Source organism: Agriterribacter humi, from assembly GCF_009192765.1.
In the GTDB taxonomy this organism is placed as follows: domain Bacteria; phylum Bacteroidota; class Bacteroidia; order Chitinophagales; family Chitinophagaceae; genus Agriterribacter; species Agriterribacter humi.
Window position 1 is genome coordinate 1 of the sequence record NZ_VOHQ01000019.1, and the last position, 85,561, is coordinate 85,561.

Consider the following 85,561-nt stretch of genomic DNA (forward strand, 5'->3'; position numbering starts at 1 on the left):
CCTGGGAATTTTGCTTTTTTGAATCGTTTGATACAAGATTAGAAGCCCGGAAAAGAGAAATCTATCTCAAATCCGGTATTGGCAAAGAATATATTAAACAGTATTGGTCCGGTAGCTCAGTTGGATAGAGCATCAGCCTTCTAAGCTGAGGGTCATTGGTTCGAATCCAATCCGGATCACAAAAGTCACTCCAAAGGGTGGCTTTTTTATGTTGCTACTACCTGAACCGAACCAATGTGTTGTTATTTTCCAGCGCACCGCAGGTATTTTATATGATTATGGCAATCAAAGGCTAATATTGTGCTATTTAAAACAATTGCACACTTTTAATGGGCGAAGCCGAAATTACAATAACATCCCGGGGACCAGTTTCCTTTACATTTTCCGAGTTGTGGAAAAACAGGGAACTCCTGTATTTTTTAGCGTGGAGGGATGTTAAGGTAAAGTACAAGCAAACCTATCTTGGCGTTTTATGGGTAATATTGCAACCGCTGCTGCTGATGGCCATTTTCTATATCATATTTTTCAGAACATTGAATATTGCCGTAGGGATGTCATACCCGGTGTATGCTTCCGGGGGATTGATTTTATGGGGATTGCTTTCTTCGGGTATCAATAACAGCAGTGAAAGTATGTTGGGAAGCGCGCAAATGATCCGGAAAATTTATTTTCCGCGCATTCTTATCCCAATGGCATCTGTGTTAACAGCCTTACTGGATTTTTTTATTGCTTTCCTGGTTTTTATTGTTTTGCTCTTTATTTTCCGGCAACCTGTGAGCTGGCATATATTGTATTGTTTTCCATTAGCCGTAACGTTAACCACCATTTCATCGTTGGGTTTAGGAGCATTGCTGGCTGCCCTGAATGTGAAATACAGGGATTTCCGTTATTTGCTTCCCTTTGGTATGCAGCTCATTTTTTTTAGTTCACAAATTGTATATTCATTGCATGCCCTGCAAAAAGACTGGATCAAATTATTATTGTTTTGCAACCCGCTCAACGGGGCTTTGGAACTTTTTTCTTACCCGCTGAGGAATGAACAAATGAATGTTGCCGGCATTTTGATCAGCAGTGGCATGGCAATTCTTTTTTTACTTGCCGGCTTATTGTACTTTAAGCGTACTGAAGTATATTTTGCAGACGTTATTTAATATATGAAACCACGGATTGAAATAAATCACCTGGGTAAAAAATACCGCATCAAAAAGGCCGCGCCCTATCTTTCTCTTCGCGATACCATAAGCGATTCCATCCGGAGTGTCTTTATTAAAGAGGCAAACCATACTAAAGATTTTTGGGCATTGCAAGATATTAATATCAAGGTAGAAGCCGGTGAACGGATTGGTATAATTGGAAGGAATGGCGCCGGTAAAAGCACTTTGCTTAAAATACTCAGCCGGGTAACCTGGCCAACTACCGGTGAAGTCATTATAAGGGGACGTTTATCCAGCCTGCTTGAAGTGGGTACAGGCTTTCATCCGGAGCTCAGCGGTCGCGAAAATATTTATCTTAATGGTTCGATATTGGGCTTGAAAAGGAAGGAAATTGAACGCCAGTTTGATGCGATTGTTGACTTCAGCGGTGTTGAAACATTCCTGGAAACGCCTTTAAAACATTACAGCAGCGGGATGCAGCTAAGATTGGCTTTTGCTGTGGCCGCCCACCTGGAACCGGAAATTTTGATCATAGATGAAGTGCTGGCGGTAGGTGACCTGGAATTCCAGAAGAAATGTATTGGTAAAATGGAAGAGGTAAGCAAACAACAGGGAAGAACGATTTTGTTTGTGAGCCATAATTTAAACTACATTTCAGCGCTATGTAACAAAGCCGTTTTACTCCAGGATGGAAAGTTAGCAGAAACTGGAACGACTCACGAAATAGTGAGCAGTTATATTAGTCAGATAACAAACCGTACCGCCCAGTATATTTATGCGGAAACAGATCGTCCGGGAAATGATACTGTAAGGCTTGATTCCTTAAAAATTATTGACTCGTTGTTTAACGCCAGGTCCAATTTTAAGGTAACTGAAAAAATTGGGATTGAAATGAAATACGAAGTATTTGATCATGGCAGGATCTTGTGGCTGGGCCATAATATTCATAATCAAACCGGCGCACACGTATTTGACACCCATAGTGTGAACTCGTCTTACTACAATCAGCCACATACCCTGGGAAAGTATACGTCGGTTGTATGGATTCCTGCTAACCTGCTGAATACAGGTAGTTATTATATTAGCAGCGCTATATTCAATCACCGGGAAAAGATCATTCATTTTCATGAAAAAGATGCCCTTTTATTCAATGTGCATGAAGCTGTTGATGAGGTTACAGCAAAAGGAATGAATAGTGAAGATATTCCGGGAATTATCAGGCCTTTGCTCAACTGGTCAATTAATAAAGTGTAATATGAAGAAAAGATGGACAGGAGAACGACTCGAAACATTTATATATAACGAATGTACCGTTGAGCATTTACACCGGTATGCCATTGCAAAGGATATGGTGAAAAATAAAACCGTTCTGGACATTGCCTGTGGGGAGGGTTATGGTGCTAATCTTCTTGCTGATTCCGCCAGGTTTGTAACAGGTGTGGATATTGATAGCCATACAATAAGTAAAGCCGCTAATAAATACCGCAAACCCAATTTGAAATTCATAGAAGGGCAGGTTGAGCATATTCCGTTTCCTGACCATGTTTTTGATATTGTTGTAAGTTTCGAAACACTTGAACATACCAATGAACATACAAGAATGATGCAAGAGATTAAGCGAGTGTTGAAACCCGATGGAATAACAATCATTTCTACTCCTGAAAAAAAAGGATATAGCGATGCAACAGGCTATGTAAATCCTTTTCATGTAAAGGAGTTATATGAGCACGAATTTACCGGACTAATCAGGCAGTTTTTCTCCTGTAATTATTTCTTGCGCCAAAATACAAGTTTAACTTCTCTGGCTTTGCTTAATTCCGGAAAAGGAATGAAGATTTATGAAGGTAATTATGAGACCATTACAGATGCAGTTAATATACCCACTCTTTACCTGATCGCTATAGCTTCCGATAAAGCTTTTGAGCAACCGGCTTCGAGCCTGTTTATGGCCAATTTAATATTTCACACTGCATTGGCAGAACAGGAAAAGCTGTTAAAAAGAACTTTTACTTATCAGGCAGGACATATTATTCTTCTGCCGCTCAAGCTACTGCGGAATTTTTTAAAACATTTATAGTATTCAAATTGTATGATTAACTTTTCCGTAATCATTCCTAATTATAATCATGCTCCATTTCTTAAGCAAAGAATTGATTCTGTATTAGAACAGGCGTATTCAAACTTTGAAGTGATCATTATTGATGATGCTTCTACAGATAACAGTTTGGAAATAATTGAAAGCTACAAAGCGAATAATAAAATACCACACATCATTTATAACGAAAAGAATAGCGGATCACCATTTAAACCATGGAGCCAGGGCATAGCATTGGCTAAATATAGTTGGATATGGATTGGAGAAAGCGATGACTTTGCTGATCCGATGTTCCTGAAGGAAGCAGCAGACGCTATTATGAAATATCCTTCCATCGGAATATTTTATTGCGATTGCTATACGGTTGATGATAAAAGCATTGCAGCCCGGGAAAGATACTCTGAAAGAAAAAATAAAATATTCAATACAAAAAAATGGAGCGAATCTTATTATAAAAATGGTGTTGAGGAACTGAATGAGTGTTTAAAATTTGATTCCACTATAAATAATGTAAGCAGCGTGGTTTTTAAAAAACATCTTCTTGTAACGCAAATTGAAATGTTGAATAAATTTTACCTGTATGGAGATTTGTTCTTTTTTTTGAATGCAAGTTTTTCCACAAACATTTATTATTGCAACAAACCTTTAAATTATTATAGGATACATCCCGGAAGCCACCTGCATCTTAATACATCAATAATCACTTCAAGAAGCGAATATTTCCGCATTCTGAAAGTACTTTATTACAATAAAATGGTAACAGATAAAACACATTTGCTGGATCATTTTGCATATAATTATTTAAGTTTTGGAATAATTGAAGATGGCCTGCGAAAAGGATTAACCATTATCCGTTTTTATTTCAAACATAGCCCATTGCTGGCATGGAAAATAACAATCAGGATAATATATATTAAATTGTTCCGGATAAAAAGAGCTTTCCGGAAGCCCGTAAATAATATAGTTTAAATATTTAACCCGCAATGAATTGAATACATTCTGCACCATAATTACGGCCAATTATTTCCCTCATGCATTGGCTTTATATAAGTCATTAAAAAAATTTGATCGGGAAATATCCTTATATGTTCTGGTGGCCGATCGTGAGCCGTTAACAGAAGAACATACAGAAGCCGGTATGAAAATATTGAGGGCGTATGCTCTTGAGCAATACCCGCTGGTGGAGGAGCTATACAACAAATATGCGCATATTAGAATGGATTTTTTCAGATGGTCATTGAAATCCGTATTAATGAGCTATCTCCTGGAAAAGGGTTTTGAAAAAGTGTTGTTTGTTGATTGTGATATTTTTTTCTTTAATGATTACCATTTCCTTTTTGATGCATTGGATCAATCCGATGTTATCTTAACACCCCATTGGTATAATTCAAATCCCGTTACAAATGAAAGTGGATTCATTCAGCTTTTAAACTCCGGTTTTTTTAATGCGGGGTTTATTGGCAGTAACAAAAAGGGATTGGCTGCTTTGCGATGGTGGGCAAACGTTTGCCATTACCGGATGGATGAAAGGATGGAATCAGGTATGTATGTTGATCAGCGCTACCTTGATCTTTTACCACTTTTGTTTGAAAATGTAAAAATATTATCCCACAAAGGATGTAACCTGGGAGCAGGAAATTATGAAGAGTGTAAAAGGATATTGGTTGGAAATACCCTACTGATTGACGGCAGGTATCCTGTTGTTTTTGTCCATTTTTACAAATCGCTCATAGAACAGATCCTGAAAGGATATGATCCTTTGCTGGTTCCGCATTTCAATAAATATAAAGCCGTGTTTGAAGAATCCGGAGTGCCCTTCCGGCATTTTATGGGAAGCCTTGCAAAACAGCTTCAACCACCGGTGATGATAAAGCTTAAATGGAAATTGAGAATAAGAACCCGTATTAAAGGATTATTATACAGCCTGGCACATAAGCTTTAAATATATAAGAGCGTAAAGCCAAATGAGCGGATAAAAGATATATCGCAATAAATTTGAATGATCATTTTTGCACTAAACTGTTTGCCTGACTGTAGTATCCAGGATCTTCTCTTTTTCTGTAGGAGCAAGACTTCGCCAGAGATAAAATACAAGATAGCTTTCCCACCCGGGAAATTTTTTGAAAAATGTATTCATCTCTTTGCTATCGCTTTTTTCCCTGATGATGTTATGATTCATCAGCGCATTGAGTAGCCCCGCATCGCCGTAAGGAATGCAGGATGGTTCTTTAAGACTTTTCATCAGCGCATAGTTGGCAGTCCATATCCCTATTCCCCTGATATTCGTTAAAGCTTTTTGCCTGGAAATGAAGTCGGATAAACCGGCAAGTTGTTGCTTACTGATTTCACCGCGCACAAATGCATCGGCTAACCCTATTATGTATTCTGCGTTTCTGCGGGAAAATTGCATTTCGCAAAGATCGTCCGGATTAAGCTTGGCTACCGTTTCGCAGGAAGGGAAAATATGGTATAACACATCATCATGCAGAATGGAGGAACCATATTTCTCTACGAAACGTCTTTTAACCCGGTAAGCAAAAGGGAGGTTTATTTGCTGACCAATAATGGACCAGGCAAGCGCTTCAAAAAGATCGGGAATCCCAATCAGCCGAAGTCCTTTAAATGCTTCGGGCATATAAGCCAGCGATTTGTGCCTGATTAATAATTTATAAAACGCAGCAATGTCTTCGTCAGGATTGAACCATTCCGTAATATAGTTCCTGATAAAGGGTTCGGTTTGGTCATTTATTTCGCCCCTGAGCACCTGTACCCGGAGATGCTGCCGGCTCATGGATATTTCCAGCAAAACAGGCAACTGATCAATCAGCAGGACTTTACGAACTGAACCAGTGTATACCGTGTGCATACAATCATCAAAATTGCGGTTCAAAAACCACAGGCATTCATTAAAGCTGAAGTTATCATTAACGGGTATTTGCAGATCAACATGCGTCATGCAATAAAACTGATTTGTTTTTATGCCAATACTTCTTTTGCCTGCGCTTCAATTAAGGAACGGATCTGATTTTTATATAAGCCGGCAATAAAAGGTATGGTAAGGTCAATTTCTACCAGGTTTTCCTTTACAGCTATGCTGCCGGATGTAGAAAACGGACCCATAGCCAGGCTAAATGTTCCTGTATCTTCCAACCAGTTTTCCTGCACATTATTTATTTTATCTGCATACTTTTCTTTAAGGTTTTGAAGCAGGTTTTTGATCCTGTCCTGCGCCTCCTCTTTGGTATGTTGATGTGGAATTTCAATTTTCATGGTTCACGATTGTTTCACAAAAAAAGCAAATGTATGACAATGTTTTTCCATTGCTCTTCATAAAGGTATTTCAAATTGTTGTGTTTCGTGACACACAAACCACGGCGGGGTGTTTCACCAGCCGGCAACCATTATAATGCAGAAAATGCCGCCGATACGCAGATTGATCTGCGCGTCTGCGGCTTAAAAATAAAGGATACAGCAGGTAAATATTTACTCTAATATTAATTCACTATATTTAAATAATATTTTAATTATAAAAAAATAGTATTAATAATTTTGTTTATTATTATTTTTATTATTATTTTACATTTATTTTATAAAATGAAAAAGAAAAGGAAAGCGGGGGGAGGGAGAAAGAAATTACCGCCTGAATTGGTCAAGCAGGCTGTTACGCTGTTTGTGGAGGCGAAATATGTAGCAGCGGCAGGAGGCATTGAAGCATTAAAGGAATATCTGTATAAAAAATCCATATCTCTGAAACCACCAGATAGTAATTCCCCGTCCTAAACCCCGATGCCTTTTCGGGGTTTTCTTTTTTAGAGATCAGGTAGAAATTGCGTTTGCAAGGCTTATGCTACTTTTTTTTCAGGGTAGTCGGAGATTAGATCCTTTTGCCAGAGTTGCGAAGAGTATACCGCGTTGTTGGGGTTGATGCTCTTGCCCTGCAAGTGCCTTTTAGCTAAAACAGTACGCCCGCAGTGGTTGGTATTCATTAAAAAAACCTGGTTAGGCATATTCGCAGGACCACCCAGACCAAGTACCAGGAAATGAGCCGCCTTTTTGTTTGTTATACCTGTCGCAGATTGAAAGCTGTTAGCTATAAACCCCAGCCGGAATATACATTCGGCAGAAAATTCAAATCCTGTTGCCAGATCTTGAAAAGTAAAAACCGGGCGCGGATGATTCACGGAGCGATGGATCAATGCAAATTTTTCTTTTGGAAAAAGCGTGCTGCACACATATGCTTCGAAAACTTCTGCTTTACAATACACACCAGGGATGATACAACTATCCAGTAATACCGGGGGAATAACTGTTACCATAGGATTGAGGGGTTGGGAGCATATAACCATTTTTACATCCGTGTTATTGCCGGTTCAGCAACCGTTCGCTAAATTTTATCATGCGGTAAAGAAGAAGTAAGAATGCTATAAGCAGATAAGAGGCGGCTTGCAGATGAAATCAAAAGCAGGAAAATGAGGTAAGCTGCAACATAGCCCTGTCACCATTCCACATTACTATTACCCGGTACCTCAAAGACACAGATTTAAAATTCGATAATTTCAACTCTGCTAGAGAAGCCGTTCGTAAACATTTAGGACTAAACAAACTTGTATTACAAGTTGTGGTTTAAATGAGAAAGGCCAGTTAACGCTCCGGTATTTTGATAGTTATGTTACAAACGGCGCCGAATATTGCACAGATGCTGAATTGAGTTTAGTATCCGGCGAAATTAAGTCAGGGCAATTATAGTGTATTTCAAATTAATGTTGTAGTTCAGCTATCTCAAACCGCCAATGCTTAACCAGGAAAATAGTGTGGTTTGATTATTTGTCCGGTATTCGCGCCAAACACACTCTTAGTGAACCCGTATTCTAATTGCTTCATGGTTACCGGCATTTCACCCGGAAAAAATGGGAAATATTTGGGAGAATTTTCAATAACAGTGGGACTAACTGCATTAATACGGATGCCATGCTCTAACTCAATGGCTGCCGCCCTCACAAATCCTTCAACTGCTGCATTTGTCGCAGATGCATTGGCAAAGTTCTTCTGGGGCTCATGACTTAATGCTCCCGTGATCAGTGTGAACGAACCTTTGGGATTAATGTAATGCTGACCAATCAGCACCAGGTTGATCTGCCCCATCATTTTGCCTTCCACACCATGCCGGAACTCCTTATCCGTTAAGCTTTTCCAGGGCCCAACATATGTTGGGCCGGCCGTGCAGATCAATGCATCAAAAGCACCAACTTGCCTGTACATATTTTCTATTGCCTCAGGTGAAGTAATATCCACCTGGACGTCCCTGCTGTTGCGGTCTGCCCTGACAACTTCATGCTCCTTTTCAAAAATATTGGACAAATAAGTGCCCATGGTGCCGGAAGCACCCACAATGATAATCTTCATACTTATTGATTGATTAATAATTAATGATGTACAAAATTAGATATTGTGATAAGGTTCCGGGTTGGACGATATTTCAGTTCTATTGCATTTTTCTGAAATGATCGTTTTTAAAATGGAATGAATGTTATGTATCCTTTTTTAAACAGATATTATTACAATGCGCCGTCAACATTTTCCCAAACCATTGCTACTTTTCCCATAGTGCGCATGGCTTCAATATGTTGTATGGCTTTCGGAATTTCTTTATAAGAATAGGTCTTCTCAATGCGAACTTTAACCTGCCCGCTTTGAACTAATAATGCCAAAGTCTCCAGATCCCCGGTGTTTGCTTCGGCAGTAAACTGAGCTAACGGAAATTTACCGGTAGCCTTCTTTAAGATTAAAGAAATCATATGACCCATCGTTGTGAAGCCAACCATCACGCCGCGTTGTCCCATGCGTTTGTAATCTTTATAATCAAGATTTCCGTTGGTATCTATGATAAGGTTGTATTTGCCTGTATGTTGATGAATATTCTCTTTATCGTATGCAACAACATGATCAGCGCCTAATGATCTTACAAACGCAACATTTTTATCGGAACAAACTGCGGTTACCGTAGCGCCATAGGCTTTTGCAATCTGCACAGCGAAATGGCCTACTCCGCCGGAAGCACCATTGATTAAAACCGTTTCTCCTGCTTTTAGTTTACCGTGCGTAATCAATGCCTGCAAGGCTGTTATGCCGGCTACCGGCACGCACGCCATTTCAGAGAAACCTGTTCCTTCCGGCATGATGGCGCAAACATTCGCCGGAACGCTTGTGTACGCTGCAAAAGCTCCACCTTCAAGTGTTTCTCCAAATACATGGTCTCCCGCCTTGAGATGCGATACATTATTCCCGGCTTGTTCAACAATGCCTGCAAAATCAGCTCCTGGAATTTTATCTTTCGGATGGAGCAACCCTAAAGTGAAACGTGCAAAAAATGGTTTTCCCCTAAGAATATGCCAGTCGGCAGGATTGGCCGAATTGGCTTCTACTTTAATGAGGACCTGACCATCTTTTACAGTTGGCTTTTCTACCTCTTCCAAACGAAGTACGTCCGGACCTCCATATTTTGTTCTTGTAAAAGCTTTCATTTCAATTGGGTTAATATTGTTCGAGGTGAGCTGCCGGGGTAACTTATCCCTGCTTTGTGCCTATGCCTTTCTGCCCAACTTTGAGGCAACCAAACTAATAATGAACATCCGGTTATACCGCTCTATATCCTTAGAGATGTTGATCAAACCATAGCCATAACGCACATCTAAGGTGAGTGTATTTTTTTTCATATTGAAATTATAACCGGCGCCTGCCTGTAACCCTACATCCCAACGTTTGAAGTCACCAGCCGTGTTTCCAAAAGAAACCTTTGTTGATGATGCAGGCATCGTTTCTGAGCCGCCAATTTTCATGCGGCCTCCAACAGCATAAGCAACGTAAGGACCTGCATTCAGATACAAATTTTTACGGTGCAAACGGGCTAAGACAGGTATCTCAACTGTGTAAAGCCGCACTGTTGATTTGTTTGCAGTAACCGGATTCTTTTCTTTAAGCGTGCCTCCTTTTATGGCAAAGTAAAGTTCAGGAACTACTGAAAACTTTGGCGTTATTCCAGCCTGGTATGATACCCCTGCCTGCAAACCCTTAAAGTTCTTTTTATACGGCTGCAAGTCACTGTTTGCTTTTCCATAGTTAAAATTAGTGGTCAGAGAATGAATTGAAATTCCGAACCGGCTCGTTTGTGATAATGAGGTGAACGAAAGTGAGATCAAAAGCAATAATGTTGCTATTGCTTTTTCTACTGTTTTAATTGGTAATTGCATAACTATTCTATTTTATTTATAAGTGATCAATGAATAATTGGTTCGTGACAAATATGAGGTACATGACACTATTATGTGCATTCATTTTATTATAGTTTATGTGATCAGAAACTTTCTTCGATCAACTCTTTGTTTATCATCAGTCCGGTTGTTGTACCCATTGAGACAGCATTTGCTACCGTACGCATTCTGGTAGTATTGTCTCCACAGGCATATACACCGTGAACCGTTGTTTTCTGTGCAGCATCTATTTTAAAGTAGCCCTCTGTCGTTAGCTCACAATTTAAGGATTGAGGAATGGTTGAATGTTGCATAAAAGGAAGTCGTGTATACAAGGCTTTCAGAGGTACTTTTTTCCCATCTTTCAAAACGATGTTTTGGATATAGCCATGCCGGTGTTCCAGTCGTTCAATTTCTGTTTCTATTATTTTGATGCTATGATTTATAAGTTTGTTTGTCTGCTGTTTGGTAAGCGTTGACTTTCCGTCCGTGTAAAGGGTTAAATCATTTGTCCAATTAGATATCAGGGATATTTGTTCAAACCCAATTTCACCATTTGCCAGGATACCTGTCTTTTGGTGTTTCACTTCATAGCCGTGGCAATAGGGGCAATGAAGCACACTAATTCCCCAGGATTCGGCAAAGCCAGGAATACCCGGCATGATATCTTTTATGCCTGTTGCAAACACCAGTTTTCCGGTTGTGAATGTTTCGCCGGTCTTTACCTGTATTTCAAAACCATTTTCGGTTTTGCTGCCAGCCGTCGCCAAGCCATTCAGAAAATCTACTGTTTTATACATCTGTACCTGCTGCCTGGCAAGGCCGGCAATTTCTTTCGGTGTTTTTCCATCGTTGGTCAGGAAATTGTGTGAATGAGGTGTTTGTATATTGCAGGGATTTCCGCTATCAATAATCAGCACTTTTCTTAGCGCCCTGCCCAATGCCATACCTGCGGCCATACCTGCATAGCTGCCTCCAACTATAATCACCTCATATTGATTGTCCTGTTTCATTTTTTATTTTACAATTACTAACTGCCGGCAGGGAAATAGCCAGTCCGTTTAATACTGTACCTGTTTGTTTTCTGATCTGCTCCCCTTTGAAAATTGATGCATCAACAAGTCAAGAAACGGCACTCCAATGAACATCATCCAGGGCACTAATGAAATAGTCAGGATAAATGTTCGCTGGTATAAAGGAAGCCTCGATAGCTGTTGTCCAAAGAGGAAAAGAAACAACGTGATGGAAGGGTAAATAACCATCCATATTTTCAGTGACATGAACAGTCTTGCTTTTGCTTTCATTTTGTTTACTTTTTGAGCGTGTATTTATTCGCTCACAAAAGTAGAATGTACAGGAAGGGTGTGGTAGGACAGTTATGAAGTTGAGGAGGACTTATTTAAAATTCTTACGAAATACCTCCGGAGAGTGTCCTGTATGCTTTTTAAAGAACCGGATGAAATAAGAAACATCTTCATAGCCCAGATGATCGGCCACGTCTTTGATTTGACTATGTGTAGCCAGCAAATATCTTTTCGCTTCTAGTATAATCTGTTCGTTGATCAGGTCCGATACCGTTTTTCCTACAGATGACTTTGTGACCGCATTTAACTGGTAAGGGGAAAGACTTAGCAGGTCGGCGTATTGAGAAACATTTTTCATGCGGCCTATATTGATTTCCAATAAACGGACCAGTTCTTCAAAACGATCCTGTGTATACCCGCTTTCTGTTTTGGCAATGCTTTTCGGGTTGCGGCTTTGCCTGGTGTACTCTATGAAGAAAAGGTCAAGATTGGCTTTTATAGCTTCTATGTAACCGTCATGCTTCGTGGTAAATTCATCAAAAACGTTTGCTAAAAATACATGCAGCTTCATGAACCTGCCTGCTTCTACTTCACAGTAATTTTTGCCCAACGCCTTTTTCCATCTTTGATCTGTGATGGTATGCTTCGGTTGATAAAAAGCCAGGTCAAACTCCATCAGGAAACCGGTGCTGGCTGCCGTCAGCCCGAGCCTGTGTACCTGGCCCGGGCGAAGAATAAAAACAGAGTTATCGTGTATTTCGTATTGTATAAAGTCTATTTCGTGCATGCCCGCTCCTTTGTGCAGGGCAAGAACAAAAAAGAAATCATGCTTATGACGGTCGTGCACCAGGTCTTTCCCGTTCAGCATTTGCTGAACACTACGTATACTGAACCGGGGGGCATTGCTTTGCTCTTTTGGGATAGTAGCTATATGTCTGATTGGAATGCTCTTCATTTCGGAATGAAATTACACTATTCAAACCCTTAACGCTCCACGGAACCCCCTGGCTGCATAATAAGAGTCTGCTCCATTGTGATATAGGAATACCGTATCATAGCGGCGATCACAAAAAAGGGCGCCACCGAGTTTCCTGATAGGAGCAGGGGTTACAATCCAGCTCGATGTTTTCAAATCAAATTCGCCAAGTTGCTGCAGCGCACGGTATTGTTCTTCCGTTAATAATTCAATACCCATTTCAGCGGCCATATTCATCGCGCTGTCCTTAGGCTTATGTTCTTTTCTTGATTCCAGCGCTTCATGATCATAACAAATACTCCTGCGGCCTTTGGGCGTTTCCGCCGAGCAATCATAAAAAATATATTCACCCGTTTTTCCCGCCTGCCGGCGAGGCAGGTTATCAAAATCCACTACATCCGGTTCACCGCCGGTTGTTTCCATTTCATCGAGTGACCACAATTTTGCCGGACTTTTTTCCAGCTTTGCCTGTACATCGTTCCAATCAATGCCTTTATGGCGGTTCTTGTTTTTTTCAAAACGGGCTTTTAATGTTTTGAGAAGATCTTCCGTTTGTTTTGGCGACAAGTTTTTTTTACTGCTCATGTTGCTGGTATTTTATATTTACAGTTTCACGCAGCGTTTGCGGCGAGGCAAAGACGCAGCGTTATGATTATCTTTTAAGCAAGGCAACAATATCCTGTTCCAAACTTACAGGTGTTTTTGTTGGTGCATACCTCTTATAAGGATTACCCTCGCGATCCACCAGAAACTTTGTAAAATTCCATTTGATCCTGCTTCCGAAAAATCCACCGAGTTTGCTTTTCAGGTATTTAAATACGGGGTGTGTGTTTTTCCCGTTAACATCGCATTTTTCTGTAAGTGGAAAAGTAACACCATGATTGATTTTGCACACCTGTTCAATGGTTTCATTGGTTTCCGGTTCCTGTCCGGCAAATTGATTGCATGGAAAACCGAGTACAATAAGCCCCTGGTCTCTGTATTGCTGGTGCAAAGCTTCCAACCCTTCAAACTGTGGTGCAAGACCACATTGGGTTGCCGTATTAACAATCAGCACTACTTTTCCCCTGAGATCGCTAAAAGAAATATTTTTTCCATGAGGCGTTTTTATTTCCAGTTGATAAAATCGTTCATTCATATATACAAATATAATGGCTATAAGGGTCAGGTAAGTGAAAAGCAATAACAACCGGCGGCACATCTCATTTCAAAAAATGGTCATTGCCTTCTTTCAAATAAGCTTCCAGCTTTTCTACATTCTGTTGTAATCCTTCGTCGGCTTTAAACACTTTCACTACCGTATTAAACAACTCAACGGTTTCAAACAGCATATTCCAGTTAAGCAGCGTTTCCTCACCCCGGGGCGTAAAAACAATAGTGGCTGCGTAATGCGGATTGTAATGCTGAAATATGATCTTCTCTTTCGGTATGATTTCAATAAACATACTTTTGTTGAGATACCGCTTCCCGTCTGCACCGGTCATAGTCAAACGCCATTCACCACCCGGCTTCACATCCATAGTATGAATGGTACTGGTAAATCCTTTAGGCCCCCACCATTGGGCAATATCATCGGGGTTGGTCCATGCTTTCCATACCGGATCAATGGTTACAGGCAATAACTTTTTGACGGCTATTGATCTGTTGGCTTCTTCCATTTTAAAAAAAAGTTTACGTGAATTCGATGGGGTAGGGCATATCTTTCATTAAGTACCATAATGCTGTTGAGGCCAGGGGCGCCCGTTACCGGTTTCACCATATAACTTCAGGCTTCTTAAAAATTGCCCCCAGGTGTAGTTGCATTCAGCAAACATAGGGGTGTAATCCTTCCAATTGCTGTGGCGAAAAACCAGTAGCGTTGCATTTCGGTTTACCTGCTGCTCCACTTGGCCTTTCACTTCAGGATGATCGTTCAGCAGGGTTTCTTTATCGCCGGATTGCAGATCAAAAGATATATCGGTGCCTATCCACTCACTTGCGCCTTGCCGGCACACCCATTTCACTTGTTGGAAAGGTTTTAGTTCCACTATTTTCATCTCTTTGAAATAATCAGGCCCAAAACCAAAACGGGCGATACTACCGGGCTCTGCTGTTGCTGTGGTATCCGGCGTCCACCATGCCGATAACCCTTCCTGGCTGGTAATGGCGTGATATATGTTTTCGGCCGGAGCGCCGATAATGACTTCATGATATATTTGTGGCATGCTAAAATGATTGAAGGTGTAAAATAGCAAATCACTTTCACCTGTGAACACTCATATGAATTGCTATTAATCTTCCAGACCCAGTCCATCCAAAATTTTCGGGATATATTTCTCTACTCTCGCCTCCCGGGTTTTGGATTGTTTGGCCTGACCAAAATAAAAAATATAGGCTCTTTGCCGTCCTGGTGTTAATGCCTCAAACGCTTTTTTAAGGGCCGGCTTTTTGTTGAGCCGGGCTTGAAACTCTTCGGGTATGCTGTAGTCGGAAGTTTTTTTGAGCTTCACTTTCAGCCCTGATTTTTCTACTTCAATGGCTTCATAAATATAGGCTTTCAGGATATTTTTTTGCTGAACGATCTCCTTCACATTCGTAAAGCGGATCTGCCGCACCGATTGCACATTTTTGGTTTGCTGAATTAAAATGCCATTGGGATCCTGCAGCAAAGCACCCTTGAAAAACAGGAAGGCGCAGTATTCTTTGAATACATGTATTAAAACGATATTGGCACCGTTATCCACCCGCCCGGTTGACCCGGTCGGGCAGGTGTAACAGGGGCAGCCCCATTTCAATGTTTCTTCCAGTCCGCAATCGAGGGCGATGGTTCTCATCTGCCTGATCTCTTTCTGCCATTGTTCGTTTTTGTCGAAGTACCAGTCTACTTTGGGATTCATTGTATTTGTTTATCTAAAAAAGTTTCAATCATCGGAACAATAAACACGGTGTCGCTTTTGTCATTGTGCAAGGTCGCTGCTTCCGCTATATATTCTCCGTGTATGCCGGGCAAAATGGCCAGTTCCGAATGCGCAATTAAACGATGCATTTCAACAGCGCATTCAGGCGGCATAACGTCAGCGTCGCCGGATATTATGAGCGTTGGAACCTTTATTGATTTCAGTTGCTCATCTGTCCAGCCTTTAAATGTCTTCATTCTATCCCTGTCTCTCTCAAACATTATTTGCAGCTTTGCAGTGTCGGGGTTTACTTTTAAAAACGCCTCGTGCAATGGCTGCGGCATGGTCTCCAGTGTGACATTTTCGAAACCGTCAAAAAATCCGGGGAAAAAGCAATTTCTTTTGTATGGGGAAGAAGCCAGTATCAGTTTTTTCACTATTCCGGCATGACGAAGATATATTTCAATAGCAGTGTGCCCGCCATTGCTGAATCCAAAAAAATAAGCTTTGCTGATACCTATGTTTTTCAGCAAAGCGGCAACATCATCCGCATCCTGTTCAAAAGTTTCCGGGCTGTCTCTGAAACCGGAACGTCCATGATTTTGCAGCTCAACTGCTATAACTTTATACGATGCGGCAAGCTGCGGAATCACCCGCTCAAAAGTGGATTGTATAGTAGAGCCACCGCCATGCAATAATACAAGTGGTTCGCCTGCTCCGTACATTTCGTAATACATTTTAATTCCGTTTACAGCGGAATAACCGCTTTTAAATGCAATGCCTCCTTTTTTTTCCGGATCCATATTGTTATTAGATTGAATGGTTTGATTGTTGTTGCACGCGGCTATTGCCAACAGTGAAACGACAATAATAATGCGTATTTTTTTCATTATTCCTCTGTTTGGTAAAACCAATCCTTCATTTTAATTACAGACAAAACTAAGGCTCTTTACAAAAAAGGAAGGGGTGCCATTGCGACATTTACAGGGGGGGTGAAGCTCCAATACTGTGTGTTGCGCAAAATAAAGCTAACGGCTGAGCGCTGACAGCTTCCTGCTTTCCGGCCGGAAATACCACGATACCACTGTAAGGACGATTAATAATGTTGGCCCAAACAATGCTGTGGCGCTATCGCCCACGGCTATGTGCGAAATTATTGCTCCCGACATGGCAAAGAAAAAGCCGGCGTAGGCCCATTCTTTAACCAAAGGAAACCGCGGCACCAGCATGGCTATCACACCCAATATTTTCCATATACCCAGTATGGTTAACAGATACAGCGGGTAACCCAGGCGGGTCATCATGTCTGTTTCTTCTTTCATTTGAATGAGCTGTACTACTGCGGTAGATACCATTCCAAGGGCAAGCCATGCGGTAGCGATCCAATAGATGATCCTGTTTCTTTTTGACATCGTTTGTTATTTTAATTTGTTTACAATGTTCTGCAATTGGTCATGCGCCATATTAATGCCATAGGCAAAGGGAAGTTTGAGCTGCTGCTCCCTGTGCGCCGGGGAGCGGTAAATAATGTGCATGGTGAGCTTGCTGGTACCGGGGCTAAGCTGCTCAAAATCTATGAACTCAAGCTGCGCATCGAAACCGGCACTGTCCATTTCAAACGTGCGCACGATCTTTTGGTCCGGAACAACATCATGTATGGTTCCATGTGCTTTGAACAACACGCTTCCCTGCGGATCGCTGGTTTCAAACTGATAACCACCATGCTGTTTGTTTTCGAGTTTCAGCACTTTGGTGCCCATCCATTGTTCCACTATGCCGGCTTCTGTATAGGCCCTGAACAATAATGCCACGGGCAGGTCAAATTCCCTGGTAATGGTTAAATCCTGTTTGCCGTCTTCGGCGTGGATCTTTGTTTTACGTTCCATATGATGCTATTTTTTTGTTTTGTATTTTTTCACTTTGAAATATCGCCTCACCCCAACCCTCTCCTCGCGGAGAGGGAGTGGCTGAATAATATAATCGGTCATGCAGCTCTGCCAAAAATCATTTCTTCTTTCCCGAGGGATTATTTATGCTCCGTTTCATGATAGATTCCAGTTTATTGAAGCGGTCGTCCCACATGTTGCGGAAGGGTTCAATGAAGTCGGCTATTGTTTTCATCTTTTTGGGATTTAAATGATAATAAATTTCCCTGCCGGTTTGCTCCTGTTTCAGCAGTTCACACTCGGTGAGGATCTGTATGTGTTTGGAAATGGTTTGCCGCGACGAGTTAAAATGCTCCGCGATGGCGCCGGGTGTCATGGCATGTACCGCCAGCAGGGTAATGATCGCCCGGCGCGTCGGATCGGCTATGGCCTGGAAAACATCTCTACGTAAATCCATTATGCAGCTATTTGACTGCAAATATATATGCAGTCATTTAACTGCACAAATTTTATTTTTAGGATATGGGGTCGAAGGGAATTGTTACTGGGCGTGTCCCTGTAAACAGGATGCTGATTTGAAGGGAGATGGAGAATGAATTTTTGTATCAATTGCCGGGCACAGCCAGGCTGCATTTTATAGCAGCCAGGTGAGACATAGTTGAGTACCTCATTTTTTCCGGTATCGCCACATAACCATAGCCTCTGCCTGTCTTTCCTTTTTCTTGGGATCGCAAAAGCTGATCATTCCATTGCGCTCATATATCGTGAGCCCTGCCTGTCGCATAACGGCATAGGCCTGCTCCACCGGGGCCCGGTAACAAATGCTTGTATTAACCCGCATGTTTTTAGGAATACAATTGATGTTCTGAACGGTAAACCCATACCAGCGACTCATGTCTAATACAAACTGCCGCAAAGAAACGTTGCGGTAATTGCGGTTTGCCTTTGTCCATGCCAATGCTTCTCCAACATCACTATTGCGTTTAAAAAATAAGGAATCCGCTATAGCATCGTTGATTTTACCGTAGCTTTTAACAATGGTTTGATCTCCCGGGCAGTCTATGTCTTTTTTGTGAATGCCCCGCCTGCTGAATGTTACCAGGCTGCCACTGATAAGCGTGGTTTTGGTATAACCGGGAAGAGCGGAAACGGCAAAATCACCCCTGCCGGTTTGTAACTGACCGTTGTATGTTTCAACCACCAGCTTTTCAGGCTTTCCTTTGCCCGGCATTTCAATATAGGCTTCCCCGCTGAGTTGCACATAACAGATATCCTGGTCTGTATCCATAAAGGGGAACCGCAAAGAAGAGCCTGCATTCAGGTGAATGCTGGTGCTGCCCGGCAGTTTTATAATGTACTGCCGGCGCGCCGCTGTAAGCACTTCCACGAACCGGCTTTTTGTAGTATCCACAGGCGTTGTTCCGGGCAGGGGAGTCAATACCAGCACGCCCGGGGCTTCCTGGCGGATCTCAAGGTTGTTGATCCGCTTAACTAACCCCATGGAACTACTATCAACAGTTAAAATGGTAGTATCACCCCACCGGATGGTGCAGGCAAATTCCGATCCCGGTATTTCGCTCCGGGAGGGTATATCCCCGCAAGCACCTGTCGTATTGTTGCCTGTCCATTTTTCAAATATAAAATGGTTGACCGCCATCACCAGCAGCAGCAACAGGCAGGCGGCTCCGGCCATCCTGAAGTATAACAGCATTTTTTTATTGCGCCGTATGCTTTGCGCATCGCTGGTGATCTTTGCAAAATCGGGCGTCCAACCTTTTAAAGTATCGGCTGGCTGCTGCTTTCCTATGGCATACAATACCTCTGCGGTCATGTTGAGCAGTTCTTCTTCTTCATATATTTTCCAGCAGGCTTTCAGCCGCTCAAGCTCAACACCTGTTATGGAGCCCGCTGCATATTTTTTGATCAGTTCTTTAACGTAACCAGGTTGATGGATCATTGTAATTTCTTTTAACATCCTCAAATAAAAAGGCTGCTTAATGCATCACTCATATAACTTTTAATTTTTTTCAAAGCCCGGCTCAACTGGTTTTTTACGGTTTGTACGGATACGCCGAATTGTAAAGCGATCTGTTTATGCGGCACTTCTTCTATTTTGCTGAGCAGTAATATATTTCTCTCCTGTGGAGGAAGCTTTTCCGCAGCCTTCATAAAAAGCTCCTCCAGTTCTTTACGCTCTGTCTCCCTGTCCGTATAGTCGTTCCCCGCTAAGGATAGATGCTTTTCCAACGGCTCTGTATAATATTTTTTTTGCGCTCTCACTTTATCAATAGCGATATGATGGGCGATGGTCATCAGCCAGGATAAAGGCTTTTCTTTTCCGGCGGCTTCCTCCCTTTGCGTCCACAATACCAGCATGGTTTCTGCAATAACATCTTTAATAAGCTCCTCATCACGGCGGATGTAGTTTTTAATGTACAGGACAAGAACGGTTTTGAAGGTTTTGTAAATGGCCGATAATGCCGCTTCAGCCGGCATCCCCGTTCCGGAATGGGTTCCCAACTGCCTGAAAAGATTGAAGTCGTCATATGTAAGTATTTCCTCCATAACATACTGTTAGCCGGTGATAGCCTGCGAAAAACAGGTCAATTGAAATTCAATCGCTGATGCCTTACCAAAAAAGTTCAAAAAAAGTTGCACTTCGGATGGTACGAAACCTGTTTTTTTTCGAGTCTATATGTAGGATGATGTACAGAAGAGCAGTAAACCGTAGCAGGTACTGCCAAGATAGAAAGAATGTTTCAAAAAACAAAAGGAATTGCCTGGAAATGTCTGCAGAAAAAATGACGGACATTACGGATCGCCTACTGTCTAACCGGTGGCCGTTACCCTTAGCAGGATTGGTATTTTCCTGGCCATGCCGGCGGAATGCGTACATTTTATGATAACATTTTAACGGAAGCTTTATGCGAATAACCAAATGGTTATATGAATTTGTTTGCCTCGTTCTGATCTTGAATTTCTTTTACGAGGGTATTCAAAAGCTGGCCTATTCAGATGCATACGGTTTTTGGATAACGCATGCTCCTGTAATCAAAAAATTTGGAGCAGTGCTTCAATATGCGGTACCGCTCATTGAAATCGCTATAGCTATCCTGCTGATAATTGCCCGTTACAGAAGCATAGCGTTCATTGCGATCATAGTCGCAGAGATTGTATTCATTCTTTGGGTAATGAGCGTTTATTTATTTACCGGTTACCTGTTCTGGCCCTATGATACTTTGTGGGATGATGCTACCTGGATGCAAAAAATGATCTATAGTTTGATACTGGCATGGCTGGCCTTTGCCGCAATATCATACAACGGAAAGAAAGAAATTGAACACAAAAAAAACTTATTGCGCAATACATCCGCAAACGTTAACTAACGCGGAAAGGGGAACCGAAAACCTTTAACAGAGTAGGGTATTTATTCACTTAAATTTCATTTTATGAAAAAGTTTAAAATGTTGGTTGTAGGAAGTGCATTGTTGATCGTAACCATCAGTGTTTTTGCCGGAAGGGCTAAATTCGTAAATTCAACAATTTATGCTTGGGATGGCACAAATTTGCACCAGTTAACTGGTAACGCACCACTTGTTGATCTTATGACAGGAGGAACAAACCAGATTATTACAGCTACGGGAGCAAGCGGTACTTACACGCTCTATTCCGATGCATCCCATACGATACCGATTCGATCAGCAAATGGATTCTAAATTTACTAAGGCCGGCAGCTTATTTTGTGAATCATGGCCTCAGATATTTAAAGATTTATTTTATGTTGTCGGCCTTGTTCTATCTTCTATTCAATAACCCGGATTTTGAAAAAGATTGGGGTCCGTTTTTATATCATTTAACGGGATAGGATACAATGTGGCATAATTATTCCAATCAGGTTTAATAGGGGACAATACAGCATTGGCTCTCTCCGTTCGTTTTAAATCCAACCAGCGATGCCCCCACTCAGCAAAAAGCTCAATTTTTCTCTCTTGTTCTACAGCAGAAAGTACTTGGTCTTTGGTGAGAGTAAAGGGTAAATCAACCAAACCTGCTCTATTCCGTATTTCATTTAGGTCTGCGATTGCCTCACTTAAAAAATTTTGGTTGGCCTTCGCTTCCGCCCGGATTAAATAAACTTCAGCTAACCGAAGTACGATATAGTATTCTTTGTACGGGTTGTTTGGTGCCGCTTGTGATGGGCCTTCCTTATATTTTTTGGGGTAAAAATACTTCACTCCGTTATAGATTACACTATCTATCCAATAGTATCTTCTTAAATCCTCAGGTTCAAAAGAGCTTAATAATGTACCGTTCAAATAGCAAAAAGGGTTTGCGGTTATTGATCTCGGTATTAGTAAATACCCCTCCGGCGTGGCATTATATGTATTGGTTGAATTGCTCTGCTTTAATTGCCATATAGCTTCTTTACTGTCATACAAGAATACATTATTGAGATTGCCTTCTAAGTTAAACGTATTTGTTTCATTTATTACCTTGGTAGCATTTTCATCTGCGTTACCCCAGTCTTTTAAATATAGATATGTTCTTGCTAAAAGAGCGGCTGCCGCCCATTTTGTAGGAAATATCCTTTCATTATTTCCCATTAAAAAGTCTGGCGATAATAAATTATTTGCGTCTTTTAAATCGGAAATGATCGCCTTATATACTTCTGAAGCTGGTGATCGTGATAACAGGCTTGTATTGTGCCAATTTAAAGAAGTGACCAATGGTATATCTCCAAATAAATTAGTCAAATAAAAATTGCAAAAAGCTCTTATAAATTTTGCTTCACCGAGTAATTCTTTTTTTATAGAATCGTCAACTAAGGTCGAGTTATTTATCTTCTCAATTATTGCATTAGCATTATAGATCGTTGAGTAGGCATTTTTCCAAAAGCTATTATACACCATATTATTGGTGGAAAGCAATTTATTGTTCATGAACTGAGCGTATAATGAAGTAGCAGTTTGGTCAAAAGGTACTAGTTCGTCGGAACTCATACCGCACAAAACAGTCATCGAGGAGCTTGCAAAACCTGAACTTGAGTTTATTGCGCCCGTGTTTATTAGATTGTAGTATAAATTGGTAGTAGCTGCAATTGCTTGATCATTAGCGCTAAAAACTTGGGACGTTGTAATGGATCCGACCGGTGATTTAATTTCAATTATCTTTTTACAAGAGAAAAAGGATAATAGGGTTACTAAACACAAAATGAATATACTGAACTTGTATATTGTGCCGGTAGAAGGAGTTGATTTTCCATTTTTAAAATCGGGCGCTGTGATATAGAGGTTACATTTATTGAAATGTTGCATAGATATAAATATTTTAAAAATTGCAAGAAATTCCTGCTGTTATAATTCTTGGTAAAGGGATTACTGTGAAATTTTGAATTTCAGGGTCTAACCCGTTATACTTGCTTATTATAAAAAGATTATTCCCCTGTAAGTATATTTTGAAATTTGATAATTTCAGTTTTTTCAGGTTTTTTCCAGGGAAAAAATAGGCTAAAGAAAGGTTTTGAAGACGAATGAATGAAGCATTTGTATAAGCAGCATCTGAAAACAGTTGATAATTTATAAATGAGTTGTTTGCATAGGGGTTTGTGGTAAAAAATGAAATATCAGTTATATCATTTGGCTTTTGCCATCTTTTTAAAACTGAAATAGGCTGATTTGAATTGTCACCCGGTGCATTTAATGCGCTTATGGCATTTAAGCCTATCTGTTTTTTAAAATAAAAAAATATTGAAAACTCCCAATTCTTAAATTTAATTGTATTGGTGAAACCTCCGTCATACTTTGGGCTTAAATCATAAGGATATTGATCATCAGGTATTCTACCGCTATTATCAATAGTTATTTGTCCATCTTTATTTTTATCTTCAAACATATATAATCCTGTTTGTGGATCAACCCCTAAATAATGTAGTGATTTTCGAGTGTTTAATGATTTGCCTATTACATACATGCTTACATAAGGAGATTGCTCGAAATTAGGGTAGGAAAGAAGCTTATTTCGGTTGATACCGATGTTAAACTTTGTTGACCAGGTGAAGGTCTTATTTTCAATTATTTTCCCATTTAATACAAATTCTAATCCTGTATTTTGAACATTTGCAGGGCTATTCGATACTACTATCGGAAAACCAGTCAAAATTGGGGTAGGAAAGGGGACTAACTGATTATTGCATCTGTTCCTGTACCAGGAGACATCAAATGTAATTTTATCGTTTATAAATCCTAATAGCAAGTTGATCTCCAGCTTTTTGTTGACTTCCCAATGCAAAAGTGAATCATTATGACCAATAGGATTTAGAGGCAATATATTATTATAAGTATAACGCTGATAGGCCCAACGGCTCAGATATTGATAATCTGCAATTTGATCACCGCCGATGCTGCCATAGCTGACTTTCAGTTTTCCTGTGCTTAAAAATTTCAGATTTTGTTTCAACCAGTTTTCTTCACTGACTAACCAGGCGGCTCCTATTGATCCAAAATTTCCGAACTGCCGGCCCGGGCCAAATTTTGATGATCCATCTCTTCGGAAGTTTGCATTAAGAATGTATTTATTTTTCAAGGTATAGTTAAACCTTGCGAAGACTGCACCATATTTATATTCTCCTTCGCTATTGCTTGCAGATCGAACCGGTGCATTTGTAACTGATGTTAGCAAAACATCATTTGTAAACCCTTCACCGTATAAGCTGGCGGAACTTGTTTTATTTATTTGAAAAGATCCTCCAATCATTGAAGATAATTTCCCTTTTCCCACAAATGTTTCATATTCAACTTGCGGCTCAATTATTAGATTATTTATGAATGAGTATCCAATTGAAGTACTCCCCTTGGGGTTATAGGCAGGATTTTGAGAAGATATTGGAATTATATAAGATTGCTCTGTTTGAATATTGTTGTAGCCAATATTTGCTTTAAGTTTTAAACCCTTGACAATTTCAAGCCCTGTTGTCAAACTACTATTGAGAAATTTGGTGGAAAAGCTATAGGGTTGCTTAAGGTTACTAAATGGGTAGGAATAATCTAAAGGAGCCCATCCGGCAAAATTCAGGTTCCCATTGTCATCAAAGACACTTGGAGCATTAGGAGGCAGGTTTATGGCTCCCGGGATAAAGATCATGTCACTTGAAACCACTGAATAACTTCCGGAAAAACCAATATCAAACTTTTGGTTGAGTGTTTTATGATTCAAATTCAGTGCAGTTGAAAATCGTTTATTTGCTCCACTTGCAGTTAAAATTTCTTTTTGTATTCTGTACCCTGAAGTTATTCTGAATGTTGTACGGGGATTTCCACCTGCCAATCCTATTTGAGCATCTGTTACTTTTCCGATACCACCCCATAAGTATTTTTGCCAATTTGTATAGCGTGTGGTATCCCACAGTGTTAAATCCGGAGCATTATTTATATCGGGCGCTAACCCGCCGTTCAATAGTGCTTCTTTACGCATTAAAATATACTGTCGCGTATTAAGCATATTATAATAGCGAGGCGTTTCACTGACACCGGTATTAATATTTATTTCAAATTTTGTTTTTCCGGCTCGGCCCTTTTTTGTTGTAATTAGTACAACACCATTGCTCGCGCGAGAACCATATATGGCAGTGGCGTCAGCATCTTTGAGAACTTCAATGCTTTCGATATCGGATGGATTAATACTAAAGAAAGGGCTTTGGCCTTTAGCAGGACTTAAAATTCCAGTTTGGATTACTCCTTGTGAACCGTATAAATAGTTGTCATTGCCTTGCAAATCCAGAATCGTAATAGGTACACCGTCCACAATATATAAAGGGTCAGATGGTACATTGGGATTAATTGTGTTTCTTCCCCTAACTTCTATTTTTAGTGTGCCACTTGCAAATCCACTTACGTTTGTTACTACTACACCAGCCATTTGGCCTTTGAGTGCTTCAATTGGATTCATGACTGGTTGCCTGCCTATATCTTCACTTGTAATTTTTCCAATATTTCCTGTCGACAGCCTCTTACTTGTAGTACCATATCCTTGCACAACCACCTTGTCCAATTCGTTTTCTGCTTGCTTTAGCACAATGTTGAAAATGGACTGATCCTTTACTGCAACAGTCTGGCTGCTGTAACCTACAAAGCTGATCTGCAGGATGTCATTAGGCGCCACATTTTTTAGGAGGAACTGTCCCCTGGCATTTGTAACAGTTCCCCTGCCATTTTTAATGGTAACATTGGCATTGGCAAGCGACTCGCTCCGCTCGTTGATAACTTTACCAGTTATATCTTTTCCGGGTGATGGTTGGGCGAACGAGCTGAAACAGAAAAAAAGAAGTATCACCCCAATATAGTTGAGTAGTTTCATTGCAGTAGTTGGGTTAATTAACAAAGTGGGTTAACGAATAAAAACCGGCAGGTAAGGGGCTGCCATGAGAAAACACCCCCCGCCACCGGCATAAAGTATAGGGATTATTTACACCGGGTTCTTTGGCTTACGGGCGAAGAGGATTTTAAACTTTAAGAGAAAAACAGGAACAGGAATGGATATAAAAAAACGGGGAAGAGCACGCGCTGATGCATGCCCCGGATGTGTATAAAAAATTAAGGCAGGGCTTACTTCTTCTATACCGAAGCGTGAGAAAATGCTCCTGGCAGAGACAGATAAAAATAAGCCCCGACACTTAATGTGTTTAGTATGTCTATTTTCTTTCCTACTCATATCTGTAGTTTCTCACGCTTTCGGTATGAGCTTCAGGAAATAAATGCTTTACTAAGACTGGCCAAATTTAATAAAAAATACTTAAAAGTAAATAAAATATTTACTAATAGTAAACATATTGTAAATCAATATTTTAGAATATACGCATGACAATGGCAAATTTTGAAGAATGAAAATTCATATCGGTGAGGTTATAAAGAAGTTTGCTAAAACTGTTAAGATTGATAATATGGATACGTTCTGTATGGAGAGGTTAAATATGACCAAACAGAATTATTATCGGGCCATAAAACAGGAGAGTATGAATACCGATATGTTGGTGACATTTTGTTCTGCTTTCAATCATGATTTCTTTCAATATTATTATAATTTCGAGCCGTTAAAGTCGATTGGAAAAGTGGAGTTAAAGAGATTGAAGGAAGATAATATAGAATTAAACTTAGCTATAGAACGAAAAGAAGATTTATTGAAGGACTATGAACGCAAGATTGTTCTTTTAAAAGAAGAAAACTCTCAATTGAAAGAGAGAAACTCTCTTAGTAAAAATTCCTCACGTCAAAAGAAAAAATAATATCAATGAAGCTTTGAGGAAGCAGCTCATTTACAATATTCAGATCAGGCCAAAGAAGCAGTCTTCTCCTTGCAGATTTTTTCGACGATGGGTATCATTAAAGTAATTCTGTCAATAAGCATTTGTAGTTCGCCTTCTGTTATTGTAAAGTCTTCCCTGTAACGGGCATCTATATATCCCTGCTTAAGCAATTCAAACAAATGCTTTTCATGGTTGTCTGTTTCAGCCCGGAAAACATGGAATAATTCCTCTGAATAAGTTTTGGATTTTTTACGGAGCTTCCACAGATTGTGGGTTTTCGGCTTATAATCAGTAAAAACTAATAATGTTGTATAGTAAAGACTTTCTGTTGCCTGGTGTAATTCAAAAGTTGCGATTTTTAAATCGCCTTCATTTTTATAAAACTTTGACCCTTTTAGAAATTTCTGTCCTTGAGGAAACCAAGTATCAAAATACCGCTGTGCTTTCTCTTTCTTCTCTGAATTAGTTAGCTCTCTGGGTTCTACAAATTGCACTGTTCCCTTGTTATAAAGTAAAATACCTTCCTTCACAATATCCACCCAAAAATATTCTCCCCATCCCAGCCCTTTGTTGATGTAGTCTATTTCGTGTATTTCCATGTTCACGGGCGGCTTAAACCGTTCTGCCAGATCCATTACCCGGCTTTCCTGCACATAGGCTTTTTCGGGGTTGTTTTTTGTTACCACCAGGAAATCATAGTCGCTTATATATTCGTAAGTAGTACCCTTAGAAACATACCTGTGTTCCACAAAAGTTCCTTTTGCATGGCTGCCAAACAGGATGATCATTTCAGGATTCACCACTTCCTTAATAATCTCCATTATTCTAATGATTTCAGCTTGTTTCTGTTCCGGTAAATGTTCCAGGGAGGTCCTCATGGCTATAAAGGTAAAAAATCTGTTAATACTGTCTTACATACAATTGTACAGGTTATTGATTAAAAGATAAAATAAAGATCCCGGACAGGAATGCCCGGGATGTTGCTAACCTATGAAAAACACCAAAGAGATGTATATGACGACTTTCTATTTACAAGATATGTAAGATTTAGAGAAATTGCAGTGCCTGGTTGAAAATTTCAAATTCTTTTCAAATCTTATTTTTTCGTGGCGGGGTGGGGGAGGGAAGAGGTAATTGAGACATACCCCCAAGATGGAGTGGGGCTTTGGGCTCTATGTTGAAGTATGTTGCAACGATCCGGACAGCCAGGGGAGTTGCTAAAAAACCTGTACCGGGTCGGGCTACTACGGGTTCGCTATCGCTCCAGTGTTGCGCACGGGCCCGGCCCCGCCGCTCTACGTATTCCTGTCCCTATCCTTACCGTTCGGGTGGACGGCTGAGTCATTCAGGAGGTACTCACGGGCCTTTACAATTACTCGTATTTCCAATACAGAACTTCATGCATGTCCTAAAGTCGCAGGAACCAATGATTTTAGGTATATTCGAGAAAGGCCTATTCACATGAAAAAGATTCGATCTTTTGCAAAATACATATGGAATGATCCGGTATGGAATAAAGTTTTAGCGGTTGTTATTTGTAATGGATCATCTACAATATGGTCTTTCGTTGTTGCTCAAACAACAAAATTAACATTTGTACAGGCTTTTCGAGCGTTTTGGTCTTTTAAGCTTCCTATATATTACATCTTGATTACGGTAACTGCCCTGTGCATTTTGAGCATAGCCAGATATTATCAACGAAAAAAAAAAGCGGAGATGCAGGCTAAAGAAGCAATGAAAACTCCGCTAAGGATATACTCTGCCATTGAAATACAAAAGAATAAAGTAGGTGACCATGATATGGATGCCCTTATTGAAGCTTTAAAAACTCAAATTTTCCGATTAGGCAAAACAGGTCAAAATTATAATGCCTTTGAAATATTTCTAAACTGGTATCCTCATTTACTAACAGGAATACCTGATCAAGTTTACGATGATAGAACAGAATTATTGATAAGATGCGCTCGAGTTCTTGAAGCGTATGGACTTATAAAACGTAAGGTGTGGGGAGCGGGTACTAATATAGATTTGTTGTTGCTGACTCCAATCGGGATTGAATTTTACACAAAACTTCAGCAACAATATCAAAAATCCTCACTTAAATAATTCGACTTCATATAAGAATGATGTGATGACTGTTCATTCATCCGGACTATGCCTGGAATTAGCATTGCAAGTTGTTGAGAATCTTAGCAACACAATATTACAGCGAGGACACAAAGCCCTAAGTTGCTTTCGTTAGGTGATCTTAACCTTATAATCGCCTGCTGTTTCATTTGTTGATGACGGCTATACTCAGCCCTACTTAAAAAGATCAACAACTGAGAAAAAAAATTTTGAGTAGATAAAAAATGTTTCTATATTGGTACAAGTAATCCATCAATCTGCTGACAATCCTAAACCGTTACCCAATTTCATAATATTGTTTCGAGTACTCATCTGAATTATTCGGCGGAACTTTACGGAAAAAACTATGAACCGTTTCAAAGTGACGAAAAGCCTCGTGGTTAGCAAATTTTCAATAAGAAAATAACTGCTTTCTACTTCAAGTGCTAGTGACGGCTATATTCAATTATAAATCTCAAGCGCTGACAACGATTAAAAATTAAATAGTTAATAAAACATATGGAATTCAATTTATATCAGCAAGAAGCTGCTAGAACAATTCAAAAAAATACCACAGACGAGCGATTGACAGAAATTGTTCCTTTTTTAGGAATAATCGGAGAAATAGGATCGGTTGTTACACAGTTAAAAATTAAATTCAGAGATGGCAAGTCTTATGTCGCTTACAAAGCCAAACTGGCCGAGGAACTTGGTGACGTACTTTGGTACATTTCGGCAATTGCCACCCAAAACGATTTAGAATTGGAAGGAATTGCAAAAAAAAATTTAGAAAAAATTCATGACAGATTTTTAGCTGACGATCCAGATGTTTTCACAGATTTTGATTTGAAATATCCAGAAAAAGAGAGATTTCCGGATGAATTTGAAATTGAATTTCAATCGTATAAAGAAGCTGACAAAAATAAACTTAAGATTATTGACAAAAGAAATAATAAACCAATCGGAGACCCATTAACTGATAATACTTATGAAGAAGACGGTTATCGGTTTCATGATATTTTTCATTATGGATATCTAGCTATTTTAGGGTGGTCTCCAGTATTAAGAAAGCTACTTTCCCTGAAAAGAAAGAGCAGTCCGGAAACAGATGAAAATGAAGATGGAGCTAGATCTCAAATTACGGAGGAGTTAGTATCCTTATTTATTTATCATCATGCTTTAGATCATGATTTATTAAAGTATAGCTATAGTGTTGATTCTGGAATTATAAAAAAGGTTCAAGGCTTAGTTAAAAAAACAGAAGTAAAAGATTGTAGTGGTAAGCAATGGGAAAAAGCGATTTTAAATTCCTACGAAGTGTTTAATAAATTGCGTGAAAATGATGGAGGTAGAGTACTTGTGAGTAAGAAAAACAGGTCTCTTATCTATTTAGGGAAAAAATGATTTAGTAAGAGAAATAATTCAAAGATGCAAGCAAATCGAATAACGCTGCTAAGTAAAAAGAGAAAGCCCAAATCAAGCAAAGTATATGATACGTATTGGAAATTTGCGTCTGAACGACAAAATATTTTCTTTAATCGAATAGAAAAACCAATGCAACATCCGTGGACAAAAGATTTTGTTTTAAGAAACTTTAAATTTACTAATGCTTATCGGGTGAGCGATAGGGTAAGCCAATACCTGATTTCTAATATTATACAAAACGGTAATCAAAATATCGACGAAGTTTTTTTTCGAATAATACTTTTTAAGCTATTTAATAAAATAGAAACATGGGAATATCTCCAAAAACAAGTTGGTGAACTTTTTTATTCTGATTTCAAATTTGAACGTTATTCAGAAGCTTTAGCTCTATTAAAACTTCGCGGACAAGCTATTTATTCTAACGCTTACATTATGGCATCAGGTAAATCTTCATTTAATCATGAATATAAACATGATAATCATTTGAGGCTTATCCAAGCCATGATGCAGGATAGTATTGCTAGGAAATTGCAGGAATGTAACAGTATGAAACAAGCATATGAAATCTTATTAAAATTTCCAACGATAGGATCTTTCTTAGCCTATCAATATGTAACGGATATAAACTATAGCAATATTACTATGTTTTCTGAGATGGAGTTTGTAAAAGCTGGTCCTGGGGCAAAGGATGGAATTAGAAAATGCTTTTCAGATTACGGAGATTATTCTGAGGAAGACATAATAAAACTTGTTTGTGAAACCCAAGAAAATGAATTTGAAAGATTAGGACTTGAATTTAAGACATTGTGGGGGCGAAGGCTACAACTTATAGACTGTCAAAATCTATTTTGTGAAGTAGATAAATATTCCCGTGTGGTTCACCCTAATGTGATTGGTCATTCCAAAAGGACTAGAATCAAGCAAAAATTTCAACCAAGTTCATTGATTCCTATCAACTATAGCTTCCCTGAGAAATGGAATATTAAAATAGATAGAGTTTATGGATAGACATAACATATTTATTAGTCATCATGGCAAAGATGATGATAAAGTTCAAGCCCTAAAGGAACGACTTAAAAGCGCGGGGTATAATGTTCATAACTATTCGGTTGATAGTACCAAACATAAAGATGGCAGGCGTCCTTCTGACCAAGTTATTGCAAGATACTTGCGTATGCAGGTCCGTTGGGCTGGATCTCTTATTTGCTTAATTGGAAAAGATACTTTTAATAGATCGTGGGTTAATTATGAAATAAGACAGGCTCATTTACAAGGGAAGAAAATAATTGGAGTTTATGCTCATGGATATAAGGACACGCCATTGCCTGATGCATTTAAAAAATATGGTAATTATAGCTTTGGATGGAATTCAATAGATAAAATTGGAGATGCGATTTCGGGCGAACCTCTGCCTTTTGAAAACCCAGATGGAACTCCAAGTACACCAATATTCAATATTAAAAAAATTAAATGCAAAAAATGAATTTCTATTCTTATAAATTAGATCATGATTATGGGCTTGCGCCAAACCCATTTGGAGAACACTGTACACTAGCTGTTTGTAAATCTAGTATTCGAAAAAATAAGAATCTAACAATTAATGATTGGGTAATTGGCACAGGTAGCAAAGCACTGGGGTATGAGTACTCAGTTATTTACGCTATGCAAGTGCAGGAAATAGTAACTTTTGATGAATACTGGAGTGATAAAAGGTTTGATTATAAAAAACCCGTTTTAAATGGCAGCCTGGTGCAAATGTACGGTGACAACTTTTACCATACAGATAAAACAACTGGCGAATGGATTCAAGAAGAATCTGCTCACTCTGTTGTAGATAAGGAAGCCCACCTAGAAACAGATACAAATGGTAAAAACGTTTTAATATCGAAAAGATTTTGGTACATGGGAGATAAGGCAAAAAAGATTCCTGACCATCTAATAAAAATATGCAATAAAGGAAGAAATATGAAGTACCGAACTATTGATAATAAATTAGGAAATGAGTTTATTCTATGGATGAAAGAGAATTTCGCTATAGGTATTAGCGGAGATCCAATTAGTTGGATGGAATATTATAAATTATAAATGATATGTAAAATGTCTTCAAAAACCCCTTTTACAAAAAGACCTATCGGTATTTTATTGCATCTTCAATCCAATTTTCAAGATTACTTGCGATATCATTATAAGCAGTGTAGGAATTGGGATTGTAACATTTGACTAAACTAGAGAGCCTTCGCCCGTCTTTAAGAAAGATTTGTTCGAATGGATTTGATCCTTGACGACATATGCCCGCGCGTGGACATTTTATATTATGAATGTAGATACCTACAACAGCTTTGCCATCATTCCAAGCCTTTTCAATCTCGTATTTTACCCATTTTCTATAAGAGGTTTCTGCACCGACTAATACAGCTAAACAACTTTTATATTTCATGGTGTCATCAATCCACCTTTTAACTGATGCGTCTCCGCCTCTTTTTACAGTTTCCCACTCATTTACAGAAACGGGCTCATTTCCTTCTAATACACCCATGTTTCTAATTTGTTGTACTCTAAATACATCATTATCAAAGTGAAAGCTATAAAATATTTGTCTCTTTGCCATTGCTATGCTTTTTGTAATATACTAATTGCTTTTATAGTATTTGTTATTATTTCTTCTTTAGAGATATTATCCTTTCCCAATTCTTTGATTGCATTATGCAGGTCTGCATTATCAGGATAATAAGTATTTAGGTTACTCATTACTTTGTCCCATAAAGTTTTAGAAACAGAACCTGTTGCACCAATTGGAATAGGAATAACAAAATGCTTTAAGCAAGTATCAAACTCTTCTTCCATACCATTTGAATTGACAATCTTACCCTCAACTAACTTATTTCCGAAAACAAAAATTGCAATTCCTGCTTTTGTGATCATATCGTTTCGATAATCTGTCCATATTTCGGAAATGCTTTTAGTACCTGATTGTATTTGGGGAAATGGCCTAAGAATAAGTAAATCATCTAAATTTCTGTAGTTAGAATTAAGTTTGTAGTCCAAAGCTCCGTTTATGACGATACTTCCAATTCCTAAACCATATCCTGAAACAATTTTATACTCTTTCTCTGCTAATTTGTAACTCAATGAATGTATGAGGTCTTTAGCATCTGCTTCTTTGTAAGGAAAATAATCAGCGGCAGCACCTGAAATAAAAATATTTCTTCTTTTCACCCGTTTTTCTATTTCTGAAAGAATGAATGTTATTTCAGAATAATCTTTAATCATTACCGCATTTATGCCATATCTTATTAAATCATCAATTTTTAGTTCCTGTTTAACTTTTGCATATAAATAATCTTCTTTGTTTTCATCTGCAGATTTGGTTGTATCGTTAAAGTCGCTTTCTGCAATTTCTTTAAAAAAGAAAAAGTGGGTTGGCGTGTTATCTTTTAGCAAGATTTTTATTCTGCCTAAAATATAATCCAAATTGGGGTCGTCAAAACTAAATCCAATGAACAAGAATGTTTTTGATAACAAGTCACCTCTAAGTGCAGTAGAAAATAGTTCTTTCTTATCGTTGTAAGTCTCATAATCATCTTTTGTCAGTACTGCTTCATCAGGCGAATCTTTATCACCATGCATTTTGTAAACAATCGCATCCTTCTTCTTTATGTTACTTGCAAAATCTTCATTTCTAAGTTTACGCTCAACAGTTTTTCCGACTGTTTCCAAAGTTCTTTCGATGAGTTGATCGTAATTTGTTGTCCAATATGTATCTATTCCAATTCGAGATAAAATTTTATGGTTTTCGCTACCCTCTTTCAGTGTGGTAAATTCATTTTTGATTTTGTTGTTTATTTTCCCCCTTTTGAATTTATTAAAATGGTATTGTGCAATTGAAATTAAATCGTGCTCTTTTTCAATATTTAGTTTGAGTTCATCAGCTAAATCTTTCAATAAACCTCTCCAATTCACAAAGCCCAAAGATGCCGATAGCCCTGCGCCTGCAAAAATTGCAGCATCCCCGTTGTTAATTTCAGTAACAAAAGCGTTTATAAATGATCTCTGTTGTTGTGTAAATTCCATAATTATTTTTTTAGCCAATCATCCAACCAAATATTTTTCTCATTAGGATAAATTAGTCTGAATATGTTATCGTATTGTAAATTCCGTTGATGTTGACCCGGGTGTAAATTCTGTCATGTTGACCCACCCGCTTTGCGGGGCAATAATTGTAAGAGCTTAATGATAGATAAAAATACAAATGTTATTGATTCGTTTTTAGTTTTCTTCTTCTTAAGGATTCGCCTTTTAGTTCTGTGCGGTGTGCACAAGCTGTCAGTCTGTCAAGGATGGCTGTAAATTCCGTTGATGTTGACCCGGGATTCCGGGATGTTGACCCACCCCGCTTTGCGGGGCAATAATTGTAAGAGCTTAATTATAGATAAAAATACAAATGTTATTGATTCGTTTTTAGTTTTCTTCTTCTTAAGGATTCACCTTTTAGTTCTATGCGGTGTGCGCAAGCTGTCAGTCTGTCAAGGATTGCATCGGCGAGCGTAGGATCATTAATATACTCATGCCATTGGTAATTGTGATGTTATTATAATACTTTTTTTACCATAACGATCTTCCAGTAATTGTAATAATGTAAGGCGCATGTTGTATGGTTTAAATGATATCGCATATATTTGGAACTATTATGCGAGACCCAATTATCAGACATGCCTTTCACAGTTCTGTGCTATTGTCGGCACATGCAGATAATAATAGTTGTGTGGTGGATGAGCTTGTCTTGAAAAATGGCCTTGTTCGGGCGGATATTGCTGTGCTAAACGGCTGTCTAATCGGTTATGAGATTAAAGGTGAAAAGGATACGTTATTAAGGCTTCCACTACAGGTTGCCGTGTACAGCGAGGTGTTTGATAAAGCATATCTTATCATAAGTGAAAAACATTTGCCAAAAGCAATAGAACAGATTCCTGACTGGTGGGGTATTTACCTTGCAAAAAAGTCTAAAAGTCTTCCGGCTAAATTTAAAAGAGTACGGGCTGCTAAATTTAATAAGTATCAAAACCCCTATACAATTTTGCAACTTCTTTGGAAAGTAGAAGCATTAGAGTTTGCAAACTCCTTGCTGCCAGAACAACTTAACCCAAGAACTACCAAACGAAACATATACGAAGTAATCTGCCAAAATTGCTCCGTAAACATAGTTAGCCAAACAGTCACTAAATATCTTAAGCAACGAAGGAATTGGCGTATAGATCAGTAACGACTTTTGTAATATGATGATTATGTCCTACTTTTTTCCAAACAGTTGGATTTCCTGTTTTTGTCAGTCCATCAGAACAATTTTTTAGATGCAGGTCACCTGCAGAAAAAGGAGGCCCCATATAATATTGTGATTTTACAATTTGGGTTGCCTGATTAATGTATTGCTTAAAGTCTTCAGAATCTTTCAGAGCTTTTCCTTTAATGACATACCAGATTTTATCCGCAGTGTAACGTATATTAGCACTTCTTTGCATTTTAGTAGGGTCAAACTCAAAATATCCTGGTGCTATAATGCTGTAGTCTCCATAATTAATTGATCTATCAAATTCCCTGTTACCTAATTTAATCTTAAGTGTTAAGAAGAACTCCCAATCATTACGAACAATATTATTAATACCTGTTTTCAACATGCCGGTTTCAGGAAATGCTCCTCCGCAGATAGTAAAAGTTTTCCAGTCATTAAAATTGGGAAATATTTCTAACTGATCTAAGATTCCATCGGAAAAATCATCAATGTTGCTAAAGTCAGAGTTCTGAAGATCTAAAATTAAATGAATATCAGCTGGCACCATCTCAACCTTATTCAATAGGCTTTTTAATTTAAATTCAAATTCTGGGTCAGTTATATCTTCTATCGAAACTCTTACTCCTATATCGGCGTAATTGATACGAAAATTGAGTTTTACGGCATCAATAATATGATCTATAGAATTCAATCTCAAAACAGGAATACATTTTGTACCAATAGCGGATGTAAGAATGCTAACAATATAGGTTATGGGTACTTTGCCACCTGGTCGTTCATTATCAATCATGTAAGTGTCAATGAACGATATTTGTTGTGGCCATTTTTTTAAGTATCTCTTACAAATACTGTTTATATGTTCCTCAATGGATTTAGGCTTGGCATTTTTTTCATTATCCCATTCCCTTGGCGTTACTTCGAATAGCGGTACAACCTTTTTCTTAGTCTTTTCGTCTAATTTTTCCAACCCGTCAAATTCACCTTGTTTAGTTTTCAACACGGGCAAATAGAAATTTGCTTCCATTTTAACCTCCTTTTATTTTAATTGATTTGAAAATAAGTTTCTTACTTTTCCTTGCTCCACCAACTCTGTAAATAAAAAATATTTACCTGTCTCTCTTCTAATACGACCAGCAATTAATGCAGCATGAATTTTTAAAGATTTAGCTAAATTTAGAATGGTTGTCTCGGTTGGATTAAATCGTACTAATGATTTTCTCCATGTTTCATTAGGAATAAGTGCATTGAGAGAAAAATCGTCTGCTTCTTTTTCAATGCCTTCGGATTTGGTATCTAAGTCGTCAAATATGGCGTAAATCTTATCGGATAAATGTAGTTTCACATGTGCGATCTCGTGAAATAATACAAACCAAAAATTGTCAAGTCTATCATGACGTAATGTTAAAGCTATTATCGGTTTATCCTTTTCGATTTGAATTGCTGCTCCATCCAAGAATGTTCCATCTAAATGTGATTCAATGACGAACTTTATCCCACTTGCTTTCAAATATTCGCCAGCTTTTACAGGGCCGTCATCATAAGCACTAAGCAATCTCAAATCTTCGAGCCATTGATCATTTATGTTATCAACAACAAAATCTACATCTAATACTTGTTCTCTTGACTTTTTGATTACTTGAGTATACCAAGCTTCTAAAGCATAATCATTTAATGTTGATCCAGATCGAACGTTTTTCTTAGTCAGGCTTGTTTTCATTGCGAAAGAGCCTTGAAAAAAAGTTTCAAGCAAATTTTTTGACTCTAAAACTGCATCGTTCAAAGTGCCTGAGAAGTTTCCAAACCAACCACGTTGGAACATTTGCTTGAATGGATAATTGTTGATATCAAACTTTTCAGGGGCATGCATTTCCTTAATAAGTACGTCACCCTGGATACGTATGCCTAGCACCTTTGCAATTTTTAAAAGAGTTTTTACACTCGCAGTTTCATATCGTTCTGCTTCGTACCGTTGAATTTGCTGCATCTTAAGATCAAGTTTTGTAGCCAATTCGGATTGTGTTAAATTATTAGCTATGCGGGCTTTTATTAACGATAAGGGTAATTCTTCTATACTTGAAATTTCAGTTACAGCGATCTTACCAGCTTTCAAATCTTCATACTCATTTACCTGCGTTATTAGATCATTAAGTTGGTATTGTATTGCATCTTTTTGAGCCTGAATTATCAAAGGATGAACATCTTTGACCTCTGCAGTAGATGTCAAGAAAATGCTATCCAATGATTTCTTGAAATTCTCAATCTGATTTTTTACGATTTTATATTGTCTATCATTAGTAATCATATTGCACCTCCTTTCATTATGTGATTAAACAATCTGATGATGCCTTTGGCTTTTCCAGATTCTTTGTCTGTCTGGAAAAAATTTAAAAAAGGCTGCATGCTATTACCTTCAATAGAGGTAGAGGGAAAAAACTCACCCAAATATTTTTGCTTTTGAGGACGCGTGCCATTCGAAAAGTCCAAAAAGACGGGATCTAAAGCGTATAGATTAACAAATTTTGGATCCCAGCAAATTTCATAGTCATTTGGTAGTGGTTTAGCGGTAACATAACTACCATCTAAGTATACCTGTGTGCAGCCACTTTTAAACAAATTATCTAAGGCGCGCTCCATTCCACGGAACAAGGCTTCTCTTCTTGCATTAATTACATATCTGTTAAACACCTCCACCAGTGTTGAATCATAGATCCCTGGAGGAAGCAATGCCCAAGAAGAGTTTCTAACGTTTTTAAAATCAGGAATCATAACACAATAAATATGTTGTGTTACCAAAGTTAATTTAATTTTTCATATTTGAAAAATTTATAATTATATATAAATAATTTAATATGTTTTTTATAAGTATTGTATCCTCAAACATTCCATAATGTCTTTACTAGAAGTGAAAGAATGAGAATAAGATCAAGAAAACTTAATGAGATTGACTGAAAAACTTGGTTAACCGGGTTTACAATACTATCCTATTTTTTAAAACGATATCAACTACTAATTCACTAACTTCCTTGATTAAGCACAGCCCTTTACTCCGTTGGTGTTTCTAATCAGTTATTGGCGCTCACAACCGACTGAATTAACCCACAACATTAATAATCGCAGAAAAAGCACCCGTTATTCTGTAAAAATATTTTCATCACTTCAATTTATCTTTACCCATGCACACTCACACTTTCACCAAAGAATCTTTTGGCTGGTATATTGAGTTACCAGAATACATCGCCCAAGGTGGGGCAATAAAGGAGATTTGGCAATGGTAAGATGGCGCAGATACTTCTTCCATTACCCTCAAATTTGATGATAAGGAGTTTGATGGTGCAGATAAAATAATCCTGATTGAGAAGTGTGATCCCTATATCGGTGGAGGCAATTATATCATGCCACAATGGGAAAACAAAACAGTTAACCAGCGTTTATGGTTATGCGCTGTAACAGAATTTGTATTTGGCTATATACCGGAAACAATTTTTGTAAAAAAGGAAGCATCCTCTATTTAACCTTCTCAATCAACCTCTCCAACCGCGCCATCATCTCATCCTTTTCTTTCAGCATACGTTCGTAAAGCGCAATCTTTTCTTCATGAACCTGAATAAGCTTATCAAAGTAGGAGTGTGCCTGGTGTTCAAAAATGAACCATTATCAAACGTATTTGCGCAATAATATTCACCGCCTGCTCCTCATCAAAATTCTGTATTGCTTCCACCGGTATTTTTAAGTCAGCGGAAATTTGTTGCAGCAGGGTCTATGGCTTCTTTTTGTTCCAACAGTGAGATCTTTTTCTGGTTCCTCCCGATAGCTATCGGGACGCCCAACTCCAGGGCAAGGCCTTCCTGCTTAATGCCCGGCATTTCGCGGAAACGTTTTTACGTTACGGCTTTCGTGTATTTTTTATTGCATATGGGTTAATGTATTGCGGGTAAAGATACATTTTTAGGGGCTAACGGGTTATGCCTTCAAGATAAGTAATTGCCGGTAAAATATAATAAGCTGGTAACTAAAATATCCATGTTGGAGTACCGGTGCCTCACCCCGGAGCGGAGAGAGACAGCACTTCGGAATATAGCCATGCAGCCGGTTCTTCCCATCTGCTGTTGTATATCCCGCAACCTGAACAGCAGAACGCCAATGCTTCTGCAATATATAATAAGCAGCACCCAGGCCAATTCATCGATCAATCAAACGCCGAATGCTATACCTGTTGCCGGGTAGAATGCAATTCTTCAAAAACACGTTATCCATTTTTCTTTTGTTCCTTTTTTGCGGAAAAAAGGAACGCAAAAAGCCCCGCCCGAATGAGCGTCGTTCGTCCGCCCGGATGACGCCAGTCGGACTGGGGCGGGCGCCCGAAATCCCTGCCCGTCCGGCAGGCGGGGATTACACCCCGATTTCGGGAGGGTTCCCTGATGAAGCAACGGTACTACAGTGGTTTCAGCAATAGAGCGCTAATGCTTTCTCAACTTATGGCCAGTTCTGAACCTGAGCCAACTTACCTACTAATCAACGATGATGATAAGTATATTATAGTCGGGTTCACAGTAGTACTTCTGTCTAATCGAAGCGAACGGCAAACGGCCGTAGCCCGCATGTGTGGTGTTAAGTCAGGCAAGTCATGCCTGTATATTATCGTGAGTAGGCTGGGCTGGCAGGTTTCCACGTTTGACACAGCACTATGCTTCAGCTACAGACGCTCAAGTATTACGAAGCCTGACTGTTTATAACTGTAGATGTGGAAGAACAAACAGTTGAAATGAGTTCTGCATTACCCGGTAAATCATCCCGCGATACAACTAAAATATCTCTTCGCCAACTTGTTTATCCCTTCGGGGGTATTGCTTTGCAAGGTCAACCTGTTATTTACCACATACAGCCACTATATGAAAACAAACACCGCAAAGACCACTTTGATACCCGCTGCTGGTATTACAACATCATTACCGACTCTTACCCCCATGTTTCGGGGAGAAGCTTGATTGAACTTTGGTACTACTGTGACTTTAGCTATTGGAATGCTACTGCGGGCGTATGTGCAGAATGCTGATTAAGTTCAGTCACAGCTCTTTGCGTCCTTCGCCCTCTGCGCGCTTTGCGTGAACCCTCAAGCTTACGGAAGAGCTTGATTAAGCTAACAAATAAATTGCATTTAGATGTTTGACATTATTGTATTTGTATTTATATTTATGAACTTTCAGTCCGCTCCCTCATGATCTCTTCGTTTTATTTTGTCCAGTATGATTATGATTTGCTATACACTGTTTACTTCGAGGTAGTTTCTCTCTATCCAATATCTTCTCAAGATGAATTTTAAGAATTTATTATTTGAGTATGTTATAATCATCATAAACCCATTAACAATGCCATCAAAATATGTTTTTGGATGTCTTGTAGCAATTACCTTGCTCTGCAAAAGTTTTAACAGCGTAGGCCAGGAGCAAGCACTTGATATTGATCCGGTTTTACAGGAAACACCCGTGTGGTGTTGGGTGAGTTGCGGAGAGATGATCTTTAGATATTACGATATTTGCAACATAAATCCTGCGGGCAATTTCCAGTGCGGTATTATTGCCCTTCTGGGGCCTCAATGCAATGCTAATTGCTTTGCGTGTCCTTATTCTGCTGAGTCTACACAAAGGATAATTAATATGCTTGATCAATATCCGAGATTTGCTCAGCAAGTATGCGGTAGTTCAAAACAAAGTGTTAGATGTACAAATGTATACGGCGCCCTTTCGCAACAGCAAATAATGGATGATATTGACAACGGGTGGCCTATTCTGGCCGGCATTAACCCCTCAGGCGGCGTATATGGAACAGAATCTCAACATGCGGTATTAATTATTGGATACGAAGTGGAAGACGAAATTTTTAACTTGATCATAAACGACCCATTCCCTTACCATGCGGTTTCAAGTTCTGCAAGCCCATATGAACAATATTCTGGTGAGGAAATTATCTCAGGACAATATAAAATTCCTTATGCCAGATTTAGAACAAATCTGGGTTGGAATAGAACCTTAAAGAGTATCCGCTAGCCCAATTCCTTATTTATTTGCATTCCAAAATATATATTGCGTGGCAGATATTTTTATAAGCTATAAGAAAGAAGAAAGAAAACTTGCCCAAAACTTGGCCGCAAAATTTGAAAAAAAAGGCTGGTCGGTGTGGTGGGATCATAAACTCCTTGGTGGCAATCCTTATGATAAACAAATACAGCAGGAGTTAACAGCAGCTAAGGTTGTCATCGTCATCTGGTCTAAGCTCTCTGTTGAATCAGACTTTGTCCGCGATGAGGCCCGGGCTGCCCAGGGAAGAGGTGTTTTGATTCCTGTTTCTTTTGATAATACTAAAGCGCCATTAGGATTTGGCATGATGCAGGTAGTTTATTTAACCGGAACTGTTATCGGCTCTAATGATTATAAAAAACTTTACGACAGTATCGAAAATAAAATGGGGGGACTCGTAAAAGACAGCGCCGGAGACCCCCCAACCGGGATTTCGAAACCTATTGTTGTAGCCGGCGTAATATTATTGGCTCTTTTGGTGGGGGGTATTGCCTATTACATTAAAGGGAAAAACACCCCACCAAAAAACATTTCAAACAAGGCCTTAAAGATTAAAGCAGGTCAGGTCAACCAGATGATTATTTTCAATAGGTACGATGATATTTTACCAATCATGAATCCAATTACAAAAGCAACACTTACAAGACAGGTTTTTCAGGCAGGAGTGGATACAGTCAATCACCGTTATAATAATTTCCAAAGACCTATCGATACAATTTTTGTCAAGGATCTGCCATTTGATTATTACCAGATAAGAAATCAGTATCAGAATGGCGTCAATACAAATAAAATAATTTTTGACCAGGAGAAAAGGGTATATGGAATCTTCGTCGAATAATTACTTTCAACCTGCAGTTCTATATTTCAAATTAATTTTTTGCAGGTATAGAAAACATATGCACTAGTAAACCCGATTCATCAAATTGGAAGGTCGTAGTCCTTATACCGTGCAGATATTGATTTCTAACCGACCATATAACCACCCCATTCACGGTGGTTTCACTGGTGTCAATTGGATGCACAAATTCTCCTATCATGGCTTTGGTGGTGGAATCAACATTGTCGAAAAGTTGCTGAGTGATTTTTTGCTTCAGACTTTCAGACATCATCGCCCGAATCTCTTCGTATCTGTCGAGATTTACCAGTTCATTCGCTTTTCCTGCTTTGTGTTTTAAAGCTGCTTTAAGGTCGTCAGCGTAACAACTGAGGAATAGACTAATTCCGCAAATAAGCACAACGTAACAATAATGCCTGGTGCAGCCAACCAATAATCTATACATACAATATAGTGTTTGATTGAATACAATTTACAATAAATAAAAAGATCATTTACCGTCAGTGGAACAAAAGCATAGTTTTTTTCAAAAAAAGGCCGCTTAAAATTCGAATTCCCTGGCGTAAGTCTTCCCAACAGGACGACTTGTGCCTTTTATTCTACCGGACTGTCCTTTTATCTTGACACAAAAGGACCAAAAGTCAAGGCTACAGAAAAACAGCTAAAAGATTACTTCATTCCGCTACATCGAAAAAATTTGCAGATTAAAACGCCAGGCAGATGCCATCGCACACTTTGGCTACCTGATAATTTTTCTGATGAACATCAATGCCAACATAAATGGTTTTTCCGGAAAAATCAATTACGTTCCTATCTTTGGCAGAGGTTTCAGATGCGGCGGAAGTTTGCTGCTTCATAATTTTAAATTTTTGTATTAATAATCAGCAAAATTCTTCATTGCAACCGATTTTTGGACTGCTGCTGCTCCGGAACCTTTAACATAAAGACTGTGACTTCAGTTATTGGAATGCTGCTGCCGGCGCATGTGCAAAATGCTGATTAGTTCAGTCACAGCTCCTTTGCGTCCGTTGTCCTTTACGCGCTTTGCCTGCCCGAATGATACGGTCGGGCGGGCGTGAAACCCGGATCTGGGCAGGTTAAATACTTAATTCTCCCGCTTTGCTTTATCAATCGCGTCTAATAAACCGTCTCTCAACTTGTCTTCCGCCAGTTGCCAGAACATAATGCCATTCAACTTATGCTTCAGCACGTATTCCGTTTTTAGCTGAACAGACCGGGTATCATCGTAGGAGGCCAGCAATTTTCTTTGCGGGTTAAAGGCATAAGGTGCCCGGGCGGTGCTGTCCCAATATCGGATAAATCCATTTTCGGTAGTCAATGAGTCGGCGTAGCGGTTGTAAGACAAGGACTTTAAAAACCTGCCACTCCTGTACAGGCCATTGTTAAGGGTATCCGTTACTTCATACAGCCTGGCATAAAAAGCGGCGCCAACAACAATTTTACCGGCAGGCACTCCTTTGGCAAGCAGCATCTGCACACCATGGTCTGTAGATTCTTTTTGCTGCGGCGTTGAATACAACGGTGTATGGTGCCCGCTTACGGTGGTATAGCCGTTCACCAGGTCGTAGCTCATCAGGTTTACCTTGTCTACCATCTTCATCACTTTTTTCCATTCAACAGAAGAGTCAATAAAGGAGGTAAAGCCGCCGGCGGCAAAGCTGATCTCGTGTTTTTTACCGAGTTGCTTCCGGAGCTCTTTTATCAATTGTGTAAAAGCCGGTTTGTCTTCAGGATCAAAAGGATGCCCGGGATGCCCCTCTATAGCCGGGTATTCCCAGTCGAGATCAATACCATCTGTACCAAAATAATCATTGGCTTCTTTTACAGATCGTGCAAATTCTTTTCTTCCCTCTGCTTTTAAAAACACGGGCGAGCAGGTTTTGCAGCCACCCCAGCCACCCAACGACAGAATGACTTTCAAAGCGGGGTTACGGCTTTTAAGCGCAACCATTTTGTGAATGGCGGCGGTGTCGCGCGCCCTTCCTATATGCAGGCGGTTCCCTTTCAAATGGCAAAAACAAAAGATGATGTGGGTGAGCTTTTCTACCTCAAAGCTGTCAATCATGCTGGCTCTTCCCGAATAATAGGCGATGACCGAAATGTTCTTTTTATTGTTACCGGTTTGGGCGGATGCTGCAATACAGATCATGTTCAGCGCTGTGCACGCTGCCAGGAAATATTTGGTCATATTACTGTTGTTGAATGGTTGAAATGGCAGTATACAAATATAAAGCTGCTAAGGTTGTTTTGTTATTTTTTTGCGGAAAAAAAGTATCCACCGCTGGTACCGAAAGGACTCCGGACTCCTTCGGAGCGGGGTCGAAGCCCGCACTGTCAGCAAAGTATAAGTAGTGGGGGGTGGAGTCTTCCTCACGTCTGGAAAAGAAAATTTTCATGAACGCTTATATCATGGAAGTAATAAACAATAAGGCCTACAAACTTCTAAAGGACCTTGAAGATCTGAAAATAATAAAGGTTTTTGGAAAGGATAGGCCAAAGAAGCCTCAGAATGTTGTTCACAGCCGCACTGCTGGTTTTCGGAGTGCGCTCAAACTTTATTACGCGCAATGCTTCTGATTTCAAAATATTAGTGGCTAAAATTGTTGAATCCCGGGGAGATTTGAAAGATAATTTCAAAAGATGGTACAAATAATCTTTCAACTCAAACCAATGTGATTGTTCAATTTCATTACAATCTTCTTTCAAAATAGAACATCATATCCCCACATAATAATTCAAAATAAATTTTTTTCAGAAAACATTTTGAAATATAAATCACTTTACTAACTTTGTATTTCAAAGTACTTTTATTTTCAAAAACGATAAAATCTTTGATCGCATAGGGAGGCATTGAACCGCTTTGGGCACAAAGATGTTCACCCGCTACAGATCATATTATTAAGAACATTTAATAAATACAGGATGAAAAACAAAGCAGGTATTATTATTGGTTTTGTGCTGGGTTTTACCGGCTTTCTCTTATTGTTTAAGCTGATCTTTCTTGATCATATACCACCTGAAGACGAGATCGCCCCGGGAATGGTTATGATTGCTGCCATACTGGCCGGGATTGCATGTGCATTTGCCGGACGTTTATTACAAAAATCTTTTACAAAAAAGAGGAACTAAAAATATTTTGGGGATGCTGGTTACTCCGGTGCGGGGGAACTGCTGAAACTTTGAGCAGGGTTTGAATGGGGGTGGAGTTGATCTGCCACGAGAGCCCGTATTTGTCTTTGAGCCAGCCGCATTGTTCCGATTCGGGCACGGCAGAGAGTTTTCCCCAGTAATAGTCTATCTCTGCCTGGTCTTTACAGGTAACCATAAACGAAGGGGATAGTGATACACGGCGCCTTACAGAAGCTGCAGGTATAGGGGCAGCCTACACTCCCGATCATTGGAACTATTTTGAGAAACGGGGCTTTTTTTAAGGTAGGCGCTATGAATTTCCATCGTTCCTGCACACTGCATAAATTGACCGGCTGTTTTCCACAAGATAGCTGCACTCCAACGGGCCGTTGAACCGTATAGTTGCTTAACAGGTCTTTAATGATAGAACGGTTGGTAAAACCCAGCACATAATCGAAATATTTAACAGCATCATCCGGATAACACCGGGCATGTGGTCCACCCAGAACGGTTACAGCCCCCTTGCTGTGGAAATAATTGCTCAACGCGTAGGCTAGTAGCGCGGCCTGGGTAAAGGAGCTGATAAATACAACATCAATGTCGTTGGGTAGTTCCCTTTGAAGATCCTCGCGTCCGGTGTAGCATAGCATGGTTACCTGATGTCCTTCCCGCTCACACCAGGTAGCTATTACCTGCGGCATGATACTGGCGAGATTGGCATGCATAATTTGCGACCACAACGTATTAGAAGGGCCCTTACAAATTAAATCAATCACTGCAACTTTGAGGGATTTCATAAAGGGAGTGCTTTGAAAAAAAGATGTATCAAATCATGTGCCTTATCGAAAGAAATTATGACAGTTCAAACGTGAGAGTAATTCCGCATTATTCCTTTGCAGCATAAATGAAACATAAACGCCTGAATGCGGTTGTTGGAAACTATTATTACTAGGAATTAAATATGGGATTTTTTGTCCTATAATTTATATTATGTTAAATAGGGTGTATTTTTCAAAAGACCGCTCCAATATTGTGTTCTATGACTATTCCACATTTTCAAAAAATATCTTTTTTTCAGTAGATCAGAGAAGCCATAAAGTATATTTTAATGACAATAGATGATCTTGATAAAGTATTAGAATATTTCTTCAATAAAGTGCCGGAAAGACAAACTGCACTTAAAATTTTGAAGGGTCTCACCTCATTGAAGAAAAATATTTATATCGCCAACTTACAGATTCCAAAACGAATAACACGGAATATGGACTATCAGTGCCGGGAATACTTTTTTATCAGCATGCAAGTACTAAAACGAGACCGTATTATTCGTTAGAAATAGAAAAGAAATTGGAGAAAGAAAGAGATGATAAATTAAAGAATTATCAATTAAAAAACTCTATTTCAGAAATGTGGGTTAAAAAATATTGGTACGTTGTTTTAATTTTGGGTTGGGTTGGTGTATGCTGGACTGATATTGGGAAGGAAACAATCAAACGAAAAATATGGACAGAAGCCAATCAATTGAAAAGTTCCGCCACACAAGTTGCTGATACGAGCCAAAGCAAAATAAATAGTGTCAGGCAGAAATAAAGGTTCAAACAAAAGGGAAGGCTAAATCGCCCTCCCTTTTTCAAAATAAATAAGATCAATTATTGTTTTTTATCAATCTCGTCATATTTCTTCTGGTAGAAATCTGATTTCGCTTTATCACCTTTCCTGTCGTAACAATACGCCAGGTTGTTACAGGCCGATTTAAGCTCAGATTTTTCCGATAATTTCAACGTTTCCTTATTATCGTATTCTTTGAACACCACTTCAAACGGAGGAATTGCCTTATCGCATAAAGACAGCACCTGCGCTTTTAATTCTTCTTTTTTCTTTAGGTCTTCAGGTGTTTTTCCTTTTATTTTATTGGCATCTTCTTCTATAAACAGCGCCTGGTTAAAATAATGTTTGGCAAGATTAAGATTGGCTTCCAAAGCTTCCGGTTTTATAGCCAGGGCTTTTTTATACAGCTCTTCTATTTTTAAACAACGTTCTGCATAATCGGCAGGCCGCTCTTTTGCATCACTCACATGTGTTTCATTAAACAACTCATTGGCATAATCCAAGATCATATCAAAACCTTCGGGGTTAGCAGCGATCAGTTCCTCGTACTTGGCATAAATGGCTTTTTTGTCGCCCTGGCTGCGCAGGTAGTCAAACTCAACCAATGGCAGGTAATCATCTTTGGGATAAAGCTCACGTCCCAATGCAACATATTTTTGCATGTTGGGAATATCCTTTTTGTCAAGGTAATATTTAGCCAGGTAACGATAGACGGTTACGTGTTCGGGTTTTGTTGCCACTTTTGCATCGGCCAGCTTCTGGAAATAGGCTACGGCTTCATCGTCCTTTTTTGCATTCATGGCCGACAGTGCAGCGTAATACACCTGGGTAGTATCCAGCTTGTACAGACCCCAGCCCTGCTCGAAAATGTAATTGCCGATCTCACCCGCTTTTTTGAAATTTGCCAGTGCATCTTCATATTTTTCAGCATTGTACTGGCTCGCTGCTGCATCGAAATAGCTGCCATATAAATCGTAAACAGGTTTATAACTGTCAACCGTTAATAAGGTAGTGGCTTTGGTTTTATCTATTTCCTGGGCCTTTTTAATGGCCTCAAAAGCCTCTGTTCTACCATCGGGTACCAGTGTTTTAAACTGGTCACTTGCTGCAATGGCGCCGTAAATCTTTGCCTTGGTGTACCACACTTCCGCATTTTTTTGATTTTTGGGCGCCGTTAACAAGGCGTCAATTCCTTCTTTGGCTTTATCCAGTTCTTTATCTTCCAGCATGCTTTTCACCTTGTTAAGGTTTTGCGCCGAAAGACCCAATGTCCACCCTGCCATCAGGGCGATGAGCATTATTTTCTTCATATTTGTTGGTTGTTTAAAAGTTTTATCTGTCTGACTGATTATTCGTTTTACATTTATTCAGCGGGTTTTTCACTGGTCGCCGTATTTTCTTCGTCTGCTGCATCATCTGTATCATCGTTGTTTTCAACTTCGTAACGTGCCAGTTTTGTAATAGCTGCTATGGCATCGTCGTCATCAAGCCTTATCAGTTTTACACCCTGGGTGGCTCTTCCCTGCCGGCTTACCTGGTTCACTGCCATCCGTATGGTAATGCCCGATTTGCAGGTGATCATCAGGTCTTCATCTTCTGTTACATCCAATATGCCTACCAAAGAGCCGGTTTTACCGGTTACATTAATCGTTTTTACTCCCTTTCCACCACGGTTGGTTATTCTGTATACCTCCTCCCCGGTTTCATCTGTAATTGCTGTACGCTTCCCAAAACCTTTTTCACTCACTACCAGCACTGTTCTGGAATTATCGTCCTTTTTGACACAAATCATGCCAACCACTTCATCCTGTGTATTGTCTACTTCTATGCCTGTAACGCCTATGGCTCCGCGTCCGGTTGACCGTACTTTACTTTCAGGGAAACGGATAGCCCTCCCGCTTTTTACTGCCATCATAATTTCACTATTGCCGTCTGTCATTTTCGCTTCCAGCAACTCATCTCCTTCTACGATGGTTATTGCATTCACTCCGGTTGCACGGGGTCTGCTAAAATCTTCTAAAAGTGTTTTTTTGATGGTGCCTTTCCTTGTGCAAAGTACAATATAATGGCTCTTTATAAACTCCTCATCGTCTAAATTTTTTACATCTATAACCGCACGCACCTTATCATCAGGAGGCAACTGGATGAGGTTCTGGATTGCCCTGCCTTTACTGGTCTTATCACCTTCGGGCAACTGGTATACTTTTAACCAGAAGCACCTGCCTTTTTCTGTAAAATACAACATGGTGTGGTGAGTAGATGTGACGAACAAATGCTCGATCCAGTCTTCCTGCTTGGTGCGTCCGCCTATGGCGCCTCTTCCACCCCTGTTTTGCTGCCGGTATTCTGTTGCTGAAGTTCTTTTAATGTAACCCTGGTGAGAGATCGTTATTACCACATCTTCTTCCTCGATCAGGTCCTCCAGGCGCATTTCATCGGCGAGGTACTGGATCTCCGTTTTACGTGCATCACCAAATTTATCTTTTATTTCAAGGAGCTCTTTTTTTATAAGCTCATAGCGCATCACTTCATTCCCCAGCAACTCTATAAGATAAGAAATCTGTTTCATTATTTCATCGTACTCTTCTTTGATCTTCTCCCGCTCCATTCCGGTAAGGCGCTGCAATCTCAGTTCCAGTATAGCTTTAGCCTGCACTTCGTCAAGCCCCCAACCCGCGTTTATCAATTTTTCCCTGGCTACATCAGGTGTGGCCGAACTGCGGATCAGTGAAATAACTTCATCAAGGTGATCCAGCGCAATCAGGTATCCCTGCAATAAATGGGCTTTCTTTTGCGCCTCCCTTAATTCGTATTGCGCACGCCTAACCACTACCTCGTGCCTGAATTCCACGAACTCGCTGATAAGATCCTTAAGGTTAAGCAACCTGGGTCTTCCTCTTACAATGGCTACATTATTGATGCCATAAGAGGTTTGGAGTTCGGTATGCTTATACAAGTGGTTAATGACTACATTGGCAATAGCATCCCGTTTCAGATCAATCACTATCCTTGTACCTTCTTTTTCATTTGATTCGTTATTGACATGCGCAATACCATCAATTATTTTTTCATTTACCAGCTCTCCTATTTTGTTGGTAAGCGTATCCCGGCTTACCTGGTAGGGCACTTCTGTAATTATGATCTGTTCTCTTCCGCTGGGCTTGGTATCTACATGTAATTTACCACGCATCACTACCCTGCCCCTGCCGGTATGCATACCCGTTCTAATGCCTTCATAACCGTAAATAATGCCGCCGGTTGGAAAATCGGGCGCCTTCACGAATTTGATGAGCTCTTCAATAGTAATTTCCTTATTCTCAATATAAGCGATACACCCGTCTATTACCTCCGCAAGGTTATGCGGCATCATATTGGTAGCCATGCCCACGGCAATACCGCTCGATCCGTTTACTAATAACTGTGGTATACGGGTAGGAAGAATGGATGGCTCCCTTTCTGAATCGTCGAAGTTCGGTTGAAAATCTACCGTATCTTTTTCTATATCGTCGAGCATATGCTCGGCCAATCTCTGCAGCCTTACCTCTGTATACCGCATGGCAGCCGGCCCGTCGCCGTCCTGGTTGCCGAAGTTTCCCTGTTTGTCAACAAGGGTATACCGCATACTCCAGTCCTGCGCCATACGTACCATAGCATCATATACCGAACTATCGCCATGCGGGTGATATTTACCCAGCACCTCTCCCACCACACGCGCCGATTTTTTATAGGGACGGTTATAATTCAGTCCCAAATCATTCATGGCATACAAAATGCGGCGGTGTACCGGCTTTAATCCATCCCGCACATCGGGCAGCGCCCTGCCTACAATTACACTCATGGAGTAATCAATGTAGGCGGTTTTCATTTGCTCTTCAATGTTCACCTGGATGATGCGGTCATTGTCGCTGGTTTCTAACGGAACTAAGTTATCTTCCATAATATTTTGCTATATCTTATGCTTATTGCAGGAGTCTTTAAAAAATATGTGCAAAGGTACTGTTTTTGAGCCTCTTTAGCCTTATTTTTAGTCTTTTTCTGTTCATTTTATCCACGCTGTGTGGATAGATTATCCCCGGAAAAATAAATTAACATGGTCTTGCAAAGCAATACTCTGCCACGAAAGAAAATCCTTCTCTTTGGAGCCGGCAAATCGGCTACCTGTTTAATTGATTATTTGTTAAGACAAGCTGAACATCACAACTGGCATATTGTGATTGCAGATGGTAATGTAGAACTGGCGCGCCAAAAATCTGGCGGTTCTTTATACGCCACTGCTGTGCAGGTTGATGTAAAAATGGACGCACAGAGAAACGCACTTATCGAACAGGCTGATATTGTTATTTCCATGCTGCCCCCATCCCTTCATTCGCTGATAGCCGGAAATTGTATAACCTCAGGACGTCATTTGCTCACTGCTTCTTATGCAGATGAGGAAATGAAAAAGCTGGCGCCGGAGATCAGGAAGAAGGGTATACTATTTCTTTGTGAGATGGGGCTCGACCCGGGCATTGATCACATGAGCGCCATGCAGCTCATTCATCGCATTCATGCCACGGGCGGAAAGATCAATTCGTTTTACTCCCATTGCGGCGGATTGGTAGCACCGGAAAGCGATAACAATCCCTGGCATTATAAAATAAGCTGGAACCCCCGCAACGTGGTATTGGCCGGAAAAGCGGGAGCTGTTTACAGGTTGGATGGCCGGGTAAAACAACTCCCCTACTCTTCGCTGTTTGATCCAGGCCGTACAGTTGAAATACCCGGGCATGGTCGTTTAGCCTGGTACCCCAACAGGGATTCACTGCCGTATATTCCTTTATATGGATTAGCGGAAAGTTCCACTTTTATCCGGACCACATTGCGACATCCCGATTTTTGTACAGGCTGGAAAAAAATAGTTGAGCTGAATCTCACAGACGAAACAAAGCAATATAACAGCAATGAGATGAGTTATAAAACATTCTTCGAAACGCATCTCCGGCAAAATGGGTTTACAAAAACGGATACGCTGCCCGGCACTGAAAAAGCATTGCTCACTTACCTCGGTCTGTATGAAGATGAAAGAATAAACAATGGATCATGTACTGCTGCCGGTATCCTGCAAACGGCTATTGAAAAAAAACTAATGCTGCAACCTGCGGATAAGGATATGATTATTTTGATGCATGAGATAGCATATGAATTCAAAACGCAATCTCAGAAAATAACAAGTACGCTTATAGTAAAGGGTGAAAACAGCCTGCATACTGCTATGGCAAAAACGGTTGGGTTACCTTTAGGCATAGCCGCAGTCTTGATGTTGCAGGGAAAGATCAGTCTTACCGGTTTGCATATTCCCATAGTGCCTGAAATATACGGGCCTGTTTTGGAAGCGTTGAGGAAAGAAGGGATTGTGTTTAAGGAAAGCTGATGTGAACGCACGTGCGGGACCAAATCCGAAGGAAAGCAACAAGAACCAAATCGCAAAAAGCAAATAAAATTCAAATTTCAAACCCGAAGCCAGAAACCCGAAATCCGAAGCGAAATGCAACCATAAACTACAAACAATAAGCCACAAATTGGGAAATCCGTAGCCGGAATTTCGAAATTTGAAGAAGGCTTTCTGTAATCAGCAGAAAAGGACTTTTTATCTTATCATTAGCAGTTATTCACCTGGTACCTGATTGGCATAAATCCGAAGCGATAAATACGGAATCCGAAGCTGGATGCAATCTCAAACCCGCCTGCCGGACGGGCAGGTATTAAATTTCAAATTTCAAATCCTTCAATTGACACCTCACCATTCAAGTATTCATCCTGTCGTTAGTAGCTCACAGAATCTGACGGCTCAAAGCTGATAGCTGAAGGCTGATCGCTATCACTTACTCCCTTTCAACAGTTCCGCAAGCATCCTCACTCCTTCCGTTGCCGGCTTTTCAATAACCGTAATATCCTGCACAGCGGAAGTATAAGGTATCTTTTTATCAATAATAAATTTGGGTATGCCATAAGGCGCGTAATGCAGTAATCCTGCTGCCGGGTATACTACCAGTGAGGTGCCCACTACCACAAAATATTCTGCATCTCCGGCTATTGCAATTGCCTCTTCGATCATGGGTACAGGTTCCTCAAACCACACAATATGCGGACGCAATTGTGCACCGTCTTCTGCCCTGTCGCCTATGTTAATGTTGCCGGTAATATCATATACAAGCCGCTCATTTTTTTCACTGCGCATTTTCAGTATCTGCCCGTGCAGGTGCAGCACTTTGGTTGAACCGGCGCGCTCATGCAGATCATCAATATTCTGGGTGATGATATGCACGTCAAAATCTTTTTCCAATGCAGCCAAACCCGTATGTGCGGCATTGGGTTTTGCATCCAGCACATTTTTCCGGCGCAGATTATAAAATTGCAGCACCAGTTCAGGATCTTTTTTCCATGCACGGGGTGTGGCCACATCTTCAATATTATAACCCTCCCACAAACCATCGCTGTCTCTGAAAGTTTTTAAACCGCTTTCCGCACTGATACCTGCGCCTGTTATTACAACAATCTTTTTCTTTTTCATGGTATGCGAACAAAAGTTAAAAAGCCATCTGCATTGTACAGTTCCCTATGACGAAATTATACTTTATAAGAAGGATGAGTGCATCAATCGGGCATTTGCATAGCCTCTCTTTTTATATCCAATAAAAAATTATCACGGTTGGCGATAATGAGGTTTTTATACCCAACGATCTTTAGCCAATACATAATCCAGCAAACAAAGCTTGCAATAATGCATATTGCTCCCAGCAATGGGCTGATATTGTTGCGGTTCAAAACCAGGCTTCCCAAATACAGTAAAGTCATTGTTAATCCCAAAGCATAAGCAGGCCGTTCTTCAGCTATAGCTATATTTAACCGGATGCATTCGTTTTTTATAGAATCAGCCATGCGTTTAATCACTATAAATTGCCATACTATATTAAATAATGGAATAAGCAATAGCCAAACCTGTGCCGGAGCCATCATCCTGCTTTCGGGGGTAATAGCTGCCAGTGCTTTTTGCAATGTAACCAGGTAAAAAATAAAGGGTATCAGAGCTGCAAGAAGAAATAGGATCATTGTCCATCCATATACCATAGTGTGTATTTTTGGAAAGCTTGTATAAATATAAGATATTACTAAAAGTATTTCTTTTATAAGCGGCATTACCATTTGCCAATCTTACCCTACTTTTATTGCACGAAAAAATATACAATTATGCAAACAGCACATGAAATTGATTACCGTATTTATGGCGAAGAAATGCAGTATGTAGATGTTGAGCTGGATCCGGGTGAAACCGCAATGGCGGAAAGTGGCGCTTTTATGATGATGGATGACGGCATACAAATGCAAACTATTTTTGGAGACGGAACGCAGCAACAGGGCGGTGGCTTTATGAATAAATTATTTAGCGCGGGCAAAAGACTGCTTACCGGTGAAAGCTTGTTTATGACGGCTTTTACCAATACCGGGCAGGGTAAAAAAAGAGTGGCTTTTGCCTCTCCATACCCGGGTAAGATCATAGCGCTCGACCTGTATGAGCTTGGCGGCAAAGTGGTGTGCCAGAAAGATTCTTTTCTGTGTGCTGCCCGCGGCGTAAGCATTGGCATTGAATTTCAACGCAGGTTAGGTACCGGGCTGTTTGGGGGCGAAGGATTTATTATGCAGAAATTAGAAGGAGACGGAATGGCTTTTGTGCATGCAGGCGGACATGTATTTCAGCGCGTATTGCAGGCTGGTGAAACCCTTCGGATTGATACAGGTTGCCTTGTAGCATATACCAAAGATGTGGCTTACGATATACAATTTGTAGGCGGCATACGCAATACCATATTTGGCGGTGAAGGTTTGTTTTTTGCTACTTTACGTGGTCCCGGAAAAGTGTGGATACAAACCCTTCCCGTTAGCCGTTTGGCCAGCCGTATACTCGCTTACGGAACAGTTAAACGCAAAGAAGAAGGCAGCTTATTGGGTGGATTGGGCAATTTGTTAGATGGGGACGGAAGGTAGGTGTCAGGTATGAGGTGTCAGCAATAACCTGGGAATTGATGATTTGTGGTTTATCGTCTATGGTTGCATTTCGCTTCGAATTTCAGATTTTAGTCTTCGGAGTTAATATTTGAATTCACCATGGACAGGTTTTATTTGTTTTTTGTGATTTGGCCTTTGTATTTCTCTATATACGGTCTGACCCTTCCTGCATCGGGCGCCGACCGCATTAACGGTTCTTTGTATTCCTCAAACCTGAAACCTGAGACCTGAAACCTGAGACCTGAAACTTGCAGCCTCAAACCTTATGTATCTCGCTGGTGAAATGAAACTGTATAGCGGGATTGTTTGCGATCTCTGTATTAAGGAACCATTCACTCTGTGCCAGGTATACCAAATGCCCGTCTTTATCCAGCACTACATTCCCGGTTTTAAACCGGGTAAAGTCTTCTAATTTTTTACGGTCGTCCGAAGTTATCCAGCAGGCTTTATAAAAGGGCAGCGAATTAAACTGAACAGATGCGCCATACTCATTTAGCAAGCGGTACTGGATCACCTCAAATTGCAGGTCGCCCACGCAGCCTATGATCTTGCGGTTACCGCCATGCTGCGTAAACAACTGAGCCACGCCTTCGTCTGTTAGTTGTAATAATCCTTTTTCCAGTTGCTTTGTTTTCATTGGATCTTTATTCACCACCTCTTTAAACAGTTCCGGTGAAAAGCTCGGGATACCGGTAAAATAAAAATCTGCTCCTTCGGTAAGTGTATCTCCTATTTTAAAATTCCCCGTATCAAATAACCCTACTACGTCACCTGGAAACGCTTCTTCGATCACATCTTTCTGGCGTGCCATAAATGAATAAGGGTTACTGAAACGCACATCCTTCTCCAGCCGGACGTGGTGATAATATTTATTGCGTTCGAACTTACCGGAACAAACCCGTAAAAAAGCAATGCGGTCGCGGTGCTTGGGATCCAGGTTGGCATGGATCTTAAATACAAAGCCACTGAATTTTTCTTCTCCGGGGCAAATTTCTCTTTCCGATGTCGGGCGGCACAGGGGCGCCGGAGCTATACGGATAAAAGTGTCAAGCATTTCTTTAACGCCAAAATTGTTTACGGCGCTTCCAAAAAATACCGGTGCTGTTTTAGCCAGGAGGTAAGCCTGTGCATCCAGTTCGCCATATACGCCGTCTATCAACTCAACATCTTCCCTCAACTGAGCTGCATTCCGCTCTCCTATTTTATCAACCAGCACGTCATCAGCAAGATTGGTTATATGCTCCATATCTTCCTCATTGGTTTTGGTATGGGGAGCAAAGAGCAAGAGGTTTTTTTCAAAAAGGTTATAAACGCCTTTAAACTCTTTTCCGCTGTTGATGGGCCAGGTCATAGGATGAAGCTGCAAATGGAGTTCCTTTTCTATTTCTTCGAGTAAATCAAACGGCATTTTGCCATCACGATCCATTTTGTTAATGAATACAATTACAGGCGTGTCGCGCATGCGGCAAACTTCCATCAGCCTCCGGGTTTGTGCTTCTACTCCGTTCACACTGTCAATAACCAGTATAACACTATCTACGGCAGTAAGGGTTCTGTAGGTATCTTCAGCAAAATCTTTGTGTCCGGGTGTATCCAGCAGGTTGATAAGATTGCCTTTGTATTCAAAAGTCATTACACTGGTTGCTACAGATATGCCCCTTTGCTTTTCAATTTCCATGAAATCGCTGGTGGCATGCTTTTTTATTTTGTTGCTTTTAACGGCGCCTGCTGTTTGAATGGCACCCCCAAACAGCAATAGTTTTTCTGTTAAGGTGGTTTTACCGGCATCGGGGTGAGAGATGATGGCAAAGGTTTTACGCTTATTGATTTCCGCTGTATATTTCATTGGGGCGCAAAGGTAAGGATATGCGATTTATTGTCCTACCAAAAACAGGGCATTACAGAACATTAGTTTGCCGTTTTGCCAGAAGTTCCTGAACAATACATTGTCTGCCAGGTACACTATATTACCACTGCCTGCATCCTGCACTCCATATATCAATCCGTCATTCAGTTTCTTTTTTAGTTCCGAACCCACGAAGCCCGCTACCAAATTATCTTTTTTAATAACGCCCACATTCCAGCCATCGTTAATAAACTCGTATACATGATCATCCATTTTAAGGGTATAATAATAATCAGGATAACCAAATGCCAGCGGGTGCGTATTATCTAACTGAACTTTATAAATGGATCCCGGGGTTGTAGAAGAAATAAATTCCCGGTCATGGTCACCAAATTTTTTTAATGCAGCATACAGATCCTTTTTGTCATCATCATCGTTGTCTTCTTTTTTAAATTTTATTCCACCGTCAAGTTCCGCTAATTGAGCTACCGCGTTTTCCAGTGCAATTACTTTACCACCCCTGCTGATCCAGTTTTTTAAATCGCTGAAATCTTTATTATTTAAAAATGAATATTTTCCGTCCGGCAAGATCAATACATCTGTTTCATTCCAGTTCACTGTTTTTATATCCCTGGCATTGACAAGGGTAACCGGGTAATTTAACTCCCTTTCCAAAAAGAACCAAATTTCACCCGCGGCGTTGGAATTAACCCCTTCACCGGTAACGAGCACAACTTTTGGCGCTTTCATGAATTTTACATTTTCGCTGCCAAAATCATATCCTTTATCTACAAAACCACTGCTTACCGGGATTGCTTTTATGTTTTGCGCGTTGCATGCATCCACAACCACATTCCACAAATTACTGCCTGAAGCTCCATTCGATGTTTTTAATACGATTATTGAGCCTGCTTTAAAATGGTTTCCCTCCAATTCAAAGTCTTTAACGGAATAACGAAGCTTTACACCCTTTTGCATAAGTTGAGCCACTGCTTTCGCACTTTGCAAACCCTCCCATGGAATAACATACCCGTATGTTTCAACCGCCCTGTTCACCAATGGCTGTGGTTTTGTGTATGCTCCTGCAGGACTCACCTTTTCTTTTACGGCAAATGCTTTTAAACCGAATACATAGGGTAATGCCCATGCCGTAATGTCATAAGTAGCAGAGTCAACCAGCTTCGATTTGGGCTCAAACAGTACACTTATGAGGGTAGACCGGGGTTGCATGCTGCTGATCACAATATCGTTTTCCGTTATTGTAAATGCTTCTTCCTTACCGGTGAAATAATTATATCCTTTGGCATTTCCTTTGGCCGAAGCGTATTGAATATTGTTTTTATCAAGCAGTTCCATTAAAGCCGTAATGCGTTGAGAAGCGCCTTCCTCATTTTTAATTACATAGGTTTTATATATGCCGGTGCCGGTTGTAACGGCATCATTAAAAAACTTCCTGAATTCCTTGATCAGCCTGCCTGCATTTTGCGAAGCTGTTTCAATAGTGCTGAGCCCGGTAGTATAATGATGCATAATCCTGTCTGTAAGGGTAAGCGTATCACCTTCTTGTTTATAAACGCCCAGCCCTGAAGCGGGTCCCCCACCCTGCTCATAAGTCATTCCAATGGCGCCGTTATAAATCGGGTAGGTGTCACCGTAAGAAGGATAATACAAATCAAAAACTTCTTTGGTAAAGAATAGCCAGCCATTGGCATCAAAATACTTTGCATTGTTTTTGCCAATGCTCACCTGGAAATCCCTTTGCCATGGTGTAATAAGTTCATGATACGGTTGTGCTGCGGGGGCAAAATAATAGGGCGCATTGATACCTTGTTCGTGGTAATCTACATGTATCTGGGGTAGCCACTGCTGGTATAGCTTAAGCCTTTCCTGCGATTCATACTGGGTTTGCCAGGCCCAATCGCGGTTAAGATCGAAATTATAATGATTGGTCCGTCCGCCCGGCCATGGCTCCCGGTGTTCCCTGGCGTATAAATTGGGGTTATAGTTTTTGCCAGCCACACTGTTAAACCAGTTCACGTACCGGTCGCGGCCATCAGGATTAATGCAGGGATCTATTACAACTATGGTATTCTTCAGCCATTCTTTGGTTCGGGCATTAGAGGGATTAACCAACTCGTATAAAGTAAGCATAGCTGCTTCGGAAGAAGAGGCTTCGTTACCATGTACATTATAGCTAAGCCATACAATAACCGGTGTATTTTCTACCGGCGCTATTTTATCCTTAGCTGCACCGGCAAGGCGCAGATTATTGTTGCGGATATTTTCAAGATTGTTTATATTATCTTCTGATGAAATAAAAGCTACTATCAGGGGGCGTCCTTCATTGGTTTGTCCGTACGGCTGTAATTTTACAACAGATGGAAAAGCGGCGGCTACATGATTAAAATAATTGATGATCTTAAAATGAGGTGTGTATTGCGTTCCGATCTTATATCCTAAAAAATCATCAGGTGGTTGCACCTGTGCAAAAGCGCACATACAGCCTGCCAAAAAAGGAAGTAAGAAAGCTAAGCGTTTTATCATGAACCATCATTTAATGAGGCAATTTAAGAAACCATCAGGCATTAACCATAGGATTACCGGAACAGTCCATCAAAATTCTTTTAGTAACTTCCGGCCCTAACAAATTTCAGATGAAGTATTCCCTGTTTTTTCTCCTGGCTTTAGCAGGCATAATATGTTGTCAAACGGGCTGCCGTAACCAGGCGGTAAACACTTCATTCAATCCTTTTGACTACTCCATTCAAAAAACGATCAGTTGTACAAACGGAGCGGTAGTTTCAGCGCATCCTTTGGCCAGCAAAGCGGGTGTTATGATGTTAGAACAGGGAGGTAATGCGGTGGATGCAGCAATAGCCACACAACTTGCACTGGCAGTTGTTTACCCGGGTGCGGGAAATTTGGGTGGCGGAGGGTTTATGGTGGCGCGGCTTAAAGATGGTAAAACAATTGCATTGGATTACCGCGAAAAGGCGCCTTCTGCGGCAAGCCGTGATATGTACCTTGATAGTGCAGGTAACCCGGTTATGCGGCTTAGCCAGCATGGTCATTTATCTGCCGGTGTACCGGGCACCGTGGCCGGGTTATTTGCTTCCATGAAATATGCGTCCCTGCCTTTTCCGGAACTGATACAACCTGCTATTGATCTGGCCGAAAAAGGGTTTACTATAACAGCGGCTGAAGCTTCCGCGCTTAATCATACACAGGAAGCATTCAGACAATACAATACTTCTAAAATTATCTTTATAAAGCATGAAGGATGGAAGCCGGGTGATACGCTGGTACAGACCGATCTTTCGGAAACGCTAAAACGCATGCGCGATAAAGGTCAAAAAGGTTTTTACGAGGGCGAGACCGCAAGGCTTATTGTTTCAGAAATGAAAAAAGCCAATGGTATTATTTCGCCTGATGATCTTAAAAATTACGAAGCAAAAGAACGGAAACCCGTTGAGTTTACGTATAAAGGGCATACGATCATATCAATGCCTTTGCCGAGCAGCGGCGGCATTATTTTGCAGCAATGTTTGAAAATTATAGAGAACAGGGAGATAGGAAAAATGGGATTTCTGTCTGCACCTGCTGTGCAATTGATGACAGAAGCAGAAAGAAGAGCTTATGCCGACAGGGCTGAGTTTATGGGTGATGAAGATTTTGTGAAAGTGCCTGTACATACTTTAACCAGCGATGCTTACTTAACAAAAAGAATGTCGGATTATGTAGCCGGTAAGGCGGGCAACAGTCAATTCGTAAAGCCGGGCAACATCAATCCCGAAAGTGAAGAAACCACCCATCTTTCCGTTGCAGATAAATGGGGTAATGTGGTGGCTGTTACTACCACGCTTAACGGTGGGTACGGCAGCAAAACTGTGGTGAGCGGCGCCGGATTTTTATTAAATAATGAAATGGATGATTTTAGTGCGAAGCCGGGTGTACCCAATATGTATGGTGCTCTGGGAACCGAGGCCAATGCCATCGAACCCAATAAAAGAATGCTGAGTTCTATGACGCCAACGATTGTATTAAAAGACAATGATCCTTATTTGGTAGTTGGTACCCCAGGCGGCACTACGATCCCCACCTCTGTATTTCAAACCATTGTAAATATTATTGATTTCGGGTTGAGCGCTTCCGATGCTGTAAATAAGCCCAAATTTCATCACCAGTGGATGCCGGATGAAATATTTATTGAAAAGGATTTCCCTGCCGGGGTAACTGATTCTTTAAAGGAGATGGGCTATACCATTAGTTCACGGGGAAGTATTGGGAGAACAGAGCTGATTAAAATAGAGAAAGATAAAACAGGTGAAGGCTATATTTTGGAAGCCGTTGCTGATAAAAGAGGCGATGATTCAGCAGAAGGGTATTAAAGCACAAGGGATTAAAAAACGTGTAGTAAAATGCTCCGCAAAGGGACGTTTACTGGGAGTATTACATTAAAAAAATGGAACTTACATTATTATAAAAATGATGCCATTTAAGAGATACAAATATATCGGGCCCGAACCTAATATACTGGAAGATTCCGGCGAAAGCTACTGGTTTCGCAAAAGAATGCTTAAGCCTGTACGGCATTTACTCCAATACCGCGTTTTGCTGGTAAATATTCAGTTCTGCAAGTTTTTGAAGCGGATCCATCATATAGGTAAGCAAACTGTTATCTTCCTGCAATTCCACTATTCTGAATCCATGATACGAGGTACCCCAGCTTCCACCAAAATGCCCGTCAAAAAGAAAGGGTATATTGCCCAGAAACTTTATTCCATCCTGGTCGTGATCGTGACCGTTAAATACGGCTCTTACATTTTTAGCGCTTAGCAGGAGCTTTTGAAAATGCGGGCAATCAACTGCATGTGTAGTCCATTTTACCGGGGTTATATGGAGAAAGATAAAAATGTTCGGGGCATTTTTATATTGTTTCAATTTTGCAGCAAACCAATCCTGGTCAGGACATATGTATTTTCCTTTTTCATCGGCAGTGGTACCCAGCAATAATACATTATCTCCCAAAACCACATCATGATTGATATCCATTTTCCAGGTTTGATTCCATACTTCCCCGGATACCATGTCATGATTCCCTTTAGTAACATACACAGGCATCCTGCATTGTTTTAGTGCTTCCGCGGCAGGCTGCAGAAAGGCGGGGTCATTATGAATGATGTCGCCGTTAAAAACGCAAAAATCAACAGGGCTCGCTGAATTAAAATTATTGAGGGCATTTGTGATGGCAGAAAAATATGCTTCAAAAGGAGTATTCTTTTCACCATAATGTCCATCAGAAGTCACCGCAAAACGCAATAAACTTTTCTTACGGATATCTGTTGCTTTTGCCGGTGTAACAATTCCGTTCGACATCAGCAAAAGCATGGAAGCTGATATATTTTGTACAAATTTTCTTCTTTTCATAACCGGCACAATATAAAACAAAACATATTTTTACTGTATTATTAAAATAAAAACACCTATGACTGTGCGAAATAGTCATAGGTGAGCAGAAAAACAGTATATAATTTTACGACCCGAACAGCCCTTTTACTTTATCCATTAAACCACCGCCACTATTGCCGCCCTTATTAAATACGGATAACAGATCCTGCATATCGGTATCACCATCGCCATCAAGGTCAAGTGCGCCACCTTTTACCTTTGAAAGCAAACCTTGCAAATTGATACCAGCAGTTTTTCCACCGGAAAGATTATTGAACAAACTCTGAATGTCGAAACTCTTGTCATTGCTGTCGTTTGTTTTTTGTACAAGACTGCTTAATACATTTGGTACAACACTGTTGGCTACATTTCCTGCAGACTGGTTATCCAAACCAAATTTGTCCATCAGGTTCTGAACAAATCCACCTGAAATTTGTCGCGTAACATTGCTGTTTTCTACGCCTCCATCCTGCCCGCCGAACATTTTTAGAACATCTTTCAGTCCGCCCTGTGAGAGCAATCCCTGCAGACCACCGGTAATGGAATTGGATGCTTCAGCAATCACTTCTTCATTTTTCTCATTCGGAATGGCCGGATTGTTTACAATAGCATCTCCGGCAGATTGTTTTACAAGATTAAAGAGATTGTCTAACATAATTGTTGGTTTTATGTTTCTTAAGTTAGTCTTTTTAAGCTAAAGGTTGCTTTTATGGAATGAATATTTCAGTTATTTGTTATCCGCCGTATTAAATCCATAGTAATTTTGGAGCAGTTCATTCACTTCAAATACTATTTTTATGGATTCCATCGGCATGGTTTTTCTTCAATCTGCCATAAAACGTGTAAAATATTATAAACAGCTTGGCGACAGCAGTTTTAATCAGTTAGAAGAAAAGGATCTTTATTTTCAACCCAATCTTACTTCCAACAGCCTGGCAGTTATTATTCAGCACATGAGCGGAAATATGCTGAGCAGGTGGACTAATTTTTTGTTGGAAGACGGGGAAAAAAGCTGGCGTAACCGGGACGCGGAATTTGAAGACCAGCATTATTCGAAGCAACAATTACTTGAGCTTTGGGAAAAAGGCTGGAATTGTTTTATAGGGATTTTAGAAAGTTTAAAGGAATCCGATCTTTTACAAACAATTTATATCCGCAGGGAACCGCTCATTGTAGTGGATGCCATTAACCGGCAACTGGCGCATTATCCTTATCACGTTGGGCAGATCATCTATATTGCTAAAATCATCAGGGATCAGCAATGGAAAAGCCTTTCTATTGAAAAAAACAAATCAGACGATTATAATGCCCTGATGGCGAAAAATGCAAGATCGTAAGTCGCTTTGCGGTTAAAGTTGTATTAGCAGAAAAAGGAAGGCAGGAGTTACCGGTTAGAGAAATTTTGGAAGCATATAAGATATAATGTAAAATTATCATCTATACCATTACATTTGCTTTCTAATTTGAGGTTCAGCCTATATGAAATTCAATCTTAGTGTTTGCAGCTTTTTTCTGTTTATTACTATTTGCTCGCATGCCCAGGTTTCGTATGGCATACTCGGGGGAATACAACAAATAAATGCTCACGTTAAAATACCAGATGGACCTGCCATCGGGGCTACCAGCGGGTACGGGTTTCATGCCGGGGGAATGCTTAAGGTTGGATTTGATAAAAACGTTTTCTTTTCTCCTCAAATATTATATAGTCTTAAAGGCTTCACGATTCACTATAATGATATGCTGCAGGATTCTGTAACTGCTTCAAAGCTGCAGTTGCATTATATTGAGATCCCCCTGTTGTTGCAATTTGATACACGCTCAGACGGCAAGGGTTTTTTCTTTTTGTTGGGACCATCGGCATCGGTGGCCATTACCGGAAAAGAAAGCAGAACATTTCTGGATAATAGCGAAAAAGAACGCCCCATGCGGTTTGCTAATACAGCCTACGGACGTTTTGAAATGAACCTGGTAGCAAAAGCAGGTTATTGCTTTAAAAGTAACATAATGATTACCGGGGGGTATAGTTATGGACTGGGTAGCATTATCAATGATGATTATTTCGCAAGAATTGTTCCCCGAATGATAACATTGAGCGCTGGTTATTTTTTTAGAAAGAAGTAATATGGGTCATCAGTTCTTGTAGATATAGATCACCTTTATTCCATCCTTTTTTATATATCCCCTGTACATACCTGCTGTATTAAAGGGCAGGGCAATATTTCCTTCCCTGTCCACCGCTATTAATCCTCCATCGCCACCAAGGGCAGGCAGGCGTTTCAAAAACATTTTTTCGGTTGCTTCTTTCAGGGCCATTTTTCCAAACTCCATCATGTCGCTCACGGTTTTGGCATCACTAAGCGAATAAAAAACTCTCCCCAACCCGTGCAGCTTACCGAACAGGTAGCATTATTGGCATAAGTTCCGGCCCCTATAACGGGCGAGTCACCAATTCTCCATACCGTTTTTTGGTCATGCCCCCGTGCTTGTTGCGGCAGCCGGGTTGCCTTGCTTATCTAAAGCCACCGCTTCTACCGTTCCAAATTTTGGATCCCTTTCCACAACACGGAAATTGTCTTTTTTACCAGCTTTTGTGTTCAAAATGGTTCCTGCTCCGCCATGCACAAACAGCACAATGTTACCCCGGGGCTGCTTTAGCTGCGCTTTGCCATGTGAATGGCGCACAGGAAGAAAATGAGAAAAGCCTACCTCATCGCTATAATTTGAGGTAAGTTAATCATTTATTCATGACCGGTAATCCGGGTGCAGTTGTATAAATGCAAATTTTCACGTTTCGTAATGGTATTGAATTTGTGCATCGGCAGGGTTTACCTATTTTTACAAATTAATTTCCCAGCCTGAAAACTACGCGCAAAATATTAAAGATTATACTACTGTCATTACTGTTCCTCATTGTAATGACGGCTATATTGATTAACACTACCCCGGTACAAAACTGGCTGGTAAAAGCGGTTACCCACAGGTTATCAAAGGACCTGGATACCAAAGTTTCCATTAAGCATGTCAATTTCGCGCTCTTTAATAAAATGAATCTTGAGGGCGTATATATTCAGGATCAGAATAAAAAGGATACGCTTTTGTATGCCGGAAAATTAAGTGTAAATATTACCGACTGGTTTTTTTTCAAGGACCAGATAGAGCTAAAATATATAGGTCTGGAGAATGCAACCATCCATTTGCACCGGGTAGACTCGGTTTGGAATTACCAGTTTGTGGCAGATTATTTTTCGTCACCCGCTTCTTCAAAAAACAAAAAACAAATTACCCTGTCATTAAAAGAAGTGGTATTAAAAAACATTCACTTACAACACAGGGATGAATGGCGCGGACAGGATATGGAGCTTGATCTTAAGCACCTGGCATTGGAAGCAGATGAAATTAATTTTGCAAAGAAGCTGGTTAGTATTCACACGCTTGAAATGGATGAGCCTGTTTTTTCAATATATGATTATGCCGGCAGGCGGCCTAAGGCGCTGCGGCCAAATGCAGGGAACATAAAGGATTCTCTTTCCGTGCCCTTTAATGCCGGCGGATGGAAGCTGGCTATTAACGAACTAACGCTAAACAATGGAGCATTTAAAAGTAGCAGGGATGTGCAACGGGAAGTATACGATCATTTTGATGCCAGCCGTATTCATTTTTATGCCATTAACGGAAAGTTTAAAAAAGTGGCGTTGCTGCAGGATACTTTATTTGCAGATATCAGTCTGAGTACAAAAGAAAGATCGGGCTTCACTGTTAAATCACTTACGGCTAAGTTCAGGATGGAGCCGGGCGCAATGATATTCGACAGTCTTGATATCAGAACACCTTCCAGTCACCTTACCCATTTTTATGCCATGCGGTATAATGATTTTAATGATGACATGAGCGCTTTTATAAGTAAGGTAAAATTAGAAGGGCGCTTTCACAACAGTACCCTGCACAGTAAAGACATAGCTTTTTTTGCGCCTGAACTTAAAAGCTGGAACCGGCTGATAAGAATGGACGGGGATGTTAAGGGTACCATAGATAATTTAAACGCTAAAAATTTTATTGTTGAATCCGGAAAAGACAGCTATCTGAATGGCAACATAAAAATGGCCGGCCTTCCCAATATTGATTCAACTTATATTGATTTTAAGGCCAATGATTTTCGTACTACTTATGCAGATGTGGTGGGAATCATTCCCGGCCTCAAAAAAATTACGGATCCGCGGTTAAATGAAATCCGTTATATCCGGTTCAAAGGAAACTTTACAGGATTCATGCGTGATTTTGTTACCTATGGCAACATAGAAACCAATCTTGGAACAGTTGCTTCCGATTTAAATATGAAATTTCCTGCTAAAGGAAACGCCTCTTATTCCGGGAAGATATCAACAGATAATTTTGACGTGGGCACCTTCCTGGGTGTGAAAGGGCTGGGAACAGCTTCATTTAAAGGAAATGTAAAGGGAAGTGGTTTTAGCACTCAAACCCTTGATGCGGATCTTGACGGCAAATTCTCTCAACTCCAGTTTAACAATTACAATTATGAAAACATTGTAGTGAAAGGGCATATGGATAAAAAACTCTTCAAGGGCGCTGTTGGCATTAACGATCCCAATCTGATTGCTACCCTTGATGGTGAAATTGATCTGAACGCCGGTAAGCCTGAATTTAATTTCTTTGCTGATATACAAAGAAGCTATTTGAAGAAGATAGGATTTGCCAAAGACGATATGAATGTAATAGGCAAATTTGATATGAATTTTAATGGCGATGATATTGATAATTTTCTTGGTACCGTTTCTTTATATGATGTTGCCGTTACCAAAGCCAATCAAACATTTGTTTTTGATACGCTTACTTTAAGTTCGCAGTTGATTGATCAGCAAAAGATATTACAACTGCGCAATACTGAAGCTTCGGCATTTTTAATGGGCAATTTTGCTATCCGTGAATTACCAAATGCAGTGAAGCAGTTTTTGAATAAATATTATCCTGCTTATATACCTCCGCCCAAAAAAGCCATTAAAAATCAGACTTTCCTTTTTCAACTGGATGTAAAAAATATTGATCAGTACCTGTCGCTGATCAACCCCAATATAAAAGGATTTAATAACAGCACTATAGTAGGGTCACTTAATTCGGAAACCAATCTCATGGCAATAAGCACCATGATCCCTTATGCCGCGTATAAAAATATTGCTGTGCAGGATTTCCGGCTAACCGGTTTAGGGAATATGGACAGCCTGAAGCTAACGGGTATAATCGGTAATACTATAGTAAATGACAGTCTTCAGTTTCCCGTAAGTAAAGTATCTATTGCTTCCAGCAATAATGTTTCGCAGCTTAATATAAGCACTGCCGCAACGCAAACCATAAATGATGCCCGGCTTTCTGCACAGATAACCAACCTGGAAGACGGCGTTAAAATACATTTTGATCCGTCGAGCATTGTGTTGAACGAAAAAACATGGAAAATAGATGAAGGAGGAGAATTAACGCTTAGCCGTTCTTATATAGATGCAAAGAATATCAAATTCAGCAATGGCGAACAGGAGATATCTGTGGTGAGCAGGCATTCGGATGTAGGAACCTGGGATGATGTTATTGTTGAAATGAAAAAAGTAAATATCGGGGATTTTATGCCTTTCTTAGTTAAAGAGCCACGCATGGAAGGTATTGTTTCGGGAACGGTTACCATTGAAGATGCCTTTCGCAATATGTATGTATCCTCGGAACTAACTGCAGACCAGTTCCGGCTGGAAAACGATTCCATAGGGATGATTACTATTACTGGCGCATGGGACGACAGAAATAAGAAAGCAACATACGAGGCGATATCGGACAATAAAAATTATAAATTCAGTATTGCAGGCTCATACGATATAATAGATTCGCTCCGCCAGGAAATTAATGCCAATGCCAATTTTGATTATACCAATATTCATTTCCTGGAAAAATATCTTGGTTCCATATTTGGAAACATGAGGGGCTTTGCCACAGGAAACCTGCGTATGAAAGGCGATATAAAAAAGCCGGATTATATTGGTTCTATTGATGTTAAAAATGCAGGGTTAAAAGTATTGTATACGCAATGCTATTATACGTTCGATAGTGCCAGAATTGTTTTTACTCCCGGAAATATTGACTTTGGCACGATTTCCTTGCATGATACCCTTCCGCAACGTGGTAAGAGCGCTTCCAATACAGCCATACTTACCGGAAATTTGCAGCATTCCAACTTCAATGATTTTGAATATAACATATCCATTAATACGGATCGCCTGTTATTGCTCAATACTACACGGTCCGACAATGGTACGTTTTACGGGAAAGCCATAGGTAAAGCCAATTTCAGGTTCAGAGGGCCCGAGGATGATATGCGAATGACCATTACGGGTGAGCCTGTTGACAGTTCCAGTATTTATATTACATCATCTTCGTCTAAAGAAAGCGGCAGCGCGGATTATATTATCTGGAAGCAATACGGGCGCGAAATGAATATTGACTCTTTGAGTTTCAATAACTCGCAGCTTAATATAGATCTTAATCTTACGGCCAATAATTATACCCGCATGTTTATGGTGCTTGATGAAATAACAGGCGACATTATAGAAGCAACCGGCAGCGGCACATTAAAAATGCATACCGGTTCCAGTTCTCCATTTACCATAAATGGCAAGTATACTATAGACAGGGGGTATTACCGTTTCAGTTTCCAGGAAATATTTAAAAAGCCTTTTGTATTACTACCCAATGAAGGAAGTTATATAAGATGGGACGGTGATCCTAACCAGGCAGAAATAAATTTAAAAGCGAAATACATAGCCAATGATGTAAAACTGAGTTCATTGTATTCAGAACAGGGTCAAACTACAGATCCGGAAGTGAGCAGGTTAAAAAGCGAGAGAACGGATGTAGATGTACTTTGCACGCTGAAAGGCTCGTTGGGTAAACCGGATATTTATTTTGATATTGCTTTAGCTGCTAACAGCGATGTAAAAAACAGCCAGCGTTTGCTTGGCGATCTGCAGCGTATCAACAATGATGATAATGAAAAGAACAAGCAGGTAGCCTATTTGATTGTATTCAGGAGCTTCGCTCCCATCGGGCAGTACAATGTGCAGCAAAACGATGCTACTACATTTGCATTCAATACTATTTCAGAATATATTTCGGGGTATCTTACCAGTTCGCTTAAAACCATATTGTATGGTATTTTTAAGGATCCAACCCTTAGTGTAAATTTTAACTATACAAGAGCCTCTATTGATCCAACCGGAACAGGAACCTCCGCCGGTAATACGGTAAATCTAACCCGCGATAACATCAGTCTCCAGTTTATTAAATCTTTACTGAACGATAAGCTCGTAATTACTTTTGGGAGTGATTTTAATTTCGTAAGCAGCGGTTCGCAACCCGCTTTAAACTCGGAGGGTACTAATTTTCTTTTTCTGCCTGATATTACTGCGGAGTATAAGATTACACCTGATGGTAAATTCAGGGTAAGTTGTTTTTACCGGAGCAACTTTGATGCATTGTCTACTACAGGAAAAAGAAACCGCGCCGGCGGGAGCATTTCTTTCAGAACCGAATTTGATTCCGAGCGGCTCAAAAAGAAAAAGCAGCAATTGAAGGAAAAACAGGAGCAAAAGGAAGGTGATTCAACAGTAGTACGGCTAAATTAAATACCATTATTATAAAAACTTTATTTCTGCCTCTCTTTCTTTTTTTTCCACGCTTCTTTTTTTCTCCTCTATGTTCTCTTTGTGTGCCAATAGTCCATATGAAGCCAGCGAAATGGAAATAATGATAGAAATATGATAAACAAAGAAGCTGTCGTGCAGGTTGCTTTTATCGGGAATCATGTAGCTAAAAATAAAAGTAACAACAGATATGCCATATTCAAACAGCAGGGCATAATAGATAAATTGCAGGGTATATTCTGCATTATAATATTTTACCCCTTTAATATAATGCGTAATGATCCATACAATATACAGTAGAATAATAACCAATCCCATGCCTACCATCAGGGTTTCGGCATAATCCTGTAATTGCGTAAAAACGGTTACCAGTAAGGATGCGCACAAAAAAGCCGGCAACATTTTTTTTATGCTGTTTTTTATAACTTCTATATGAACCGTTTTATAGAGGATGAATAACATAAAAGGAGCATCAGCAAGATTAAATACTCTTTCTGTAACAGTCATTAACCTGCTGTTTGTAAATGCTTCGCTCATGAACAATAAATTAACAGAACCGGCCAGCATCCAGTAGGCTGCAAACCATATGAATACCCGGTTGGTTGCCAGCTTTTTTATAATCAAAATAATAAACGGCACGAAAAAAGAGATAGCTGCTATGGAGGCAATAATCTGATAAATATAGGGTGCGTCTTTCACTTTTAGAGGATTAACATATAAGCGATAAAACCCATCCTTTATTGCTATTGTATATTATTGTAGCATTTTTACCCAAGAAACGAATTGCAGAAATTACTATAGGAGGAACCGTATGCTATATATTTAATTTGTTGATAGTGAATATATTATATAAAAAATCATTTAAATAAAACATATCACCTGGTTCAGATTGTTTTAAATCATTAAAGGTACAAGCAAGGTTACGCTACATCATTAACTTTGCCTCTAAACCCAATTCATGGCCATATTAATTACAGGTTCAACAGGATACATCGGTTCAAAACTTACTGCCAAACTTGCGCTGCAGGGACACCAGGTGCATCTTTTGTGCAGAACTTCCCCAACGCTGCCTCATTTTCAAAAACCGAATATCAAAGTTTTTATCGGGGATATTACAGATGCTGAATCCATCAGGCCGGCATTAGAAAATGTAGACAGGGTATACCATCTTGCCGCATATGCAAGGCTTTGGGCTAAAGATGCTTCAGTTTTTCACAGGTTTAATGTAAAAGGAACTGAAAATGTATTGAACGAAGCAAAAAGATCAGGTGTGTCAAAAGTAGTATATACATCTACTGCAGGAGTAATAGGGCCGTCTAACGATAAACCCATGACAGAAACAGATCCGCGGATCACCGGTTTTTTTAACCTGTATGAAGAAACAAAAAGCCAGGCAGAAGCAGTGGCTATGGATTATGCAAAACAGGGATTAAATATATGTATCCTTAATCCTTCAAGAATATATGGACCGGGTTTAGATACGGGTAGCAATCCTGTAACCAAGATTGTTGAATTATACATGAAAGAAAAGTGGAAGCTTATTCCGGGTAGTGGAAATGACATAGGATCTTATCCTTATATTGATGATGTGGTAGACGGTCATATAAGCGCTATGGAGAAAGGGAGAAGCGGGGAGCGCTATATTTTGGGCGGTGTGAATGTTACGTTTAATGAGCTAATGTCTGCTATAAAAAAATACAGTGGCATTGAAAAGAAGCTAAGGCATATTCCTTTCCCCGTTTTGAATGCTGTAAGCCACCTGATGTTATGGAACGCAAAAATTACCGGTAAATATCCCATGATCACCCCCGATTGGGTGGCAAAATATAAATACGATTGGGCATTAAACAGCAGCAAAGCGGTAAATGAGCTGGGTTATACCATACGGCCATTTGAAGAAGGAATTAAGGAAACCGTAGAATGGGTAAAACAAAACAGGCTGTGACCAACAAGCCATAGGCTGTAATAACCGGCGCCAGCCAGGGGTTGGGACGGCCTTTGCTATAGAATGTGCGAAACGCAATATGAACCTGGTGCTGATAGCATTACCCTATGAACAATTAAAACAAACATCGGAAGCAATAAGTAAACAATTTTCTGTAAACGTCATCCCCTCTGAAACCGATCTTTCATCCGAAGATGCATGTTTGGCCATTTTTGATTTTGTTGAAAAGAAGGCGGTTCCGGTACATATGCTTATTAATAATGCCGGCATAGGTTCAGCAGGGGATTTTGAGAACATCTCTCCTGCTTTTTGCCAATTACTGGTAAAAGTAAATGTATTGTCACCTGTACTGTTAACGAGATTATTTTTGCCGCTCCTACAACAGCAACCAACCGCTGTATCTCCGCTTATGTAAAAAATAAAATGATTGCAAAAGTTACCAAACGACAGGGATAACCTTTTAACCACAAATCAATAAATGTTGTACTTTTTATTTTAATTTTGCCTGAATCTTCACTCTTCCCCTGGGAATACTAGTCTTAAAAAACCTGGCTATGAGTACGGATACGTTAAAAGAAAGGAAACCTTATTTTGCAAAGACTGCAGACGACCCATTTGTTATTCTTCGGGCAGAAGCTAAAAAAATCGTAACCCGTTTAACGCCCGAAAGAAGAAATGAAATATTATTCAAGGCGGTTCTTTTTCCCTTTACTTATTTCTTTTTCTGGATACTGGCATTATTGTACGGCGCCAACCCGTGGTTGCTGTTTGGCTGCTATTTTTTTATGGGGATCGCTATCGTGCTAAATTACCTCAATGTCATTCATGATAGTGTGCATCATACCATTTTTAATAGTCGCCGTATGAACGATATGTATACATACCTGTTCGATTTAATGGGCGCCAACAGCTTTATATGGAAAACGCGGCATATCCGTTATCATCATAATTACCCGAATGTGGATGGCTGGGATACCGACATTGACCAAAGCGCACTTGTAAGAATAGTTCCACATTCCAAACTAAGTGTATTTCATAAATACCAGCACATTTATCTTCCCTTTATTTATCCCCTATTCTTGTTTAACTGGTTGCTGATACGGGATTTTAAGGACTTCTTCAGCAAAGAAAGAACCGTACAAAAACTGATAAAAATACCACCTGTTGAATACATAAAATTATTTGTTTTTAAAACCGTATTTTTTGTATCAGTGATCATTCTGCCTAAAATTATTTTAGGCATTTCCTGGCTGATGGCTTTAGGCGCTTTTTGTGTAATGGTTTTTTCTGCCAGCATTTTTGCATTGATCGTACTGCTTCCGCCTCATGCCAATACAACGTCTGAATTTCCAATGCCCGACAGCGAAAAGAAATTACCGTATAGCTGGCTGCTGCACATGTTAAAAACAACCAATGATGTGAACGGGGAAAACTGGTTTACCCGTTTCGTAATGGGTAACTATAATTATCATATTGTGCATCATCTTTTTCCTAATATCCACCACGCTTATTATCCGGAAATTACCCGTGCACTGAAGCGACTGGCGACTCAATATAATCTTCCATACAGGAGCTATTCCCTTGGAACATCCTTAAAGAACCACTACCGTCTCCTCAAACAAAACAGGGCCGATTTTGATGTTTGGGAGGAATCCATGTAAGAAAAAACCATATCCGGTAAAAGAATTCGTATTTTAAATTACACAAACGGTTGATTGTGCTTTGTATAACGAAGAATTGTAAATTGTGCAAAAGCGCTGAACATGACTTCTCAATGGGAAAACCGTGTATGTATTGTTACCGGAGCTGCCTCCGGACTTGGTTTTGCAATAGCCGCCCGGCTTTCGGCATATAAAGTTAAGCTTGCTTTGTTTGATAAGGATAAAGACAAGTTGCTTATTGCTTCGGACAAATTAAAATATGAAAATGAAATATTCCCCCTGGATATTACCCATGAAGATGCGGTTCGGGTGGCCGTAGACAAAACCGTGAAGAAATTTGGAAAAATTGATATGCTGATAAACAGCGCTGGCATTACCGGAGAAACCAATATTAAAAGTCATGAAATTTCTACCGCCAATCTTCAAATGGTTTTTGCGGTAAATTTTATGGGCAGTTTTTTTACCTCAAAATATGCGTTACCCTACATGCTCCATAATAATTACGGGCGTATTTTGCATATCGCTTCTATAGCGGGAAAAGAAGGAAACGCAGGTATGCTCGCTTATTCGGCATCTAAAGCAGCGGTAATTGGTATGACCAAAGTGCAGGGTAAGGAATATGCGGAAACCAATATTACTATAAACGCATTAGCCCCTGCCGTTATCAGAACCGCGCTGGTAGACGCTATGCCGGAAGCGCAGGTAAAATATATGACGGATAAAATACCGATGAAACGATGCGGTACCCTGGATGAGGCCGCAGATATGGCCTGTTTTATAGTATCTTCCCAAAATAGTTTTAGCACCGGTTTTACTTTCGACTTATCCGGCGGAAGGGCCACTTATTAATTGTCTTTAAAAACACATGATGAGAGATACACAACTAAATGCTGCTGAAATCAAAATTGGCGTAGTAGGCCTGGGGTTAATGGGATGCAGCATAGCCACCTGCCTGCTTATGGCCGGGCACTCTGTGGTGGCGGTAGCGCCCCTTCCCATTGATCTGAAGTTTGCGCTTAAGCGTATTACAAAACACCTGCAAAGGTCGCACAGGGAGAAGCTGGTTACTAACGCGCCGGATTTTTACTTGCAGCGTCTTATAATAACCGAAGACTATGCTTCATTACAAGGCTGCGCATTGGTAATTGAATGTACGCTGGAGAGCCTGGATATAAAGAAGATTGTATACGGCAAAATTGAAGCGGTTATTGATAAGAATGCTTTACTGGCCAGTAATACATCGGCTATTCCCATAAGTATACTGCAGCAGCAAACCTCCCATCCTTCAAGATTCTTTGGTTTACACTGGGCCGAACCATCGCACACCACCCGGTTCTTAGAAGTGATATGCGGTAATGAAAGCGATATAACCAAAGGCGAATATTTATATGAACTGTCTCACTTATGGGGTAAAGAGCCCACATTGGTGCGTAAAGATATCCGTGGGTTCATTACCAACCGGATCATGTATGCTATGTATCGTGAAGCTATTTCGCTTGTAGAGAACGGCTATGCTACCGTAGAAGATGTAGACAGGGCCTGCAGGAATAATGCAGGCTACTGGATGACTTTAGTAGGTGTTTTTCGCTGGATGGATCTTACGGGTATACCTGCTTATCATACCGTAATGAAAGACCTGTTCCCTACTTTAAATAACAGCACGGAAGTACCAAAACTTATTGATGATATTGTAAAAAATGGCGGAAGAGGAACAGCCAATGCACATGGCTTTCACCAGTATACACCGGAGGAGGCGAAATTGTGGGAAGAAACGTTCACTGCTTTCAGTTATGATATAAGAAAGCTTGCTTTAAAATACCCCGAAGATGTAGTGAAAAAAAAGCTGAAAACAGTTCAAAAGAAAAATACCAGGCTTAAAACTTAATACTTACCACTTACCATTTACTACTATGTTTATTATTGACGCCCATCTCGATCTTTCCATGAATGCCCTGGAATGGAACAGGGATTTAAAACAACTGGTTGCTGCTATAAGGGAACGGGAGAAAAATATGACGGATAAACCCGATCGTGGAAAAGGAATGGTATCCCTTCCGGAATTGCGAAAGGGAAAGATAGGCCTGGTGGTAGCCACCATGATTGCACGGTTTGTAGATGTAAACAGTACGCTGCCGGGGTGGCATTCCCCGGAACAGGCCTGGGCGCAAACACAGGGTCAACGGGCATGGTATAAGGCCATGGAAGACAGTGGTGAAATGATACAGATCACCAATGCCATTGCATTGGAGAAGCATATTCAATTGTGGAATGATGGTACGATACCCGATTACACAAAACCCGTAGGGTATATTTTAAGTTTGGAGGGAGCAGATTCATTGATCAATCTCTCTTATCTTGAAAAATCATATCAGTATGGGTTGAGAGCGCTTGGTCCCGCGCATTATGGCCCGGGGCGCTATTCTCCCGGCACAGGAATGGAAGGGCCTTTAACAAAAGCCGGTGTGGAACTGGTTAAAGAAATGGATAAGCTGAATATGATCCTTGATGTAACGCATCTTACCGATGAAGCTTTTTCGCAAGTGATTGATTTGTACAAAGGGCCCGTTTGGGCAAGCCATCACAATTGCAGAACACTGGTTCCTTATCAACGCCAGCTTACCGATGAACAAATAAAAATATTGATTGACAGAAATGCTGTAATTGGAGGCGTGCTGGATGCATGGATGCTGAAACCCGGATGGGTAAGGGGAAAAAATGATCCGAAAACCGAAAATATTACGCTTGATGTATTGATAGATCATTATGACCATATTTGCCAGATCGCCGGAAACAGCAAGCATATTGCTATAGGAAGCGACTTAGACGGTATGTTTGGCCAGGAACAATCTCCATATGACATGAATACCATAGCGGATCTGCAGTTGTTAAAAGGCTTATTAGCAAAGCGGGGTTATACACAGCAGGATATAGAAAACATTTTCCATAAAAACTGGCTGCGCTTTTTGCTAAAAGCCTGGGGATCTGAGATTTGAGATTTATGATTTGAGATTCGAGATGTTCAATAATTCTTCATTTCCGAACATTGTGCAACCTGTACCCTGCAACTTGTAACCTGCCGTCCTGCTTTAGAAAGTGATCGCCGTATTATCTATCACTTTACCTCTTTCGGTACGCATTGTTCTTGCAGGAAATTTGCTGATCACACGATAATCGTGGGTAGCCATAACAATAGCAGCTCCATAATCTTTAGAAATATGAAAGAGCAACTGCATAATTTCGTCTGAAGTTTCGGGATCGAGATTTCCCGTGGGTTCATCGGCTAGTATTAGCTTGGGAGAATTCAGCAATGCACGGCCAACATCTACCCGCTGTTGTTCTCCGCCAGACAGTTCAAAAGGGAACTTGAAGCCTTTTGTTTTTAAACCCACTTTATCCAGCACATCGTTTATTTTCTCCTCGATAAGCTTCTCATCTTTCCATCCTGTGGCGCGTAATACGAATTTCAGGTTGTCGTGTACGTTGCGGTCGGTAAGCAACTGAAAATCCTGGAATACAATACCCAGGTTCCTTCTTAAAAAAGGTATTTTTTTCCAGTCCATATCCCTTAATTTATATCCTACCACGGTTCCCTCTCCTTCTTTCAATTTTAAATCGCCGTACAGTGTCTTCAACAGGCTCGATTTACCGGAGCCCGTTTTACCCACCAGGTATACAAACTCTCCTTTATTAATACGGATATTTACATCCTGTAAAATAAGTGAATTCCCCTGGTAAATATTAGCATGTTCCAGTTCTAAAATAGTTTCTGCCATAATACAATCCTCAATATATTCAAAGTTACGGTTTACTGCATTTTTGCAAAGAACGTATTCTTTATGCTAAGAACTAAGGTAAAACTTAATTTTTTTGTGTTAAACTAAAAAAATAGTTGTAAAACTAAATAATTAGTTTATCTTTGATTTCAGAATTAAAAATTATGAGTGTTATTAAAAATCTTACAAAAGCGGAAGAGCAGATCATGCAGGTTTTATGGAAACTGGAAAAAGCTTTTTTGCGTGAACTGGTAGATGCCATACCGCATCCAAAGCCACATCAGAACACGGTAGCCACCATATTAAAGATACTGATGGAAAAGGAATTTGTAGGGATTGAACTGTTTGGGAGAATGCACCAGTATTATCCGCTCATCAGCAAAGAAGCTTATTCCAAGGCCACAATGAAAAGCATGGTGAAAAGTTATTTTGAAGGTTCGTTCAGCAATGTAGTTTCTTTTATGGTTAAAGAAAACAACCTGAGCGTGGAAGACCTGGAGCATTTGCTGAAAGAGCTGAAGAAGCAGGGGAAATAAATACATAAAAAATCCCAAATTTCAAACATAAACATAAAATCCCATGCTCGCGATAGCATATTATATTCTTAAAGTTGTTATTTGTTCAGGTATTTTATACGGCTATTACCGCCTGACTTTACACAATAAAATATTCCATCGCTGGAACCGGTTTTACCTGTTGGGCGCTGTGGTCATCAGCCTGAGCTTTCCGTTAATCAAAATCAATATATGGCATAATCCTGCTGAAGATGACGGACAGATCATAAGATTATTAAACGTGGTAACAACCGGCGATGAGTATATACATGAAGTAAGCAGCAGCGGCAGTTTTCATTTGAGCGGTGAACAGGTGGCAATTGTTGTATATATGGCTGTTTCGCTTGCTTTGCTGATTATACTGTTTCATGCTTTAATGAAATTGAGCCGCCTGGCCCGGCACAATCCCTTACAAAAGATACAGCAGATCAATGTTGTGCAAACAGAAGCTAAGGGTACGCCATTTTCCTTTTTCCGTTATATTTTCTGGAACCGGAATATTGACATGCACTCGGATGCGGGGAAAAAAATATTTACACATGAAATGGTGCATGTAACGGAAAGGCACAGCGCCGACCGGCTGTTTATGAATATAGTGCTCATTTTTTTCTGGTGCAATCCCTTTTTCTGGCTTATGCGGCGGGAAATGAATATGATACACGAATTTATAGCCGACAGCAAGGCTATAGAAGATAATGATACCGCTACTTTTGCCGCTATGATACTACATGCCGCTTATCCGCAGCAGGCATTCGGACTCACAAGCAGTTTTTTTTCTTCATCCATAAAAAGACGTTTACGTATGTTAACACAATTGCAAAATCCACGTATCAGTTATATTGGCCGCATACTGGCCCTGCCCCTGCTTGCTTTTATTTTTGCAGCCTTCAGTATTAAAACGAAACAACTGTTACCGGGCAGTAATGAAACAGCATCCCTGCCATTGGAAAAAACAATTACAGTAGTAATAGATGCCGGGCACGGCGGAGAAGACAACGGTGTACATATTGCTAACGGACCCTTGGAAAAGGACATTACACTTGCATTGGCCCGGAAAATAAAGGCGCTCAATACAAATGCGAATATTAATATCGTTCTTACGCGGGACCGGGATATTACACAACCCGTGAGGAGTAAGGTTGATTTAACGGTAAAACAACAACCGAATGCTTTTATATCCATACATATTAATGCAGAAGATGCAGGAGAAAGTGAAGCGGGATCCGGTTTTGAAATATACCTGTCTAAGCATCAAACAAGCTATACGACACAGGCGCAGTTACTTGGAAGCCTGCTTGCCGCTGAAATAGAAAAGACCTACGGTGTAACGCCACAGCTCAAACAAAGAACAGGGAAAGGTATTTGGGTGTTAGATGCTCCCGCTATTAACTATCCTGCATTGCTTGTTGAATGCGGGTATCTTACCGATCCAAAAGACATGGCATTCATCACCAATGAAAAAAATCAGGAAAAAATTGCAAGAGATATTTTGAATGCGATTGAAAAGTTTGCAAAAACAAAAGATGATAATCCTGTTGCTCAATTAAACAATTCATCAGATGCAGGTATTACTGCTGTACAAAATGAGGATTCAAAGATCAATAGTCGGGGAGTGTTTAAAGCAAAGGATACAATTCCCCGTAAAATAAAATCAGTGGACATTACAACGGATGATCACCTTATAATAATTTACAGCGATGATAAAGCAGAAAAGATAACAAGGGCAGAAGCAAACGAAAGAGGTATTGTTTCTCCGCCGGTAAAAAATGTATTCAGACTGAAAGGCGCAGGTGACTCTGCTTTGTATTTGGTAGACGGCGTTGAAACAACCGTAGAGAATGTAGAGAAAATAAATCCGGGTAATATAGATAGCATAAATGTATATAAAGGGGAAAGTGCTGAACGTAAATTTGGTAAAAGGGGCAAAAATGGTGTAATCCAAATGAGGCTTAAAACTATGAATGCTGCTTCCATAGTTCAGGAAGGAGACAAAGTTTTTCTACAAGTAGAAACAGAAGCCAAATTTCCCGGTGGACGTGCCGCATGGCAAAAATTTATTTCGGCATCAATTAAAAAAGTAATAGACTCCCTGCAGGAAGAAAACAAACCCGGAACCTGCGTGGTACAATTTATAGTTGATGCGGAAGGAAATCTCAGTGAAGTGAAACCCCTGACAATGGAAGGTACCCTTTTTGCAAAAACCGTTACAGATGCGATCAAGAACGGACCCAAATGGATACCGGCCATGCAGAACGGGCATAAAGTAAAAGCATATCACAAACAGCCTGTTACATTCCAGATTGCGGAGGAGTAAAGATCTGGGTAATGGGAAGCATATTAAAGTTTCCTATTACCCCTATCCCACCATTTCTTCCTTAGCTACTTTATTATACTGTTCCGTTAATTTGCGTTGTGTTTCAAAAGGTACTACGGCATATTCGTGAAACTGCATGTTGAATTTAGCCCTCCCCTGTGTTATAGAGCGCAACGATGAGGAATAATCATTCATTTCGGCTAATGGAACCTTAGCCATTACCCTGGTAAAATTTCTTTCTGCATCAATACCTTCCACCAGTGCCCGGCGGGTTTGCAGGTCGCCCATAACAGCACCTGTCAGATCTTCAGGGCATAATACATCTACCTGGTAAATGGGCTCCAGTAATTGCGGCGCTGCCAGTTGAAAGGCGTTCTTAAATGCCATGAGTCCGGCTATTTTAAAAGAAATATCATTGCTGTCAACAGGGTGCATCCTGCCATCAAATACCGAAACTCTTATATCTCTTACGTAGGAACCCGTTAAAGGCCCTTCCTGCATTTTTTCCATTACGCCTTTAAGTATGGAAGGTAAAAAGCGCTGGTCAATTGCGCCTCCTACAATGCAGTTGTAAAAAACCAGCTTACCGCCCCAGGGAAGCTGTTGTATATCTCTTCCTCTAACATTCAGGCCTGAAGGCTCCGGCATGCCTTCGTACCAGGGTTCTATCCGCATGTGTACTTCTCCAAACTGCCCTGCGCCGCCAGATTGTTTTTTATGCCGGTAAACAGCTTCGGCTGCGGTTCTGATGGTTTCGCGGTAAGGAATTTTAGGCGCCTCAAAAACAACATCTACCTTATACTGGTGTTGCAGTTTCCATTTGATAACTGCCAGGTGCATATCGCCCTGGCAATAAATGATCGTTTGCTTTAATTCGGATGAAACTTTAACAAGAAGGGTCGGATCTTCTTCCCTTAACTGGTGCAAGGCGGCCGATAGTTTTTCTTCTTCTCCTTTTCTTAAGGTGCTGATGGCAATGCTCATATTAGGCGCAGGAAACTCGATGGGCGTTAGTTCATAATTCACATTTTTTTCGTGCAATGTATTGTTAACATGCGTGTTTTTTAATTTCAATGTTGCACCTATATCGCCTGCACTCAGCTCACCAATATTGGTCCTTTTATTGCCCTCCATAACAAACAACTGGTTCAGCTTTTCAGATACGCCGGTAGTTTCATTAATAAGATCCATACCTGATTTAAGCGTACCTGAAAATACTTTCATAAAAGACAGTTCCCCAACATGGGGTTCTGATATCGCCTTATAAATAAAGGCACAAACCGGTTTGGAGGCATCACAGGCAATATCTTCTCCCCTCACAGAAACCTGCGGCGGCATTTCATTGGCGCTGGGACAAACATTATCAATAAAACCCATCAGGCGTCCGCTTCCCATATTGCGCTCTGCCGAAAGACAAAACAGGGGAAAGAGATCGTGATTGATCATGGCCTTCTTCATACCAGTTTTGATCTCATCTTCATCTAATTCTCCTTTCTCAAAATATTTTTCCATCAATGTTTCATCATTGCCGGCAACGGCTTCTATCAGTTCTTTATGCAATAAATCGGCTTTCTCCTTTTCTTCCGGAGGGATGGCCAGCTTTTCTGGCTTACCACCTGCATCTTTAAATTTATACATCGTCATGCGCAGCACATCTACAATGGCATGAAATCCTTCTCCCTGTTGCAGCGGGTACTGGATTACTGTTACATTATTGCCAAAATGATGTTTTGCCTCTTTTACCGTATTATCAAAATCCGCTTTCTCAGCATCGAGGTGATTTACGGCGAAAATCATTGGTGTTTTAAATTGTTCTGTATACTGCCATATCACGTCCGTGCCTACTTCCACTCCCATTGCCGCATTCAACAGCATAATACCGGTATCGGCTACGCGAAGTGCAGAGAGTACTTCTCCCACAAAATCATCATAACCGGGTGTATCAATAATATTGATCTTGTAACCCCGCCATTTGGTGTGCATTAATTTGGAAAAGATGGAATTGCCCCTTTCCTGTTCCAGTTCATGGTAATCGCCTACCGTATTTTTTTCTGCAATTGTTCCGCGGCGGGAAATTAAACCCGCTTCAAAAAGGAAACATTCGGCAAGCGTTGTTTTACCGGAGCCGGCGTGCCCAAGAAGAACAATGTTCTTTACATGGGAAGTATCAAATTCGGCAGCCATGGCAATAATATTTTAAGATGAATAATATGATATGGTTGGCCAATGTAATGGCATAAAAAATTCATAGCAGTAAAGAAGGATGACTTCTTCTGCAAAAAAATACTTTGTTTTAAATGTATAGTCAGGTATAGTTTACCAGGAATTTTTGAAAATCGTTTTTGATCTCGTGCAGGGTATGCCTGAGATGCTGGTATTCGGCAGATAATTTTTTGTAACCGGAGATCATGGTTTCGGGAGGCGCGCCATCATCAGACACTAGCTGAAAGGCCGGCATCCTGTTGTGGGATTTGATGGATTGTTTGAGATCGTGAATGTTGGCAAGCTGAATGTCGAACTGGTTTTCGTAATGCTCAACATCTTTAAGCGCTTCTTTGCTGGTAATGTGGGCTGCAGCCTGCTGCAGTTCATTTTTCATCCGGGTAAATTCTTCGCGCTGTGAACGCAATGCCTCCCTCCAGGTATTACATTCTTCTGAGAGTTGAGCAATGTCTGTGGTAACCATGGGCGTACAATTTTAAAGTGAAGAAATAAAATGAATTGTTCTTTAGCCAATGGGATCGGATAATAAGTACTATTTAAAAGTACTAAAAAATATAAACATAAAAAGGCTTTTGTGTATAAATAAAAAACCATCCGTGCAGCTTTAGCTGCGCCGGATGGTGGCGTTGTCTATCAACTTCCAGAAAAAGGTCTACTGTGTTACCAGTGGTATTATAATTCTTTTATCGTCTAAAATACATTCTACAAAGTATTCGCCTTTTGCATAAGCCGCCAGGTTAATATCATTTACGGTATTGATCATCGTGGCAAATAATATGCGCCTTCCTACACGGTCGTATACTGTAACTTTTATGGGTTTGGGAGGTAATTTGGAGAAGATCAGTTTGGCCAGTCCGTGACCAGGATTAGGCGATAATTTAACCCTTATGTCACCTATATAAATGCGTCCGTCCGGCACAAAGAAATAGGGGTTAGATTCACCACTGCATCCTGTGCCGGTGCTCGTAACCATCACTTTATATTTGCCATAGCCTCTTGGTTTATATACTTTGCCTGTGGCTCCCGGAATCAATATTCCATCCTTATACCATTGATAGGTATCCGCTGCAGAAGCTATCAGCACATTTCCTTCCTGCGTAATAACAGGCACAGGAAGATTGGCCATTGTTATGTAAACTTCATCATATACGTTTCCACCACAACCTGTTACTTCCACACTGTAGAGACCAGATGACATTGCATATATCGTTTGCGTAGTGGCGCCCGTATTCCAGAGGTATTGCGCACCGGCATTGCCTGCATCAAGTTTTATACTATTACCAAAACAGATAGTGGTATCGTTGCCTAAGTTCACAACAGACGGTGCATTCATTAATGAAATCTCAACCTCATCTTCACCCACGCAGCCGTTATTGTTTACTGTAACACTATATACCCCGGCCGCATTCACTGTAATGGATTGTGAAGTGGCAGTTGTATTCCATATATATGCAGCACCAGGATAACCGGCATTGAGCGTGATGCTGCTTCCTGCGCAAATGGTAGTATCATTTCCCAACGAAACCGGTAGTGTTGAACTTATATTGACTTTTATTGATCCACTGCCGGTGCAGGTACCATTGTCTACTGTAACGGAGTAAGTGTCTGCATGGTCTGCGACAATGGTTCTTGTGGTTTCACCCGTGCTCCATAAATAAGTGGCGCCAGGGCTGCCGGCATCTAATATAACAGTGTTGCCTGTACATATAGTGGTATCGTTGCCCAGGTTAACAGTAAGCCCAGGGGCTATCGTTACATTAATAGCATCTATTGCCTTACAACCGTCTTTGGTTACGGTAACAATATAGGTATCGCTAGTATTTACAGTAATGGTTCTTGTGGTTTCGCCGCCCGGAGCCCATTCGTAAGTGGCGCCCGGATGATCCCCTGCATCAAGCATAATGCTGCTTCCTGCACAAATAGTGGTATCATTACCCAGGTTAACGGGTATGCCCGTTCCGCTTACGATAACATCTTCTTCGTATGTTTTAACATTCCCGCTAACTGTTACTTTTAATGTTACATGATAAGAGCCTGGCTGCGTGTAATTGTGTGTCGGGTTCATAATAGCGAGGTCGGGAGTACCAGTTAAAATAGTACTGCCATCACCGAAATTCCACTCATAATTGCTGATGCTGCTGCAGGATGTGGTAGCATCGGTAAAGCTTACCACGATTGGGCTGCAAGAGCCGGTTTGTGTATATGTGAACTTAGGTTCAGCCGACGGTTTCGCATTAATCAATATTGTATCACTGGAAGTACATCCATCTTTTGATACGGCTACCCAATATTTGCCTACACCGGAGATTAGGGTAGTTTGATTTTTTTCAGTAGCATAAACGAATGGCATATAGGTACTGCCCCATTGGTATGTTGCACCTGTTACTCCTGCATCCAGCGTTGGGTTTCCATTAAGGCAAACTGCCTTATCAGGTCCCAGGTCCACGATGAGTGTAGTTGAGTTGATGTTAATGGTTTTAGAATCTGTGGCATCACAGCCATTGCGTGTTACAGTTACGGTGTAAGTACCTGCAGTGTTAACAGAAATGGTTCTGGTGGTCTGTCCGCCGGGCATCCAGCTATAAGTTGTGCCTGCACCGGGATCACCTGCGTCAAGGGTAATGCTGCTTCCTGCACAGATGGCTGCATCAGCACCGAGGTTCACTGTTGGTGGTGTTGTTACGGTAATATCTTTAGAATCTGTGGCATCACAGCCATTGCGTGTTACAGTTACGGTGT

83 protein-coding genes, 1 tRNA gene and 2 pseudogenes are annotated in these 85,561 nt (G+C 40.3%); 36 read left to right on the top strand and 50 right to left on the bottom strand.

All coding sequences use genetic code 11. The annotated features are described in order from the left end of the window. The first annotated feature begins 105 nt into the window (after positions 1–105). From FRX45_RS21580 to FRX45_RS21605, 6 genes are all read left to right on the top strand, one after another. A tRNA-Arg gene (locus tag FRX45_RS21580) sits at positions 106–179 on the top strand. A 150-nt stretch (positions 180–329) separates the two neighbouring features. After that, positions 330–1,151 (top strand): ABC transporter permease, encoded by an 822-nt coding sequence (locus FRX45_RS21585; RefSeq protein ID WP_152270569.1) that lies wholly within the window; start codon positions 330–332, stop codon positions 1,149–1,151. Between the two features lie 3 nt (positions 1,152–1,154). Continuing rightward, positions 1,155–2,408: an ABC transporter ATP-binding protein gene (locus FRX45_RS21590; RefSeq protein ID WP_152270570.1), complete on the top strand. Its 1,254-nt coding sequence runs from the start codon at positions 1,155–1,157 to the stop codon at positions 2,406–2,408. Between the two features lies 1 nt (position 2,409). Further along, positions 2,410–3,231 carry a class I SAM-dependent methyltransferase gene (locus FRX45_RS21595; RefSeq protein WP_152270571.1) on the top strand — a complete coding sequence of 274 codons (822 nt, stop codon included), beginning with the start codon at positions 2,410–2,412 and terminating at the stop codon, positions 3,229–3,231. A 12-nt stretch (positions 3,232–3,243) separates the two neighbouring features. Beyond that, the gene (locus FRX45_RS21600) at positions 3,244–4,218 is read left to right on the top strand and encodes a glycosyltransferase family 2 protein (protein WP_152270572.1); all 975 of its coding nucleotides are present in this window, start codon (positions 3,244–3,246) and stop codon (positions 4,216–4,218) included. Between the two features lie 19 nt (positions 4,219–4,237). After that, on the top strand, positions 4,238–5,191 hold the full coding sequence (locus FRX45_RS21605; protein WP_152270573.1) for a glycosyltransferase family protein: 954 nt from the start codon (positions 4,238–4,240) through the stop codon (positions 5,189–5,191). 72 nt (positions 5,192–5,263) lie between these two features. Here FRX45_RS21605 and FRX45_RS21610 read toward each other — a convergent pair whose 3' ends face one another. Together FRX45_RS21610 and FRX45_RS21615 are read right to left on the bottom strand one after the other, a co-directional pair. Continuing rightward, the gene (locus tag FRX45_RS21610) at positions 5,264–6,205 is read right to left on the bottom strand and encodes a DNA-3-methyladenine glycosylase family protein (protein WP_152270574.1); all 942 of its coding nucleotides are present in this window, start codon (positions 6,203–6,205) and stop codon (positions 5,264–5,266) included. Between the two features lie 20 nt (positions 6,206–6,225). Further along, a complete protein-coding gene (locus FRX45_RS21615) occupies positions 6,226–6,519 on the bottom strand; it encodes a polyhydroxyalkanoic acid system family protein (protein ID WP_152270575.1) in 294 nt (97 codons plus the stop codon). Positions 6,520–6,843: 324 nt separating this feature from the next. On the opposite strand from FRX45_RS21615, the gene FRX45_RS21620 reads away from it, so the two are divergent. Next, positions 6,844–7,029, top strand: coding sequence for a hypothetical protein (locus FRX45_RS21620; RefSeq protein WP_152270576.1), 186 nt, complete (start codon positions 6,844–6,846; stop codon positions 7,027–7,029). A gap of 62 nt (positions 7,030–7,091) precedes the next feature. On the opposite strand, the gene FRX45_RS21625 is transcribed toward FRX45_RS21620, so the two are convergent. The 18 genes from FRX45_RS21625 to FRX45_RS21710 form a co-directional block, all read right to left on the bottom strand. Continuing rightward, a complete protein-coding gene (locus FRX45_RS21625) occupies positions 7,092–7,595 on the bottom strand; it encodes a hypothetical protein (protein WP_152270577.1) in 504 nt (167 codons plus the stop codon). Between the two features lie 448 nt (positions 7,596–8,043). After that, positions 8,044–8,652, bottom strand: a complete 609-nt coding sequence (locus FRX45_RS21630; RefSeq protein WP_152270578.1) for a short chain dehydrogenase — start codon at positions 8,650–8,652, stop codon at positions 8,044–8,046. Positions 8,653–8,804: 152 nt separating this feature from the next. Next, positions 8,805–9,770 (bottom strand): NAD(P)-dependent alcohol dehydrogenase, encoded by a 966-nt coding sequence (locus FRX45_RS21635; RefSeq protein WP_152270579.1) that lies wholly within the window; start codon positions 9,768–9,770, stop codon positions 8,805–8,807. 60 nt (positions 9,771–9,830) lie between these two features. Further along, a complete protein-coding gene (locus FRX45_RS21640) occupies positions 9,831–10,496 on the bottom strand; it encodes a porin family protein (RefSeq protein WP_226805510.1) in 666 nt (221 codons plus the stop codon). A gap of 104 nt (positions 10,497–10,600) precedes the next feature. After that, positions 10,601–11,509 carry an NAD(P)/FAD-dependent oxidoreductase gene (locus tag FRX45_RS21645; protein WP_152270580.1) on the bottom strand — a complete coding sequence of 303 codons (909 nt, stop codon included), beginning with the start codon at positions 11,507–11,509 and terminating at the stop codon, positions 10,601–10,603. A gap of 48 nt (positions 11,510–11,557) precedes the next feature. Beyond that, on the bottom strand, positions 11,558–11,800 hold the full coding sequence (locus FRX45_RS21650; protein WP_152270581.1) for a hypothetical protein: 243 nt from the start codon (positions 11,798–11,800) through the stop codon (positions 11,558–11,560). A gap of 91 nt (positions 11,801–11,891) precedes the next feature. Beyond that, the gene (locus FRX45_RS21655) at positions 11,892–12,755 is read right to left on the bottom strand and encodes a helix-turn-helix domain-containing protein (RefSeq protein ID WP_152270582.1); all 864 of its coding nucleotides are present in this window, start codon (positions 12,753–12,755) and stop codon (positions 11,892–11,894) included. A 21-nt stretch (positions 12,756–12,776) separates the two neighbouring features. Next, complete coding sequence (locus FRX45_RS21660; RefSeq protein ID WP_152270583.1) at positions 12,777–13,361, bottom strand: DUF4256 domain-containing protein; 585 nt, start codon at positions 13,359–13,361, stop codon at positions 12,777–12,779. 67 nt (positions 13,362–13,428) lie between these two features. Then, positions 13,429–13,914: a glutathione peroxidase gene (locus tag FRX45_RS21665; RefSeq protein WP_152270584.1), complete on the bottom strand. Its 486-nt coding sequence runs from the start codon at positions 13,912–13,914 to the stop codon at positions 13,429–13,431. A 64-nt stretch (positions 13,915–13,978) separates the two neighbouring features. Further along, on the bottom strand, positions 13,979–14,434 hold the full coding sequence (locus FRX45_RS21670) for an SRPBCC domain-containing protein (protein WP_152270585.1): 456 nt from the start codon (positions 14,432–14,434) through the stop codon (positions 13,979–13,981). Positions 14,435–14,482: 48 nt separating this feature from the next. Continuing rightward, positions 14,483–14,980: an SRPBCC family protein gene (locus tag FRX45_RS21675; protein ID WP_152270586.1), complete on the bottom strand. Its 498-nt coding sequence runs from the start codon at positions 14,978–14,980 to the stop codon at positions 14,483–14,485. A 66-nt stretch (positions 14,981–15,046) separates the two neighbouring features. Continuing rightward, positions 15,047–15,652, bottom strand: a complete 606-nt coding sequence (locus FRX45_RS21680; protein WP_152270587.1) for a YdeI/OmpD-associated family protein — start codon at positions 15,650–15,652, stop codon at positions 15,047–15,049. Then, positions 15,649–16,542 carry an alpha/beta fold hydrolase gene (locus FRX45_RS21685; RefSeq protein ID WP_152270588.1) on the bottom strand — a complete coding sequence of 298 codons (894 nt, stop codon included), beginning with the start codon at positions 16,540–16,542 and terminating at the stop codon, positions 15,649–15,651. The genes FRX45_RS21680 and FRX45_RS21685 overlap by 4 nt, the downstream gene beginning before the upstream one ends. Before the next feature lie 138 nt (positions 16,543–16,680). Then, positions 16,681–17,064, bottom strand: coding sequence for a DoxX family protein (locus tag FRX45_RS21690; RefSeq protein WP_152270589.1), 384 nt, complete (start codon positions 17,062–17,064; stop codon positions 16,681–16,683). 6 nt (positions 17,065–17,070) lie between these two features. Next, positions 17,071–17,538 (bottom strand): SRPBCC family protein, encoded by a 468-nt coding sequence (locus tag FRX45_RS21695; RefSeq protein WP_152270590.1) that lies wholly within the window; start codon positions 17,536–17,538, stop codon positions 17,071–17,073. 118 nt (positions 17,539–17,656) lie between these two features. Beyond that, complete coding sequence (locus FRX45_RS21700; RefSeq protein WP_152270591.1) at positions 17,657–17,995, bottom strand: ArsR/SmtB family transcription factor; 339 nt, start codon at positions 17,993–17,995, stop codon at positions 17,657–17,659. Positions 17,996–18,205: 210 nt separating this feature from the next. Continuing rightward, positions 18,206–19,495 carry a FecR family protein gene (locus FRX45_RS21705; protein WP_152270592.1) on the bottom strand — a complete coding sequence of 430 codons (1,290 nt, stop codon included), beginning with the start codon at positions 19,493–19,495 and terminating at the stop codon, positions 18,206–18,208. 20 nt (positions 19,496–19,515) lie between these two features. Then, a complete protein-coding gene (locus tag FRX45_RS21710; RefSeq protein WP_152270593.1) occupies positions 19,516–20,103 on the bottom strand; it encodes an RNA polymerase sigma factor in 588 nt (195 codons plus the stop codon). 359 nt (positions 20,104–20,462) lie between these two features. Here FRX45_RS21710 and FRX45_RS21715 point away from each other — a divergent pair, with 359 nt between their 5' ends. Then, positions 20,463–20,924: a MauE/DoxX family redox-associated membrane protein gene (locus FRX45_RS21715; protein ID WP_152270594.1), complete on the top strand. Its 462-nt coding sequence runs from the start codon at positions 20,463–20,465 to the stop codon at positions 20,922–20,924. 63 nt (positions 20,925–20,987) lie between these two features. Further along, on the top strand, positions 20,988–21,254 hold the full coding sequence (locus FRX45_RS21720; protein WP_152270595.1) for a hypothetical protein: 267 nt from the start codon (positions 20,988–20,990) through the stop codon (positions 21,252–21,254). A 90-nt stretch (positions 21,255–21,344) separates the two neighbouring features. On the opposite strand, the gene FRX45_RS21725 is transcribed toward FRX45_RS21720, so the two are convergent. Both FRX45_RS21725 and FRX45_RS21730 read right to left on the bottom strand, forming a co-directional pair. After that, a complete protein-coding gene (locus FRX45_RS21725) occupies positions 21,345–22,853 on the bottom strand; it encodes a RagB/SusD family nutrient uptake outer membrane protein (RefSeq protein WP_152270596.1) in 1,509 nt (502 codons plus the stop codon). Between the two features lie 13 nt (positions 22,854–22,866). Then, positions 22,867–25,890 (bottom strand): SusC/RagA family TonB-linked outer membrane protein, encoded by a 3,024-nt coding sequence (locus FRX45_RS21730; protein ID WP_152270597.1) that lies wholly within the window; start codon positions 25,888–25,890, stop codon positions 22,867–22,869. Between the two features lie 523 nt (positions 25,891–26,413). Between FRX45_RS21730 and FRX45_RS21735 the strand changes: the two genes are divergently transcribed. Continuing rightward, positions 26,414–26,815 (top strand): hypothetical protein, encoded by a 402-nt coding sequence (locus FRX45_RS21735; protein WP_152270598.1) that lies wholly within the window; start codon positions 26,414–26,416, stop codon positions 26,813–26,815. A gap of 44 nt (positions 26,816–26,859) precedes the next feature. Here FRX45_RS21735 and FRX45_RS21740 read toward each other — a convergent pair whose 3' ends face one another. Then, positions 26,860–27,657 carry a HEPN domain-containing protein gene (locus FRX45_RS21740; protein WP_193311805.1) on the bottom strand — a complete coding sequence of 266 codons (798 nt, stop codon included), beginning with the start codon at positions 27,655–27,657 and terminating at the stop codon, positions 26,860–26,862. Between the two features lie 640 nt (positions 27,658–28,297). On the opposite strand from FRX45_RS21740, the gene FRX45_RS21745 reads away from it, so the two are divergent. The 5 genes from FRX45_RS21745 to FRX45_RS21765 all read left to right on the top strand — a co-directional run bounded on the left by FRX45_RS21745 (position 28,298) and on the right by FRX45_RS21765 (position 32,452). Continuing rightward, positions 28,298–28,942 (top strand): hypothetical protein, encoded by a 645-nt coding sequence (locus FRX45_RS21745; RefSeq protein ID WP_152270600.1) that lies wholly within the window; start codon positions 28,298–28,300, stop codon positions 28,940–28,942. 519 nt (positions 28,943–29,461) lie between these two features. Then, on the top strand, positions 29,462–30,346 hold the full coding sequence (locus tag FRX45_RS21750; protein ID WP_152270601.1) for a nucleoside triphosphate pyrophosphohydrolase family protein: 885 nt from the start codon (positions 29,462–29,464) through the stop codon (positions 30,344–30,346). A gap of 24 nt (positions 30,347–30,370) precedes the next feature. Further along, on the top strand, positions 30,371–31,375 hold the full coding sequence (locus FRX45_RS21755) for a nucleotide kinase domain-containing protein (protein WP_226805511.1): 1,005 nt from the start codon (positions 30,371–30,373) through the stop codon (positions 31,373–31,375). Beyond that, positions 31,368–31,850: a TIR domain-containing protein gene (locus FRX45_RS21760; RefSeq protein WP_152270602.1), complete on the top strand. Its 483-nt coding sequence runs from the start codon at positions 31,368–31,370 to the stop codon at positions 31,848–31,850. The genes FRX45_RS21755 and FRX45_RS21760 overlap by 8 nt, the downstream gene beginning before the upstream one ends. Next, positions 31,838–32,452, top strand: a complete 615-nt coding sequence (locus FRX45_RS21765) for an Nmad2 family putative nucleotide modification protein (protein WP_226805512.1) — start codon at positions 31,838–31,840, stop codon at positions 32,450–32,452. The genes FRX45_RS21760 and FRX45_RS21765 overlap by 13 nt, the downstream gene beginning before the upstream one ends. 43 nt (positions 32,453–32,495) lie before the next feature. Here FRX45_RS21765 and FRX45_RS21770 read toward each other — a convergent pair whose 3' ends face one another. From FRX45_RS21770 to FRX45_RS21780, 3 genes and pseudogenes are all read right to left on the bottom strand, one after another. Next, a complete protein-coding gene (locus FRX45_RS21770) occupies positions 32,496–32,975 on the bottom strand; it encodes a TIR domain-containing protein (RefSeq protein ID WP_152270603.1) in 480 nt (159 codons plus the stop codon). Positions 32,976–32,977: 2 nt separating this feature from the next. Then, a complete protein-coding gene (locus FRX45_RS21775) occupies positions 32,978–34,438 on the bottom strand; it encodes an SIR2 family protein (protein ID WP_226805513.1) in 1,461 nt (486 codons plus the stop codon). A gap of 373 nt (positions 34,439–34,811) precedes the next feature. Then, positions 34,812–35,010 (bottom strand): annotated as a pseudogene (locus FRX45_RS21780) (ATP-binding protein); the annotation flags it as partial. A gap of 44 nt (positions 35,011–35,054) precedes the next feature. Between FRX45_RS21780 and FRX45_RS21785 the strand changes: the two are divergent. Beyond that, the gene (locus FRX45_RS21785) at positions 35,055–35,627 is read left to right on the top strand and encodes a sce7726 family protein (RefSeq protein WP_193311806.1); all 573 of its coding nucleotides are present in this window, start codon (positions 35,055–35,057) and stop codon (positions 35,625–35,627) included. Here the strand turns inward: FRX45_RS21785 and FRX45_RS21790 are convergent. Genes FRX45_RS21790 through FRX45_RS21800 form a run of 3 tightly spaced genes read right to left on the bottom strand, consistent with a single transcriptional unit; the run spans position 35,593 to position 38,420 of the window. Then, positions 35,593–36,678: a beta family protein gene (locus tag FRX45_RS21790; protein WP_152270606.1), complete on the bottom strand. Its 1,086-nt coding sequence runs from the start codon at positions 36,676–36,678 to the stop codon at positions 35,593–35,595. The two genes, FRX45_RS21785 and FRX45_RS21790, sit on opposite strands and share 35 nt — an antisense overlap. A 12-nt stretch (positions 36,679–36,690) precedes the next feature. Continuing rightward, the gene (locus FRX45_RS21795; protein ID WP_152270607.1) at positions 36,691–37,956 is read right to left on the bottom strand and encodes an XRE family transcriptional regulator; all 1,266 of its coding nucleotides are present in this window, start codon (positions 37,954–37,956) and stop codon (positions 36,691–36,693) included. Continuing rightward, positions 37,953–38,420, bottom strand: coding sequence for a DUF6932 family protein (locus tag FRX45_RS21800; RefSeq protein ID WP_152270608.1), 468 nt, complete (start codon positions 38,418–38,420; stop codon positions 37,953–37,955). The genes FRX45_RS21795 and FRX45_RS21800 overlap by 4 nt, the downstream gene beginning before the upstream one ends. 530 nt (positions 38,421–38,950) lie before the next feature. Between FRX45_RS21800 and FRX45_RS23915 the strand changes: the two genes are divergently transcribed. Beyond that, a complete protein-coding gene (locus FRX45_RS23915) occupies positions 38,951–39,166 on the top strand; it encodes a DUF6717 family protein (RefSeq protein WP_394350045.1) in 216 nt (71 codons plus the stop codon). A 219-nt stretch (positions 39,167–39,385) separates the two neighbouring features. On the opposite strand, the gene FRX45_RS23760 is transcribed toward FRX45_RS23915, so the two are convergent. Further along, complete coding sequence (locus tag FRX45_RS23760) at positions 39,386–39,517, bottom strand: hypothetical protein (protein ID WP_262884224.1); 132 nt, start codon at positions 39,515–39,517, stop codon at positions 39,386–39,388. A gap of 878 nt (positions 39,518–40,395) precedes the next feature. Here FRX45_RS23760 and FRX45_RS23405 point away from each other — a divergent pair. The 3 genes from FRX45_RS23405 to FRX45_RS21815 all read left to right on the top strand — a co-directional run bounded on the left by FRX45_RS23405 (position 40,396) and on the right by FRX45_RS21815 (position 42,566). Continuing rightward, positions 40,396–40,707, top strand: a complete 312-nt coding sequence (locus FRX45_RS23405) for a hypothetical protein (protein ID WP_193311807.1) — start codon at positions 40,396–40,398, stop codon at positions 40,705–40,707. 313 nt (positions 40,708–41,020) lie between these two features. After that, complete coding sequence (locus tag FRX45_RS21810; protein ID WP_193311808.1) at positions 41,021–41,698, top strand: C39 family peptidase; 678 nt, start codon at positions 41,021–41,023, stop codon at positions 41,696–41,698. A gap of 40 nt (positions 41,699–41,738) precedes the next feature. Further along, positions 41,739–42,566 (top strand): toll/interleukin-1 receptor domain-containing protein, encoded by an 828-nt coding sequence (locus FRX45_RS21815; protein ID WP_193311809.1) that lies wholly within the window; start codon positions 41,739–41,741, stop codon positions 42,564–42,566. A 31-nt stretch (positions 42,567–42,597) separates the two neighbouring features. Here FRX45_RS21815 and FRX45_RS21820 read toward each other — a convergent pair whose 3' ends face one another. The 3 genes from FRX45_RS21820 to FRX45_RS21830 all read right to left on the bottom strand — a co-directional run bounded on the left by FRX45_RS21820 (position 42,598) and on the right by FRX45_RS21830 (position 44,772). Further along, positions 42,598–43,008 (bottom strand): DUF3887 domain-containing protein, encoded by a 411-nt coding sequence (locus FRX45_RS21820; protein ID WP_152270611.1) that lies wholly within the window; start codon positions 43,006–43,008, stop codon positions 42,598–42,600. A 259-nt stretch (positions 43,009–43,267) separates the two neighbouring features. Next, positions 43,268–43,420 carry a hypothetical protein gene (locus FRX45_RS21825; protein ID WP_193311810.1) on the bottom strand — a complete coding sequence of 51 codons (153 nt, stop codon included), beginning with the start codon at positions 43,418–43,420 and terminating at the stop codon, positions 43,268–43,270. 248 nt (positions 43,421–43,668) lie between these two features. After that, positions 43,669–44,772 carry a glycoside hydrolase family 18 protein gene (locus FRX45_RS21830; protein ID WP_152270612.1) on the bottom strand — a complete coding sequence of 368 codons (1,104 nt, stop codon included), beginning with the start codon at positions 44,770–44,772 and terminating at the stop codon, positions 43,669–43,671. 734 nt (positions 44,773–45,506) lie between these two features. Here FRX45_RS21830 and FRX45_RS21835 point away from each other — a divergent pair. Next, positions 45,507–45,713: a hypothetical protein gene (locus FRX45_RS21835; protein ID WP_152270613.1), complete on the top strand. Its 207-nt coding sequence runs from the start codon at positions 45,507–45,509 to the stop codon at positions 45,711–45,713. Here FRX45_RS21835 and FRX45_RS21840 read toward each other — a convergent pair. After that, positions 45,694–45,909: a VOC family protein gene (locus tag FRX45_RS21840; protein WP_152270614.1), complete on the bottom strand. Its 216-nt coding sequence runs from the start codon at positions 45,907–45,909 to the stop codon at positions 45,694–45,696. The genes FRX45_RS21835 and FRX45_RS21840 overlap by 20 nt on opposite strands. Next, a complete protein-coding gene (locus tag FRX45_RS21845) occupies positions 45,896–46,510 on the bottom strand; it encodes a hypothetical protein (protein WP_226805514.1) in 615 nt (204 codons plus the stop codon). Before FRX45_RS21845 ends, FRX45_RS21840 begins: the two co-directional genes overlap by 14 nt. Before the next feature lie 550 nt (positions 46,511–47,060). Here FRX45_RS21845 and FRX45_RS21850 point away from each other — a divergent pair. Then, the gene (locus FRX45_RS21850) at positions 47,061–47,303 is read left to right on the top strand and encodes a hypothetical protein (RefSeq protein ID WP_152270615.1); all 243 of its coding nucleotides are present in this window, start codon (positions 47,061–47,063) and stop codon (positions 47,301–47,303) included. Between the two features lie 59 nt (positions 47,304–47,362). On the opposite strand, the gene FRX45_RS21855 is transcribed toward FRX45_RS21850, so the two are convergent. Continuing rightward, positions 47,363–48,631 carry a tetratricopeptide repeat protein gene (locus FRX45_RS21855; RefSeq protein ID WP_152270616.1) on the bottom strand — a complete coding sequence of 423 codons (1,269 nt, stop codon included), beginning with the start codon at positions 48,629–48,631 and terminating at the stop codon, positions 47,363–47,365. Positions 48,632–48,684: 53 nt separating this feature from the next. Continuing rightward, positions 48,685–51,258 (bottom strand): DNA gyrase subunit A, encoded by a 2,574-nt coding sequence (gene gyrA, locus FRX45_RS21860; protein ID WP_152270617.1) that lies wholly within the window; start codon positions 51,256–51,258, stop codon positions 48,685–48,687. 159 nt (positions 51,259–51,417) lie between these two features. On the opposite strand from gyrA, the gene FRX45_RS21865 reads away from it, so the two are divergent. Further along, a complete protein-coding gene (locus tag FRX45_RS21865; RefSeq protein WP_226805515.1) occupies positions 51,418–52,731 on the top strand; it encodes a saccharopine dehydrogenase C-terminal domain-containing protein in 1,314 nt (437 codons plus the stop codon). 447 nt (positions 52,732–53,178) lie between these two features. Here FRX45_RS21865 and FRX45_RS21870 read toward each other — a convergent pair whose 3' ends face one another. Then, complete coding sequence (locus tag FRX45_RS21870) at positions 53,179–53,871, bottom strand: SIR2 family NAD-dependent protein deacylase (protein ID WP_152270619.1); 693 nt, start codon at positions 53,869–53,871, stop codon at positions 53,179–53,181. 83 nt (positions 53,872–53,954) lie between these two features. After that, positions 53,955–54,428, bottom strand: coding sequence for a hypothetical protein (locus tag FRX45_RS21875; protein ID WP_193311811.1), 474 nt, complete (start codon positions 54,426–54,428; stop codon positions 53,955–53,957). A 120-nt stretch (positions 54,429–54,548) separates the two neighbouring features. On the opposite strand from FRX45_RS21875, the gene FRX45_RS21880 reads away from it, so the two are divergent. Next, on the top strand, positions 54,549–55,343 hold the full coding sequence (locus tag FRX45_RS21880) for a TIGR00266 family protein (RefSeq protein WP_152270621.1): 795 nt from the start codon (positions 54,549–54,551) through the stop codon (positions 55,341–55,343). Positions 55,344–55,620: 277 nt separating this feature from the next. Here FRX45_RS21880 and FRX45_RS21885 read toward each other — a convergent pair whose 3' ends face one another. Further along, complete coding sequence (locus FRX45_RS21885; protein ID WP_152270622.1) at positions 55,621–57,210, bottom strand: peptide chain release factor 3; 1,590 nt, start codon at positions 57,208–57,210, stop codon at positions 55,621–55,623. A gap of 27 nt (positions 57,211–57,237) precedes the next feature. Next, positions 57,238–59,754, bottom strand: coding sequence for a M14 metallopeptidase family protein (locus FRX45_RS21890; protein WP_152270623.1), 2,517 nt, complete (start codon positions 59,752–59,754; stop codon positions 57,238–57,240). Positions 59,755–59,864: 110 nt separating this feature from the next. Between FRX45_RS21890 and ggt the strand changes: the two genes are divergently transcribed. Continuing rightward, positions 59,865–61,598: a gamma-glutamyltransferase gene (gene ggt, locus FRX45_RS21895; RefSeq protein ID WP_152270624.1), complete on the top strand. Its 1,734-nt coding sequence runs from the start codon at positions 59,865–59,867 to the stop codon at positions 61,596–61,598. Between the two features lie 205 nt (positions 61,599–61,803). On the opposite strand, the gene FRX45_RS21900 is transcribed toward ggt, so the two are convergent. Together FRX45_RS21900 and FRX45_RS21905 are read right to left on the bottom strand one after the other, a co-directional pair. Continuing rightward, positions 61,804–62,637 (bottom strand): metallophosphoesterase family protein, encoded by an 834-nt coding sequence (locus FRX45_RS21900; RefSeq protein WP_152270625.1) that lies wholly within the window; start codon positions 62,635–62,637, stop codon positions 61,804–61,806. Positions 62,638–62,743: 106 nt separating this feature from the next. Further along, positions 62,744–63,313: a hypothetical protein gene (locus FRX45_RS21905; protein WP_152270626.1), complete on the bottom strand. Its 570-nt coding sequence runs from the start codon at positions 63,311–63,313 to the stop codon at positions 62,744–62,746. 142 nt (positions 63,314–63,455) lie between these two features. On the opposite strand from FRX45_RS21905, the gene FRX45_RS21910 reads away from it, so the two are divergent. Together FRX45_RS21910 and FRX45_RS21915 are read left to right on the top strand one after the other, a co-directional pair. Continuing rightward, on the top strand, positions 63,456–63,995 hold the full coding sequence (locus FRX45_RS21910) for a DUF1572 family protein (protein ID WP_152270627.1): 540 nt from the start codon (positions 63,456–63,458) through the stop codon (positions 63,993–63,995). A 142-nt stretch (positions 63,996–64,137) separates the two neighbouring features. Further along, positions 64,138–64,779, top strand: coding sequence for a porin family protein (locus tag FRX45_RS21915; RefSeq protein ID WP_152270628.1), 642 nt, complete (start codon positions 64,138–64,140; stop codon positions 64,777–64,779). Positions 64,780–64,788: 9 nt separating this feature from the next. Here the strand turns inward: FRX45_RS21915 and FRX45_RS23765 are convergent. Further along, positions 64,789–65,171 (bottom strand): annotated as a pseudogene (locus FRX45_RS23765) (isoaspartyl peptidase/L-asparaginase). Continuing rightward, positions 65,128–65,340 carry a hypothetical protein gene (locus FRX45_RS23785; RefSeq protein ID WP_317163140.1) on the bottom strand — a complete coding sequence of 71 codons (213 nt, stop codon included), beginning with the start codon at positions 65,338–65,340 and terminating at the stop codon, positions 65,128–65,130. Before FRX45_RS23785 ends, FRX45_RS23765 begins: the two are co-directional and overlap by 44 nt. Positions 65,341–65,573: 233 nt before the next feature. Here FRX45_RS23785 and FRX45_RS21925 point away from each other — a divergent pair, with 233 nt between their 5' ends. Then, positions 65,574–70,334, top strand: a complete 4,761-nt coding sequence (locus FRX45_RS21925) for a translocation/assembly module TamB domain-containing protein (protein WP_152270629.1) — start codon at positions 65,574–65,576, stop codon at positions 70,332–70,334. A gap of 9 nt (positions 70,335–70,343) precedes the next feature. Here FRX45_RS21925 and FRX45_RS21930 read toward each other — a convergent pair whose 3' ends face one another. After that, entirely contained in the window at positions 70,344–71,051 is a 708-nt protein-coding gene (locus FRX45_RS21930) for a hypothetical protein (RefSeq protein WP_152270630.1), read from the bottom strand. Positions 71,052–71,310: 259 nt separating this feature from the next. Here FRX45_RS21930 and FRX45_RS21935 point away from each other — a divergent pair, with 259 nt between their 5' ends. The 6 genes from FRX45_RS21935 to FRX45_RS21960 all read left to right on the top strand — a co-directional run bounded on the left by FRX45_RS21935 (position 71,311) and on the right by FRX45_RS21960 (position 76,951). Continuing rightward, positions 71,311–72,297 (top strand): SDR family oxidoreductase, encoded by a 987-nt coding sequence (locus FRX45_RS21935; protein WP_152270631.1) that lies wholly within the window; start codon positions 71,311–71,313, stop codon positions 72,295–72,297. Between the two features lie 10 nt (positions 72,298–72,307). Next, positions 72,308–72,712: an SDR family NAD(P)-dependent oxidoreductase gene (locus FRX45_RS21940; RefSeq protein WP_226805517.1), complete on the top strand. Its 405-nt coding sequence runs from the start codon at positions 72,308–72,310 to the stop codon at positions 72,710–72,712. 139 nt (positions 72,713–72,851) lie between these two features. After that, positions 72,852–73,958, top strand: a complete 1,107-nt coding sequence (locus FRX45_RS21945; protein ID WP_152270633.1) for a fatty acid desaturase family protein — start codon at positions 72,852–72,854, stop codon at positions 73,956–73,958. A gap of 102 nt (positions 73,959–74,060) precedes the next feature. Next, positions 74,061–74,807: an SDR family NAD(P)-dependent oxidoreductase gene (locus FRX45_RS21950; RefSeq protein WP_152270634.1), complete on the top strand. Its 747-nt coding sequence runs from the start codon at positions 74,061–74,063 to the stop codon at positions 74,805–74,807. Positions 74,808–74,823: 16 nt separating this feature from the next. Beyond that, complete coding sequence (locus FRX45_RS21955) at positions 74,824–75,843, top strand: 3-hydroxyacyl-CoA dehydrogenase family protein (RefSeq protein ID WP_226805516.1); 1,020 nt, start codon at positions 74,824–74,826, stop codon at positions 75,841–75,843. A gap of 25 nt (positions 75,844–75,868) precedes the next feature. Further along, on the top strand, positions 75,869–76,951 hold the full coding sequence (locus FRX45_RS21960; protein ID WP_152270635.1) for a dipeptidase: 1,083 nt from the start codon (positions 75,869–75,871) through the stop codon (positions 76,949–76,951). A gap of 93 nt (positions 76,952–77,044) precedes the next feature. Here the strand turns inward: FRX45_RS21960 and FRX45_RS21965 are convergent, their stop codons facing one another. Beyond that, positions 77,045–77,731 (bottom strand): cell division ATP-binding protein FtsE, encoded by a 687-nt coding sequence (locus FRX45_RS21965; RefSeq protein ID WP_152270636.1) that lies wholly within the window; start codon positions 77,729–77,731, stop codon positions 77,045–77,047. A 164-nt stretch (positions 77,732–77,895) separates the two neighbouring features. Between FRX45_RS21965 and FRX45_RS21970 the strand changes: the two genes are divergently transcribed. Further along, the gene (locus FRX45_RS21970) at positions 77,896–78,267 is read left to right on the top strand and encodes a BlaI/MecI/CopY family transcriptional regulator (protein ID WP_152270637.1); all 372 of its coding nucleotides are present in this window, start codon (positions 77,896–77,898) and stop codon (positions 78,265–78,267) included. A gap of 43 nt (positions 78,268–78,310) precedes the next feature. Continuing rightward, complete coding sequence (locus FRX45_RS21975; RefSeq protein ID WP_152270638.1) at positions 78,311–80,599, top strand: N-acetylmuramoyl-L-alanine amidase; 2,289 nt, start codon at positions 78,311–78,313, stop codon at positions 80,597–80,599. Positions 80,600–80,641: 42 nt separating this feature from the next. Here the strand turns inward: FRX45_RS21975 and FRX45_RS21980 are convergent, their stop codons facing one another. The 3 genes from FRX45_RS21980 to FRX45_RS21990 form a co-directional block, all read right to left on the bottom strand. Further along, positions 80,642–82,783, bottom strand: a complete 2,142-nt coding sequence (locus tag FRX45_RS21980) for an elongation factor G (RefSeq protein ID WP_152270639.1) — start codon at positions 82,781–82,783, stop codon at positions 80,642–80,644. A 121-nt stretch (positions 82,784–82,904) separates the two neighbouring features. Continuing rightward, positions 82,905–83,285 carry a hypothetical protein gene (locus tag FRX45_RS21985; RefSeq protein ID WP_152270640.1) on the bottom strand — a complete coding sequence of 127 codons (381 nt, stop codon included), beginning with the start codon at positions 83,283–83,285 and terminating at the stop codon, positions 82,905–82,907. 189 nt (positions 83,286–83,474) lie between these two features. Beyond that, positions 83,475–85,561 (bottom strand): PKD domain-containing protein (locus FRX45_RS21990; protein ID WP_152270641.1); only part of this gene is annotated, 2,087 nt, incomplete at its 5' end.

Bases quoted from the DNA above. Each gene is read 5' to 3' on its own strand.
- FRX45_RS21830 (WP_152270612.1), bottom strand. From the start codon at position 44,772: ATGACCAAATATTTCCTGGCAGCGTGCACAGCGCTGAACATGATCTGT.
- gyrA (WP_152270617.1), bottom strand. From the start codon at position 51,258: ATGGAAGATAACTTAGTTCCGTTAGAAACCAGCGACAATGACCGCATC.
- FRX45_RS21725 (WP_152270596.1), bottom strand. From the start codon at position 22,853: ATGCAACATTTCAATAAATGTAACCTCTATATCACAGCGCCCGATTTT.
- FRX45_RS21625 (WP_152270577.1), bottom strand. From the start codon at position 7,595: ATGGTTATATGCTCCCAACCCCTCAATCCTATGGTAACAGTTATTCCC.
- FRX45_RS21680 (WP_152270587.1), bottom strand. From the start codon at position 15,652: ATGAATCCCAAAGTAGACTGGTACTTCGACAAAAACGAACAATGGCAG.
- FRX45_RS21595 (WP_152270571.1), top strand. From the start codon at position 2,410: ATGAAGAAAAGATGGACAGGAGAACGACTCGAAACATTTATATATAAC.
- FRX45_RS21695 (WP_152270590.1), bottom strand. From the start codon at position 17,538: ATGGAACGTAAAACAAAGATCCACGCCGAAGACGGCAAACAGGATTTA.
- FRX45_RS21745 (WP_152270600.1), top strand. From the start codon at position 28,298: ATGAAAAAGATTCGATCTTTTGCAAAATACATATGGAATGATCCGGTA.
- FRX45_RS21720 (WP_152270595.1), top strand. From the start codon at position 20,988: ATGAAAAAGTTTAAAATGTTGGTTGTAGGAAGTGCATTGTTGATCGTA.
- FRX45_RS21955 (WP_226805516.1), top strand. From the start codon at position 74,824: ATGATGAGAGATACACAACTAAATGCTGCTGAAATCAAAATTGGCGTA.
- FRX45_RS21935 (WP_152270631.1), top strand. From the start codon at position 71,311: ATGGCCATATTAATTACAGGTTCAACAGGATACATCGGTTCAAAACTT.
- FRX45_RS21635 (WP_152270579.1), bottom strand. From the start codon at position 9,770: ATGAAAGCTTTTACAAGAACAAAATATGGAGGTCCGGACGTACTTCGT.
- FRX45_RS21630 (WP_152270578.1), bottom strand. From the start codon at position 8,652: ATGAAGATTATCATTGTGGGTGCTTCCGGCACCATGGGCACTTATTTG.
- FRX45_RS21610 (WP_152270574.1), bottom strand. From the start codon at position 6,205: ATGACGCATGTTGATCTGCAAATACCCGTTAATGATAACTTCAGCTTT.
- FRX45_RS21900 (WP_152270625.1), bottom strand. From the start codon at position 62,637: ATGAAAAGAAGAAAATTTGTACAAAATATATCAGCTTCCATGCTTTTG.
- FRX45_RS21650 (WP_152270581.1), bottom strand. From the start codon at position 11,800: ATGAAAGCAAAAGCAAGACTGTTCATGTCACTGAAAATATGGATGGTT.
- FRX45_RS21585 (WP_152270569.1), top strand. From the start codon at position 330: ATGGGCGAAGCCGAAATTACAATAACATCCCGGGGACCAGTTTCCTTT.
- FRX45_RS21980 (WP_152270639.1), bottom strand. From the start codon at position 82,783: ATGGCTGCCGAATTTGATACTTCCCATGTAAAGAACATTGTTCTTCTT.
- FRX45_RS21925 (WP_152270629.1), top strand. From the start codon at position 65,574: ATGACGGCTATATTGATTAACACTACCCCGGTACAAAACTGGCTGGTA.
- FRX45_RS21855 (WP_152270616.1), bottom strand. From the start codon at position 48,631: ATGAAGAAAATAATGCTCATCGCCCTGATGGCAGGGTGGACATTGGGT.
- FRX45_RS21770 (WP_152270603.1), bottom strand. From the start codon at position 32,975: ATGGCAAAGAGACAAATATTTTATAGCTTTCACTTTGATAATGATGTA.
- FRX45_RS21820 (WP_152270611.1), bottom strand. From the start codon at position 43,008: ATGTATAGATTATTGGTTGGCTGCACCAGGCATTATTGTTACGTTGTG.
- FRX45_RS21950 (WP_152270634.1), top strand. From the start codon at position 74,061: ATGACTTCTCAATGGGAAAACCGTGTATGTATTGTTACCGGAGCTGCC.
- FRX45_RS21755 (WP_226805511.1), top strand. From the start codon at position 30,371: ATGCAAGCAAATCGAATAACGCTGCTAAGTAAAAAGAGAAAGCCCAAA.
- FRX45_RS21970 (WP_152270637.1), top strand. From the start codon at position 77,896: ATGAGTGTTATTAAAAATCTTACAAAAGCGGAAGAGCAGATCATGCAG.
- FRX45_RS21740 (WP_193311805.1), bottom strand. From the start codon at position 27,657: ATGGAGATTATTAAGGAAGTGGTGAATCCTGAAATGATCATCCTGTTT.
- FRX45_RS21800 (WP_152270608.1), bottom strand. From the start codon at position 38,420: ATGATTCCTGATTTTAAAAACGTTAGAAACTCTTCTTGGGCATTGCTT.
- FRX45_RS21835 (WP_152270613.1), top strand. From the start codon at position 45,507: ATGAAAAACAAAGCAGGTATTATTATTGGTTTTGTGCTGGGTTTTACC.
- FRX45_RS21620 (WP_152270576.1), top strand. From the start codon at position 6,844: ATGAAAAAGAAAAGGAAAGCGGGGGGAGGGAGAAAGAAATTACCGCCT.
- FRX45_RS21885 (WP_152270622.1), bottom strand. From the start codon at position 57,210: ATGAAATATACAGCGGAAATCAATAAGCGTAAAACCTTTGCCATCATC.
- FRX45_RS21965 (WP_152270636.1), bottom strand. From the start codon at position 77,731: ATGGCAGAAACTATTTTAGAACTGGAACATGCTAATATTTACCAGGGG.
- FRX45_RS21810 (WP_193311808.1), top strand. From the start codon at position 41,021: ATGCCATCAAAATATGTTTTTGGATGTCTTGTAGCAATTACCTTGCTC.
- FRX45_RS21775 (WP_226805513.1), bottom strand. From the start codon at position 34,438: ATGGAATTTACACAACAACAGAGATCATTTATAAACGCTTTTGTTACT.
- FRX45_RS21945 (WP_152270633.1), top strand. From the start codon at position 72,852: ATGAGTACGGATACGTTAAAAGAAAGGAAACCTTATTTTGCAAAGACT.
- FRX45_RS21880 (WP_152270621.1), top strand. From the start codon at position 54,549: ATGCAAACAGCACATGAAATTGATTACCGTATTTATGGCGAAGAAATG.
- FRX45_RS21705 (WP_152270592.1), bottom strand. From the start codon at position 19,495: ATGATCCATCAACCTGGTTACGTTAAAGAACTGATCAAAAAATATGCA.
- FRX45_RS21670 (WP_152270585.1), bottom strand. From the start codon at position 14,434: ATGGAAGAAGCCAACAGATCAATAGCCGTCAAAAAGTTATTGCCTGTA.
- FRX45_RS21665 (WP_152270584.1), bottom strand. From the start codon at position 13,914: ATGAATGAACGATTTTATCAACTGGAAATAAAAACGCCTCATGGAAAA.
- FRX45_RS21710 (WP_152270593.1), bottom strand. From the start codon at position 20,103: ATGGAGGAAATACTTACATATGACGACTTCAATCTTTTCAGGCAGTTG.
- FRX45_RS21640 (WP_226805510.1), bottom strand. From the start codon at position 10,496: ATGCAATTACCAATTAAAACAGTAGAAAAAGCAATAGCAACATTATTG.
- FRX45_RS21735 (WP_152270598.1), top strand. From the start codon at position 26,414: ATGAAAATTCATATCGGTGAGGTTATAAAGAAGTTTGCTAAAACTGTT.
- FRX45_RS21790 (WP_152270606.1), bottom strand. From the start codon at position 36,678: ATGGAAGCAAATTTCTATTTGCCCGTGTTGAAAACTAAACAAGGTGAA.
- FRX45_RS21675 (WP_152270586.1), bottom strand. From the start codon at position 14,980: ATGCCACAAATATATCATGAAGTCATTATCGGCGCTCCGGCCGAAAAC.
- FRX45_RS21685 (WP_152270588.1), bottom strand. From the start codon at position 16,542: ATGAAAAAAATACGCATTATTATTGTCGTTTCACTGTTGGCAATAGCC.
- FRX45_RS21960 (WP_152270635.1), top strand. From the start codon at position 75,869: ATGTTTATTATTGACGCCCATCTCGATCTTTCCATGAATGCCCTGGAA.
- FRX45_RS21905 (WP_152270626.1), bottom strand. From the start codon at position 63,313: ATGTTAGACAATCTCTTTAATCTTGTAAAACAATCTGCCGGAGATGCT.
- FRX45_RS21915 (WP_152270628.1), top strand. From the start codon at position 64,138: ATGAAATTCAATCTTAGTGTTTGCAGCTTTTTTCTGTTTATTACTATT.
- FRX45_RS21975 (WP_152270638.1), top strand. From the start codon at position 78,311: ATGCTCGCGATAGCATATTATATTCTTAAAGTTGTTATTTGTTCAGGT.
- FRX45_RS21845 (WP_226805514.1), bottom strand. From the start codon at position 46,510: ATGAAATCCCTCAAAGTTGCAGTGATTGATTTAATTTGTAAGGGCCCT.
- FRX45_RS21840 (WP_152270614.1), bottom strand. From the start codon at position 45,909: ATGGTTACCTGTAAAGACCAGGCAGAGATAGACTATTACTGGGGAAAA.
- FRX45_RS21590 (WP_152270570.1), top strand. From the start codon at position 1,155: ATGAAACCACGGATTGAAATAAATCACCTGGGTAAAAAATACCGCATC.
- FRX45_RS21600 (WP_152270572.1), top strand. From the start codon at position 3,244: ATGATTAACTTTTCCGTAATCATTCCTAATTATAATCATGCTCCATTT.
- FRX45_RS21910 (WP_152270627.1), top strand. From the start codon at position 63,456: ATGGATTCCATCGGCATGGTTTTTCTTCAATCTGCCATAAAACGTGTA.
- FRX45_RS21655 (WP_152270582.1), bottom strand. From the start codon at position 12,755: ATGAAGAGCATTCCAATCAGACATATAGCTACTATCCCAAAAGAGCAA.
- FRX45_RS21700 (WP_152270591.1), bottom strand. From the start codon at position 17,995: ATGGATTTACGTAGAGATGTTTTCCAGGCCATAGCCGATCCGACGCGC.
- FRX45_RS21750 (WP_152270601.1), top strand. From the start codon at position 29,462: ATGGAATTCAATTTATATCAGCAAGAAGCTGCTAGAACAATTCAAAAA.
- FRX45_RS21890 (WP_152270623.1), bottom strand. From the start codon at position 59,754: ATGATAAAACGCTTAGCTTTCTTACTTCCTTTTTTGGCAGGCTGTATG.
- FRX45_RS21645 (WP_152270580.1), bottom strand. From the start codon at position 11,509: ATGAAACAGGACAATCAATATGAGGTGATTATAGTTGGAGGCAGCTAT.
- FRX45_RS21825 (WP_193311810.1), bottom strand. From the start codon at position 43,420: ATGAAGCAGCAAACTTCCGCCGCATCTGAAACCTCTGCCAAAGATAGG.
- FRX45_RS21765 (WP_226805512.1), top strand. From the start codon at position 31,838: ATGCAAAAAATGAATTTCTATTCTTATAAATTAGATCATGATTATGGG.
- FRX45_RS23760 (WP_262884224.1), bottom strand. From the start codon at position 39,517: ATGCCGGGCATTAAGCAGGAAGGCCTTGCCCTGGAGTTGGGCGTCCCG.
- FRX45_RS21730 (WP_152270597.1), bottom strand. From the start codon at position 25,890: ATGAAACTACTCAACTATATTGGGGTGATACTTCTTTTTTTCTGTTTC.
- FRX45_RS21870 (WP_152270619.1), bottom strand. From the start codon at position 53,871: ATGAAAAAGAAAAAGATTGTTGTAATAACAGGCGCAGGTATCAGTGCG.
- FRX45_RS21615 (WP_152270575.1), bottom strand. From the start codon at position 6,519: ATGAAAATTGAAATTCCACATCAACATACCAAAGAGGAGGCGCAGGAC.
- ggt (WP_152270624.1), top strand. From the start codon at position 59,865: ATGAAGTATTCCCTGTTTTTTCTCCTGGCTTTAGCAGGCATAATATGT.
- FRX45_RS21875 (WP_193311811.1), bottom strand. From the start codon at position 54,428: ATGGTATATGGATGGACAATGATCCTATTTCTTCTTGCAGCTCTGATA.
- FRX45_RS21760 (WP_152270602.1), top strand. From the start codon at position 31,368: ATGGATAGACATAACATATTTATTAGTCATCATGGCAAAGATGATGAT.
- FRX45_RS21785 (WP_193311806.1), top strand. From the start codon at position 35,055: ATGCGAGACCCAATTATCAGACATGCCTTTCACAGTTCTGTGCTATTG.
- FRX45_RS21985 (WP_152270640.1), bottom strand. From the start codon at position 83,285: ATGGTTACCACAGACATTGCTCAACTCTCAGAAGAATGTAATACCTGG.
- FRX45_RS21660 (WP_152270583.1), bottom strand. From the start codon at position 13,361: ATGAGCAGTAAAAAAAACTTGTCGCCAAAACAAACGGAAGATCTTCTC.
- FRX45_RS21795 (WP_152270607.1), bottom strand. From the start codon at position 37,956: ATGATTACTAATGATAGACAATATAAAATCGTAAAAAATCAGATTGAG.
- FRX45_RS21715 (WP_152270594.1), top strand. From the start codon at position 20,463: ATGCGAATAACCAAATGGTTATATGAATTTGTTTGCCTCGTTCTGATC.
- FRX45_RS21690 (WP_152270589.1), bottom strand. From the start codon at position 17,064: ATGTCAAAAAGAAACAGGATCATCTATTGGATCGCTACCGCATGGCTT.